General features: G+C 70.2%; 63 protein-coding genes. 38 read left to right on the top strand and 25 right to left on the bottom strand.

Annotated features, from left to right (window positions below; translation table 11 throughout):
• The first annotated feature begins 272 nt into the window (after positions 1-272).
• The 3 genes from HHL10_RS23875 to HHL10_RS23865 all read left to right on the top strand — a co-directional run bounded on the left by HHL10_RS23875 (position 273) and on the right by HHL10_RS23865 (position 3,011).
• The gene (locus HHL10_RS23875) at positions 273-533 is read left to right on the top strand and encodes a hypothetical protein (protein ID WP_169162912.1); all 261 of its coding nucleotides are present in this window, start codon (positions 273-275) and stop codon (positions 531-533) included.
• A 139-nt stretch (positions 534-672) separates the two neighbouring features.
• On the top strand, positions 673-876 hold the full coding sequence (locus HHL10_RS23870; protein ID WP_169162911.1) for a hypothetical protein: 204 nt from the start codon (positions 673-675) through the stop codon (positions 874-876).
• Positions 877-1,004: 128 nt separating this feature from the next.
• Positions 1,005-3,011, top strand: coding sequence for a S9 family peptidase (locus HHL10_RS23865; protein ID WP_169162910.1), 2,007 nt, complete (start codon positions 1,005-1,007; stop codon positions 3,009-3,011).
• Positions 3,012-3,227: 216 nt separating this feature from the next.
• Here HHL10_RS23865 and HHL10_RS23860 read toward each other — a convergent pair whose 3' ends face one another.
• The 8 genes from HHL10_RS23860 to HHL10_RS30710 all read right to left on the bottom strand — a co-directional run bounded on the left by HHL10_RS23860 (position 3,228) and on the right by HHL10_RS30710 (position 10,388).
• Positions 3,228-4,235: a patatin-like phospholipase family protein gene (locus tag HHL10_RS23860; RefSeq protein WP_169162909.1), complete on the bottom strand. Its 1,008-nt coding sequence runs from the start codon at positions 4,233-4,235 to the stop codon at positions 3,228-3,230.
• 49 nt (positions 4,236-4,284) lie between these two features.
• On the bottom strand, positions 4,285-5,283 hold the full coding sequence (locus HHL10_RS23855; protein WP_169162908.1) for an SDR family NAD(P)-dependent oxidoreductase: 999 nt from the start codon (positions 5,281-5,283) through the stop codon (positions 4,285-4,287).
• Positions 5,284-5,288: 5 nt separating this feature from the next.
• Entirely contained in the window at positions 5,289-6,347 is a 1,059-nt protein-coding gene (locus tag HHL10_RS23850; protein ID WP_169162907.1) for an SDR family oxidoreductase, read from the bottom strand.
• Between the two features lie 122 nt (positions 6,348-6,469).
• Positions 6,470-7,225 carry a ZIP family metal transporter gene (locus tag HHL10_RS23845; RefSeq protein WP_169162906.1) on the bottom strand — a complete coding sequence of 252 codons (756 nt, stop codon included), beginning with the start codon at positions 7,223-7,225 and terminating at the stop codon, positions 6,470-6,472.
• Between the two features lie 93 nt (positions 7,226-7,318).
• Positions 7,319-7,738, bottom strand: coding sequence for a secondary thiamine-phosphate synthase enzyme YjbQ (locus tag HHL10_RS23840; protein ID WP_375138978.1), 420 nt, complete (start codon positions 7,736-7,738; stop codon positions 7,319-7,321).
• Positions 7,735-9,021, bottom strand: a complete 1,287-nt coding sequence (locus HHL10_RS23835; protein WP_169162904.1) for a sensor histidine kinase — start codon at positions 9,019-9,021, stop codon at positions 7,735-7,737. Before HHL10_RS23835 ends, HHL10_RS23840 begins: the two co-directional genes overlap by 4 nt.
• Positions 9,022-9,067: 46 nt before the next feature.
• The gene (locus tag HHL10_RS23830; RefSeq protein WP_169162903.1) at positions 9,068-9,787 is read right to left on the bottom strand and encodes a winged helix-turn-helix domain-containing protein; all 720 of its coding nucleotides are present in this window, start codon (positions 9,785-9,787) and stop codon (positions 9,068-9,070) included.
• A 49-nt stretch (positions 9,788-9,836) separates the two neighbouring features.
• On the bottom strand, positions 9,837-10,388 hold the full coding sequence (locus HHL10_RS30710) for a Spy/CpxP family protein refolding chaperone (RefSeq protein ID WP_169162902.1): 552 nt from the start codon (positions 10,386-10,388) through the stop codon (positions 9,837-9,839).
• 1,198 nt (positions 10,389-11,586) lie between these two features.
• On the opposite strand from HHL10_RS30710, the gene HHL10_RS23820 reads away from it, so the two are divergent.
• From HHL10_RS23820 to HHL10_RS23780, 10 genes are all read left to right on the top strand, one after another.
• Positions 11,587-12,429: a phosphate/phosphite/phosphonate ABC transporter substrate-binding protein gene (locus tag HHL10_RS23820; RefSeq protein WP_169162901.1), complete on the top strand. Its 843-nt coding sequence runs from the start codon at positions 11,587-11,589 to the stop codon at positions 12,427-12,429.
• Positions 12,426-14,834, top strand: a complete 2,409-nt coding sequence (locus HHL10_RS23815; RefSeq protein ID WP_169162900.1) for an EAL domain-containing protein — start codon at positions 12,426-12,428, stop codon at positions 14,832-14,834. Before HHL10_RS23820 ends, HHL10_RS23815 begins: the two co-directional genes overlap by 4 nt.
• Before the next feature lie 46 nt (positions 14,835-14,880).
• The gene (locus HHL10_RS23810; RefSeq protein WP_235971762.1) at positions 14,881-15,921 is read left to right on the top strand and encodes a zinc-binding dehydrogenase; all 1,041 of its coding nucleotides are present in this window, start codon (positions 14,881-14,883) and stop codon (positions 15,919-15,921) included.
• A gap of 605 nt (positions 15,922-16,526) precedes the next feature.
• Positions 16,527-18,215 (top strand): fatty acyl-AMP ligase, encoded by a 1,689-nt coding sequence (locus tag HHL10_RS23805; RefSeq protein WP_259373287.1) that lies wholly within the window; start codon positions 16,527-16,529, stop codon positions 18,213-18,215.
• On the top strand, positions 18,212-20,041 hold the full coding sequence (locus HHL10_RS23800) for an acyl-CoA dehydrogenase family protein (protein WP_169162898.1): 1,830 nt from the start codon (positions 18,212-18,214) through the stop codon (positions 20,039-20,041). Before HHL10_RS23805 ends, HHL10_RS23800 begins: the two co-directional genes overlap by 4 nt.
• Positions 20,022-20,297 (top strand): acyl carrier protein, encoded by a 276-nt coding sequence (locus tag HHL10_RS23795; protein WP_169162897.1) that lies wholly within the window; start codon positions 20,022-20,024, stop codon positions 20,295-20,297. The genes HHL10_RS23800 and HHL10_RS23795 overlap by 20 nt, the downstream gene beginning before the upstream one ends.
• A 12-nt stretch (positions 20,298-20,309) precedes the next feature.
• Positions 20,310-24,326 carry a non-ribosomal peptide synthetase gene (locus HHL10_RS23790; protein ID WP_205833188.1) on the top strand — a complete coding sequence of 1,339 codons (4,017 nt, stop codon included), beginning with the start codon at positions 20,310-20,312 and terminating at the stop codon, positions 24,324-24,326.
• 2 nt (positions 24,327-24,328) lie between these two features.
• Positions 24,329-24,772, top strand: a complete 444-nt coding sequence (locus tag HHL10_RS30285) for an SRPBCC family protein (protein ID WP_205833187.1) — start codon at positions 24,329-24,331, stop codon at positions 24,770-24,772.
• 34 nt (positions 24,773-24,806) lie between these two features.
• Positions 24,807-27,941, top strand: coding sequence for an outer membrane lipoprotein-sorting protein (locus HHL10_RS23785; protein ID WP_205833186.1), 3,135 nt, complete (start codon positions 24,807-24,809; stop codon positions 27,939-27,941).
• Between the two features lie 5 nt (positions 27,942-27,946).
• On the top strand, positions 27,947-29,215 hold the full coding sequence (locus HHL10_RS23780) for a DUF1302 domain-containing protein (RefSeq protein ID WP_205833185.1): 1,269 nt from the start codon (positions 27,947-27,949) through the stop codon (positions 29,213-29,215).
• 93 nt (positions 29,216-29,308) lie between these two features.
• Here HHL10_RS23780 and HHL10_RS23775 read toward each other — a convergent pair whose 3' ends face one another.
• The 3 genes from HHL10_RS23775 to HHL10_RS23765 form a co-directional block, all read right to left on the bottom strand.
• Entirely contained in the window at positions 29,309-32,830 is a 3,522-nt protein-coding gene (locus tag HHL10_RS23775) for a PAS domain-containing hybrid sensor histidine kinase/response regulator family protein (RefSeq protein WP_169162895.1), read from the bottom strand.
• A 13-nt stretch (positions 32,831-32,843) separates the two neighbouring features.
• Positions 32,844-33,959 (bottom strand): response regulator, encoded by a 1,116-nt coding sequence (locus HHL10_RS23770; RefSeq protein WP_169162894.1) that lies wholly within the window; start codon positions 33,957-33,959, stop codon positions 32,844-32,846.
• Positions 33,960-34,250: 291 nt separating this feature from the next.
• On the bottom strand, positions 34,251-34,895 hold the full coding sequence (locus tag HHL10_RS23765; protein WP_169162893.1) for a TetR/AcrR family transcriptional regulator: 645 nt from the start codon (positions 34,893-34,895) through the stop codon (positions 34,251-34,253).
• A gap of 227 nt (positions 34,896-35,122) precedes the next feature.
• Here HHL10_RS23765 and HHL10_RS23760 point away from each other — a divergent pair, with 227 nt between their 5' ends.
• The 9 genes from HHL10_RS23760 (at position 35,123) to prsT (ending at position 47,333) form a co-directional block, all read left to right on the top strand.
• A complete protein-coding gene (locus tag HHL10_RS23760) occupies positions 35,123-36,139 on the top strand; it encodes a TRAP transporter substrate-binding protein (RefSeq protein ID WP_169162892.1) in 1,017 nt (338 codons plus the stop codon).
• Between the two features lie 4 nt (positions 36,140-36,143).
• Entirely contained in the window at positions 36,144-37,904 is a 1,761-nt protein-coding gene (locus HHL10_RS23755) for an FAD-dependent oxidoreductase (RefSeq protein ID WP_169162891.1), read from the top strand.
• A 31-nt stretch (positions 37,905-37,935) separates the two neighbouring features.
• Positions 37,936-38,748 carry a shikimate dehydrogenase family protein gene (locus HHL10_RS23750; RefSeq protein ID WP_169162890.1) on the top strand — a complete coding sequence of 271 codons (813 nt, stop codon included), beginning with the start codon at positions 37,936-37,938 and terminating at the stop codon, positions 38,746-38,748.
• Positions 38,749-38,753: 5 nt separating this feature from the next.
• The gene (locus tag HHL10_RS23745; protein WP_235971760.1) at positions 38,754-40,586 is read left to right on the top strand and encodes an FAD-dependent oxidoreductase; all 1,833 of its coding nucleotides are present in this window, start codon (positions 38,754-38,756) and stop codon (positions 40,584-40,586) included.
• Positions 40,587-40,623: 37 nt separating this feature from the next.
• Entirely contained in the window at positions 40,624-41,238 is a 615-nt protein-coding gene (locus HHL10_RS23740; protein WP_169162889.1) for an NIPSNAP family protein, read from the top strand.
• Positions 41,239-41,468: 230 nt separating this feature from the next.
• A complete protein-coding gene (locus tag HHL10_RS23735) occupies positions 41,469-42,020 on the top strand; it encodes a TRAP transporter small permease (RefSeq protein ID WP_169162888.1) in 552 nt (183 codons plus the stop codon).
• Positions 42,021-42,033: 13 nt separating this feature from the next.
• A complete protein-coding gene (locus HHL10_RS23730; RefSeq protein ID WP_169162887.1) occupies positions 42,034-43,314 on the top strand; it encodes a TRAP transporter large permease subunit in 1,281 nt (426 codons plus the stop codon).
• Between the two features lie 31 nt (positions 43,315-43,345).
• Positions 43,346-44,161: a sugar phosphate isomerase/epimerase family protein gene (locus HHL10_RS23725; RefSeq protein WP_169162886.1), complete on the top strand. Its 816-nt coding sequence runs from the start codon at positions 43,346-43,348 to the stop codon at positions 44,159-44,161.
• Positions 44,162-44,558: 397 nt separating this feature from the next.
• Positions 44,559-47,333, top strand: a complete 2,775-nt coding sequence (prsT, locus tag HHL10_RS23720; protein WP_169162885.1) for an XrtA/PEP-CTERM system TPR-repeat protein PrsT — start codon at positions 44,559-44,561, stop codon at positions 47,331-47,333.
• 27 nt (positions 47,334-47,360) lie between these two features.
• On the opposite strand, the gene HHL10_RS23715 is transcribed toward prsT, so the two are convergent.
• Positions 47,361-48,257 carry a helix-turn-helix domain-containing protein gene (locus tag HHL10_RS23715; protein ID WP_169162884.1) on the bottom strand — a complete coding sequence of 299 codons (897 nt, stop codon included), beginning with the start codon at positions 48,255-48,257 and terminating at the stop codon, positions 47,361-47,363.
• 59 nt (positions 48,258-48,316) lie between these two features.
• Here HHL10_RS23715 and HHL10_RS30280 point away from each other — a divergent pair, with 59 nt between their 5' ends.
• From HHL10_RS30280 to HHL10_RS23695, 5 genes are all read left to right on the top strand, one after another.
• Positions 48,317-48,490, top strand: coding sequence for a hypothetical protein (locus HHL10_RS30280; RefSeq protein WP_205833184.1), 174 nt, complete (start codon positions 48,317-48,319; stop codon positions 48,488-48,490).
• Between the two features lie 24 nt (positions 48,491-48,514).
• Positions 48,515-49,339 carry an SDR family NAD(P)-dependent oxidoreductase gene (locus HHL10_RS23710; protein WP_169162883.1) on the top strand — a complete coding sequence of 275 codons (825 nt, stop codon included), beginning with the start codon at positions 48,515-48,517 and terminating at the stop codon, positions 49,337-49,339.
• 74 nt (positions 49,340-49,413) lie between these two features.
• Positions 49,414-51,195, top strand: coding sequence for an FAD-dependent oxidoreductase (locus tag HHL10_RS23705; RefSeq protein ID WP_169162882.1), 1,782 nt, complete (start codon positions 49,414-49,416; stop codon positions 51,193-51,195).
• Entirely contained in the window at positions 51,185-51,532 is a 348-nt protein-coding gene (locus HHL10_RS23700; RefSeq protein ID WP_169162881.1) for an NIPSNAP family protein, read from the top strand. The genes HHL10_RS23705 and HHL10_RS23700 overlap by 11 nt, the downstream gene beginning before the upstream one ends.
• A 37-nt stretch (positions 51,533-51,569) precedes the next feature.
• Positions 51,570-52,556: a Bug family tripartite tricarboxylate transporter substrate binding protein gene (locus tag HHL10_RS23695; protein WP_169162880.1), complete on the top strand. Its 987-nt coding sequence runs from the start codon at positions 51,570-51,572 to the stop codon at positions 52,554-52,556.
• Positions 52,557-52,649: 93 nt separating this feature from the next.
• Here HHL10_RS23695 and HHL10_RS23690 read toward each other — a convergent pair whose 3' ends face one another.
• Positions 52,650-53,126, bottom strand: coding sequence for a MarR family winged helix-turn-helix transcriptional regulator (locus HHL10_RS23690; RefSeq protein WP_169162879.1), 477 nt, complete (start codon positions 53,124-53,126; stop codon positions 52,650-52,652).
• Positions 53,127-53,202: 76 nt separating this feature from the next.
• Entirely contained in the window at positions 53,203-54,171 is a 969-nt protein-coding gene (locus HHL10_RS23685) for a Bug family tripartite tricarboxylate transporter substrate binding protein (protein WP_169162878.1), read from the bottom strand.
• Between the two features lie 238 nt (positions 54,172-54,409).
• Between HHL10_RS23685 and HHL10_RS23680 the strand changes: the two genes are divergently transcribed.
• The gene (locus HHL10_RS23680; protein WP_169162877.1) at positions 54,410-56,101 is read left to right on the top strand and encodes an FAD-dependent monooxygenase; all 1,692 of its coding nucleotides are present in this window, start codon (positions 54,410-54,412) and stop codon (positions 56,099-56,101) included.
• Positions 56,102-56,112: 11 nt separating this feature from the next.
• Positions 56,113-56,304, top strand: a complete 192-nt coding sequence (locus HHL10_RS23675) for a DUF2783 domain-containing protein (RefSeq protein ID WP_169162876.1) — start codon at positions 56,113-56,115, stop codon at positions 56,302-56,304.
• Between the two features lie 51 nt (positions 56,305-56,355).
• On the opposite strand, the gene gnd is transcribed toward HHL10_RS23675, so the two are convergent.
• From gnd to HHL10_RS23645, 6 genes are all read right to left on the bottom strand, one after another.
• The gene (gene gnd, locus HHL10_RS23670) at positions 56,356-57,339 is read right to left on the bottom strand and encodes a phosphogluconate dehydrogenase (NAD(+)-dependent, decarboxylating) (RefSeq protein WP_169162875.1); all 984 of its coding nucleotides are present in this window, start codon (positions 57,337-57,339) and stop codon (positions 56,356-56,358) included.
• Positions 57,340-57,563: 224 nt separating this feature from the next.
• The gene (locus tag HHL10_RS23665) at positions 57,564-59,552 is read right to left on the bottom strand and encodes a tyrosyl-tRNA deacylase (RefSeq protein ID WP_169162874.1); all 1,989 of its coding nucleotides are present in this window, start codon (positions 59,550-59,552) and stop codon (positions 57,564-57,566) included.
• 52 nt (positions 59,553-59,604) lie between these two features.
• Positions 59,605-60,540 carry a hypothetical protein gene (locus HHL10_RS23660; RefSeq protein ID WP_169162873.1) on the bottom strand — a complete coding sequence of 312 codons (936 nt, stop codon included), beginning with the start codon at positions 60,538-60,540 and terminating at the stop codon, positions 59,605-59,607.
• A gap of 34 nt (positions 60,541-60,574) precedes the next feature.
• Complete coding sequence (locus HHL10_RS23655) at positions 60,575-60,937, bottom strand: hypothetical protein (protein WP_169162872.1); 363 nt, start codon at positions 60,935-60,937, stop codon at positions 60,575-60,577.
• 75 nt (positions 60,938-61,012) lie between these two features.
• Entirely contained in the window at positions 61,013-61,243 is a 231-nt protein-coding gene (locus HHL10_RS23650) for a hypothetical protein (protein WP_169162871.1), read from the bottom strand.
• Positions 61,244-61,630: 387 nt separating this feature from the next.
• Complete coding sequence (locus tag HHL10_RS23645) at positions 61,631-62,689, bottom strand: AraC family transcriptional regulator (protein ID WP_169162870.1); 1,059 nt, start codon at positions 62,687-62,689, stop codon at positions 61,631-61,633.
• A gap of 173 nt (positions 62,690-62,862) precedes the next feature.
• On the opposite strand from HHL10_RS23645, the gene icmF reads away from it, so the two are divergent.
• The 4 genes from icmF to HHL10_RS23625 all read left to right on the top strand — a co-directional run bounded on the left by icmF (position 62,863) and on the right by HHL10_RS23625 (position 70,096).
• Positions 62,863-66,156 (top strand): fused isobutyryl-CoA mutase/GTPase IcmF, encoded by a 3,294-nt coding sequence (icmF, locus tag HHL10_RS23640; protein WP_169162869.1) that lies wholly within the window; start codon positions 62,863-62,865, stop codon positions 66,154-66,156.
• A gap of 36 nt (positions 66,157-66,192) precedes the next feature.
• Positions 66,193-67,047 carry a 3-hydroxybutyryl-CoA dehydrogenase gene (locus tag HHL10_RS23635; RefSeq protein WP_169162868.1) on the top strand — a complete coding sequence of 285 codons (855 nt, stop codon included), beginning with the start codon at positions 66,193-66,195 and terminating at the stop codon, positions 67,045-67,047.
• 243 nt (positions 67,048-67,290) lie between these two features.
• On the top strand, positions 67,291-67,734 hold the full coding sequence (locus HHL10_RS23630; protein WP_169162867.1) for a hypothetical protein: 444 nt from the start codon (positions 67,291-67,293) through the stop codon (positions 67,732-67,734).
• 199 nt (positions 67,735-67,933) lie between these two features.
• Positions 67,934-70,096, top strand: coding sequence for a hybrid sensor histidine kinase/response regulator (locus HHL10_RS23625; protein ID WP_169162866.1), 2,163 nt, complete (start codon positions 67,934-67,936; stop codon positions 70,094-70,096).
• Between the two features lie 111 nt (positions 70,097-70,207).
• Here the strand turns inward: HHL10_RS23625 and HHL10_RS23620 are convergent, their stop codons facing one another.
• The 3 genes from HHL10_RS23620 to HHL10_RS23610 all read right to left on the bottom strand — a co-directional run bounded on the left by HHL10_RS23620 (position 70,208) and on the right by HHL10_RS23610 (position 74,766).
• Positions 70,208-70,705 carry a hypothetical protein gene (locus tag HHL10_RS23620; protein ID WP_169162865.1) on the bottom strand — a complete coding sequence of 166 codons (498 nt, stop codon included), beginning with the start codon at positions 70,703-70,705 and terminating at the stop codon, positions 70,208-70,210.
• Positions 70,706-71,092: 387 nt separating this feature from the next.
• The gene (locus HHL10_RS23615) at positions 71,093-72,751 is read right to left on the bottom strand and encodes an MBL fold metallo-hydrolase (RefSeq protein WP_169162864.1); all 1,659 of its coding nucleotides are present in this window, start codon (positions 72,749-72,751) and stop codon (positions 71,093-71,095) included.
• Complete coding sequence (locus HHL10_RS23610) at positions 72,748-74,766, bottom strand: acyltransferase family protein (protein WP_169162863.1); 2,019 nt, start codon at positions 74,764-74,766, stop codon at positions 72,748-72,750. The genes HHL10_RS23615 and HHL10_RS23610 overlap by 4 nt, the downstream gene beginning before the upstream one ends.
• A 430-nt stretch (positions 74,767-75,196) precedes the next feature.
• On the opposite strand from HHL10_RS23610, the gene HHL10_RS23605 reads away from it, so the two are divergent.
• The 4 genes from HHL10_RS23605 to ilvD all read left to right on the top strand — a co-directional run bounded on the left by HHL10_RS23605 (position 75,197) and on the right by ilvD (position 79,511).
• Positions 75,197-75,643 carry an MAPEG family protein gene (locus HHL10_RS23605; protein ID WP_375138977.1) on the top strand — a complete coding sequence of 149 codons (447 nt, stop codon included), beginning with the start codon at positions 75,197-75,199 and terminating at the stop codon, positions 75,641-75,643.
• Positions 75,644-75,952: 309 nt separating this feature from the next.
• Entirely contained in the window at positions 75,953-76,513 is a 561-nt protein-coding gene (locus HHL10_RS23600) for a hypothetical protein (protein ID WP_169162861.1), read from the top strand.
• Positions 76,514-76,530: 17 nt separating this feature from the next.
• Positions 76,531-77,100 (top strand): hypothetical protein, encoded by a 570-nt coding sequence (locus tag HHL10_RS23595; RefSeq protein WP_169162860.1) that lies wholly within the window; start codon positions 76,531-76,533, stop codon positions 77,098-77,100.
• 551 nt (positions 77,101-77,651) lie between these two features.
• Complete coding sequence (ilvD, locus tag HHL10_RS23590; RefSeq protein WP_169162859.1) at positions 77,652-79,511, top strand: dihydroxy-acid dehydratase; 1,860 nt, start codon at positions 77,652-77,654, stop codon at positions 79,509-79,511.
• A gap of 81 nt (positions 79,512-79,592) precedes the next feature.
• On the opposite strand, the gene HHL10_RS23585 is transcribed toward ilvD, so the two are convergent.
• The gene (locus HHL10_RS23585) at positions 79,593-80,663 is read right to left on the bottom strand and encodes an acyl-CoA dehydrogenase family protein (RefSeq protein WP_169162858.1); all 1,071 of its coding nucleotides are present in this window, start codon (positions 80,661-80,663) and stop codon (positions 79,593-79,595) included.
• A 177-nt stretch (positions 80,664-80,840) separates the two neighbouring features.
• On the opposite strand from HHL10_RS23585, the gene HHL10_RS23580 reads away from it, so the two are divergent.
• Positions 80,841-81,860 (top strand): TRAP transporter substrate-binding protein, encoded by a 1,020-nt coding sequence (locus HHL10_RS23580; RefSeq protein WP_310734667.1) that lies wholly within the window; start codon positions 80,841-80,843, stop codon positions 81,858-81,860.
• Positions 81,861-81,876: 16 nt separating this feature from the next.
• Here the strand turns inward: HHL10_RS23580 and HHL10_RS23575 are convergent.
• Positions 81,877-82,487 (bottom strand): cytochrome P450 (locus HHL10_RS23575; RefSeq protein ID WP_169162857.1); only part of this gene is annotated, 611 nt, incomplete at its 5' end.

Raw genomic sequence — 82,487 nt, 5'->3', positions numbered from 1 at the left:
GCAGCGAGGCTGGCAGCAGCATGAGCTGGTCGGGCGCGTAGGGGCGGTAGCTGGTGGCCATCAAGTCAAAGCGCGGGTCGTGCCTTCGATTGTCCGCGACCCCGTTCTGCCGCCCACGCTCCTAGGCGCCGTGGCGGCGGGTTGCTTGAGATTTCGCAAGTCCGGTATCGGCCCGCAGCCGCGGCGTGTATCGCGATGTGAGCCATTGCTGCGCGGGAGCCCCCCTTGCCAGCCCTCCGGGGGGCACTTGTTTCCACTCCCAGGAGCTCGCGATGACGCAACAGCAGCAAGGCGGCAACCAGCAGCAGGGCAGCGACAACCCGCGCGGCACTGTGCCGCACAACGAGCCGCGCGGCGGCGCGCAGGCCCAGGCCACCGCGCCGGCCGCCGGCCAGCAGGACGGCACGCCCGACTCCGGCACTGACGCCTCGCGCGGCACGCCGGACGTGATGGGCCGCCAGGGCGGCGACCGCTCGGCCTCGAACCGGCCGGAGCTGGACGGGCAGGGGCAAGGCACGCAGCAGCGGCGCTGACCCGCCGCGCGGGGCCGTACCGGCCCCGCCGGCACCCGGATGGCCGGTACCTCCCAGGTTCGGCCCGGGCCACGCCGGGCCCCGGGCTTGCCTCCCCCCGGTGTACCGGCAAGGTCGCCGGCACGACCAGGAGACTTCCATGACGCAGCAAGACCGCAACCAGCAACAGGACCAGTCTCAGCAGCGTGGTCAGCAGCAGGACCAGTCCCAGCAGCGCGGCCAGCAGCAGGACCAGTCGCAAAACCGCAAGCAGCAGGATCAATCACAGGATCGCAGCCAGCAGCAGAGCCAGACGCAGGACCGCAGCCAGCAGCGCGATCAGCAGCGCGACCAGGAGCGCTGAGCGGCTTCGACTGACTTCTTTGCCCTGAAACCCGCCCGGCGTCCCTTCCGGGGCCACCGGGCGGGGCTCAGCCCTGCAACCCGCTGCCGTGACCGGCCGAGGCACGCGGCGATGCCCCAGCGTGTGCCATGCCCAGCGCCTCCTTCGAGGTCGAGGACCTCTGTCTCGAACAACGCATCGACGACCTCCACGCCGTGGGCGCTTCGGACACGGCCGTGTGCGCCGTCAAGCGCGTGGAGCGCGATGCCGACGCCTACCGCAGCACCCTGTGGCTGTTCCCGCTGGACGGCAGCGGCGAGCCGCGCCCGCTCACGGCCGGCACCAGCCAGGACCAGCAGCCGCGCTGGTCGCCCGACGGCCAGCGCATCGCCTTCACCTCCGACCGCGGCGGCGGCAACAGCCAGCTGTTCCTGATCGACCCCGGCGGCGGCGAGGCACGGCAGATCAGCTTCTTCAAGGGCGGCGTGTCGTCCTTCGAATGGAGCCCGGACGGCAAGAAGATGCTGCTCACCAGCATCGTCAACGTGGACCCCGAGGCGCGCGGCGCGCCTTCGGAGCTGGATCAGCCGCGCGACCCCGACGCGCCCGAGCTGGTGTGGCGGCTGCCGTACAAGCTCAATGGCGTGGGCTACCTGCTGGCCGAGCAGATCCACCTCTTCACCCTGGACGTGGACAGCGGCGAGGACCTGCGGCTCACCGAAGGCGCCTTCGAGGTGCGCGACGCCGCCTGGTCCCCGGACGGGCGGCGCATCGTCTACAGCCGCACCCGCGAGGAGCGCCTGGCGCACCGCACCGACCTCTGGACCGTCGATGCCGACGGCGCCAACGCGCGCCAGGTCACCCGCGAGCAGGCCAACGTCAGCACGCCGCAGTGGTCGCCCGACGGGCGCTGGATCGCCTTCAGCGGCAATCTCGACGACGGCGACGCGCAGATGCGGCTGTGGCTGCTGGAGGTGGACTCCGGCGCGGTCCGCCCGCTGGGCGAGGACGACGTGGAGGTCGTGCCCGGCTCCTGCCTGTGCTGGAGCCCGGACAGCCGGCAGCTGCGCGTGCTGCTGGCGCAGCGCGGGCGCCAGCATGCCGTCAGCCTCGGCGTGCCCGGCGGCGAGCGCCGCACGCTGGTGGACGGCGACCGCCAGCTCGGCGGCCTCGCGGTGGGGCGCTCCAAGCTGGCGTACATCTCCGAAACCGGCTGCTCGCCGCTGGAGCTGTATGCCTCGGACCTGGACGGCCGCCACGAGCAGCAGCTCAGCCGCTTCAACGCCTGGTGGCACGAGCGTGAGCCGCTGCAGGCGCAGGTGCGCCGCTTCGAGGTGCCCGACGGGCGGGGCGGCACCGAGCGCGTGGACGCCTGGCTGATCCAGGCCCGGGGCGCCCAGGGGCCGATGCCGCTGCTGGTGGACGTGCACGGCGGCCCGGCCAGCCATGCCGACCTGAGCTACCAGAACCACCCCTTCTGGCCGGTGCTGTGCGCGCGCGGCTGGCTGGTGGTGGTGCCCAACGCCGTGGGCTCGGCCAGCTACGGGCGCGAGTTCGCCGGACGGCTGCGCGGGCACTGGGGCGAGTTCGACCTGGCGCAGTACGAGGCGATCATCGGGCAGCTGCAGCGCGAGGGCCTGGCCGACGCGCGCGTGGCCATCACCGGCAGCTCCTACGGCGGCTACCTGGCGGCCTGGGCCATCGGCAAGAGCCGGCATTTCCGCGCCGCGGTGGTGTGCGCGCCGGTGACCAACCTGGAGACGCACTACGGCACCAGCGACAGCGGCTACTACAGCGACCCGTACGCCCTGTGCGGCGCGCCGCACATCGACCGCGACACCAGCCGCCGCCTGTCGCCCATGAAGCATGTGGAGCATGCGCGCACGCCCACGCTGATCCTGCAAGGCAAGGAAGACGAGCGCTGCCCCAAGTGCCAGGCCGAGGAGCTGTTCGTGAGCCTGATGTGCGCCACCCAGACGCCGTGCGAGATGGTGCTCTACCCCGGCGGCGACCACCACGTGCTCAAGGACGGCAAGCCCTCGCACCGGCTCGATGGCATCCGGCGCCTGGTGGAGTGGGTGCAGCGCTGGGTGGAGCAGCCGCTGGAGAAGAACGGCGAGCGCGATCCGGACGGGCAACGCAGCGATGGGGGATGAGGGCGGCGCGGCAGCGCAAGGCCGGTGTTCTTCTGGACCGCAAGGCCGAGACGCCTTGCATCCCCTCGCCCGCGAAGCGGGAGAGGGGCAGGGGTGAGGGTCCAGCCCTGCAATTGCGCTGCCGAGGCTGGGCCTCTTACTGTCAATAAGGAGTCAACAGTCTTCCCAATCAGCGGCATGGAAGTGATTGAGCCATCCACTCCCACTTGACAATCCCTAGTACCCTGCCCCTGTCTCTTCCGTTGCCGCCAGCGAGCCCACCAGTGCCGTCCGCGCCGTGGCCGTGCCCTGCTCGATGAGGGTTTCCAGCCGCTGCGGCGAGTAGTCGAACTCGCCGGAGATGCCGTCCTGCGGCAGCGGTGGGCGCGTGATGCGGACCCAGCGCTTCAGGTTCGGCAGCGGCGGCGGGACCAGCTTGTCGAGCTGCATCAGGTTCATGGCGCGGTGAGCCAGTTGCAGTCCGGACTGCGGCACTTCCGCCAGCGGCCGGGCGAAGGGCTCGATGCTGACGAGCTGCAGCGCCTCGCCCTCGCGCAGCCGGCCGCTGGCCTGCAGGCGCAGCAGCAGCGGCGGCAGCAGCGAGTCGCGCGTGATGTCGCCGTCCCAGTAGCGCTCGCCGTCGATCTCCACCGGCTCGAACAGCAGCGGGATGGCGCTGCTGGCCGCGAGCTGCGCCGCGCCCATCGGCGCCTCGTCGCTGTCGAACAGGCGCAGCGCGCCTGTCATCAGGTTCACCGCGCCGGCGGCCAGCAGCGGCTGCGTGGCCGCGACGCTGGCATAGCGGCCGACGAGGCGCTCCAGCAGCTGCCACATCGCGCCGCGGTCCATCAGCGGGTGCTCCAGGCGCTGCAGCGCCATCCAGGGCAGCCAGTGCAGCGGCTGGGCCCGGTACAGCCCGCGCGTGCCCAGCAGCCATCCGGTGAACACGCCGTTCCAGGCCCGCACCCGGGCAGCGTGCGCGGAGGAGCCCACCGGCATGCCGAAGAAGGGGAACGAGGGCGTGGCAATGGTGTGGCGCCACAGGTGCAGCAAGGCGTGGGTGCCGGCGTCGGCGCTGTGGAAGTGGCGTGCCGCCACCGCGGCGTTCACGGCGCCGATGGAGGTGCCGGCCAGGGCCACGATGCGGTCGCCACGGGCGCGCAGCCACGGCGCCACCGACTGCCACGCGCCACAACCGAAGGCACCCAGCGCACCGCCCCCCTGGAACACCACCACCGTCTTCATTCACCGCTCTCCAAGACCTTCAAGCCCATTGATCGATGCAGGGCCGCCCTCAGGCCCGGCCGCGGCGCCGGCTGCCCGTGAGCAGCCAGCCCGTCAGCAGGGCCACGGCGCCCACCGCCACGGTCGTGGCCGTCACGGCGCCGGCCTCGCGCCGCTCGCGCAGGCCCCAGGCGCCGTGCACGGCCGCGGGCAGCGGCTTGGACGTGAACAGCGCGCCGTCGTCGTCCGGCTGGCGCTCGCCCGACTGCAGGAAGAAACGCTCCGCCGCGCGCGCCGTGGCGCGGCCCGTGGTGTCGGGCGCCAGCGCGTAGGCCAGCGCGGCGGCGTTGTGCACGCCCGGGCGCAGCGCGCGGCGCGGGCGGCTCAGCAGGCCGACGATGTCCTCGGCCACGCGCTCCGGGTCCAGCACCGGTGGCACCGGGCGCAGCACGCGGCCGGTGTAGTTGGCCGAGCGGTGCGGGGTGGGCGTGTCCACGAAGCTGGGGTAGACGCCGCACACGGCGATGCCCTTGCCGGAAAGCTCGTCGCGCAGCGCGTCGGTGAAGCCGGCCACGCCGAACTTGCTGGCGGTGTAGCTGGCGGCCAGCGGCATGGGCACATGCCCGGCGATGGAGGCGATGTTGACGATCACGCCGCCCCCGGCGCGTCCGCGCATGTGCTGCAGCGCCGCGTGCGTGCCGTGCACCACGCCCAGCAGGTTGGTGCGGATCAGCCGCTCGTGCGCCTCGGCCGGGATGGCGTCGAACAGGCCCCAGAGGCTGGTGCCGGCGGCGTTGATCCAGGCGTCGATGCGCCCGAAGCGCTCGGCGGCCTGCTGCGCCAGCGCCTCCATGGCCGGCGCGTCGGCCACGTCGGCGGCCACGGTCAGCACCTCGGCGCCCAGGGCGCGGCAACGCTCGGCGGCGTCCGCCAGGGTGTCCTCGGCGCGCGCGTTGAGCACCAGCCGCGCACCCTGCTGCGCCAGGCGCTGGGCCGCGGCCAGGCCCATGCCGCTGGAGCCGCCGGTGATCACCACCACCGGCAGGTCGGGAAGCGTGGGGCGGGCCATGGTGTTCAACCGCGGCGCGGGGCCGCGGGGACCGAGGCGTCGTGCCGGCGCTCGCTGCCGCTGCGCAGCGCCTGCGCCAGCAGCCAGGCGCCGCCGGCCAGCGCGCCGTAGAACAGCCCGCCGAGCCCGCCCGCCGGCTCGGCCAGGCGGTTGTAGACGCTGGGATGGACGCGCTGCCCCGGATGCTGCCCCAGCGTGCGGCCGTGGCTGTCGCGCGAGGGGGTGTGGAGGTTGCCGTCGCTGCCGGGCGAGGCTTCGTCGCGCCACTGGCGCTCCACCAGCAGCGGCGCGGCCAGGTCCAGCAGCTGCGGCGCCACGCCCGCCGCCACGCTGTGCAGCGCGGCCACGCCGCCGACCTCCACGTCGCGCTGCGGATGCTGGGCCGCGCGCAGGATGGCGCGCGCCGCGTCGCCGGGCGCGTACAGCGGCGACACCAGCCGCGGGTGCCGCCCGGGCGGATGCGCGGCATGCTCGATCAGCGGCGTGGCGATGCACGCGGGCTTGACCAGCACCACCTCCAGCGGCGAGTGCTCGGCCTGCAGCTCCTGGCGCAGCCCGTCGGTGAAGCCCTTGATGGCGTGCTTGCTGGCGCTGTAGAAGGTCTGCAGCGGCACGGCATGGTCGGCCAGGATGCTGGCGAGGTTGATGAGCACCCCGCCGCTGCGGCGCATGCGCGCCGCCGCCGCGAGCGAGCCGTTGACGCTGCCCCAGAAGTTGGTCTCGAACAGGCGGCGCGCGCTGGGCTCGTCATGCGCGTCCAGCACCGAGCCGACCAGCCCCACGCCGGCGTTGTTGACCCAGGTATCGATGCGCCCGAAGCGTTCCATGGCCGCGTCCGCCACCGCCTCCACTTCTGAGCGAACGGCCACGTCGGCGGCCACGGGCAGCACGGTCGCGCCATGGTGGTCATGCAGGCGCTGCGCGATCTGCTGCAGCGCCTGGGCGTCGCGGGCCGTGATCACCAGCCGCGCCCCGGCCAGCGCCGCCTGCTCGGCCGTGGCCAGGCCGATGCCGCTGGAGGCGCCGGTGATGACGATGACTTGGTCAGAGAGGGTTTTGGCCATGGAAGGACACCTTTGAGGGCAGGGCGTGCCGGCGCGGCGGCCAGGCGAAAGGGAGCGGTCCCGCCTCACGGCAAGCGAGGTGCCGGGCGGGGCGGCGCCGGCCTCGGGCCGGAGTGCGCTGGTCAGTGGCTGAGCTTGCTCAGCGCGAAGGCGGCCAGGAAGCCCGCCACGGTGATCAGGCCGGCGAAGTCATGCGCCTGCTCGAAGGCCTCGGGGATCATGGTGTCCACCAGCATGGCCAGGATCGCGCCGGCGGCCACGGCGGTGGTGGCCGCGACCAACTCCGGCGAGCTGCCGGCGAACAGCACGAAGCCCGCCACCGCCGCCAGCCCGGAGGCCAGCGCGATGCCGCCCCACACGCCGAAGATGTAGCCCGCGCCGCGCCCGGCCTTCTTCATGCCGGCGGCGCTGGACAGCCCCTCGGGCAGGTTGGACAGGAAGATCGCCGCCACCGCCACGGTGCTGACCGCCCCGCCCTTGAGCAGGCTCAGCCCGATGACCATGGACTCCGGAATCCCGTCCAGCAGCGCACCCAGCGCGATGGACAGCCCGCTGCCCTCGTGCTGCTGCTCCGAGGCCTGCCGGCCCCCGGAGCACTTGCGGTGGCGCGCGCCGCGGTGCGCCAGCAGGTAGTTGGCGGCGGTGTAGACCGCGGCGCCGCCCACGAAGCCGAGCGCGGTCGAGTCCAGCCCGCCGCGGTTGAAGGCCTCGTCCATGAGCTCGAAGGACAGCGCCGAGATCAGCACGCCGCTGCCGAAGGCCATCACCGCCGCCACCAGGCGCGGCGGGATCTTCACCCGGTAGCCCACGGCCGCGCCCAGCACCAGCGCGCCGCCGGCCAGCAGGCCCCACAGGCCGGCTTGCAACCACTGGGGCATGGCGGTTCTCCTGGAGCGATGCGATGGCACCACACGGCAAGAGTGGTGCCGGCGAGGCGGCGCGGCCGCCGTGACGCGGCCCGGCGCGGCGCCTCAGCGCCCCAGCAGATGCAGCGCCAGCTCGCGCCGGTGCGCCCGCTGCCGGTGCTCCCACAGATAGATCCCCTGCCAGGTGCCCAGGGCCAGGCGGCCGTGCAGCAGCGGGATGGACAGCTGCGTGGCGGTGAGCGTCGAGCGCACGTGCGCGGGCATGTCGTCCGGGCCCTCGTCGCGGTGGCGGAACAGCGCGTCGCCGTCGGGCACCAGCCGCGCGAAGAAGCGCTCCAGGTCGCGCTGCACCTCGGGATCGGCGTTCTCCTGGATCAGCAGGCTGGCGGAGGTGTGGCGCACGAACAGGGTCAGCAGTCCCTCGCTGAAGCCCTGGGCCTGCGCCCAGTCGCGCACGCGGCGGGTGATGTCGATGAGCCCGCGGCCGGGCGTGTCGACGGCGAGCGTGGTGGTGGCCTGGTTCAGCATGCCGGCAATTCGAGCACGAAGCGGCTGCCGCCCCCGTCGCGCGGCTCGCAGCGCACGCTGCCGTCGTGGCGTTGCGCGATCTGGCGCACCAGGCTCAGGCCCAGCCCGATGCCGCCCTGCTGCTCGGCATGGCCGGGCAGCCGGAAGAAGGGCTCGAAGATGCGCTCGCGCATGTCCTCGGGCACGCCGGGGCCGCGGTCACACACCGCGGCGCGCAGCCGGGCGCCCTCGCGCTCCAGCTTCAGCAGCACCTCGTCGCCGCCGTAGCGGCGCGCGTTCTCCAGCAGGTTGCGCAGTGCGCGGCGCAGCAGCCGCTCCTCGCCCTGCACGCCGAAGGGGCCCGTGCCGGCCTCCAGTTCCGCACCCACGCGCGCGCATTCCTCGGCGGCCAGCGCCAGCAGGTCCGCCTCGCGCCGCTCCACGTCGGGCCGGGCGTCCAGGCGGCTGGCCAGCAGCACCTCCTCCACCAGCGCGTCGAGCTCGGCGATGTCGGCGTGGATCTCGGCCTGCAGCTCCGGCTGCTGGCCGGGTGACGCCGTCTCCAGCAGCGACACCGCCATCTTCAGCCGCGCCAGCGGCGAGCGCAGCTCGTGGCTGGCGTTGGCCAGCAGCGACTGGTGCGAGCGCAACAGCGTCTCGATGCGCTCGGCGGCGCGGTTGAAGCTGCGCGCCAGCGCGGCGACCTCGTCGCGCCCGCTGTCGTCCACGCGGTGCGCCAGGGCGCCGGCGCCGAAGCGCTCGACGCCGGCCTGCAGCGCCTCCAGGCGCCGCGTCAGGCGCCGCACCACCGGGTAGGCGCCGGCGGCCACCGCCACGAACAGCAGCACCAGCACCGCCAGCAGCCCGGTGCCGCGCAGCCACGGCGGCGGGGGCGGCGGCCCGTGGCGGCCACCGAGGCCGCGCGGCGGGCGCGCCAGCCACAGCGTGCGGCCGTCGTCGAGCTGGATGGGCAGCACCCGGGCATCGGGCTCCTGCGCGCGGCGCCCGAAGCTCTCGGCCTCGCCCAGGCGCCGGCCCTGCGCGTCGTCCAGCGCCAGCGGCACGCGCAACCGCTCCGACCACTCGCGCAGGCCCTGCGCCTGCTCCTCGGCCGGCGCCTGCGGCGGGGGCAGGGCGTGCTGCAGCAGCTCGCCCCAGGCGTTGAGCCGATCGACGGCGGCGGCGTCGAAGCGGCCGCGCTCCTGCGCCATCTGCTGCTGGAACACCCAGCCCGAGCCCAGCGCGAACAGCGCCAGCACCGCCACCACGGTGAGCCAGACGCGGAGGTAGAGGGATTTCATGAAAGGCTGCCCCGCTCGGGGGCCGGGGGATGCGCGCTCGCGCGCGTCACGGGGCGGCGTCCTGGCCCGGGTCGTCCGGGCGCCGCGCGAACAGGTAGCCCACGCCGCGCACGGTCAGCACGCGGCGCGGGTTGCGCGGGTCGTCCTCGATCAGGGCGCGGATGCGCGAGACATGCACGTCGATGGAGCGGTCGAAGGCTTCCTGGGCGTGGCCCTTGAGCGCGTCCATGATCTGGTCGCGCGTCATGACGCGCCCGGCATGCTGGGCCAGCACCCGCAGCAGCTCGAACTGGTGCGCCGTGAGATCGACCTCGCGGCCGTCCAGCCGCGCCTTGCGCGCGCCCAGGTCGATCTCCAGCCGGCCGAAGCGCAGCGTCTCGTCCTCGGGCGCGCCCGGCGCGGCGCGGCGCAGCAGCGCCTTCAGGCGCGCCAGCAGCTCGCGCGGCTCGAAGGGCTTGCTCAGGTAGTCGTCCGCGCCCAGCTCCAGGCCGACGATGCGGTCCAGCGGCTCGCCGCGCGCGGTGAGCATCAGCAGCGGCAGCCGCCGGGTGCGGCTGTCGGCGCGCAGCGCGCGGGTGAGGTCCAGCCCGTCGCCGTCGGGCAGCATCAGGTCCAGCACCAGCGCATCGAAGCTCTCAAGCTGCAGCCGGCGCCGGCCCTCGGCCAGGGTGCCGGCCACCTCGATCGCGAAGCCCGCGGCGCGGAGGTAGTCGGCCACCATGGCGCTCAGGCGGGCATCGTCGTCGATCAGCAGCAGTCGGGGCATGTCGGAGGCGCTGGGGCTCTGCAATGAAGAGCGCGACAGCATAGCCCCCTCAACGCGGGTGTCCGCCACGCTCGCCGCCGCGCGCGGCGCGCTGGCGCATCTGCTCGGCCAGCTGCGCGCGCTGCTGCGGCGTCAGCACGTTGGCCACCTCCAGCAGCGTGCGGGTCCAGCGCTGCGAGGCCTGGTCATGTTGCGCCAGCATCTGCTGGCGCAGCTGCTCGACGGCCTGGGTGTCGATGGTGGGCTGCGCCAGCAGCGCCAGGCCCTGCTCGCGCAGCTGCTGCCGCGCGGGCGCCTGGGTGCGCATCTCGGCCTTGGCCGCGTCCAGGATGGCGCGGATCTTGGTGCGCTGCTCCGCAGTGGCATCGACCCGGTCGAGCATGCGCTCCAGGTGGCGGCCATGCATCGGCCCGCCATGCATCGGCCCGCCGTGCATGTGCATGCCCGGCGGCGGGGCGGACGGGGCGGCGGGCGGCGTGGTCTGGGCCAGCGCGATGCCGCTGAGGGTGCCCAGCGCCAGCAGCGCGGCGGCGGCGCGCCGGCGCAGCGGCGAGCGGCGGGCGGTGGCGGAAGGCATGGCAAGTTCAGGCTTGGTCGTCACGGTGAGCTCCACGGGTTGGGAGCCTGAAGCTTCCGAGCCGCGCTTTGCCTGGGCGTGTGGGCCGCGTTAAGAAGCGTGAAGCTTCTTCTCGCAAGGCCGGGCGGGTGGCGCCGGACGGGTTGCGCTCGATGCCGCAAAAGAATCATCAAACCCTGGGCTCAATCTATCTCGGTAAATGCAATATTTACTTGCGATACTGATTTCAAAAGATCGACAAAAGTATCAAGGCGCCGATAAAACATGCCCGTCGTACCGGCCACTTATGGGTTCAAGGTATTTTTCTCTGTTCCTGTTGCCTTGCTGGTGTGTTCGTGCCGGCCTTTGAAAGGGCGGGCTCGGGCGGAATTGGCCATGAATTCATGCCAAGGCCGGTACAGGAACGAATACATCGGGCTTCCGTCACGCCGGACAGGTTGCGCCAAACCTGCCGCAGCCCGACCAGGGGCCCGTCTGCTGCTCATGGGGCAGCGATCGGGGCGCCTGGGGAAATGGCCGTGAACGGTGCGCACAGGGATGTCCCGAGTCTTCGGATCAGGCTTGCGGCAGCGCCCGCGAAACCGTGTTCCACCGGCGCATCGGATCAGCGACAACGCGGTAGTCCGGGGCAGGCCACGGTCGCGCCGGAAATGCCGCTCAGCCGTTTGCTGATTCATGCGCCGCGTCCGGGCCGAGTTCCGCGCATCGCGTGGGCGGCATCAGGCGCGGCAACGGGCGTGGGCCATGAGGACGGCATGCGCATGGCGGGCAGGAAAGGAGTTTCCTGGCCGCCGGAAACTCCTTTTCGCGTGGTTTGGGCCCGGTTTCCGGCCACGGCTTCTGCACTGCCGGCGAACCCTGGGTCGCTGTCCTGCCTGGCAAGCGTCGGGTTTTCCGGGGAAAGCCGCGAGGGATGAACGAGACGGGCAGGGAAGTTGCCAGCGATATCCGCAGACGGTGCGGCGCGTGTCGCGGCGCTGTGGCTCCGCCGTGGAGCGGGCAACGCGCACCGCCCGCTGTTGATCCGGGTTACTACCTAAAGTCTTGCGGTTTGAACAGAACCCAAAAACCACGGCCTCTGCCGTGCGGGCTTGAGCTGTGTCAGGTATCACGGTGTAACCCGTGTCGAGAATGCCTCGCCAGCTTGGGGAAGCGAGAATGCGCAGGACGTGTTCGCCATCCAGGCGGGGTCTTGTATACCGAGCCGAGCGGCTTTCAAACCATGCGCGCCCTATTGATGTTCCTCACCAGCCTGGTGCTCGGCCTGTCTCCCGCGGTGCATGCGGCGGGGGAACGACCCTTGACGCTGGGCGTGGTGCCCTACCTGAGCGCGCGCGCCATCGTGCAGCTGTATCGGCCGCTGGAGGATCAACTGGAGCGCAATCTGCAGCGTCCGGTGCGGCTGGTGACGGCGCCGGACTACTTCACGTTCCTCGACAAGACCGCCAAGCGCGAGTACGACCTGATCGCCACCTCGCCCGCCTTCGGGCGCCTGGCGCAACTGGACACGGGCTATGTGCCGCTGCTGCGCCCGGTGAACTCGCTGGAGGTGCTGCTGGTCACGCTCAGCGACAGCCGCATCCAGGAGCTGCCGCAGCTGCGCGGCCAGACGGTGGCCACCACCGATGCGCTGGCCACGCTGACCCTGGCGGGCCAGCGCGGCTTGAAGGACAAGGGCCTGGTGCCCGGGCGCGACGTGACGGTGCGCCCCACCAACAGCCATGCCAACTCGCTGGCCGCGATGCAGCGCGGTGACGCGGTGGCGGCCATCACCTCGGCCACGGCGCTCAAGCAGCTGGGCCAGGCCGCCGGGGCGCCGGTGCGGGTGCTGGCGCAACTGGGCGTGACCACGCCGCTGCTGTACCTGGTGAGCCCGGCGCTGTCCAACGGCGAGGTCGAGACACTGCGCCGCACGATGATGGAGTTCGCCAACGGCACCGACGCCGGGCGCAAGTTCGTCAACGAGCTGGGCCATGGCGGCCTGGCACCGGTGTCGCCGAAGGACATGGCGAGCCTGGACCCCCTGGTGAGCGACCTGCGCGCGCAACTGGAGAGCACGCGTTGAACCGCCTGCGCGAACTGCTGCGTTCGCTGTCGGCGCGGATCATCCTGGCGTGCATGCTGCTGGAGGTGGCCGTCCTGGGCCTGCTGGTGCTCAGCGGCGCGCAGCTCATGGACAACGCGCTGCGCACGCAGGCCGAGCTGCGCGTGGAGCAGTCCAAGCCGATGCTCAATGCGGCGCTGGCCGCGCCGCTGGCGCAGGAGGACATCGTCACGCTGCAGGAGATCCTGCGCGAGAGCCGCAGCGCCCAGGCCATCGCCTACCTGGTGCTGCTGGACGAGGACGGCAAGCCCATCGCCAGCGAGGGCTGGGACATGCAGCGGCGGCTGCCGCCGGTGGACAGCGTGCTGCGGCTGGACCTGGAGGACGGCTTCTTCGACGTGGACATGCCCATCGAGCTGGCCGGCCAGACCTACGGGCGGCTGCAGTTCGGCATCGCGCTGCACGAGCTGCGCGCCACGGCGCGGCGCCTGGTGGCGCAGAACGTGCTGATCGGCATGGCCGCGATCCTGGCCTCGCTGCTGCTGCTGGTGGCCGTGGGGCGCTGGCTGACGCGGCCGCTCAAGGAGCTCACCGGCGCGGCGCAGCGCATTGCCGAGGGCGAGTTCGCCGTGCGGCTGCGCGTCAACAGCGGCGACGAGGTGGGCACGCTCACGCGCGCGTTCAACACCATGGCCGGCGCCATCGCCGAGCGCATGCAGGCGCTGCAGGAGGCGCATGCGCTGCAGGAGTGCTACCTGGACCAGTCGCGCGCCGAGCACGCGCGGCTGGCGGCACTGCTGTCGGCCATGACCATCGGCATCCTGTTCGTGGACGAGCAGGACTGCATCGTCTACCACAACCCCGCGCTGTGCCGGCTGCTGGGCATCGACGTCGACGCCGAGCTCGACGGCCACGCCGTGCAGGCGCTGGCCCGGCTGGCCCATCCCCGCGGCGTGGCGCCCGACTGCTTCAGCAGCAGCGAGGGCGCGCAGGGCGCGCAGGAGCTGCTGCTGACCGACGGCACCGTGCTCACGCGCTCGCACCACCCGGTGCGCAACGAGGACGGGCATCCCATCGGGCGGCTGTGGATCGTGGCCGACGTCACCACCGAGCGCCGCACGGCGCAGCAGTTGGTCTACCTGGCCGAGCGTGACCCGCTCACGGGCCTCTACAACCGCCGCTCCTTCCAGAACGAGCTCAACCGCCGGCTGGCGCATGCCGGGCGCCAGGGCACGCAGGTGGCGCTGCTGCTGTTCGACCTGGACGAGTTCAAACTCATCAACGACCGCTATGGCCACCAAGCCGGCGACAAGGTGCTGATCCAGGTCGCCGCGGAGGTGGGCGCGCTGGTGCGGCGCAGCGAGTTCTTCGTGCGCCTGGGCGGCGACGAGTTCGCGCTGATCTGCGAGCCCGAGGGGCCCGAGACGCTGCAGGCGCTGTGCGACCGGCTGGTGCAGGCCATCGCGCGGCTGCCGGTGGCCTTCCGCGGCCAGAGCCTGCGCCTGACCTCCAGCCTAGGCGTGGCGCTGTTCCCGGAGCATGCCGACAACCCCGACGAGCTGGTGGCGCGCGCCGATGCCGCCATGTACCAGGCCAAGGAGGCCGGCAAGAACGGCTGGCAGCTCTACGACCGCGACCGCGACGGCACCGACGAGAAGCTCGCGCGCATCGGCTGGAACGAGCGGCTGCGCCGCGCGCTGGACCAGGAGCAGTTCGTGCCCGTGTTCCAGGGCGTGTACGACGCCCAGGACGGCACGCTGCAGCACTACGAGCTGCTGCTGCGGCTGCGCGACGAGGCCGACCCCTCGCGGCTGATCACGCCGGGGCAGTTCATTCCGCATGCCGAGCGCAGCGGGCTGATCCGCGAGATCGACCGCTGGGTGGTGAGCCGCGCCATCGCCACGCTGGCGGCCCGGCCGACGCTGCCGGCCATCGCCGTCAACATCTCCGGCCGCTCCTTCGACGATCCGGCGCTGCCGCGCCACATCGAGAACGAGCTGAAGCGTCACGGCGTGGAGTCGCACCGGCTGCTGGTGGAGCTGACCGAGACGGCGGCGGTGGGCGATCTCAGCGACGCGCAGCGCCTCATCACGGTGCTGCACGGCCTGGGCTGCCGCGTGTGCCTGGACGACTTCGGCAGCGGCTTCGCCTCCTTCGCCTACATGAAGCACCTGCCCGCGGACGTGCTCAAGATCGACGGCCTGTTCGTGCGCAACCTGGCGCGCGACCGCAACGACCTGGTGTTCGTGCGCGCCATCGTGGACGTGGCCAAGGGGCTGAACAAGACCACCATCGCCGAGATGGTCGAGGACCAGGAGACGCTGGCGCTGCTGCGCGGCGTGGGCGTGGACCAGGTGCAGGGCTACCACTTCGGCCGCCCGCAGGAGCTGCACGACTGCATGGCCGAAACCGGCGTGGCGGTGTGAGCGCGCCGCTCACCCCGCCTCACCCAACGAAGAACAGGAGCGGGACATGGAGACGATGAGGGCGGCCTATCTCACGGGCCATGGCGGCAACGAGGTGGTGTGCGTGGGCCCGCGCCCGCGCCCCGTGCGCGCGCCGGGCGAGGTGCTGGTGCGCATGCGCGCGGCCACGCTCAACCGCGTGGACCTGTACATGCGCGACAGCGGCGCGGGCATCACGCACCGGCTGCCGCAGATCATGGGCATCGACGGCGCCGGCACGGTGGAGGAGGCCGACGCCGACGAGCCGCTGCTGCAGGTGGGCCAGCGCGTGCTGCTGCATCCGGGCATCAGTTGCGGACGCTGCGAGTTCTGCGCCCGCGGCGAGGGCGTGTTGTGCGGGACGGTGTCCTACCTGGGCGAGCACCGCGACGGCACGCTGGCGCAGTACGTCAGCCTGCCCGCGCGCAACGTGTTCCCGATGCCGGAGGGCTTCAGCTTCGAGGAGGCCGCCGCGCTGGGCGTGAACCACCTCACGGCCTGGCGCATGCTGTTCAGCAAGGCGCGGCTGCAGCCGTGGGAGACGGTGCTGATCTTCGGCATCGGCGGCGGCGTGTCGCTGGCGGCGCTGCAGCTGGCGAAGTGGGCCGGCGCGCACGCCATCGTCACCTCGCGCGACGATGCCAAGCTCGAACGAGCGCTGGCGATGGGCGCCGACCAAGCCATCAACGGCGCGCGCGAGGACGTGGCCAAGGCGGTGCTCAAGCTCACCGGCGGGCGCGGCGTGGACGTGGTGATCGAGAACGTGGGCGCGGCGGTGTGGGGCAGCGCGATGCGCGCGGTGGTGCGTGGCGGCCGCATCGTCACCTGCGGTGCCACCAGTGGCGACCAGCCGCCGGCCGACCTGCGCCGTATTTTCATTCGCCAACTAAATATATTGGGCTCCACCCTGGGCGATTTGCACGAGATGAATGCGCTGCTGCGGGCCTGCGCCGGCGGCGCAATCCGGCCCGTGATCGATTCCAGCTGGACGCTTGATGAATTGCCTGCCGCCTTGGACCGTCTGGAAGCGGGCGCGCAGTTTGGAAAGGTGGCTGTTCGCCTGGAATGAGCACCCGTCGTCGCGGGCTGGCGTTGCCGGATCAGGAATGGCGGGCTGCCCCGGCTTATTACAGACAGGCTGCGGCGCGACTCAACCAAAGCGCAGCGCCGTGCATAGTTCGCCTTCTTGCCAAGTCCTTGGCGGCGCAGGGCGTTGATGCAGGTCACAGTGACGCTGTGAAGCAACAAAGCGGCCATATCACACGTTTTCATTGTTGTAACATCTGCTATCGTTTGGGTTAACAGAGGTTTCACGTATGGCGTGGGCCTCCCCGACAGAGCCGAAGCGGTTTCACGGTTGAGTTGCTGCCCATCTGGTCCGGAGATTTCCGGGGCGGATCGGCTGCGCCTGTTTGGACTGATTTTCTGCGCCGTGTGAGCTTCGAAAAAAAGTTGGCTTGACATTCCTGCTTGACAGTTTCGCCGGGACTGTGCTCGCCCCTTTGGAACGCAGGGGTGCCGCCCCGCGTTTGTTTCAGGCATGTGCGGACTCGATGGCGGCCTTTAATTTGGCAGGCCAACTTCGTTGAATTTGGGTGTTCGAGAAGAAGTAATGGGCGGTGAATTTGTGCGTGACTTTGCGAGGAATGGCCTGTGACAACAGTAAATCCAGAAATGCGTGATTTCGTCCGCATTGTGCGGGCATGGGCCGAAACTTATCCGGAGCGCTTGGCCTGCAGCATGGCCGGTGACCAGCCCGGCCGCGAAACCTACCTCAGCTATGCCGAGCTCGATGCCGCGGCGCGCCGGCTGGGCTCGGAGCTGCTGGAGCGCGGGCTCCAGGGCGAGCGGGCCGTGCTGCTGCTGCAGCCGGGACTGAGCTACGTGATCGCGCTGTTCGGCTGCTGGTATGCCGGCGTCACGGCGGTGCCGGTGTATGCGCCGCGACAGAACTCCTCCATCGAGCGCGTGCGCGTGATCCAGGAAAACGCGCAGGCCCGGGTGATCATCTCCACGGCCCAGGGCTTTGTCGGGCTGGAGGACGGTCTGGCGGCGTCCGTGCAGCGGCTGGACATCGATGCGCTGACGCCGGGTAGCGAGGCGCAATGGCGCATGCCCGACATCGGCGAGGACACGCTGGCGGTGCTGCAGTACACCTCCGGCTCCACCGGGCAGCCCAAGGGCGTGCAGCTGCGCCACCGCCACCTGGTGGAGAACTGCCGGATCATTTCCGCCGTGCTGGAAGCCACGCCCGAGGACGTGGGCGTGTTCTGGATTCCGCCGTACCACGACATGGGGCTCATCGGCGGCATCCTGCACTGCATCTACGGCCGCTTCCCGGTGCATCTGATGGCGCCGGCGATGTTCCTGCAGCGGCCCATGCGCTGGCTCGAGGCCATCAGCCGCCACCGCGGCACGATCACCGCCGCGCCCAACTTCGCCTATGACCTGTGCGTGCGCCGGGCCCGCCCGGACCAGATCGCGCAGTTCGACCTGTCGTCGTGGCGCGTGGCCGTCAACGGCGCCGAGCCGGTGCGCGCCGACACGCTGCGCCGCTTTGCCGAGACCTTCGCGCCGGCGCGCTTCGACATCCGCACCTTCTATCCCAGCTTCGGCATGGCCGAGACCACGCTGCTGGTGACCGGCGGGTCCTATACCCGGCGCTCCCACTCGATGCTGGCCGACCGCGAGGGCATGGCCACCGGGCGGGTCATTGCGGTGGAGCAGGACGGCGTGGAGCTGGTGTCCAGCGGGCGTCGCGGGCCGGGCGTGGACATCGCCATCGTGGACCCGGTGAGCCTGCAGCGCTGCGAGCCGGGCAAGGTGGGCGAGATCTGGATCAGCGGCGCCACGGTGGCCGACGGCTACTGGCAGCGCCCCGATGCCACGCAGGAAACCTTTGGCGGGCGGCTGGCCGGCAGCGACGCCAACTGGCTGCGCACCGGCGACCTGGGCGTGCTGCACGAGGACGAGCTCATCGTCACCGGCCGCATCAAGGACCTCATCATCATTCGCGGCAGCAACCACTACCCGCACGACATCGAGGCCACGGCGCTGGCGGCGCACCCGGCGCTGCGCCCCAACGGCGCGGCGGCCTTCGCCCTGGAGACGGCCGACGGCGAGGGGCTGGGCCTGGTGCTGGAGATGGATCGCGGCACCGATGCCGAGGACCGCGCCCAGGCCCGCACCGCGGTGCTCGACGCCGTCTCGCGCGACCACCAACTGCAAGTCGCGCAACTGGTGTTCGTCAAGGCCAACTCCATTCCCAAGACCTCCAGCGGCAAGGTGCAGCGGGGGCGCACGCGCGAGCGCCTGCTCGCCGGCGAGCTGATTGTTCTCAACGAAGAGGAGGTAGCAGCGTGAGTCAAGCCGATAGACAAGACCAGGCAGCCGCAGAGCTGCCGCTGCAGTACGGCCCCGCGCTGGCGCTGGAGCGCGCCCTGGGCGACCCCGGCCATCCCGACAACACCTGGTCGTGGCGCAACACGATGGCGCTGGACGAGGCCGATGCCTTTCCCGAGGAGGCCGTCGCGTTCCTGCTCGGCCTCAACGTGCATGCCGCCTACGTGCCCAGGGCGCTGGGCGGCGAGGGCGGCTCCAGCGAGGCCTTCGTGGCGATCGGGCGCGCGCTGGCCCGGCGCAGCATGTCGGCGTCGGTGAGCTTCAGCACCATGCTGTGGACCGTGCTGGCGTGGATCGGCGCCGAGCCCGAGCAGAAGGAGGCCATCGCCGGCTGGGTGCTCAACCAGGGCAACTTCCCGTGCCTGGCCTACTCGGAAGAGCACCATGGCGCCGACCTGGTGGCCAACGAGCTCACCGCGCGCCGGCTGCCCGATGGCCGTTACGTGCTCAACGGCGAGAAGTGGCCCATCAACCGCGCCACGCGCGGCGGCTCCCTGGTGATGCTCGCGCGCACCGACGACTCGCCGAGCCTGCGCAACCACTCGCTGTTCATCATCAACAAGGCCGACCTGCCCGGGCAGCGCTACTACAACCTGCCGCGCGTGAAGATGCACGGCCTGCGCGGCTGCGACATCAGCGGCATCGGCTTCCGCGACTGTCCGGTGCCCGCCAGTGCGCGCATCGGAGCCGAGGGCCATGGCCTGGAGCTCGCGCTCAAGGGCTTCCAGATCACGCGCACCTTCTGCACCGCGCTGTCGCTGGGCGTGGGCGACAGCATGCTGCGCCTGGTCACCGACTTCGCCGCCGAGCGCAAGCTCTACGGCGGCACCGTGCTGCAGCTGCCCCACACGCGCGACGTGCTGGCCAACTCGTACCTGTCGCTGCTGCTGGCCGAGTGCGTGTCCATGGTCAGCGCGCGCGGGCTGCACCTGTTCCCGGCGCAGTTCTCGGCCTGGTCCTCGGTGGCCAAGGTCCAGGCCACGTACCTGGTGGACCATGCCGGCAAGGAGCTCGCCGCGGTGCTGGGCGCGCGCTACTTCATGCGCGAGCGCCATGCCGAGGGCATGTTCCAGAAGTTCCTGCGCGACGGCGCGGTGGTTTCCGTGTTCGACGGCAGCAGCACCGTGTGCCTGGACAGCCTGGCCACGCTGCTGCCCTCGCTGGTCAAGGGCCGCGCCGCGGCCGAGCCCGAGGACACCAGCGCGCTGTACGACCTGAGCCAGCCGCTGCCGGCCATGCCCTACGAGCGCCTGAACCTGTTCGGCCGCGGCCGCGACGCGGTGATGGAGAGCCTGCCGGGCCTGCTGCGCAAGCTGCAGGAGCTGCAGCCCTCGCCGGCCTGCGGCGCCGCCGCGCTGGAGGCGCTGCGCGCCGCGGCCGCGGGCCTGCAGGCGCGCGTGGGCGCGCTCGACGCTGCGGTGCTGGCCGAGCCCGCGCGCTCCGGCCAGCGCAACAGCGCGCGGCAGTTCGCCCTGGCGCAGCGCTACTGCGAGTTGCATGCCGCGGTCTCGGCGCTGGGCGTGTGGCTGCACAACCGCGAGGCGCTGGGCGACTTCTTCGCCGCCGGGCAGTGGCTGCTGGCCGCACTGCGCCGCGGCGGGGCCACGCACTTCGAGTGCGGCGAGCTCGATCCGCAGCTCACCGAGGCGTTGATGGCGCAACTGGAGCGCCAGCACCGCGAGCACCACATGTTCTCCCTGCTGAGCTGGCCGCTGGCCGAGCGCGGCAGCTCCCAATCCCTCCAACCCCTCTTCGAGATCCGCAACCATGAGCACCAATTCGCCTGACCTGTCCGACCTGCAGCAGCTGCTGGTGAAGCTGCTGGCCCGCGAGCTTCGGCTGGCGCCCGAGGCGGTGGAGGCCGACAAGCCCTTCACGCAGTACGGGCTGGACTCCATCGCCGCGCTGACCATCGCCGGCGACCTCGAAGAGGAGCTGTCCATCGAGCTGGAGTCCACCGTGCTGTGGGACTGCCCGACCGTGACCGCCCTGGCCCAGCACCTGAGCGGGTTGCTGCGCGAGCGCGAACCGATGCTCGGCTGAGGAGGCGGGCGCATGGAGCAGCTTCTCGGCCGGACGCGGCCTGACACTTCCGCGGCCGCCACGGCCACCGAAGCGCCGCTGGCCCCTGAACAGCAGGGCCTGTGGTACCTGCAGCAGCTGTCGCCGGAGTGCGGCGCCTACCACATGCTCCTCAGCGTGGAGGTGGAGCTGCTGGACCCGGCACTGCCGCAGCGCGCCGCCGCAGCGCTGGCCGAGCTGATGGCCGAGCACGACGTGCTGCGCACGGCGCTGCCGTCCACGGCCGACGGGCCGGTGCAGCGGGTGTGGGCCGAGGCCCGGCCCGTCGTGTCGGTGGTCGACGCGCAGGGCTGGTCCGACGAGGAGCTGCGCGAGCGCGCCCGGCTCGACAGCCGGGTGCCGTTCGACCTGGCCGCCGCGCCGCTGTGGCGCGTGCAGCTGTACCGCCGCGACGCCGGGCGCTGGCTGGTGGTGGCGGTGGCGCACCATGTGCTGCTGGACTTCTGGTCGCTGGGCCTGCTGCTGCAGGACTTCGCCGGCCGCCTGGGCCTGGCCCAGGCGCTGGCCCAGCCCCTGGAGGGCATGGCTTTCGGCGCCCATGCGCGGCAGCGCCAGGCGCAGCTGCAGGAGCCGGCACGCGCGGCCGCCTGGCTCAAGCATTGGCAGGCCCAGTTGCATGACGCGCCGCCGGTGCACGGGCTGCCGCTGGACGCGCCGCGGCGCGCCGCGCAGGTCTACGACGGCCGCACGCTGCCCTTTGCCTTCGACAAGGCCACGAGCGAGGCGATCCGTCGCCTGGGCCGCGAGCAGGGGGCCACGCCGTTCATGGTGCTGCTGGCGGCCTACGCGGTGCTGCTGCAGCGCTTCTCCGGCGAGGACGACCTCGTGGTCGCCGCGCCGGTGGCCGGGCGCAACAGCCGCGCGCAGCGGCTGCAGCTGGGCCAGTTCGTCAACACCGTGGCGCTGCGCATGCGGCTGGACACGCGGGCGAGCTTTGCCGATCTGCTGCAGCAGGTGCGCGAGACGGTGCTGGGCGCGCTGCGCCATGGCGACTGCCCGTTCCCCTGGCTGGTCGAGGAGCTGGCGCCGCGGCGCGACGCCAGCCATGCGCCCATCGCGCAGCTGGGCTTCGCCTGGGAGCGGCTGCCGCAGGTGGCGGAGTTCGAGCCCTTCTTCCTGGCCGAGCCGCCGCCGCTGGTGCGCGAGGTGGCCGGGGCGCGGCTGCGCCCCTTCGCCGTGCCGCAGCAGGAAGGCCAGTACGAGCTGATGCTGGAGATGGGTGGCGAGCTCGACGATGCCTTCGTGGGTGTCTTCAAGTACCAGGATCACCTGCTGCGCCGCGAGACGGTGCAGACGATGGCCGAGTGCTTCGTGCACCTGACGGCGCGGCTGGCCGCGCAGGCCGGCACGCCGCTGGCCGAGCTGGGCCTGGACGACGCGCCGCCGGCCGCGCGCGCGCTGGCGCTGGGGCAGGGCCCTCGGCGGCAGTGGCCCACCGGCAGCGTGCTGGAGCACATCGCTGCCCGCGCAACGGCCACACCCACGGCACCGGCGCTGCGCGACGCGCGCCAGGCGCTGGACTACGCCACGCTGTGGCGGCGCGCGCAGGGCATCGCCGCGGCGCTGCGCGAGCGCGGCGTGGGCCCCGGCGCGCGCGTCGGCCTGATGCTGGAGCGCCATGCCGACCTGGTGGCCGGCATCCTGGGCATCTGGGCCGCCGGCGCGGCCTACGTGCCGCTGGACCCCGACTTCCCCGCCGACCGCCTGGCCTACATCGCCGAGGACGCCCGGCTCAGCGCGCTGTTCACCGAGCGCTCGGTGCAGGCGCTATGGCCCGCGGGCGTGCCGGTGCTGTGCAACGACGAGCCGCTGCCCGAGGGCGCGGCCATGGCGACGCCGCCGGCCGACACCGCCTACATCCTCTACACCTCCGGCTCCACCGGAAAGCCCAAGGGCGTGCGCGTGGGCCACGCGTCGGTGCGCAACTTCCTGTGGGCGATGCAGGAGCTGCTGCAGTGGAATGCCTCCACGCGGCTGCTGGCCGTCACCACGCCCGCCTTCGACATCTCGGTGCTGGAGCTGCTGCTGCCGCTGCTGGCGGGCGGCGAGGTGCGCATCGCCGACGCGGCCGCGATCCGCGACGGCCAGGCGCTGGCACGCTGGATCGCCGACGCCGAGGGCGGCGCGGTCAACGCGATGCAGGCCACGCCGGCGAGCTGGCGCATGCTCATCGATGCCGACTGGCCGGGCCAGCCGGGCCTCGTGGCGCTGTGCGGCGGCGAGCCGCTGCCGCCGCTGCTGGCCGAGCAGCTGCATGCGCGCTGCGCGGCGCTGTGGAACGTGTACGGCCCCACCGAGACCACCGTGTGGTCCACGGCGGTACGGCTGCAGCCGGGCGAGCCGGTGCACCTGGGCTCGGCCATCGCCAACACCCAGCTGTACGTGCTCGACGAGGCCGGGCGCCCGCTGCCGCCGGGGCTGCTGGGCGAGCTGTGGATCGGCGGCGACGGCCTGGCGCTGGACTACTGGCAGCGCCCCGAGCTGACGGCCGAGCGCTTTCGCGAGGTGGCGGCGCTGCCTGGGGCCGGACGGCTGTACCGCACGGGCGACCGCGTGCGCTGGAACGCCGACGGGCGGCTGGAGCACCATGGGCGGCTGGACTTCCAGGTCAAGCTGCGCGGCTTCCGCATCGAGCTCGGCGAGATCGAGAGCGCGCTGCGGCGCCAGCCCAGCGTGGGCGACGCGGTCGTGCTGGTGCGCGAGGACCGTCCCGGCGACGCGCGCCTGGTGGCCTACGTGGTGCCCCATGGCCAGGCGCCGCTGCCCGACGCGCTGCGCGACGCGCTGCGCGAGGAGCTGCCGGCTTACATGCTGCCCTCGGCCTTCGTGTTCCTGGAGCAGCTGCCGCAGACGCCCAACCGCAAGATCGACCGCAAGGCGCTGCCGGCGCCCGCGCTGGGCTCGGACGAGGACAACTTCGTGGTGCCGCGCGACGCGCTGGAGATCCAGCTCGCGGGCCTGTTCTGCGAGCTGCTGGGCCTGGAGCGCGTGAGCGTGGAGGACAGCTTCTTCGACCTCGGCGGCCACTCGCTGCTGGCGGTGCGCCTGGTGCAGGGCATCGAGAAGCTGTGCCAGGTCAAGCTGCCCGTGGGCGAGCTGATGCAGCACGCCAGCGTCGCGGCGCTGGCGCGGCGGCTGCGCGGCAGCGGCGGCGACGCGCCGGGCATGCTGCTGACGTTGCGCGGCGGCGCCGGGCAGCAGCCGCTGTGGCTGTTCCACCCCATCGGCGGCAGCGTGTTCTGCTACCTGGAGCTCACGCGGCGGCTGCAGCCGCAACGACCGGTGCTGGCGATCCAGTCGCCCGGGCTGGACCAGTCCGGCGAGGCCGAGGTCACCGTCGAGGCCACGGCCCGGCGCTACGTAGAGCTGCTGCGCGAGCGCCAGCCGCACGGGCCGTACCTGCTGGGCGGCTGGTGCTTCGGCGGCACGGTGGCGTTCGAGGTGGCGCAGCAGCTGCAAGCCATGGGCGAGACGGTTGACGGCGTGATCGCGGTCGATACGCGCGCACCCGTGCCGGCCAACGTGCCCAGCGACGCCGACGACGCGACGCTGCTGTCGTGGTTCGCCCGCGACCTGGCCTCGCCCTATGGCAAGGTGCTGCGCATCGAGCCCGAGTCGCTGCGCGAGCTGCCGCCGGAGGAGATGTTCGGCCACGTGCTGGCCGCGGCACGGGCCGTGGGCGTGGTCGCGCCCGACGCCGACGCCGAGCAGCTCGCCCGCTACTTCGAGGTCTACTTGGCCAACGGCATGGCGCTGCAGATGTACTTCCCGGAGGAACAGGAGCTGCCGGTGCTGCTGCTGCGCGCCATGGACGAGCCGATGGCCTGGGGCGAGCAGCTGGGCTGGGACGAGCTCGTGCCACGGACGCTGGAAGTCGCCGACGTTCCGGGCGACCACAATACGGTCATGTACGCACCCAACGCCACCGACGTGGCCGCGTGCATCGACCAACGTTTCACCGTCAAGGCGATGCCTGACTTTTCCGCTTGAGCATGATTTACGCTGAACACCGTTACCATCTCGACGTTCCACCCGAGGTGGCCTTCGAGTACCTCTCCAACCCCGGGAATGACGCGGAGTGGCAGGGCTCGTGCCGCGAGTCCGAGCTGCTGCAGGCCGAGCCCGTGGTGGGTGGTCGATACCGCATCGTCTTCTCGTTCATGGGCCGTCGCGCCGAGTTCGTCGGCGAGATCACCGAGCGCAAGCCGCACAGCGACTACGCCTTCAAGGTCGCCGAGGGCCCCTTCCCATACGAAGGCCGCTACAGCTTCACGCCTGCCGCCGGCGGCGGCGTGGACGTGCACTGGCAGTTCTGGGTCACGCCCGCGCGCTTCTTCGGCATCGTGCCGGACGTGCTGTTGCGCAAGGTGCTCGTGAGCCAGGTCGAAAAGGACGTGGTGGGACTGCGTAAGCGCTTCGCCGCCCAGACGGCGTGAGGCCGACCCCAACCCGATCCTGCAAGGTAAATCCATGAAATCTTATGCACAGTGGCTGCTACGCCACCGACGGTGGGTGATCGCCATCACCCTGCTCATCACCGCCGTGCTCGGCGTCTTTGGCGCGGGCCTGAAGGTCATCATCGACCCCGTCACGCTGGCGCCGCAGGGCCATCCCTACATCAAGGCCACCAACCGCGTGGACGAGGTGTTCGGCTCCAAGTACATGATGCTCATCGGCATCACGCCGCGCGAAGGCGACATCTTCCAGCCCGCGGTGCTGGAGCGCGTGGAGCGCATCACGCGCAAGCTCGAGACCACGCCCGGTGTCGTGCGCTCCAGCCTGGTGAGCCTGGCCGCGCGCCAGGCCAAGGGCATCAAGGGCACGGCCGAAGGCTTCGAGGCGCGTCCGCTGCTCAGCGGCACGACGCTGTCGCCGGCCGACATCGAGGCCCTCAAGGCCACGATCAAGAGCAACCCCGTCTACCTCAACACGGTCGTGGCGCCCGACTACCGCACCGCGGTGATCATGCTGGAGCTCAAGGAGCGCTCCGACGGCTTCCACAACATGGTGGAGCCGGTGCGCCAGGTCGTTGACGCCGAAATCGGCCCCGAGGTCGAGATCCGGATGGGTGGCAACCCCGTCTATCTCGACAAGACCGAGGCGTTCGCCGAGCGCATCAACCTGCTGTTCCCCATCGCCATCGTCGTCATCGGCCTGCTGCACTTCGAGGCCTTCCGCACCAAGCAGGGCCTGATCCTGCCGCTGGTGACGGCCGTGATGGCCGTGGCCTGGGGCATGGGCTTCATGGGCCTGCTGGGCCAGCCGCTGGACATCTTCAACTCGCCCACGCCGATCCTGATCCTGGCGGTGGCCGCGGGCCACGCGGTGCAGCTGCTCAAGCGCTACTACGAGGAGTACGCCGAGCTGCGGCGCACCACGCAGCTCACGCCCAAGGAAGCCAACCAGGAGGCCGTGATCCGCTCGCTGGCCGGCGTCGGCCCGGTCATGCTCATTGCCGGCGGCGTGGCGGCACTGGGCTTCTTCTCGCTGCTGGTGTTCAACATCCAGACCATCCGCGCCTTCGGCGTGTTCACCGGCGCGGGCATCCTGAGCGCCGCGCTGCTGGAGATGACGTTCATCCCCGCCGTGCGCTCGATGCTCAAGCCGCCCAGCGACAAGGATGTGGCGCTGGAGTCGCGCGTGCGCATCTGGGACCGCATGGTCAACGGCGTGGCGGGCCTGCTGCTGCAGCCGGGTCGGCGCCGCGCGATGTACGCCGCGCTGGCCGTCACGGCGCTGGTGTTCGTGCTGGGCATCCAGAAGGTCGTGATCGACAACTCCAGCAAGCGCTACTTCGCCTCGGACCTGCCGCTGCAGGTCGATGACGAGTACCTGAACCAGGCCACCGGCGGCACCAACAGCCTCTACATCATGGTGGAGGGCGACAAGGCCGATGCCATGAAGTCGCCGCAGGTCCTGGCCGCGATCGAGCGCGTGCAGCGCTTCGCCGAGACCCAGCCGGAGGTGGGCAAGACGATCTCCATCGTCGACTACCTCAAGCGCATGAACCAGGCCATGAACGGCGATGCCGCCTCGGCCAACGTGCTGCCCTCCAACGGGGAGCTGGTGTCGCAGTACCTGCTGCTGTACTCCATGTCGGGCGAGCCCGAGGACTTCAACGCCTACGTCGACTACGACTACCAGCGCGCCAAGATCACGCTGCTGCTCAAGACCGGCAGCAACCAGGTGGTCAAGGGGCTGGTGAGCAAGCTGGAGCAGGAAACCCGGGCCGCCTTCGGCTCCGACGTGCGCGTGAGCTTCGGCGGCGACGTGACCCAGACCATTGCCCTGACCGAGACCATGGTCAACGGCAAGCTGCGCAACATCGTGCAGATCGCGCTGGCCATCTTCGTGATCTCGGCGCTGGCCTTCCGCTCGCTGGTGGCGGGCGTGATCGTGCTGATGCCGCTGGCCATGGCCGTGCTGGCGGTGTTCGGCGTGATGGGCCTGTTCGGCATCCCGCTCAACATCCCGAACTCGCTGATCTCGGCCATGGCCGTGGGCATCGGGGCGGACTACGCCATCTACCTGCTGTTCCGCATGCGCGAACAGGTGCGCGCGGGTGCCGACGCCAACGCGGCGCTGAAGAAGACCATGGCCACCGCCGGCAAGGCGGCGCTGTACGTGGCCACCGCGGTGGCCGGCGGCTACGGCGTGCTGGCGCTGTCCATCGGCTACAACGTCCACCTGTGGCTGTCGATGTTCATCGTGCTGGCGATGGTGGTCAGCGTCTGGGCCTCGCTCACGCTGGTGCCGGGACTGGTGCTGTCGTGGCGTCCGCGCTTCATCTTCAGCACCAACGCGCAGCGCCCGCTGTGGTCGCTGCTGGCGCTGTTGCTGGCCGGCTCGGCGGCGGTGCTGTTCGTGGCCCGCGCCCAGGCCCAGACGCCCTCGGCGGCTGACCTGGTCGAGAAGAGCCTCACCGCGACCAAGGTCAAGGACTCCGACGCCAACGCCACGTTCACGCTCACCAACCGCGACGGCGCCAGCCGCGTGCGCAAGACCCGTGGCCTGACCAAGCTGCAGGACAACGGCCAGGACAACATGCGCCTGGTGCGCTTCCTCAGCCCCGCCGACATCAAGGGCACGGCCACGCTGCTGGTCGAGCATGCGGGTGCCGACGACGACATGTGGATCTACCTGCCCGCCCTGGGCAAGGTGCGCCGCCTGTCGGCCTCGAACAAGCGCGACAGTTTCGTGGGCACCGACTTCAGCTACGGCGACATCATCGGCCACAAGACGGCCGAATGGCGCCACGCGCTGCTGCGCGAGGAAGCCGTGGACGGCGCGCCCGCCTACGTGATCGAGTCGGTACCTCTCAACGACACGGTGAAGAACAACACCGGCTATGCCAAGCGCGTGAGCTGGGTGCGCAAGGACAACTTCGTGGCCAGCCGCATCGACTTCTGGGACGTGGCGGGCCAGCCCCTCAAGCGCATCACCGCCAGCGACATCCGCCCGGTGGGCAACGGCAAGTTCCAGGCCATGGACTCCGTGGCCGAGAACCTGCAGACCGGCCACCGCACCACGATCCACTTTGACGACTTCAAGGCAGACCTGGGCCTCAAGGCCGATCTGTTCGCCACCGGGAGGCTGGAGCAGTGATTGAAGTGGGCAAGCGCCCACGCCGTGTCCTTGCCAGTGTCGTGCTCGCCGCCCTGTGCCAGGGCGCGTGGGCACAGGACCTCAGCGCCGACGGCGTGCTGTCGCTGCGCGGCGATGCCTGGAGCAGTGACCGTGACCTCAACGACGGCCCGGCCGTGGCCGCGGGCAGCGCCTGGGCGCGCGGGCGCATCGACGCTGGCGCCGCGGGGCAGCTCGCGGCCAACGGCTGGGTGCGCGCGCAGAACCACGGCGATGCGCCGCACGGGCGCGTGCGCGAGCTGTACTGGCGCCAGGAGTTCGGGCCGGTGTCGGTGCGGCTGGGCCGCCAGATGGTGGTGTGGGGCCGTGCCGACGGCCTCAACCCCACCGACAACCTGTCGCCGCGCGACCTCACCCTGCTGGCGCCGGAGGACGGCGACCTGCGCCACGGCAACGAGGCGCTGAAGCTGGAAACCGCCGTGCCGTTGGGCAGCGTGTCGCTGCTGTGGTTCCCGCGCGCGGCCAGCCACATCATTCCGCTGGAGAGGCAGCCCGGGGTGAGCTACCGCCGCGACAAGCCGCGCGCCGGTCAGTGGGCGCTGCGCTGGGAAGTTTCGGGCGTGGGCGCCAGCGACGGCGAGGGCGGCATCGACGGCTCGCTGTCTTATTTCGACGGCCGCGACCCGATGCCCGACCTGCTCCCGGGCAGGCTGGGCGCGGGCGGGCTGGAAGTGGTGCTGCGCAACCAGCGCCTGCGCGTGTTCGGCGCGGACATGAGCACGGTGCACAACGGCGTGGTCTGGCGCGCCGAGGCCGCCCTCACGCGCACCGACAGCCAGGGCGCGGCCGATTTCACCCACAAGAAGCCGCAGCTGTGGCTGGTCGGCGGCCCGGAGTGGTCGCTGCCCGAGAGCACCACGCTGGGCCTGCAGGCCACCGTGCTGCACGTGGATCGCTTCGGCGATCCCGACCAATGGGTCTCAGGCCCGCTGCGCGAGCTGGCCTGGCGTCAGCTGGCCACCAGCGGCCAGTCCGGCCGCAACCAGGCCGGCGTGCTGTGGCGCCTGGCGCGTCGGCTGAACAACGACACGGTGACGCTGGAAACCAACGGCGTGGCCCTGTGGGGCGGCCCGGGCGGCGCCAGCGGGCTGCTGCGCGCACGCGCCGAAGTGGCACTGGACGACCATTGGCAGCTGCTGGTGGGCGGCGACCGCTACTTCGGTCACCGGTACAGCTCCTTCGGCCAGCTGCGGGCCAACAGCGCCCTCTACGTGCAGCTGCGTTACGGGCTTTGATCCCGGTCTCGGGCCGCCGCCGGGGGGCCGGGGCCAGGCGTTGAACCGGGCGGCTGCGGCCGCCAGACGGCCTGGCCGGGCGCTCCCGGCCGGCTACGCCGTCCCGTTTCCGGCCCGCTCCAGGGCCTCCAGCCGGGCCAGCGCGCCCTCGAAGTCGAAGCCCGTGAGCCGGGCCTCGATCTCGGCCGCCGCCCCGGCATGGGTGCGGCGCAGCGCCGGCGCGAGCTCGCGCCAGCGCGCCACCGCCCGGAAATCGCCGGCGCGCAACAGCCGCGCCAGCTGTTCCAGTTGCGCTGCCCCCACGGTGTGCGCGTTGTCCGGCCCGGCCATGGGGCCGGCCTGCGCCGGGAGCCGCGCCGGCGCGCCCTTGCCCCGCTTGGGCAGCCAGCGCCGCAGCGCGGCATACAGGCGCGGCGGATCGACCGGCTTGGGCACGTGGTCGTTCATGCCCGCAGCCAGGCAGCCGGCCCGATCCTGGGCGAAGGCCTTGGCCGTCAGGGCCAGGATGGGCGTGGCGGCGTGAGCGGGCAGGGCGCGGATGCGCTGCGTGGCTGCCAGCCCGTCCATCACCGGCATCTGCACGTCCATCAGGATCAGGTCGTGGTGGCGGGCGCCGCGCGCCGCCTCGACGGCCTGCAGCCCGTCGGCGACCGTCTCGACCCGCAGCCCGGCCGACTGCAGCAGCTCCAGCACCAGCTCGCGGCTGGCCGGGTCGTCCTCCACCAGCAGCACGCGCGCGCCGGCGCAGTCCTGGCGCAGCGTGTCGGCATCGCAGCCTTCCAGCGGCGCCACGGCGGCCTCCGGCCGGCCCTCGCGCACCCGTGCGCTGAACCAGAACTCGCTGCCCACGGCCGGCTCGCTGCTCGCGCCGGCCTGGCCGCCCATCATCGACGCCAGGCGCCGCGTGATGGCCAGGCCCAGCCCCGTGCCGCCGAAGCGGCGCGTGGTCGAGGCGTCGGACTGCACGAAGGCGGCGAAGAGCTGCTCCAGCTCCCGCGGGTCGATGCCGATGCCCGTGTCGCGCACGCGCAGGCACAGCGTGAGCTCCTGCTGCTCGCGGTGCAGCAGTTGCGCCCGCACCTCGACGCGTCCGCGCGCCGTGAACTTCACGGCGTTGCTCATCAGGTTGAGCAGCGCCTGGGACAGCCGCGTCGGGTCGCCGCGCAGCGCGTCGGGCAGCTCGCCGGCGTCCACCTCCAGCACCAGCCCCTTGGCCTGCGCGGCCTCGGCCACCAGCGCGCGCGCGCCGGCCAGCAGCGCGCGCAGCGAGAAGTCCGTCTCCTCCAGTTCCAGCCGGCCGGCCTCGATCTTGGAGAGGTCCAGGATGTCGTTGATGAGCTGCATCAGGTGCCCCGCGGCGGCGCCCACGCGGGCCAGCCGCTCGGCCTGCGCCGGATCGGGCACGTCCCGGCGCAGCAGGTACGTCAAGCCCAGGATGGCGTTCAGCGGCGTGCGGATCTCGTGGCTCATGTTGGCCAGGAAGGCGCTCTTGGCCTGGCTGGCCGCGTCGGCGCGGTCGCGCGCCAGCATCAGCTCGGTGTTGACCCGCAGCAGCTGCCGGGTGCGCTCGTCCACCAGCTCCTGCAGCCGGTGGCGATGCCGGTCGAGCTCGGCGGCGATGCGCTTTTTCTCCGTCACGTCCTCGCCGATCCAGAGGTGATGCGTGATGCGCCCGTCGGGCTGGCGGATGGGCGCGGCATGCACGAGCTCGTGATACGGCCGGCCGTCGCGGCGCAGGCACTGCAGCTCGCCCGACCAGCTCTGGCCCAGCTGCAGCGCGGCGCGGATGGCGGCCTCGCGCGCGGGCGGCAAGCCGTCGGGGCGCAACACCCGGTGCTGCTGGCCCAGGGCTTCCTCGCGACGGAAACCGGTGACGCGGCTGAAGGCATCGTTGACGTACTCGATGCGGCCCTCGGTGTCGGCGATCGCGATGGCGATGGGGCTCTGCTCCACGGCCAGCGACAGCTTGCGCAGCTGCTCCTTGGCCTGGTGGCGCTCGGTGACGTCGCTGTGCACCACCACGGCGCCACCGCCCTCGGTGCGCAGCGGCGTCACGGTCATGTGGAACCAGCGCCGGCCGTGCGGCGTGTCGCAGGCGTACTGCAGCGAGAACGCGGGCTGGCGGCTGGTGAGCACCGCCTCGATGCCCGCGGCGGCGGTCCGAGCCTCCTCGGCTCCCGGGCCCGTGACGCCGCGGCACAGCGCCAGGTAGTCCATGCCCAGGCCCGCGGTGGGGGCACCCGGCGCGGCGCTGAATCCGTTGTCGGCGGCAAAGCGCACCCAGGCGGCGTTGACCTTGACGATCAGGCCGTGGCGGTCGAGCACCGCCATGTGCTCCAGCACCGAGTCCGTCACCGCCTGCACCAGCGCCATGGAGTGCAGCCGCTCCTCCTGATGCCGCTGCCGGGCCTGCGCGGCCTCGCGCGCACCGCGCTCGCGATGCATCGCCGCGCCGATGGCCGCGCCCAGCAGCGCCATGGCGCCGGTGGCGGCAATCCAGAGCGCTCCGCGCAGCGACTCGGCGCGCAGATCGGCCACGTCCATCTTGGACACGAGCAGCCAGTCCGTGCCAGGCACGATGCGCACCGCGCCGAAGACCGGCACGCCGCGGAAGTCCACTCCCTCCACGGCACGGCCAAAGGGAATCCGGCCCTGCAGGGCCAGCCCGGCCAGCAGGCCGGGCGTGTCCACCGGGATCGGATGGTTGCCGAAGACGCCGATGAGCGCGTCGCCTTCACGGCGCACCAGCAGCGTCGTGCCGCCGCGGCTGGCCGAGGGCCAGGTGCGCAGCATCGGCAGCACGAAGTCGCCCAGGTCCATGCGCAGTACCACCGCCAGCTTGGCGCGCGTGCCGTTGCCCTGCACCGGGACCACCATGTCGAGCCAAGCCGTGCCCGCGGCGTCGTTGCCGCTGGCCACGTGCTGGATCTCGCCGGTGGCGATGGCGCGCAGCACGCCGGCGCGCAGTGGCGGCGGCAGCCGGTTGGCAGGCCGGCGGTCCTTTTCCTCCGTGATGATCAGCTCGCCCCGCTCGTCGCACACCATGACGGAGTGGTTGCCGAAGGCCTGGCGCATGACGACCAGCCGCTCCAGCAGCTGGTCGAGCGCGGCTGGGTCGCCCTCGACCCAGCGCTGATGGAAGGCGGCGTAGATGCTGCTGGAGCGCACGAAGCGCGCCTGCGACTGGCGGTACGAAAACCACGTGCCGACTTGGCTGGCATGCTGGGCGGCCACCGCCTCGATCTGGCGCAGTTGCTGGGCGCGCCGCTCGTTGATGCTGTAGGCCAGGGCCGCGGCCGTCAGGCCGACGACGGCGGCCGACACGGCCAGCAGCGCCAGGCGCCGCGGCCGAGGCGCCGGCTCCGCCCACGCCTCGGCCGGCGTCGCGTGCAGCGTCCTTTTGGACAGCAGGTAGAGCAGGGTCGCCGTCACGGCGACGAAGCCCCAGCCCTTGAGCGCGCCGGCCTGGACCAGCCAGCCCGGGTCCTCGATCAGTCGCGCCAGCAACCAGTCGGAGCCCAGAATCCACAGCGCGCCGCCCGCGGCATAGAGCAGGGCCAGGCGCAGCGCGGCAGCGCGGCTCGGGCCTGCCGCTGCGGGCTGAGACGCTGGCATGGCCGGGCCGGCCTCAGGCCAGCGCCGCGGCGCTGGCCTGGGCCGCCGGCTCGGCCGGATAGCGCCGCGCGATGTCGCAGAACTCCTCGAAGCCTTCGAGGAAGACATCGAGCAGCTCCGGGTCGAAGTGGCGCCCGCGCTCGCGTGCCAGCACCTCGCGCACCTCGGGCAGCGGCATGGGTGCCTTGTAGACGCGGCGCGAGATCAGCGCATCGAACACGTCGGCCAGCGCCATGAGCCGCGCCGCCAGCGGGATGTCCTCGCCCGCGAGCCCGCCGGGATAGCCGCTGCCGTCCCAGCGCTCGTGGTGCCGCAGCGCGATCTGGCAGGCGTAGGCCAGGAAGTCCACCGGCTCGTGCATGTCCTGCACCGCGCGCTCGATGGCCGCGGCGCCGAGCTGGGCGTGCGTCTTCATCACGGCCCATTCCTCGGCGTTGAGCTTGCCGGGCTTGAGCAGGATGTGGTCGGGGATGCCCACCTTGCCGATGTCGTGCAGCGGCGCGGACTTGGCGATGAGCGCGATGCTGCGCTCGTCGAGCTCGGCGGCGAAGCGCGGCCGAGCGCGCGCACGGCGCGCCAGCACCAGCACGTACTCCTGCGTGCGCAGGATGTGGTTGCCGGTTTCGTTGTCGCGAGTCTCGGCCAGGCGCGCCAGGGCGCGGATGGTGACGTCCTGGATCACCTGGTTCTCGTGCATGCGCCGGCCGATCTCGGCCTCCAGCGCGGCCTTGTCGCGGCGCAGCAGGTCGCGCGCGCGCTTGAGCTCCAGGTGCGTCTGCACGCGCGCCAGCACGATGGCCGGATGCAGCGGCTTGGCGATGTAGTCCACCGCGCCCAGCTCCAGGCCGCGCTGCTCATCCTCGACCGCGCCCATGGCGGTGGTGAAGATCACCGGCACGTCGCGGGTCTCGGGCGCCGCGCGCAGGCGCTGCAGCACCTCGTAGCCGTTCATGGCCGGCATCATGATGTCGAGCAGGATCAGGTCCGGCACGGGCTGCTGCGCGGCCAGCTGCAAGGCGCGCGCCCCGGAGTTGGCCGCCCGCACCTGGTAGCGGTCGCACAACGACTCGCCGAGCACGGTCAGATTCTCCGGGTTGTCGTCGACGATGAGAACGGTGCTCTGGGTCATGAACTTTCTTTACTGCTGAGGCGTGGGCGAGCGCACCACGAACCGGGGCGCGCCACGCTACGCCATTTCCGGCACGGGCCGCGGCGGCTTGAGCCCGCTCAAGCGTCAAGACGCCGCAAACGCGACGGATTGCACGATCCAAACATCACCAGACTTGCAAGAGACTGACGCCAGGCTCGCGTCCGCGCCGGCAGCAAGCCGGGCAAAACCCTGGTCCGCTCCCGTGCCCGGCCCTGGGCATGCCCGGGGTGTTCATGACCGTGGAACGTCCGGCCGCGGGCCGCAAGTTGCTCAGCGCAACAGGTAACCCAGCACCACGTCGCAGATGTGCGACAGGCGCTCCTGCAGCGCCTTGGGCGTGTCGGTGGGGCGGCCGAAGATGACGGACAGCGTGTAGCGGTTGGAGAGGTAGAAGTAGCTCAGTCCGGCGATGGTGATGTAGAGCTGCTGCGGGTCCACGCCGCCGCGGAACACGCCTTCCGTGCGCCCGCGCTCCAGCACCTTGGCCAGGATCTCGATCAGCGGCGAGTGCAGCTCGCGGATGCGCTGCGACTGCGCCAGGTGCTTGGCGCGGTGCAGGTTCTCGCTGTTGACCAGCGTGATGAACTCCGGGTGCGCGGCGTGGTACTGCCACGTGAACTCCGTGAGCCGGCGGATGGCGGTCACGGGATCGAGCTCCGTCAGGTTGAGCTCGAGCTCGGCGCGGCGGATGTCGGCATAGACCTCCTCCAGCGCGGCCAGGAACAGCTTCTCCTTGTTCTCGAAGTAGTAGTAGATGAGCCGCTTGTCCACGCCGGCGCGCTCGGCAATGTGCTCCAGCCGCGTCCCGCCCAGCCCGTTTTCGGCAAAGGCGGCGCGCGCGGCGTCAAGGATGGCTTGGCGCGAGCGCTCGGCGTCGCGGGTACGGGGTTCGTTGGCGTTCTTGGGCGAGGTCATGGCTGGGCTCGGTTGCCCGGCATTGTGACGGGGTGATGTCCCAATCTAGTTCACTGTATGGTGAATTGAAAAAGTGACTGCGCGTCGGATCGGTTGTTCAAAGGCGGGAGAGTCGGGTTATCTCTAGGGCGTTGCAACGAACACCGCGCTTCCTATTCACGTTTCGGTGAACTATGATTTCACTTATCCGGGAATACCGGTGCACCAAGACGATGAAGGAGACAACGATGCTCAAGTGGGTTCACACCTTTGCCGCCACGCTGGCCGGCTCGCTGCTGATGGCCGGCGCCGCGCAGGCGGCCGACATCAAGGAGCGCAGCTTCAAGCTCGCGCTGGTCGTGGACAAGGGCACGGCGCAGTACGACGGCGCGGAAAGGTTCTCGCAGCTGGTGGGCCAGAAGAGCGGCGGGAAGATGAAGGTCAAGGTCTTCGGCGGCGGCACGCTGGGCGGCGACATCCCGGTGCTGAGCTCGGTGCAGGGCGGCACCATCGAATTCACGCTGACCAACGCCAGCCTGCTGCAGGGCATCGTCAAGGAGATGGCGGTCTATGACCTGCCGTTCCTGTTTTCCTCCTACCAGGAGGCCGACGCCGTGGTGGACGGCCCGGTGGGCCGCAAGCTGCTGGAGCTGATGCCGGCCAAGGGCCTGGTGGGCCTGGCGTACTGGGAGCTGGGCTTCCGCAACATGCACAACAGCAGGCGGCCCATCACGAAGCTGGAGGATCTGCAGGGCCTGAAGATCCGCGTCATCCAGACCCCGATCTACCTGGACCTGCTCAACACGCTGGGCGCCAACGCGGTGCCGCTGCCTTTCCCGGAGCTGTACACGGCGCTGGAGCAAAAGGCCATGGACGGCGCCACCAACCCGCCCATCACCATGCTGGTGCAGAAGTTCCACGAGGTGCAGAAGTACTACTCGGTGACGAACCACATGTACAACCCGCAGCTGCTGACCTTCAGCAAGAAGGCCTGGGACCAGCTCAGCGGCGACGAGCGCAAGGTGCTGCAGGAAGCCGCGGTGGAGGCGGGGCTGTACCAGCGCAAGGTCTCGCGCCAGAAGAACGCCGCGGCGCTGGAGGAGCTGAAGAAGCATGTCGCCGTCAACGAGGTCGCGCCGGCCGAGATCGCCCGCATGCGCGAGAAGGCCCGCCCCGTGTTCGCCAAGTACGCCAAGAGCGTGGGCGAGGATCTGGTCAAGGAGATGGTGGCCGAGGTGGACAAGGTGCGGGCGGCGGGGAAGTAAGACCATGCTCCTCAACCTCTCCGACCTCCCGCCCGGCGGCGACGGCTTCGACGTGGTCGTCATCGGCGCCGGCGCCGCCGGCATGTCCGCCGCGCTGTGCGCGGCCCTCGACGGCGCGCGCGTGCTGCTGGTGGAGCGCACCGAATTCGTGGGCGGCACCAGCGCGCTCTCGGGCGGCACCACCTGGGTGCCGGGCACGGGCCACAGCGCGGCCGTCAACCCCGGCGACACGCTCCAGGACGCGCAAACCTACCTCGACGCCGCCATCGGCGAGCGCGCCCCGCGCACGCTGCGCCAGGCGCTGCTGCGCAGCGGCCCCGAGGCGGTGGCGCATGTGGAGCGGCACTCGGCGGTGAAATTCCGCCCGTACCCCACGCACCCGGACTACATCTCCGAGCTGCCAGGCTCCACGCTGCGCGGCCGCGCGCTGGAGCCGCTGCCCTTTGACGGCCGGCTGCTGGGCCAGCATTTCAGCCTGCTGCGTCCGCCCATCCCGGAGTTCACGGTGCTGGGCGGGATGATGGTGGACCGCAACGACATCCCGCACCTGCTGGCGATGAAGAAGTCCTTCAGGTCGTTGCGCTACAGCCTGCGCATCCTGGCGCGCCACGCCATGGACCGGCTCAAGCACCCGCGCGGCACGCGGCTGCTGATGGGCAACGCGCTGTGCGGCCGGCTGCTGTACTCGCTGCTGCGGCAGCCCAAGGTCAAGCTGGCGATGCGGGCCGAGGTGGCGGCGTTCCGGCGCGAGAACGGCGCCATCGCCGCGGTCACCGTCAAGCAGGGCGGGCAGCGGCGCGAGCTGCGCGTCAGCGGCGGCGTGGTGCTGGCCAGCGGCGGCTTCAACCGGCACCCAGGCTTGCGCGCGCAACTGCTGGGCACCGACGAGGTCTGGTGCCCCGGCGCGCCGGGCCACACCGGCCAGGCGCATGAGCTGCTGCGCGAGCTGGGCGCGCGCTACGGCGAGGGCGCGCTCAGCCCGGCCTTCTGGGCGCCGGTGTCGCTGCGCCGGCGCGCCGACGGCTCGCGGGCCGTGTTCCCGCATTTCCTGATGGACCGCGCCAAGCCCGGGATGATCACGGTCGATGCGCGCGGCCGCCGCTTCCTCAACGAAAGCACGAGCTACCACCTGTTCGGCATCGGCATGCAGCAGGCCGGCGCCGTGCCGGCCTACCTGATCGCCGATGCCCGTGCCCTCAAGAAATACGGCATGGGCATGGTGCGCCCGGGCGGGCAGGGCCTGGAGCCCTACCTGGCCGACGGCTACCTCACGCAGGGCGCGACGCTGCAGGAGCTGGCCGTCAAGCTGGGCATCGACCCCGACGGCCTGCGCGCCAGCGTGGCGCGCATCAACGACTACGCCCAGACCGGCGTGGACGAGGATTTCCAGCGCGGCAGCACCGACTACTCGCGCAACATGGGCGACGCCACGCTGGGGCTGCGCAATCCCAACCTCGGGCCGCTGACCGAGGCCCCGTTCTACGCCGTGCGGCTCTACCCCGGCGACATCGGCGCGGCCCAGGGCTGGGCCACCGACGAGCAGGCGCGCGTGCTGGACGCGCAACAGCAGCCCATCGCCGGCCTGTATGCCGTGGGCAACGACATGCACTCGGCCTTCGGTGGCGTCTATGCCGCACCCGGCATCACGCTGGGCCCCGGGCTGGTGTTCGGCTACCTCGCCGGCCGCCACGCCGCGCGCCGCGCCCAGGGTGGCGCGAACGCGGCCGAACCCCAGCACCCGCAAGCCATGGCGCTGGCGGCCTGAATCTCCTCCTCAACGCAAGGCACAAGTACCCATGAGCAGCTTCACGCTCGACGGCGCCACGCGCGTCGTCGCCATCATCGGCGACCCCATCGCCCAGGTGAAATCGCCCGCCGGCGTCACGCAGACGCTGCAGCAGCGCGGCCGCAATGCCGTCGTCATGCCGGTGCATGTCGGCAGCGCCAACCTCGACACCTTCATGCGCGGCGCGGCCTGCATGCGCAACCTGGATGGCGTCATCGTCACCGTGCCGCACAAGCTCGACGCCTACCGCTACTGCGCCACCGCCAGCGAGCGCGCGCATTTCCTGGGCGGCGTCAACATCCTGCGCCGCAACGCCGACGGCCGCTGGCACGGCGACCACTTCGACGGCGAAGGCTACGTGCATGCCCTGCGCAAGAACGGCTGCGAGCCGCGGGGCCGCCGCGCGCTGCTGGCCGGCGCGGGCGGCGCGGGTTCGGCCATCGCGCTGGCGCTGCTGGAAGCGGGCGTGGCGCAACTGGCGATCCAAGAGCCCGACGCGGCGCGGCGCGATGCCCTCATCGGGCGGCTGCGCGCACGCCATGGCGACCAGGTCATCGCCGGCAGCGCCGACCCGCGCGGTTTCAATCTCGTCATCAACGCCACGCCGGTGGGCATGCAGGCCACGGACCCGCTGCCCTTCGACGTGTCCGGCCTGGACGGCGGCATGTTCGTGGGCGACGTCATCACCAAGCCCGCCGTCACGCCGCTGATCGAGGCCGCGCGCGGGCTGGGCTGCGGCACGCAGGTGGGCGCCGACATGTTCGCCGGCGTGTGCGCGCTGATGGTGGAGTTCCTGCTGGCCGACGGGCCGCTGGCGGGCTGAACGCCATGGCGACGAGCTCCACCCTGGGCGGCATGAGCGCGCGCATGGGCCGGTCCGGGGCCGGAGTGCCGGCCGCCCTGGTCCCGCACGGCAGCGTTGGCGCCGAGGCCGTGCCCACGCACTGCGACCTGCTGGTGATCGGCTCCGGCGCGGGCGGCCTGTCCACCGCCGTCACCGCCGCGTCGCTGGGGCTGCAGGTGCTGGTGGTGGAGAAGGAGGCGGTGCTGGGCGGCACCACCGCCTGGTCCGGCGGCTGGATGTGGATTCCGCGCAATCCGCTGGCGGTGCAGGCCGGCATCCGCGAGCCGCTGCAGGCGCCGCGCGAGTACCTGCGCCACGAGCTGGGCGCGCAGTACGACGCGGCGCGCATCGACGCCTTCCTGGTGCAGGGGCCGCGCATGGTGGAGTTCTTCCGCAGCTCCACGGCGCTGGACTTCATCGACGGCAACGCCGTGCCGGACTTCCACGGCCACAGCCCCGGTGCCGCCACCGGCGGACGCTCGGTGTGCGCCGCGCCCTTCGACGCGCGCGCGCTGGGCCCGGCGCTGGCCTACCTGCGCCGGCCGCTGGACCTGATCAGCTTCTGGGGCATGGGCATCGCCGCCAGCGAGCTCAGGCATTTCTTCAACGCCATGCGCTCGGCCGGCGCCTTCGGCTACGTCGCCAGGCGCGTGGCGGCGCATGTGAAAGACCTGCTGCTGCATCGCCGCGGCATGCGGCTGGTGGCGGGCAACGCGCTGGTGGGCGGATTGTTGAAATCGGCGCTGGACCGCGGTGTGCAGCTGCGCGTGTCCAGCCCGGTGCGGCGGCTGCTCACCGAGGGCGGGCGCGTCACCGGCGCGGTGGTGAAGACCGCGCAGGGCGACGTGACGGTGCACGCCCGCCGCGGCGTGGTGCTGGCCTGCGGCGGCTTCCCGCACGACCCGGCGCGGCGCCAGGCGCTGCTGGGCGATCCCGCCGCGGCGGCGGCGCACTGGTCGGCCGCGCCTTCGTCCAACACCGGCGACGGGCTGCGCCTGGGCGAGGGTGCCGGCGGCGTGGTGGACGACACGCTGGCCTCGCCCATCGCCTGGGCGCCGGTGTCGCTGGTGCCGCGCGGCGACGGCAGCACCGGCCACTTCCCGCACCTGGTCGAGCGCGCCAAGCCCGGCGTGATCGCGGTGCGCGCCAATGGAGAGCGCTTCACCAACGAGGCCGACAGCTACCACGACGTCATGAGCGCCCTGGTGCGCGCCACGCCGGCCGGCGACGCGGTGCAGGCCTGGCTGATCTGCGACCACCGCTTCATCCGCCGCTACGGCCTGGGCCGCGTGCGGCCGGCGCCGGTGCCGATGCGGCCGTGGCTGCAGCGCGGCTATCTCAAGCGCGGCGCCAGCCTGCAGGCGCTGGCGCAGGCCTGCGGCATCGACGCCGCCGCGCTGCAGGCCACGGTCGAGCGCTTCAATGCCGACGCGCGCCAGGGCCGCGACGGCGCCTTCCATCGCGGCGACACGCCCTACAACCGCGTGCAGGGCGAGGCGGCGCAGCAGCCCAATCCCTGCGTGGCGCCCATCGAGCACGGGCCGTTCTATGCCGTGCGCATCGTCCCCGGCAGCCTGGGCACCTTCGCCGGATTGCGCACCGACGCGGCCGCGCGCGTGCTCGATGCCCGGGGCGCGCCCATCCCGGGCCTGTGGGCCGCGGGCAACGACATGTCCAGCGTCCTGGGCGGCCACTACCCCAGCGGCGGCATCACCCTGGGCCCGGCCATGACCTTCGGCTTCATCGCCGCGCATGACGCGGCGCAGGCGCGGCTGTCGGCTGCCGCGCTCGCACCGGCGGCCGTGGCCGCAACCTGAATTTCCACCACCTCTTTCCCGCTCACGGAGCTTTCCCATGTATTACGAACTCGCCACCCTGACGACGCGCCTCTTCACCACCGCCAAGGCCACCGAAGGCATCCAGGCCTGGGTGCAGGCGGCCGAGGCCCGCGGCCAGCTGCTGGGTTGCTGGTACTCCGACATCGGGGCACTGAACCAGATCCTGGTGCTGCGCGGCTTCAACGATGAGGCCGAGCTGCTGGCCGAGCGCCGCCGCGCGCTGCTGTCCAGCGACCCCTTCCACTGCGGCGCGCTGCTCACCGGCCTGGAGATGCACAGCTACGCCGGCTTCCCCTGGATGGAGCCGCCCAAGCCCGGCAGCTACGGCCCCGTCTACGAGGTGCGCACCTACCAGGTCAAGACGGGCGGGCTGCAGCCCACGCTGGACGCCTGGAAGGCCGCGCTGCCCGCGCGCAATGAGATCTCGCCCTGCCTGCTGGCCATGTACGCGCTGGACGGCACGCCGCGCTTCACGCACTTCTGGCCGGCGGCCAGCCTCAACGAGCGTTCGGCCGCGCGCGCCGACGCGGTCAAGCAGGGCGTGTGGCCGCCCAAGGGTGGCCCGGACTGGCTCACCTCGGACATGCAGTCGCAGATCTTCATGCCCACGGCGATCTCGCCGCTGAAGTAAACGATGGCGGCCGAGACGCCGCCTGTAGACCGAAACATTTCCCATTCGGGCTGAGCCTGTCGAAGCCCTGCTGCCCGGTTCGGCCGCAGGCCCTTCGACAAGCCTGTCCTGAGCTTGTCGAAGGGCTCAGGGCGAACGGAACAGTGGAGTGACAGACCGCTCACAGGCCGGCCTTGCCGGCCGCGCCCGCGCCGCGGTGCAAGGCGGCGTCCCACCTGGAGAAGACTTTCATGACCCGACTCATCGCCGGCGGCTGCCGGCTGCTCGACGCGTTGCTGGCCCTGTGCCTGGCCCTGATGGTGCTGCTGGTGTTCGGCAACGTCGTGCTGCGCTACGCCTTCAATTCCGGCATCTCCGTCAGCGAGGAAATCGCCCGCTGGCTGTTCGTGTGGCTGACCTTCATCGGCGCTGTGGTCGCGATCCACGAGCGCGGGCACCTGGGCTCGGACATGCTGGTCTCGCGCCTGGGCTCCGCCGGCAAGAAGGCCTGCCTGGTGCTGTCGCACCTGGCCATGCTCTACGTCACCTGGCTGCTGTGGGACGGCGCCGTGGCGCAAGTGCAGATCAACCGCGAGGTGGTTGCGCCTGTGACCGGCTGGTCCATGGCGATCTTCTACGCCAGCGGCGCGGTGTTCGCGCTGCTGGGCGGCCTGCTGCTGCTGCACGGCCTGTGGCGCGTGCTCAGTGGGCAGCTCTCCGATGCGGAACTGGTGGCGGTGCGCGAGTCCGAGGACCTGGCGCAGCTGCAGGACCTGCACCTCGACCAGCCCGCCAAGGCCTGAAGGAGCGCGAACCATGACCGTCTTCATCTTCCTGGGCTCGCTGCTGGGCGCCATGGCGCTGGGCATCCCCATCGCCTACTCGCTGCTGGTCTCGGGCGTGGCGCTGATGTGGCACCTGGACATGTTCGATGCGCAGATCCTGGCGCAGAACGTCATCAACGGCGCCGACAGCTTCCCGCTGCTCGCGGTCCCGTTCTTCATGCTCGCCGGCGAGATCATGAACGTCGGCGGCCTCTCGGCGCGCATCGTCAAGCTCGCGCTCACGCTCGTGGGCCACAAGCGCGGCGGCCTGGGGTTCGTGGCCATCCTGGCCGCGTGCATGCTGGCGGCCCTGTCGGGCTCCGCGGTGGCCGACACCGCGGCGCTGGCAGCTCTCCTGCTGCCCATGATGGTCAAGGCCGGGCATGACAAGGCCAGGAGCGGGGGCCTCATCGCCTCGGCAGGCATCATCGCCCCCGTCATCCCGCCGTCCATCGGCTTCGTGATCTTCGGCGTCGCGGCCAACGTCTCCATCTCCAAGCTGTTCCTGGCCGGGATCGTGCCGGGCATCCTCATGGGCGGCGCCATCGCCGTGGCCTGGTACATCGTGGCCAAGCGCGAGAACATCCAGCCCCCGCCCAAGGCCAGCTTCAAGCAGCAGATGGCCGCTTTCCGCGAGTCGCTGTGGGCACTGGGGCTGCCGGTGATCGTGATCGTGGGCTTGAAGATGGGCGTGTTCACGCCCACCGAAGCCGCCGTGGTGGCCGCCGTCTACGCGCTGCTGGTGTCGATGCTGGTGTACCGCGAGATGAAGCTGCACCAGCTCTACGAGGTGTTCGTCTCCGCGGCCAAGACCACCGCCGTGATCATGTTCCTGGTCGCCGCGGCGATGGTGTCGGCCTGGCTCATCACGGTGGCCGACATCCCCAGCCAGATGATCAGCCTGCTGGAGCCCTTCATGGGCAACCAGACGCTGCTGCTCATCGCCATCATGTTCCTGGTGATGGCCGTGGGCACCGCCATGGACATGACGCCCACCATCCTGATCATGACCCCGGTGCTCATGCCCGTGATCAAGGCCGCGGGGATCGACCCGGTGTACTTCGGCGTGCTGTTCATCATCAACAACGCCATCGGCCTGATCACGCCGCCCGTGGGCACGGTGCTCAACGTCGTGGCCGGCGTGGGCCGCATGAAGATGGACGAGGTCACCCGCGGCGTGATCCCGTTCATGACGGCGCAGTTCATCGTCATGTTCCTGATGGTGTTCTTCCCCGCCATCGTCACCGTGCCGGCGCGCTGGCTGGCGAACTGACATCCATGCCTTTCAACCCGGGAGCTCTTGCATGATCCGCCCCCTTCGCCCCTTGTCGCTGGCCCATCTGACCGTGCTGGAGCTTGCGCCGCCGCAGGTGATCGAGACCGCCGCCGCGGCCGGCTACTCCCATGCCGGCATCCGGCTGCTGCCTTCCGCGCCCGGCGGCCTGGCCTACCCGCTGATGGACGACCCGGCGCTGCTGCGCGAGACGCGACGGCGCCTGGACGACAGCGGCGTGAAGCTGTTCGACCTGGAGATCGTGCGCCTGGACGAGCGCTTCGATGCGCGTACCTACCAGCGCTTCTGCGAGGTCGGCGCCGAGCTGGGCGCGCACAGCATCCTGGTCGGCGGGGACGACCGCGAGCCGCCGCGCCTGGCGCAGTCCTATGCCGCGCTGTGCGAGCTGGCGCGGCCCTACGGGCTGCATCCCAGCATCGAGTTCATGCCCTGGACGGCGGTGCCCGACGTGGCCAGCGCGCTGCGCCTGGTGGAGGCCGCCGGCCGGCCGGCAAATGCCGGCATCCTGGTCGATGCGCTGCACTGGGCCCGCTGCTACAGCCCGCTGGCGCAGGTGGCGGCGCTGCCGCGCGAGCTGCTGCACTACGCCCAGGTCTGCGACGCGCCGGCGCAGGTACCGGACACGGTGGAGGGGCTGATCCACACCGCGCGCTGCGAGCGGCTGCTGCCGGGCGAGGGCGGCATTGACATCCAGGCCATGCTCTCGGCCCTGCCGCCGGCGCTGCCGCTGAGCGTGGAGATCCCGCATCACGTGCGCGCGCCCATCGCCGGGCCGCTGGGCTGGGCGCGGCAGGCGCGGGAGGCGACGCTGCGGCTGTTGGGTTGAGCGCGGCCGGCCGGGATCGGGCCCGCTGCCGGTCGAGCCTGCGACGCCTGCAGCAAGCAGCTCGCGGCGGACGAGTCGCCCATTGAAGTCGTGAACTCCTGACGGGCGGCCGTAGCGCCCGGTGCGGGGCGGCTGGGGGTCTGCCCTGACAATGCCGCGTCCGCCGTCGCACGGCGGCTGCCGCGCAGGGGCTGCGGGGCGGTTGCGGTGCGTCAAGTGTCCGGAGGGCCGGGGACAGCGCGCAAACCTATACTCGGCCGCGTCCCGTTGCGCCGGGGCAGCCCGGTCTGCACGGCGGGCCGCTGCCGCGCCGGGGCCGAGCCCGGCAGGTCTGCCTGTCCCCTCTCCATTTCCACCCCCGGCGCGGTACGCACGCGCCGCGCGCCGTTTTTCCTCCATGAAGACACCTCGCCGCCTGTCCTTGTCCCTGTCGCTGTGCCTGCTGTCGTCCGCGGCGCTGCTGGGTTGCGGCTCGGACCGCGATCCCAAGGAGCTCGTCGCCTCGGCGCGCAGCTACATCGAGCAGAACGATTTCAAGGCCGCGACCATCCAGCTCAAGAACGCGCTGCAGCAGTCGCCCGACCTGGCCGAGGCGCGCGTGCTCTTGGGCCGCGCGCTGCTGGACCAGGGCGACGTGGTGGGCGCCGAGGTGCAGGCCAACAAGGCGCTGGAACTGGGCAGCGTGCAGGACGAGGCCGTGCCGCTGATGGCCGCGGTGCTACTGGCCCAGGGCAAGGCCGAGCAGGTGGTGCAGCGCTACGCCACCACGGCGCTGGCACAGCCGCGCGCCAAGGCCGCGCTGCAGACGACGCTGGCCCAGGCCTGGCTGGCGCAGGGCAAGCGCGAGCAGGGCGAGGCCGCGCTGAAGGCGGCGCTGGAGGCCGATGCCGAACATGTGCAGGCGCGGCTGCTGCAGGCGCGGTTGCAGGCCGCGGCGCCGGACCTGCCGGGCGCGCGCAAGCTGGTCGACGAGGTGCTGCAGAAGCACCCCAAGTCTTATGAGGCCTGGCTGCTGCAGGCGGCGCTGGCCCAGGCCGCCGAGGACGCGGACGCCGCCGCCAAGGCCTACCAGCAGGCGCTGGCCGCGCGCAAGGACGGCCTGGGCGCGCATGCCGGCTACATCGGGCTGCTGAACGCGCAGAAGAAGTTCGAGGAGGCCGACAAGCAGATCGCCCAGCTCAAGAGCGTCCTGCCCGACCACCCGCAGACCAAGCTGCTGGAGGCGCAGTCCACGCTGCGCCGCGGCGACCTCAAGACCTCGCGCGAGCTGGTGCAGGCCGTGCTCAAGGTCGCTCCGAGCCATCCCTACGCGCTGCAGCTTGCCGGCACCGTGGAATACGAGTCCGGCAACTTCGCGCAGGCCATCGCGCACCTGGGCAAGGCGCAGAGCCTGGTGCCGGACTCCGCGCCCACGCGCCAGCTGCTGGCCCAGGCGCTGCTGCGCACCGGCGACACCGCCAAGGCGCTGTCGGTGCTGCAGCCGCTGCTCGACGACAAGAACGCCTCCACCGCCACGCTGGGGCTGGCGGCGCAGGCCTACCAGCAGTCGGGCGACCTGGAGCGTGCCGAGGCGCTGTACAAGCGCGCCGCGGCGCAGGACCCGAACGACAAGCGTGCCCGCGTCGCGCTGGCGCTGAACCGCCTCGCGCGCGGCGACGCCTCGGCGCTGGAGACGCTGCAAGCCACCGCGGCCGACGACAAGGGCACCACCGCCGACCTGGCGCTGATCAACGAGCGCATGCGCCGGCGCGAGTTCGACGCCGCGCTGCAGGCCATCGACGCGCTGGAGAAGAAGGTGCCGGGCCAGGCGCTGGCGCCGCTGCTGCGCGCGCGCGCCCAGCTCGCGCTCAAGCAGCCCGACAAGGCACGCCAGAGCCTGGAGCAGGCCGTCAAGGCCGAGCCGACCAACCTGCAGGCCGCGATGGCGCTGGCCGAGCTGGACGTGCGCGACAAGCAGTTCGACGCCGCGCGCAAGCGCTTCGACGCCGTGCTCAAGGCCGACGCGCGCAACGCGGGTGCGCTGCTGGCGGTGGCGCGCATCCGCCAGGCCGCCGGCGCCCCGGCCAGCGAGGTGCGCTCGATGCTCGAAGACGCCGTGCGCGCCAACCCCGATGACCAGAACGCCCGCGTCATGCTGGTGGAGCATCACCTCGGCCAGAAGGACAACTCCGCCGCGCTGGCTGCGGCGCAGGAGGCCGTGGCCGCGCTGCCGGACAACGCCGCCGTGCTGGCCGAGCTCGCGCGCGTGCAGGCCATCAGCGGCGACTTCAACCAGTCGGTGAGCAGCCTGGGCCAGGTGGCGGCCAAGCAGCCCAACTCGGTGCAGGCGCAACTCATGCTCGCCGACGTGCAGCTCGCGGCCAAGAACTACGACGCCGCCATCGGCGCGCTGGAGCGCGCGCGCGCGCTGGCGCCCACCGACTTCGGCGTGGCGCAGCGGCTCGCGGGGGCACAGCTGGCGGCGAGCCGCCCGGCGCAGGCCCTGGCCACGGCGCGCGCGCTGCAGAAGGAAAAGGACATGGCGGCCGCGGGCCTGGTGCTCGAAGGTGACGTGGAGGCCGCGCAGAAGCACGGGCGCGAAGCCACCGCGGCCTACCGCGCGGCGCTGGCCAAGCAGCCCGCCAGCACCGCCATCGCCGTGAAGCTGCACGGCGCGCTGATCATGCAGGAGGACAAGGCCGGCGCCTCGGCCTTCGCCACCAAGTGGCTGGCCGACCATCCGCAGGACGGCGGCTTCGTCTTCCACCTCAGCGAGGTGGCCCTGGCGCAGCGCGACTACGCGCAAGCCGAGGCGCGCCTGAGCGACGCGCTCAAGCTGCGCCCCGACGATCCCGTGGTGCTGAACAACCTGGCCTGGGTCCAGGTGCAGCTCAAGCGCCCGACGGCCGTGGAAACCGCGGAGAAGGCCAACAAGCTGCGCCCCGACACGCCGGCCTTCCTGGACACGCTGGCGCTGGCGCTGGCAGCCAACAAGCAGTGGGACCGCGCCATCGAGATCCAGAAGAAGGTGGTGGCGCAGGACAAGGACCCGGCCTGGCGCCTGGCGCTGGCCAAGCTCTACATGGAGGCCGGCCAGCGCGCCCAGGCCCGCACCGAGCTGGATGCGCTGGCGCAGCTGGGCAAGGACTTCAGGAGCCAGGACGAGGTGCAGAAGCTGCTGCGCGAGTTGTGATCGCAGCGCAGCTGGCGGCGCGTTGACTCACCCCGCCGCCAGCCGCTGCCGCGCCATGGCGCGGAACGCCGTGGGCCGGTGCCCGGTGTGCTTCTTGAAGAAACGCCCGAAGTAGGCCTCGTCCTCGAAGCCCAGCACCGCGGCGATCTGCTTGATGCTCAGCAGCGAATAGGCGAGCTCGCGCTGCGCCTCGTGCACGAGGCGGGCGTTGACCACGTCCAGCGCCGACATCCCCAGCACCTCGCGGCACAGCCGGCTGAGCTGCCCTGCGCTCACGCCCAGCGCCTGGGCGTAGTCCTCGATGGACACGCGCTCGCGAAAGCGCGCCTCCACCAGCGCCCGGAAGCGCTCCACCTGCCGCGCCTTGCGCGAGCGCAGCACGGCCTCCTCGTCCGACGGCTGCGCCGCGCCGATGCGCCCCACCTGCACCAGCAGCGCCACCAGCAGCGACAGGCCCACCGCCATCTGCCCGGCCTCGTGCACGCGCGTCTCGCGCTCCACCGCCTCGAACAGCGGCGGCAGCGCCTCGGCGGGGCGGCTGGCCACCTCCACCCGCAGCACGGCCGGCCTGCGCAGCAGCGGCAGCAGCTCCGGCGCCACGGCCTGCACGGCGGCTTCCAGCGGCCGCTGCGCGGCCGTGATCACGTGCCCGTCGGTGTCGGGCTGAAAGTGAAAACCGTGCACCGCGTGGGCCGGCACCACGATCAGGCAGGGTGGCCGCACCGGCCACTTCAGCTCGTCGATGAACACCTCGCCTCCGCCGGCCACCACGTACAGCAGCTGCAGCAGCGCGTCGTGCACATGCGGCTCGATCTCCCAATTGAACAGGCTGGAGCGCACCGGAATGCGCTCGACGTGAACCATGTCCAGCCAGCTCGGCTGCGCCTCGTGGCCGTACAGGGCGAAATTCGGAACCGTGGTCATCGTGCGGTGGAAGCGCCAAGCGATGCACGAATTGTCCGGTTCATCGCGGATTTTGTCGATTGGAAGCAACCTCGCCGGCACCTAAAGTTCAGTCCATCGCAAACGGCTTCAGCATTGATTCGGAAGGGAAAGTTTCCGGGATCAAGGTGAAGCCACCGGACGATTCGCGCCTTTCGGTGGCCCTTGGTATTCAGGGTTTACCCGTAATCAAGATGGAAATGTCCGGTGCATGAACTGAAAGACCGAGGAGACAAGCCATGTCCACGACGCCAGCCCCCAGCTCCTGGCTACAACTTGAGAACCGGGTCTGCGCCGTCACCGGCGCGGGCAGCGGCATCGGCGCCGCCATCGCCGCCGAGCTGGTGGCCGCCGGCGCCCGCGTCGCGCTGCTGGACCGCAACGGCGCCGCGGCGGAGCAGGTGGCCGCGCGCCTGGCCGCCGTCGGCGGCACGGTGCTGGCACTGGAGTGCGACGTCAGCCGCGAAGGCAGCGTGCGCGAGGCGGCGCAGCGGGTGCAGCGCGAGCTGGGAGACTGCGGCGTGCTGGTCAACAACGCCGGGCTGCTCAAAGCCGGCGCGCTGGAGAGCGTGAGCGTGGAGGAGTGGAACGCGGTGCTGGCCATCAACCTCACCGGCCAGCTGCTGTGCGCCCGCGCTTTCCAGCCGCAACTGCTGGCGGCGGGGCAGGGCAGCATCGTCAACGTCGCCTCCATCGCGGCGCTGCATCCGCAGACGCGCAGCGGCGCCTACAGCGCCAGCAAGGCCGGCGTGCTGCTGATGTCGCGCCAGCTCGCGGCGGAGTGGGGCCCGCAGGGCCTGCGCAGCAACGCCATCTGTCCCGGCATGATCCGCACCCCGCTGTCGGCGGCCTTCTACGAGGAGCCGGGCTTCGAGGCCCGGCGCGCCGCGCTCACCGCCAGCCGGCGCATCGGCGAGCCCATCGACATCGCCAACGCCGCGCTGTTCCTGGCCAGCCCGCGCAGCGGCTACCTCAACGGCGCCGAGCTGGTCGTGGACGGCGGCATGGACACCATGCTGATGGACCTCGTGCCGCGCCCGGGCTTCAACGCCGTCACCGCCTGATCCCGTCCCCGCACTCCGTGCGGGCCGGTTTCTTCCTCAACCTGAATCATCTCCTCACACGGGAGGGCTGCCGCATGGGCGCCATCAACCAATCCGCGACGCAGCACTGCGATTTGCTCGTCATCGGCTCCGGAGCCGGAGGCCTGTCCACCGCCATCACCGCGAAGAAGCACGGCCTGGACGTGGTCGTGATCGAGAAGGACAGCGTCTTCGGCGGCACCACCGCCTTCTCCGGCGGCGTGCTGTGGATTCCCGGCAACCCGCATGCCAAAGCGGCCGGCATCCAGGACACCCGCGAGGCCGCGCGCCAGTACATGAGGAACGAGACCGGCACCTGCTACGACGCGGCGGCGGTCGAGACCTTCCTGGACAAGGCGCCGGAGATGGTGGAGTTCTTCGAGCGCGAGACCGCGGTGAAATTTGTGCCCACGCTCTATCCGGACTACCACCCCACGGTGCCGGGCGGCGTGGACGTGGGCCGCTCCATCCTGGCCGCGCCCTACGACATCCGCGGCCTGGGCGCCGACATGGCGCGGCTGCGCCCGCCGCTGGAGACCATCACCTTCATCGGCATGATGTTCAACAGCTCCAACGCGGACCTGAAGCACTTCTTCAATGCCACGAAGTCGCTGACCTCCTTCGCCTACGTGGTGAAACGCCTGGCCAAGCATGTGAAGGAGCTGGCGCTGTACCGGCGCGGCATCAACGTCACCAGCGGCAACGCGCTGGCGGCGCGGCTGGCCAAGAGCGCGCTGGACCTGGGCATTCCCATTCACACCGGCACGCCGGCGCGTGGGCTGCTGATCGAAGACGGCCGCGTGGTGGGCGCACGGGTGCAGGGCCCGGGCGTCGAATACGAGATCCGTGCCCGCCGCGGCGTGGTGCTGGCCTGCGGCGGCTTTTCACATGACGTGGAGCGGCTGAAGCAGGCCTACCCGCATGTGCGCCGCGGCGGCGAGCATGTCTCGCCCGTGCCCGCGAGCAACACCGGCGACGGCGCGCGCATGGCCGAGCAAGCCGGTGGCACGGTGCCGCTGCGCTACCCGCACGCGGCGGCATGGATGCCGGTGTCGAAGGTGCCGCTGGCCAACGGCCGGATGGGCGTGTTCCCGCACCTGCTGGACCGCTACAAGCCCGGGATCATTGGCGTCACGCGCCACGGCAAGCGCTTCTGCAACGAGTCCGAGAGCTACCACGACGTGGGCGCCGCGATGATCGAGGCCTGCCGGGGCGAGCGCGAGACGGCGATGTGGCTCGTCTGCGACCAGGCCACCATCCGCAAGTACGGTCTGGGCTACGCCAAGCCGGCGCCCATGCCGCTGCGGCCCTTCCTGAAGAACGGCTACCTGGTGAAAGGGCGCACGCCGGCCGAGCTGGCGCAGCGCGCTGGCATCGACGCCGCCGCCCTGGAGCAGACGGTGCGCGAGTACAACCAGGGCGCGGTGCGCGGCGTGGACGAGCAGTTCGGCCGCGGCAGCACCAGCTTCAACCGTTACCTGGCGGACCCGGCGCGGCAGCCCAACCCCTGCGTGGCGCCCATCGGCGCGGGCCCGTACTACGCGCTCAAGGTGGTGATGGGCGACCTCGGCAGCTTCGACGGCATCCGCACCGACGTGGTCGGCCGCGTGCTGGATGCGCGGGACGCGCCCATCGAAGGCCTCTACGCCGTGGGCAACGACCGCGCCAGCGTCATGGGCGGCAACTACCCGGGCGCCGGCATCACGCTGGGGCCGATCATGACCTTCGGCTACGTCACGGCCCGCCACATCGCCGGGGTGGAGACGCCGCGGGCGAGCGCGCCATCGCCCTCTCGACCGCAGGCCGACCGTGCCAAGGAGCTGCGCCATGCGGCCTGAGCCCAGCCGTTATCCGCTGGTGGACCACCGCGTCTACACCATCGCACTGCGCAGGATGAACGAGTTCATCGAGGTCTTCGACCGGCTGGCCATGCCGGTGCTGCTGGAGACGCTGGGGCATCCGCTCGGCTTCCATGTCAGCCAGGTCGGCCCGCTCAACCAGTTCGTGCACCTGTGGGCGTACGAAAACCTAGCGGAGTACGAGCGGCGCAGCGCGTTGCGCGACAGCCACCCGGCCTTTGCGGCCTACCTGAAAGCTTCCGAGCACCTGATCGTGGCGCAGGAGAACCGGCTCATCCGCCGCGTCGAGCTGCCCAGCCTTCAGCACCGCGGCTGAGAGCCGCCCGATCTCACATCACTACCGGAGACAAGCCATGACCACCGCTTCCCGCTCGCGCCGCCACCTCCTCCAGGCCGCCGCCCTGTGCGCGCTGTCCGCCACGCTGCCCGCCATGGCGCAGCAGGCCGCCTGGCCCACGAAGCCGATCCGCCTGGTGGTGGGCTTTCCGCCCGGCGGCACCACCGACGTGATGGCGCGCGTGGTGGCCGTGCCGCTGCAGAAGGCGCTGGGCCAGACCCTGATCGTGGACAACAAGCCCGGCGCCAGCGGCAACCTGGCGGTCAGCGAAGTCAGCAAGGCTGCCGCGGACGGCTACACGCTGATGGTGGCGCCGATCTCGGTGCAGACCGCCAATCCGCACCTGTTCAAGCCGGCGCTCCATCCCGAACGCGACCTGCAGCCGGTGGCGAGCCTGGGCTATGCGCAGCTGTACCTGGTGGCGCGCAAGGACCTGCCGGTCAAGAGCGTGAGTGAGCTGGTGCAGCTGGCCAAGGCGCAGCCCGGCAAGCTGACCTATGGCTCGGGCGGCCCGGGCACGCAGATGCACCTGGTGGGCGAGCTGTTCAGGCAGCAGGCCGGCGTGGACGCCGTGCACGTGCCCTACCGCGGCGCCGCGCCGGCGCTGCAGGACCTGCTGGCCAGCCAGATCGACTACTACTTCGACCCCGCCACCGGCTTCAGCCACATCCGCGAAGGCCGCGCCAAGCTGCTGGCGGTGAGCGGCAGCAAGCGCTCGCCCTTCTTCCCGGACACGCCGACGCTGGCCGAGGCGGGTGTCAAGGGCGTGGAACTGGGCAACTGGTTCGGGCTGTTCGCGCCCGCGGCCACGCCGCCGGAGGTGGTGGCGCGCCTGGGCCGCGAGATCGCCAAGGCGGTGGCGCAGCCGGAGGTGAAGCAGCGCTTCGCGGAGCTGGGCGTGGAGCCGGTGGCGCAGGAAGGCGCGACCTTCCGCAAGACGGTGGCGGATGAGAGCCGCGTGCTGGCAGCGCTGATCAGGGATCGCAGGATTGCGATCGACTGACCGCCCGGGGCGCGAGCCTGGGGAAAGAAGCCGGCGCGGGCAGGGCCCAGGCCGGCTTCATTGCTTTTCAGTGCCGGCCTGCAGCAGCCGGCCTCACTCCACCACTTCGGATGCGTCCCCGGCGGCAAGCACCGCGTGCTCGACCAGCCGGTCCAGCAGCCGGTCGAGCTGCTCGCGCTCGGCGGCATCCAGGCAGGCCACGATCTCCTCGTTGCGCCGCCTGATCAGCGCCTTGACGCGGCGCCAGGTCTGTTGGCCCAGCGGCGTGAGCCGGAGCACCACGCCGCGCGCGTCGAGGGCGCTGGTCTGCTTGTCCACGAAGCCGCGGTCCACCAGGGTCTGGGCGGCGCGGCTGGCCTGGCCCTTGGTGAGGTTGGCCAGGCGGGCCAGGTCGTTGACCGACAGCGGCGCGAAGGCACCCACGGCCGCGAGGCAGCGGCCCTCGTTGAGCGGAATGCCGGCCTCTTGCAGGTAGGCGGCCTGGCTCACGCGGTCGGTGAGCTTGGACAGGGTGTGCAGGCGGTGCGTGACCGTGCGGTCGAGCTCGAAGTCAACCTTCTTGGCGGGCATCGTGGGTTCAGAGGGATGTCAAGGGACAGGCGTGGACCTTAGCCCATCGCCGCGCTGCTCCTGGCCCGCGCCCGGGTCAGTCCAGGCGGATGTTGTTGGCGCGGATGACCTGGCCCCACTTCTCGCGCTCGCTCTTGGCGTAGGCGGCCATCTCCGTCGGCGAACTGGGGATGGCTTCCAGGCCCAGCGTCTGGAAGCGGGCCTTGACGGCGGTGCTCTGCAGCGCCGACACCAGCGCCTTGTTCAGCGTGGCGATGGCCTGCGCCGGCGTGCCCGCCGGCACCACCAGCCCCTGCCAGGCGTAGGCCTCGAAACCCTTGACGCCCTGTTCCTGCAGCGTGGGCACGGTGTCGAAGCCGGCCACGCGCTTGGGGCTGGCCACGCCGATGGCGCGCAGCTTGCCCGAGAGGATGTGCGGATAGGCGCTGGCGCTGTCGGCGAACATGAACGGCACCTGGCCGCCGATGACGTCCTGCACCGCCGGTGCCGCGCCGCGGTAGGGCACGTGCGTGAACTTCAGCCCGGTACGCTCGCGGAACAGCTCGGCGGCCAGGTGGTGCGGGCTGCCCGAGCCCGGCGTGGCGTAGGCCGGCGGCTGCGGCTGCTGCTTCACCCAGGCGGTGAACTCGGCCAGGTTCTTCACGGGCACGGTGGTGTTGACCACCAGCAGCATCGGGAAGCGCGCCATCAGACCGACCGGGGCGAAGTCCTTCTCGACGTTGTAGGACAGCTTCGAGTAGAGGAACGGGTTGGCCGCCAGCGTGGCGGTGTCAGCCGTGAGCATGAGGTACCCGTCGGCCTTGCCCTTGGCCACGTAATCGGCGCCGATGTTGGTGGCCGCGCCGGGCTTGTTGTTGACGACGATGGTCTGACCCAGCGCCTTGCCCATGGGCTCGGCCAGCGTGCGCGCCACCACGTCGGAGCCGCCGCCGGCCGGATAAGGCACCACCCACTCGATGGTCTTGTCGGGAAAGGCCAGGGCCGCCAGCGGCAGCGACAGGGCGGCGAAAACGAGCGAGCGGCGCGGGGCGCTGAGGGCGGGCATGAAGTCTCCTAGGGGAATGAAGGTGGTCCTGGCGGCTTGCGCGGCGCATGCCGCGGGCCGGCTCTTGGCTTGACTTTACGCAAGAACATCTGCGCGTACAACTAAGTAGAAGCCCTGCTCGACCCGGGCGATGCTGTGGACCAAAATAGTTGTACGCACAGATGTTTCGCGTCTTTTGCGCTGCAATGCAGCCCTGTCCCGAATCGAGGGACGCGCATCACGACACCGGAGACCCCGCATGCACAAGCCCACCACCGAGCCGCGCCCGTCCATCTACTACCCCTACCAGGTGTTCAAGCCCTGGCTGCCCTCGGCCCATGGCGCGCAGCCGCGCCGGCAGGTGGTGATCGTGGGCTGCGGGCCGGCGGGCATGGTCGCGGCGCTGGAGCTCGCGCGGCTGGGCGTGGCGAGCGTGCTGCTCAGCGCGGAGCTGCAGGTCTCGCAGGGCAGCCGTGCCATCGTGTTCACGCGGCGCTCGCTGGAGATCCTGCAGCAGGTGGGGGTGGCGCAGCGCATCACCGACAACGGGCTGCCCTGGCGCTTCGGCAACTCCTTCTACCGCGGCCAGCGCGTGTTCCGCATGGAGGCGCTGCACGACGCGGACGACCGCTTCTTCCCGATGACCAACATCCAGCAGCAGTACCTGGAGGAGTACCTGCTGGACGCCTGCGCGGCCAGCCCCCTGATCGACCTGCGCTGGGGCAACAAGCTCACGCGGCTGGAGCAGCTCGACGGCTATGCGCGGCTGGAGGTGGACACGCCCGAAGGCCCCTACACGCTGGAGAGCGACTGGGTGGTGGCGGCCGACGGCGGGCGATCCGGCATCCGCAGCGCGCTGAACCTGCAGATGGAAGGCGCCTCGTACGAGGGCTTCTTCGTCATTGCCGACATCCGCGTGGACCTGCCGCTGCCCACCGAGCGGCTGGCCTTCTTCGACCCGGAGTGGAACCCGGGCAACACCGTGCTGCTGCACCGCGAGCCGCACGGCATCTGGCGCGTGGACTACCAGCTGCCCCCCGGCGAGACGCCCGAGGAGGCGCTGCGGCCCGAGTCGCTGAAGCAGCGCATCGACGCGCAGCTGGCCCTGATCGGCCACGCCGGCGCGAGCTGGGAGATGGACTGGTGCTCGGTGTACTCGGCGCGCACCCTGACGCTGCCCGACTACGTGCACGGCAGCGTGCTGTTCACCGGCGACGCGGCGCACCTGCTGCCCATCTTCGGCGTGCGCGGCGCCAACACCGCGTTCCAGGACTCGCAGTCGCTGGCCTGGCACCTGGCCTTCGTCATCAAGGGGCTGGCCGGGCGCAAGCTGCTGGCCAACTTCAGCGCCGAGCGTGTGGGCGCGGCGCGCGAGATCATCGACGAGGCGGGCAAGAGCACGCGCTTCATGGCGCCGCCCACGCGGGGCTTCAAGCTGCTGCGCGACGCGGTGCTGTCGCTGTCGCTGACGCAGGAGTTCGTGCGCCCGCTCTACCACTGGCGCACCTCGCGCCCGCACGAGTACACCGAGTCGATGCTCAACAGCCGCGGCGACGACAACGCGCTGTTCAGCGCCGGCCCGGCGCACGGCGCGCCGCCGCAGAACGTGCGGCTGGGCGCCAGCGACTTCCTGCTCGATCACCTGGGCGGCGGCTTTGACCTGCTGTACTTCACCGAGGCCGAGGCGATCCCGGCGCCCTTGCTGCAGGTGGTCGAGGCGGTGCGTGCCCGCGGCGTGCCGCTGAAGATCGTCGCCATCGGCGCCGCGCAGCCCGTGGCCGGCGCGGACCTGACGCTGGGTGATGCCGACGGCCACGTGCGCCGGCGCTATGGCGTGCAGGCCAGCGGCGGCGCGTACCTGCTGCGCCCCGACCAGCATGTGTGCGCCCGCTGGCTCACGCTCGACGCCACCCGGCTGCAAGCCGCTTTCGACGCCGCCCTGCCGCGCTGAGGAGACCACCCATGACCACCCCCAACACCACCCTGGACATCGCCGGCCTGGAAACGGTCTACGACCGCCTGGCCACCGCCATCGACGCCGCCGGCGACAAGTCCGAGCTGTTCCTCGTCAAGCTGGCGCTGCTCAACGCCCAGGCGCTGGGCGACGCCGAAGCGTTCCAGCAGCAAGTGGAGGCCGCGCTGCGCGACCTTTGAGCCCGCGCCCGGTACAGCCTTTTTTGCCGAAGCCGTGCCGCGCGCCGCCGCTTACTTCTTGATCTCGACGTGCCCGCCAAATTTGAAGCGAAGCGCCGAGAGCATCTTCTCGGCGTAGGTGTGGTCCTGGCGTGAGCGGAAGCGGGTGTAGAGCGCGGCGGTGAGCACTTCGGCCGGCACGGCTTCCTCGATGGCGGTTTCCACCGTCCAGCGGCCTTCGCCGGAGTCCTGCACCACGCCGGAGAAGTTGGACAGGCTCTCGTTCTCGGCCAACGCGTCGGCGGCCAGGTCCAGCAGCCAGCTCGACACCACGCTGCCGCGCCGCCACAGCTCGGCGATGTCGGCCAGCGGCAGCTCGTAGCGGCGCTCGGCCGGCACCTGCGGCTTCGAGGCGCTGCGCATGATGTCGAAGCCCTCGGCCATGGCCTGCATCATTCCGTACTCGATGCCGTTGTGGATCATCTTCACGAAGTGGCCCGCGCCGGCCGGGCCGCAGTGCAGCCAGCCGCGCTCGGCGCTGCGGGTCTCCACCGAGCCGGTGCGCGCCGGGGTGCGCTCGATGTCACCGACGCCGGGCGCCAGCGTCTCGAAGATCGGCGCCAGGCGCTGCACCACGGCGGCCTCGCCGCCGATCATCAGGCAGTAGCCGCGCTCCAGGCCCCAGACGCCGCCGCTGGTGCCGATGTCCAGGTACTCCAGGCCCTGCTCGCGCAGCGCGGCGGCGCGGCGCACGTCGTCATGGAAATGCGTGTTGCCGCCGTCGATGACCACGTCGCCCGGCGACAGCCGCTGCGCCAGGGCGTCGATCGTCTCCTCGGTGATCCGGCCGTGCGGCAGCATCACCCACACCGCGCGCGGCGCCTGCAGCCGCGCCACCAGCGCGTCCAGGTCCGCGGCCGGCACGGCGCCTTCGCCGGCCAGCTTGTCCACCACGCCGGCGTCGGCGTCGAACACCACGCACTCGTGCCCGGCGCGCATCAGCCGCCGCACGAGGTTGCCGCCCATGCGGCCCAGTCCCACCATCCCGAGTTGCATCACCAAAGTCCTGCTGGACGCTGTCCTGTTGGATAGCGCTGTCCCAAAAAGAGGCGGGAGTGTATAGGGGAGAACCCCCGGGAGACGGGCGCAGGGGTGAATCGGCGCCGCGGGATTCCAGGCCAGCCTGACCCAGGATTCGGCCGGCGTGCCGGAGGCCGGCAGACCCGGCCGAACCGGCACCCTGGGGCGTCACGCGCGCGCCGTTGCGAGGGCTTGCGCCGTCATGCCGCCACGCTGGCGCGGAGCTGTTCGCGGTAGCCGTCCAGGTCAGCGATCTTGCGGTCGGCCGCGGCCTGGCGCTCGTCCACGATCGCCGTCAACTTCGCCGATGCCGTGGCCAAATAGGCCGCGAGCTCATCGCCCTTGATATAGGTTCCGCTCAGCTTGTTGAGCTTCGACCAGCCGTTGGCGAAATTCCGCGTGAACTTGTCCGAGACGATGGTCACGGCATGCCATTCACCGGCCTGCTTGATGAAGAAGGCGTCGGTCGATTCGACGAGTTGTGCCAGGCGGTTCTTGCGCAGGGTCTCGGTCGCGGCCGCGCTTTCGAAAGTCTTGAGCTGCAGCGTTGCCTCGTTGGCCACGAGGTCCATGAAATCGGCGAAGGATTTGAAGAAGAACGCGATTTCCTCGACGATTTCCTTGGTTCTCTTCAGTGCGCTCAGGCTCAGGTTGAGCGACTTGATGGCCAGCTGGATGGTTTCCTCCTCGGTGCGCTTGCCTTTGAGCAGTGCATTGATCTTGACCAGCTCCGCCGCCTGGCCACGCTTTTCCCTTTCGTAGGCTTCGACCTTGTCCAGCATTTCCATCTGCATTTTGCGAAGGCTGCCTGCCTGCTGCTGCTGCTCGTCGCTCAATTTGCCGAGATTCTGGTCCAGCGCCTTGAGCGAGGCCTGCAGGCCGGCCAGGGCCGCGCCTATATCCGAGCATTTGTCCTCCTCGGTCTTCAGGTCGGCCTTGGCGTCCGCGATGCGCTGGTCCAGCGCCGCCACTTCGGCGGACTTGCCGGACACGGCATCCTTCTTGGGCGTCGAAGCCTCCGCCGGCGGCTTGCCGGCGCCGCCGGCGGGTTCCGGCTTTGCATCCTCGGCCTTCGCTGCTTCGGGCTTGGCCCCTTCGGCCTTCGCGCCCGAGTCGCTCTTGCCCTGGCCCTCGTCCTTGGCAGCCAGCAACTTGGTTTTCTCCGCCTCCAGGCCCTTGATCTTCGTTTTCAATTCCTCCCGCTTTGTCTCGGCGGCTTTCAGATCGGCCTGCCTGTCGGAAATCTGCTTCTTGGTCTGGATCACCTGGGCCGTGCTGTCGCCGTCCTTCCCGCCACCGTCCTTGCCGCCGCCTTCCTTTTTCTCGCCGGACGTCCCGCTGAGCGTGCCGAGCGTGGAGGCCGCGAGAAAAGAGGCGGCGCCACCGGCGGCCATCGCAATCGACGGGATGGCGCCCGATATCATTTGCGCCCCGGCCCGGATGATCGACATCACGAAGGCCCGGCTTTCGGCGGTTTCGGCCCGGGCTTCGAAATCACGCGCCATTTTCTCGAACTTGGCGACTTCCTCCTGTAAATCCTTGACGAGGGATTCGAGCTGCTCGCGCTTGGCGTTCGCCTCGTTGATTTCATTTTCGACTGCCGCCTTCTGCTTCAGCCGCGCACTCAGGGCCTGCTCGCTGTCCTTGGTGGCAGCGGCCGTGTCCTTGATGATCGCATCGTAGGTGTTGGCAATTTCCTGAAGGTCATTCCTGACGCTCAGCGCCTCTTCCTTGATTTCCTTGGCCAGGTCGATCAGGTCCTTGCTGACGAAATCCTTGATTTCCTTGGGATCGTTGGCTTCCTTGACGTCAAGCCAGTCGGGATAAATTCTGTCCAGCGTGTCGAGAATGTTCTTGGCGGTGCGAATCGCCGTCTTCATGGTGAGTTCGCTGCTCTGCTGGGATTTGATCAGCTTGTCCATGATCGCGCTGATCTGCACGCGGATGCTGCCCTCTTCCTGCGGCGTGGTGTTGTAGGCGATATAAAGCAGGTCGATGGCGTTGTCGGTATCTGTTTTGGCCCGCTCGACGTCGTAGGTGCCTTCGATTTTCTGAACGAAGTGGCGCACGATGGGCGCATCGATGCCGGGCAGCTTGGTGCCGCCGCTGCTGCGGATGGTCGCCACCTCGGTTTCGATCTGCTGGTTGAGCTTCTGCTCACGACTTTCGAATTTCACCGCTTCAGCCATGGCGTCTCTCCTTGGTTGGGGACTTGCCCATTGGTGTGACGAAAATGGCCATTCACTGCGCTGCGCAGCTCTGCCCCCAATTTGCGGGCAGGATGGAATTGGCGCGGTTGATGGTGGCCTGGGATTGGCCAACGGCCTCGTCAATCAGGGTCGAGATGCGGGCGATTTTCCGCGCGGTCCTGGCGCGGGCGTCCGCCGTGTCCACGGATTGCGCCTGCGCCAGCGCATTCGCGAAATCGTCGAACAGCTCGTTGTGGACCTGGAGTTCGTTGCGGAGCTCGGAGAGCGTGCTTTTCAGTTGGAAGATTTCATTTTCCGTGTCACGGATCGAGTCCCGCACCTGCACCGATTGCTCCTGGGTGGCGATGAGCGCATTCCGGCTCTCATCCAGTTTCTGTTCCGCGCTCCTGACGCCTTCCTGCGCCGCTCGAAGCCGCTTTTCCGCGGCATCGATCCTGCCCTCGACCGATTGAATGGCCCCCACGAGGTGCGCGATCGAGTTCGCGAGGTCGCAACTCGTGTCGGTCAACCAGTCGAACACGCCGCCCGAGCTCAGATCGCGCTTGCAGCGGCGCACTTCCTCTTCCTGGGCATACTTTTGCCGCTGGTAATGAACCAGCTCGTTATATTGACGGTCGTAGTTTTCCCGCTCCGTGTCGTAGAGGGTCCTGAATTGAGCCTGCTGCTCCTGCTGCCGGTTCAATTCCGCGATGAGCGGCTCCTCGCGCCGGCGAAGATCACCCAGGGCGACTTCGAATTTGTCGCGCCGCGCGCTCAATTCCGCATCGCGTGCATCCAGGCAGGCCACACGGCTCTTGATATCGGCCTGCAATTTGCGGGCGTCGGCCAGCTTGGCCGAGTATTGTGAAATCACCGCCGGGCTCAGCGCCTCGTCCTGCGCCATCGATTCCACCGGGAACAGCACCGTCCCGGTCAACAGCGGGGTGATGAGGGTCAGAAGGGACAGCAACGATTTGACGCGCGGCATGGAATTACTCCTCGCTGTTCGCCTGAAACCCTGCTCAGAAGCGCACTTCCCAGTTCCCGGCCACGGCGGCGTGGATGCAGCGCTCGATCTCCTGCTTGAGCTCGAAACTGCCCGGGCCGGGCTGGATGTCCACCACCCATTTCCTGTCGGTGCCGGTCATGCCCGTCTTGCGCAGCTCGATCGTGAAGCTGCCGGTGCTGCAGTTCGGGTGCTCGTAGACCGTGGCCGCGTCGTCAGCGGCATGGTTGTCGCGCGGGCCCAGCAGCACGGCGTGGCCGACGTAGGCGTAGGGGAGCGGCGCGGTGCGCGTCTCCAGGATCGGGTGAGCGCCGGGCACGCCCAGGTTGCCCTGCAAGGCGGCGGCCACGGCGTTCTCGTTCACTTGTTGATGGGACATGCTCGTTCCTCCAAGCGTGCGCTGGCCGGGGCGCCGCACGCGCGCCCGTGGCGGCGGGCCGGCCGGCGCTCGTGTTCAAGTCATGCTGACCAGTTCGACGCCGACGTCGCGGCCCTCGACACTGAGCACCCGGTAGCTGACGGCGCGTCGGTTGCGCCGGTCGTCCCTGAAGTCCTGGATGCGGGCCATGCTGCCCGCATCCAGGCCCATGGCCTCCACCTGCGAGCCGATCTCGCCCTTGAGCCGATCGGCCTCGTCGCCGCTGAGCGCGATGCCGGGGGTGACCCGTTCGAACGTCACGGTCATGTGTCCACTCCTTCGTCCGCGCGATGCGGAACGACACGCGCACGCCTTCGCCCGCGCGCTGACGGTGGCGGCGTCTGGAGAGAGCGTCGTTCCGGCGTGACCCGTGAGTGGCATTCGGCGCCGTACCGGATGCCGTCCTTCCCAACGCGATGAACCTTGCCCGTGCCCGGCCTTGCGCCGGCTGCATCTGCTTCTTGTCAGGCCACACCGTCGTGCGTCGGCCGCATGAGCGGGCCGCAGACCGGCGTTGAAGGTCCGCCGGCTCTGGCAACGGTGGGCAAGCAGGGCCGGGAAGCCCTGCCGCATGTGTTCACTTGAAAGCGCGGCGATCTTCAACCCGCGGGACAAGGACGATGCGGCGGCAACGTAATTGCTGTGCCCGCTTGTTCAGCCGGCCTCCGCCGGGGACGGCCGAGGCCCATGCGCCCGGGCGCGGTACTCGCCTGGTTGCATTCCTAACCATTTGCGAAACGCCCGGTGAAAGGCGCTGGCGTCCTCGTAGCCCAGGCGCGCGCCGATGGCTTCCACGCTCAGGCGGCTGCCGGTGAGCAGGTGGATGGCGGCGTCGCGGCGCAGCGCGTCCTTCAGGCCCTGGTAGCTCGCGCCCTCGGCCGCCAGGCGGCGGCGCAGGGTGTTGGTGCTCAGGTGCATCTCGGCCGCGACTTCCTCCAGCCGCGGCCAGTCCGCGCCGGCCTCCACGCAAGGTTTCAGGCGCCGGCGCACGCGCGCGGCCACACCTTCCTCGTTGCGGTATTTCAGGAACACCGAGCGCGGCGCCGCGGCCAGGAAGGTTTTCAGGCTGCGCTCGTCCTGCGCCACCGGCAGCGCCAGCAGCGCGGCGTCGAAGGCGATGGCGGTGCATTCGGCATCGAATACCAGTTGCGGCGAGTACATCAGCGCGTACTCGCGCGCATGCGCCGGTCGCGGGTAGGCGAAATGCGCCCAGCGCAGCGGGATGCGCCGCCCGGCCAGCCAGCACATCAGGCCATGCACCAGCACCAGGAAGGTTTCCACCGCGAAGCGCCGCGCCTCGGCGTCCTCGATGCGCAGCGCCACCGTCACCACAGCCGCGTCGTCGCGCAGCGCCAGCGCGCCCGTCACGTCATCGAGCAGGCAGTTGAAGCCGCGCAGCACCCGCCGCAGCGCCTGCCCCAGGTCGCCTGCCGGCAGCAGCGAGCGGCACAGCATGTTGAAACTGCCGGCCTTCATGCGGCGGCGGTCCAGGCCGAAGAACTCGTCGTCCAGCTCGCGCGCCACCGCCAGCCACAGCGCGGCGAAGGCGTCGGCCGTCACGCGCGACTGCGGCGCGCGCAGCAGCTCGGCCGGGATGCCCGCCGCCGCCAGGGCGCGCCCGCGTTGCGCCTCGTTGAGCCGCGCCACGGCGGCCAGCACAAAGGCGACTGAAACGGTGTCCTTTTCTTCCAGGGGTACGACAGGCGCGCTCATGGCTGGTTCGGCGCCGCCGCCATGGAAAATGACACTATCGCCGACGGGCCGGTCGGGATTGTAGTGGCCGGAGGTGGCAAAAAACGCCAGCGCGGTTGAGGTCCGCGACCATCGAAAAATCGCGCCGGCCGGACTATCGTCGCGGGCAGAACAGCTTTACCTGGAGACGCGCCATGACCGACCTGTCCGCCGAATTCAAGTCGCTCGCCGAGTACCGCCCGACGCACCGGCTGCGCTTCGTCACCGCCGCCGCGCTCTTCGACGGGCATGACGCCGCCATCAACATCATGCGGCGCATCCTCATGGGCATGGGCGCGGAGGTGATCCACCTGGGCCACAACCGCTCGGTGGACGAGGTGGTCACCGCGGCGCTGCAGGAGGACGCGCACGGCATCGCCGTGAGTTCCTACCAGGGCGGCCACGTCGAGTTCTTCAAGTACATGGTGGAGCTGCTGCGCGCGCGCGGCGGCGAGCAGGTCCAGGTCTTCGGCGGCGGCGGCGGCGTGATCGTGCCGGCCGAGATCCGCGAGCTGCAGGCCGCCGGCGTGGCGCGCATCTACAGCCCCGAGGACGGCCAGCGCATGGGCCTGCAGGGGATGATCGGCGAGATGCTGGTGCGCTGCGACCGCGACCTCTCGGCCGCCGCGCCCAAGGACGTGGCCGCGCTGCAGGGCCATGGCGACGCCGCCTGGCGCGCGCTGGCGCAGCTGATCACGGCGCTGGAGAACGGCGCCGCCGACCCGGCGCTGGTGAAGGCGCTGCACGAGGGCGCGGCCCGGGTGCGCGTGCCCGTGCTGGGCATCACCGGCACCGGCGGCGCGGGCAAGAGCAGCCTCACCGACGAGCTGATCCGCCGCCTGCGCCTGGACCAGGACGACCGGCTGCGCATCGCCGTCATCTCCATCGATCCGTCGCGGCGCAAGAGCGGCGGCGCGCTGCTGGGCGACCGCATCCGCATGAACGCCATCGGCCCGTGGCAGCAGGGGCCGCGCGTCTACATGCGCAGCCTGGCCACCCGCGCCGCGGGCAGCGAGATCAGCCCGGCGCTGCCGGACGTGATCGCCGCCTGCAAGTGCGCCGGCTTCGACCTCGTGGTCGTCGAGACCTCGGGCATCGGCCAGGGCGACGCCGCCATCGCGCCGCTGGTGGACGTGCCGATGTACGTGATGACGCCCGAGTTCGGTGCCGCCAGCCAGCTCGAGAAGATCGACATGCTCGACTTCGCCGAGTTCGTGGCCATCAACAAGTTCGACCGCAAGGGCGCGCTCGACGCGCTGCGCGACGTGGCCAAGCAGGTGCAACGCAACCGCGAGGCCTTCACCCTGCGCCCGGAACAGATGCCGGTGTTCGGCACCATGGCCAGCCGCTTCAACGACGACGGCGTCACGGCGCTGTACCAGGCGCTCAAGGGCCGCCTGGGCGAGCTGGGCCTGCCGCTGCAGGACGGCCGGCTGCCGCCGGTGGACACGCGCCACAGCACGCAGGGCTCGGCCATCGTGCCGCCGGCGCGCGTGCGCTACCTGGCCGACATTGCCGGCAGCGTTCGCGGCTACAAGGCCCGCGCCCGCGCCCTGGCGCGGCTGGCGCGCGAGGTGCAGCAGCTCAACGAGAGCGCGCGCATGCTGCTGGAGGACGACGCCACGCGCGACGGCGCCCGCAACACCGTGCTGAAGCTGGCGCAGGAGCGCGAGGCGCGGCTGGAGCCGGGCGCCAAGAAGCTGCTGCAGCAGTGGCCCGACATGGTGAAGGCCTACGCCGGCGACGAGTACGTGGTCAAGATCCGCGACAAGGAGATCCGCACCGGCCTGACCCACACCACGCTGTCGGGCAACAAGGTGCGCAAGGTGGCGCTGCCGCAGTACGAGGACCATGGCGAGATCCTGAAGTGGCTGCTGCTGGAGAACGTGCCGGGCAGCTTCCCGTACACCGCCGGCACCTTCGCCTTCAAGCGCGAGGGCGAGGACCCGACGCGCATGTTCGCCGGCGAGGGCGACGCCTTCCGCACCAACCGCCGCTTCAAGCTGGTGAGCGAGGGCATGCCGGCCAAGCGCCTGTCCACCGCCTTCGACTCCGTCACCCTCTACGGCGCCGACCCCGACCCGCGCCCGGACATCTACGGCAAGGTCGGCAACTCGGGCGTGAGCATCGCCACGCTCGACGACCTCAAGGTGCTCTACGACGGGTTCAACCTGTGCGACCCGAGCACCTCGGTGTCCATGACGATCAACGGCCCGGCGCCGACGATCCTGGCCATGTTCATGAACACGGCCATCGACCAGCAGATCGAGAAATTCAAGGCCGACAACGGCCGCGAGCCCACCGCCGACGAGGCCGAGAAGATCCGCGCCTGGGTGCTGCAGAACGTGCGCGGCACGGTGCAGGCCGACATCCTCAAGGAGGACCAGGGCCAGAACACCTGCATCTTCTCGACCGAGTTCAGCCTGAAGGTGATGGGCGACATCGCCGAGTGGTTCGTGCACCACGGGGTGCGCAATTTCTACTCGGTGTCGATCTCCGGCTACCACATCGCCGAGGCCGGCGCGAACCCGATCAGCCAGCTGGCCTTCACGCTGTCCAACGGCTTCACGCTGGTGGAGGCCTACCTGGCGCGCGGCATGCACATCGATGACTTCGCGCCGAACCTGAGCTTTTTCTTCAGCAACGGCATGGACGCCGAGTACACGGTGCTGGGCCGCGTGGCGCGCCGCATCTGGGCCGTGGCGATGAAGGAGAAGTACGGCGCCAACGAGCGCAGCCAGAAGCTCAAGTACCACATCCAGACCAGCGGCCGCAGCCTGCACGCGCAGGAGATCGCCTTCAACGACATTCGCACCACGCTGCAGGCGCTGATCGCGATCTACGACAACTGCAACTCGCTGCACACCAACGCCTACGACGAGGCCATCACCACGCCCACGGAAGAGAGCGTGCGCCGCGCCATGGCGATCCAGCTGATCATCAACCGCGAGTGGGGCCTGGCGAAGTGCGAGAACCCCAACCAGGGCGCCTTCGTCATCGACGAGCTGACCGAGCTGGTGGAGGAGGCGGTGCTGGCCGAGTTCGAGCGCATCGCCGAGCGCGGCGGCGTGCTGGGTGCGATGGAAACGGGCTACCAGCGCAGCAAGATCCAGGAAGAGAGCATGCATTACGAGATGCTCAAGCACACCGGCGAGTACCCGATCATCGGCGTCAACACCTTCCGCAATCCGCATGGCGACCCGGTGCCGGAGCACATCGAGCTGGCGCGCTCCACCGAGGACGAAAAGCAGTCGCAGCTCAACCGCCTGGCCGACTTCCATGCGCGCCATGCCGACGAGGCGCCGGCCATGCTGCAGCGGCTGCAGCAGGCCGTCATCGATGGCGGCAACGTGTTCGACGTGCTGATGGACGCGGTGCGCGTGTGCTCGCTGGGGCAGATCACCAGTGCGCTGTTCGAAGTCGGCGGGCAGTACCGCCGCAGCATGTAGGCTTTGGGTTTTTACTGAGTGAATGGAAGGGTAGGCATGAACATCGAGCGCATCGGCGTCATCGGCGCGGGCACCATGGGCAACGGCATCGCGCAGGTGTGCGCGGTGGCCGGCATCCGGGTGGTGATGGTGGACGTCTCGGACGAAGCGGTGCAGCGCGGCGTGAAGACGCTCTGGGGCAGCCTGGACCGCCTGGTCAAGAAGGAAAAGCTGACGGCCGCGCAGAAGGACGAGGCCCTGGCCCGCGTGCAGGGCACCACCGACTACACGCAGCTCAAGGACGCGCAGATCGTCATCGAGGCCGCCACCGAGAACCCGGACCTGAAGCTGCGCATCCTGCGCCAGGTGGAAGGCATCGTCGGGCCCGACGCGGTGATTGCCTCCAACACCTCGTCCATTTCCATCACGCAGCTGGCCGCGGTGCTGGACAAGCCCGAGCGCTGCATCGGCCTGCACTTCTTCAACCCCGTGCCGCTGATGGGGCTGCTGGAGGTGATCCGCGGCCTGCAGACCTCGGACGCGACGCACGCGCTGGCGGTGGCCTTCGCGCAGGCCGTGGGCAAGACGCCGGTGACGGTGAAGAACAGCCCCGGTTTCGTGGTCAACCGCATCCTGTGCCCGATGATCAACGAGGCCATCTTCGTGCTGCAGGAGGGCCTGGCCACGGCCGAGGACATCGACGCCGGCATGAAGCTGGGCTGCAACCATCCCATCGGCCCGCTGGCGCTGGCGGACCTGATCGGCCTGGACACCATGCTCAGCATCATGGAGGTGTTCCACGAGGGCTTCGGCGATCCGAAGTACCGTCCCGCGCCGCTGCTGCGCGAGATGGTCCAGGCCGGCCGCCTGGGCCGCAAGACCGGGCGCGGCTTCTACAGCTACGACGCCTGATCACGGCGCCGACCGGGCCGAGCCCGGTGTCGGCTTCCGGCTTTGCCAGGGCGCGGCGCATGCCGCGCCTTTTCCGTCTCATGCACCGCCCCGGTGCTGCCCGGCCGCGCACTACACAAGCTGTAGTCAACGAACAGATTTATTGCCCACTCCGCGCGCTGAAAAGGTGGACGCGGCCGGGCCGCCCCGGCTCAAATCCCGGGTGATGGAGCCAACGGGCTCCGGCGCCAAGGGAGGTAGTGCATGAGGGCCTTTCTGATCCTGACGCTGGCGTCCATGGGGTGTGCGGCCGTGGTGTCGGCCGCCGACACGGCCCGGGCGACGTATGAGCGCGAGCGCGCCGCCTGCCTGAGCGGGCAGTCCGGCCAGGACCGCGGCACCTGCCTGCGCGAGGCCGCCGCGGCCTACCAGGAGGCGCGCAGCGGGCGTCGCGGTGCGGCGACGTCCGACGGCACCGACCGCTACGCCCAGAACGCCCGGCTGCGCTGCCAGCCCCTGCCGCCGGCCGACCGCGCCGAGTGCGAGGCGCGCATCAGCAGCGGCACCACCAGCGGCAGCGTCAGCGGCGGCGGCATCCTGCGCGAGCACCGTTCGGTGCAGCCACTGGAACCGGCTTCGACCAACGCGGAATCGCAGCCCACGCCCTCGCCCCAGACTTCGCCCGCACCGGCCTCCGCGCCGCAGTGAGGGCCTGACCCGACGCGGCCGCAGCGCGGGCGCGCTGCCGGCCGCGCCGCGGCGGGCCGGATAGGGCCCCGTGTCGCCATGACAGCCCGACCGTGACACGGGTGTGTCCCCGGGCGGGTGGCACGGCCCGCGCCGGTGTTGTTACAGCACGACGCCCCGCATGGCCTAGGCTGCATGGGCACTCAAGGAAACGGCATCGATGTTCTTGTCTCTTCGCGGCTGGCTGCCGTCCTGGCCGTTCCTGGCGTCGCGCCAGGCGCAGGCCGAACTCAACCGCCAGGTGACGGACCTGCAGGCGCTGCACGAGCTCAGCAGCCGCTTGCTGGAAGCGCGCACCCTGCCGCAGCAGCTGGGGCTGATCCTGCAGGCGCTGTGCCGGCTGCATGGCGCCGCGCGCGGGCTGGTGGTTCTGCACGAGCCGCCCTTGCCGACGCTGGCCGTCGCCGCCAGCGAGGGCTTCGGCGCGCCGGCGCTGCAGGCGCTGGGTCGGCTGCGGGTGGGCGAGGGCGCGTGCGGGCTGGCGGTGCGGCAGGGCCGGCGCGTGGTGGTGCGCGACACCGATACCGACCCCGGCTTCGCGCCGTGGCGGGAGCTGGCGCGCCAGGAGGGCTTCCGCGCCGTGCACAGCACGCCGCTGGTGGCACTGGACGGGCAGGTGATGGGGTCGATCTCGGTCTTTGGCGCGCAGCCGGCCGAGCCCGATGAGCGGCTGCAGCGGCTGGCCGACATCTGCGCGCGCAAGGCCGCCGTGCATGCCGAGCGCGAACGCTCGCAGCGGCGGGCGCAGCGCGCCGATGAGCGGCTCATCGGCGTGCTGGCCTCCTCGCCGCTGGCCTTCGGCATCCTGGAGCCCATGCTCTCGCCCTCCGGCGTGGTGGCGGATTTGCGCTGGGTCTATGCCAACGCCGCCACGGCTGCGCTGGTGGGGCGCGAGCTGCCGCCGCAGCTGCCGTTGCGCGAGTCGCTGGGCGACGACGATGCCGCGCTGGAGCCGCTGCTGGCCGTGGCCGCGCAGGGGCGCGGGCGCGAGTTCGAGTGGCAGCCGCCGGGCGTGGCGCGGGGCTGCTTCCACGTCATCGCCTCGCCCGTGCCCGAAGGGGTGGCGGTGTGGTTCACCGACGTGACGCAGCGCAAGCGCCAGGAGCAGCTGCTGCGCGAGTCGGACCGGCGCAAGGACGAGTTCCTGGCCACGCTGGCGCACGAGCTGCGCAACCCGCTGGCGCCGATCCGGCAGGCCGCGCTGGTGTCGCGCGCGCCCAATGCCACCGAGGCGCAGCGGCGCTGGAGCCACGAGGTGATCGACCGCCAGATCGGCCACATGGCGCTGCTGCTGGATGACCTGCTGGACATGTCGCGCATCACTCGCGGCAAGCTGGCGCTGCGCAAGTGCGCCACCGAACTGCGCGCGGTGCTGGACGCCGCCATCGAGACCGCCCGCCCGCTGCTCGATGCCAAGCGGCACCGGCTGGAGCTCATCGCGCCGGCGCAGCCGGTGCGCTTCGAGGCCGATCCGCTGCGGCTGGCGCAGATCCTCTCCAACCTGCTCACCAACGCCGCCAAGTACACCGACCCGGGCGGCCATATCCGGCTGCGCGCCGAGGTGACGGACGCGGAAATGGTGCTGTCGGTGGCGGACAACGGCATCGGCATCGCGCCGGAGGTGCTGCCCACGGTGTTCGGCATGTTTTCCCAGGTGGCGGCGCATGACGAGCGCAGCGCCGGCGGGCTGGGCATCGGGCTGGCGCTGGCCCGGGGCCTGGCCGAGCTGCACGGCGGGCGCATCACGGCGCGCAGCGACGGCCCGGGGCAGGGCAGCGAATTCACGTTGCGCGTGCCGCGCGGGCGGCTGCCCGCCGGCGAGGGCGGCGACACCGCCCCCGCGCCCAGCGTGGCGGCCGGCCTGCGCGTGCTGGTGGCCGACGACAACGCCGATGCGCGCGACAGCCTGGCGACGCTGCTGGCGCTGCACGGCCACACGGTGCTCGCGGCGGCGGACGGCAACGAGGCGCTGCGCCTGCTGGAGCGTGAGCGCTGTGACGTGGCGCTGCTGGACATCGGCATGCCCGGCCGCGACGGCCACGAGGTGGCGCGCGCGCTGCGCCAGCACTCGCCCGATCAGTGTCCGCTGCTGGTGGCCGTTACCGGCTGGGGCCAGGACCAGGACCGCACCCGCTCGCGCGACGCCGGCTTCGACGGGCACCTGACCAAGCCGGTGGACCTGACGGCGCTGCTGCGGGTGCTGGAGCGGGGCCGTGACCCGTACGGCCCTCCAACGCCGGTACGCCCTGGCCGGACCGGCAGCGATCAGCCCGACGCGTCGCCGCCTGCCTCTGAACGCAGTGAACCGGGTGCCGGCGCCTGACGGCGCCGCCGGCGCGCCCGGCCGCTGCAGTCGAAGATGGGAATGACGCGAATAATCGGGTGTAGTGGGGGTTTGTAATGTGTTGAGGTGGTTTTCCAAGTCCGCTGCAATTCACTGCGTGTGATAGTGCAGCACGACGGAACGCAGCGAGATATTGTCCAGATTGCCGACGGACGGGCCAGCCGCGCCAGTGAAGCTGCGGACGCAGACCATCAATTGATTCGTGCCCGCGACCAGGAATCCACTGGAAAAGGCAATGTGATTGGTGGCCCATTCGGTTTTCAGGCTCGTATCGTCGTGTTCCTGCAGGATGCCGATGGAGCGTGTCTGGTTGGCGTCCGTGTCATTGGATGTGCAGACGGTGGTTGGCGGATTGATGTAGACCTCGTTGAAATTGAACTCGGAGCCCAGCACTTCCAGGTCCAGGACAGCGCTGTTCGAGGTCGAACTCGACACGTTCACGTTGCTCGGGAGCGTGAAGTTGATGAGCAGCCGTGGGGTCGAGTCGCTCAGGGAGGTCGATGTGCGCCGAATGGTCGTGAAGTCTCCAGCGGCATGGGCCAGCAGCGTGGCGGCCAGCATTGGCAGCAGTACGAAGGTCTTGGTCATGCTCTACTCCGGTCAAATGACAGCTGAAATTCCCCTTGGGTTTTATTGAAATTTCCGCGCTGGGAGCCTGGTAATGGGTAATAGCTGTCGCGACGCTGGAGCATGGCCACAGGTTATTCGACGGCACGGCGAAATAATCTGCAGCTCATGAATTGCTTGTGGATGGGCCTTTAAAAACGTGCGAGCAGCAGCGAGCTTTTCAACAGTAGCCGCTGCGAGGGCGGTATCAAATGACTTAAGAAACAAGGTCACCGACCGGACTGCGATGCGCCGCCCGAGCCGCAGGATCGCATCGTCGGGAAGTTTCCAGGCCGGCGCTGCAAATCGCGCTCGGCCTGGGATGGAATGAGGTCTGCGGCTGTTGTGCCCTGGAGGGCGGACTTGGCTTCAGGCGTTGGCCTGCGCCAGCCGCCAGGCGCCTTCCACTTCCCGCACCCGGCCCTCCGCCCGGAGCTTGAGAAGTTGTGCCAACAGCGATCGCTCCGCAGCCCGGTGTTTCGTTGGCGGCACGTCGTCATAGACATGCGGCAGCAGCTCGTCCAGGGACAGCGCCTCGTCCGTCAGCGCCGCCAGCAGCTTGGCTTCGCGCTGCTGCCGGTGGCGAAGCAGCAGCTCCCACACGCGCGGCGGCTGCGCGATCAGGAAACCATGGCCGGGGGCCAGCCATTGCAGCTCCGGGAACTCGTCGCGCAGGCGCTGCAGCGAGGCGAGGTAGGCCGCCATGTCGCCATCAGGCGGGTTGATGACCACCGTCGAGCCCTGCATGACATGGTCGCCGGTGAAGAGCGTGGCTTCCTCCTCCAGCAGGTAGCACAGGTGGTTGGAGGCATGGCCGGGGGTGTGGACCACGTGCAGCGTGCTGCCCGCGTCCAGCGCCAGGCGCTCGCCGTCGTGCAGCTCGCGCACGGGGTTGAAGGCCTCGTCCTGCCATTGCGCATGCGGCGTGCGCCGGCCCAGCACCCGGGCGCCGGTGGCCCGGGCCAGCAGCGCGGCGCCGGGGGAGTGGTCCAGGTGCGTATGCGTCACCAGAATCCAGCGGATCGGGCCGGGCGCCGCCGCCTGCAGCGCCTGCACATGGCCCGCGTCGGCCGGACCCGGGTCGATCACGGCCCACTCGTTGGTCTTGAGTGCGCCGACCAGGTAGCTGTTGGTGCCGGGTCCGGTCATCACGCCGGGGTTGGCGGCGGTGAGGCGGATGACGCGCTCCGACAGCCGCAGGGCCTCGCCCGGCGTCACCTGTGCGCGGGCGATGCCTTCACCCCGCGGATCGACGCGGCGCGCCTCGGCCCAGCCCGGGTGATCAGGGAACAGCGGCCCCAGGCGCCCGGCCGCGTCGCGCGCGAGCTGCGGGCGGATGCAGGGCACCTCGCCCAGGCCGGCGGCCCAGTCCAGCATCTCCTGCGCCGACGTGAAGCGCGACAGCTGCGCCAGCAGCCGCCGCACCGGGCCGACCACGCGCACCTCCCGCTCGCCCTGCACGGCCTGCGCCGCGGTGAGCCAGGCGTGGGCCGTCATCTCGATGCCATCGTGCGTGGCCTCCTGCGCCTCGGGCGCGGCGGCCAGGAAGAAGCGGGTGTCGAAGCGCTTGGGCAGCCCCGGCGGCGTGACGATGTGGGCAAACAGTTTCAGATCGCCCAGCGCCAGCCGGAAACCCTGCTCCCGGCACAGCGTGTCCAGCCCCAGTTCCCGGCCATGCAGCCGGGTGCGCCAGGCGGCCTGCAGCGCGGCGCCGGTGACGGGCCGGCCCTCGGCATCCACGGCCAGCAGCAGGCCGGCCTCTTCAAAACACTCGCGCACGGCGGCGGCGTACCAGGCCAAGCCGCCCTCGGGCAGGCCCAGGCGGGCGTTGCAGGCGGCCTCGTCCAGGCCGGCGCAGACCGGGCCCAGTGCCGCGTCCGCCGCGTCCAGCAGCCCGCCCGGGAACACCCAGGCGCCGCTGTTCTGGTCGCCGCGCTCGGCGCGGCGCATGAGCAGGATCTGCGGGCCGTCGGCCGAATCGCGGACCAGGACGAGGGCGGAGGAGGGACGGAGGGACGATGAGGTCATGGGGGCGTGCTGCTGGAACGGTGGCTGGTGCGGGCGAGCATGCTGCGGGCCGTGAGCGACTGGATCAGCGGCACGAGCCGGTCCCTGGCGAAGGCGCTGGACGCCACCGGCGTCAGGTGGCCGGTATCCCAGGAGACGATGCCCGACATTTTGTCGGCGCCAATATAGGTCAGGCAGCCCGAAGCGTCGCAGAAATAGTCGATGAGGCTGACGAAATGTCCGTTTGGCGACAGTGCGAGCTGTTTGCGCAGGCGCTGGTCGGCTTTGAGGAGCTGGGCATTGAGGCCCACGAAGGTGCGGCGCGGCGAGTGCTCCCAGAGTTTGCGGGCCATGAGCAGGGGCAGATTGGGCGTCCAGCGTGGTGCCGGCCCGGTGAAGATCACCTGCTCCACGCCCAGGGAACGCAGGGCCTTTTCCGTGGCCGCCATGGTGCCGGCATCGTGGCCATATTCATGGGCCAGAATCACCACCTCGGGTTTCTGCGCCTTGAGCGTTTTCAGCGCAAACCAATTCGAGCGCTGGCAATGGTCATCCGGCGAATCCTCGAATACGTCGAGGCGGGGCGGACAATCGGTGGTGGTGACCTGCAGGACCTGCCATTCACCGGGCAGGTGCTGCCGCAGGCCTGGGTAGAGATGGGCCGCATGGGAATCCCCCCAAAGCATCAAGGCTCGCGGGCGGGCGGGATCGCGGGTATGGCATTCGGGTGCAAGGGCAGCCACGGGAATCCGGCTCCACTCGCCCCGGCGATCAGCCTCGGCATCATAGAAATTGCAGCGCTGCCGGTATTGGTCGTGCAGCGCCTGCACCATGAAATACGATTTTTCCGGGGTGGCATTGTCGAAATGGCTGAGAAATTCGGACTGCGCGCTGGCGCGGATGCCGGTATCGGGGTAGCCGTCGTTGGCCAGGCAGGAATAGCCGACCAGACCGGTGACCAGCAGCATGGACAGCAGCGCCGGCGCCATGAGGCGGGGCCGGGCGAAGCGCAACGGGGTTTCGAGCAGCCGCCAGGTTGCCCATGCCAAAACAAATGACGCTCCGATCAGCAGCAGTCGCAACGGCGCGCTCGGGTTGCCTTCCACGATGCGGGCGAAGGAAAGCAGCGGCCAGTGCCACAGGTACAGCGGATAGCTGATCAGGCCGACGGTGACCAGGGCAGGGTGTGAAAGCACATGCCGGTTGATCCAGGCGGACGGACCGGCTTGGATGAGCATGAATGTTCCGGCTACCGGCAGCAGCGCCCACCAGCCCGGAAAAGCACGCTGCTCATGGATGAAAACCAAGCCAGCCATGAGCAATGCGGCACCGAGGAATGAGCTGGCTTGGCGGGAGCGATCGCTCCATGCCGGCCGGGTCCGTGCGATATGGGCCAGCAGGCCGCCAGCCATCAGTTCCCAGAATCTCGATAACGGGGAATAGAAAGCTGCCGCGGGCGCCCGATCCGTGAGCACGATATTGAAGGCGAACGAGGGGAGGGCAACGAGCGCCACCAAGGCCAGGATGCTGTAACCCCGCTTCCAGACGAAGGCAAGCAGCAGGGGCCAAGCCAAATAAAACTGCTCCTCGATGGCCAGGCTCCAAAGATGGATCAAAGGTTTCAAGCCATGTCCGACGTCGAGCTGGCCGCTTTCGCGCAGCAGCACGAAATTCGACACGAAGGTGGAGCCCGCCAGCACATGCTTGCCCAGCCGCCGGTACTCGCCCTGCATGAAAAAGAACCAGCCAAAAAACAGGCAGGCCAGCAGAACGATGATCAATGCCGGAAAGATGCGACGAATGCGCCGGTCATAGAACTCGACGATGCTGAATTTATCCTTCTCCAGACTGGAGAAAATGATGCTGGAAATCAGGAAGCCGGAGAGGACAAAAAATATGTCCACGCCGATGACGCCGCCGGGGAGCAGGTTGGTGAAAAAATGAAAAACGAGGACCGACAGCACGGCGACGGCACGCAGGCCGTCGATGTCCGGTCGGTATGCGGGGTGAGAAGAGGCGAGGCTGAAATCGCGCATCGCGCGATGGTGGGGAAATTCTGCTTGTCCCTGGGCCAGAGTTTGTAAGGGTTGGCGACAGAATATGAATGACGACTGAAATCCCCCTTGGATGAGCGTGATCCTGCGGGCTCGACCCGGGTTGCCAAAACCGGCCGCTTGCCATTCAGGCGGGGTAGGGCATTGGTGGATTCAAGTCTGACGGAGAGTGCTCAGGCCTGTTGCGTTCGCGACCTGCCTTGGAAAGCGCCCACCGAGCCCGGCTTTTGTTGCTCCGAGCGTGAGAAGCAGTGGAGGCTGGGCCGTCCTTTTCGCTCTTCATGCTGCGGGGCAGCAGCCGAGACCTCGAAGGTATGCACTTGCGGCGACCTGACCGTGGCAGCATGGGCCACTGTCATAAGAAACGGCGTCGGCTGCCGGCCGATCACGGCTGCTGTAAACGGGTTTTATCGTGACGAACCAATTTCCCATTCTCCAGCCGGTGGCTTGCATGTTCACGTTGACCGCGGTGGTCTGGGTGTGGATGTACGCGCTGCGCCTGCCCTACATCCTGCGCAGCCGCATCGAACTGCAGTCCGTGGCGACATCGGAAACCTTGCATGCCGCCTTGCCGGCACGGCTCAATCTGCCATCGCACAATCTCAAGAACCTGTTCGAATTGCCCGTCGTGTTTTATGCCTTGTGCATCCTGCTGTTCGTCACCGGGCGGGTGGATGATTTTTATCTCTATGGTGCCTGGGTATTTGTGGTTTTGCGCGTGCTGCACAGTCTGGTGCACTGCACGGTCAATCGGGTGAGCTGGCGCTTCGCAGCCTATTTTCTTTCCAGCCTGGTGCTGTGGATGATGGTGGGCAGGTTTGGCTTCCAGGCGTTTTTCCAGGTGCCCCTGGCACTGTGAGGCCTGCCCCTGGTGACAAATAAAAAAACAATGATTTTGTATGTTGAACCTGATGATGTGTCCATGGAGAGGAATGTTCTGCTTGGAGAAGGCTCGCAAATGTCGTTGGCAACTTGCTTTCTCGCGGCTGACATGGCGGCGTCTGTCTGGCCTGAAAATGTGATTTATTCCTCGTTTGTCGGCTCCATGCCGGCAGTGTGGCAGCACAGCATGGCACGACTGTAAACACTGTGCACAGCAATGCTGGGTTGCTGGAATCCACGCGGGTAGTCATGTTATTGTTACCAGTTGTTGTTACAGCCCGGCCGCATGTTATTCAAGAAGACCCAGCCCGAGATCGATCTGGCCCAGAGGGAGTATTCATGGCCCAGAAAGGACGCGAAGAGCCAACGGCTGTGGGTGGCGGTGCACCGCTGGGATTACATCGTTGCCCCCTCGCTCAAAACCCGGTCCTCGGGTTCGTGGAGTTTCCAGTTCAAGGGGCAGGTGGTTTCGGAACCGCTGGAAGGCCTGTTGCTCACCGGTGCGGTGGAACTGGCGCAATTGCCGCATCCGCCCAGCATGCTCAAGTATCACTGGGGCAATGCGGCGGACAACGTCGAGGGCTACATGTTCCTGATGCAGGCGGCCGAGCCCGGCCTGCCGTCCAGCCTGGGTGCCACGCTGTATTGCGTGCCCGAGGCTTTTGACTCGATTTACCGCGCTTTCGTCATGGGGGCGCAGGGCGGGCACAGCGGTCTCAACATCGAGATGCAGATCGACCATCCGGGACAGCCTGCCCAGGATTTCTGGGACCGGCACTGGCAGGACGAATGGTTGCGCGTCATCACCTGGAAACTCCACGCGCGTGCCCGGTTGGCGGTCGAGTGACCACGGCACCGGGTGACATGGAAAATTACGGCAACGGCCTCGAGAAAAGACGGTTGATTTCAATGCCTTCAACGACAGCTGCAGAAATGACAAGCTCCACCAGCCTTCACGAGAAGCTCGATCACTGGAAAATCCGCCTGTTCGACGAGGACGAGTCCATCAGCCTGGACGCCGCGACGGGATTGGTGGCGATCGCCAACGCGAGCAAGGAGCTGCGCGCCGAATGCACCCGCCTGCTCGCGGAGCGCCTGGAAATGCTGCACCGGTACGGCGGTGATCTGTACCTGACGCTGAAGGCGGTGAGCGACCTGAGCAAGGGCATCACTTCGTCCAGCGAAGCGCTGATGCGGGCCATCATGAAAACCCCTGTCCGCGACTCCTATGCCCTGAACACGGCCACCGACATTCTTTTGTATGAAACCAGCGAGGGTTTCATCAGCCCCGCTCACCATCTGGAGCAGCAAGTGCTGGACATGGCTTCTGAAGCCGTGAAGAAATGCAAGGGAAATGCGCGCCGCAATGCCCTGCGCCTGCTGGAACTGGCTGAAACCCATTCCAGGCCACTGCTTGATGCTCAGGAGGCATGAAGCAATGATGCGGTGCGTCTGCCGATATTTTGGATGTTTCCTCGGGTCGATTTGAGCTCTTGTTGCGGCTCAAATATGTTCTCGTCACGTCCGCGAAAGCGGAAACGCACCCAGGCCTGGATTCGGCCGCAATGATGGATAACGGCTTCCCATTCTTGCGGAGAGGGGTTGTGGGGGAGAGGATTTTCCGGTTCGTGGCTGAAATCAAATCAGCCGCCCCGTCAGGCTGACGAATCAATCGATGGTACAGCGGCCTTTGCGTGCGCAGGCCGGCGCGGCGTGGGGCCATGCAGCCGCCGTCCGCCTGTCGATCCCGGGCCGCACCGGCGCTTGCGGGCCGCGAGCGGCGTGCGAGTGGTCACGCGGGTGCAGCGGCCGCGTGGGCGCGCTGCCGGCTGGGCGCAGCGCCTGCAGGCCGCCTCGTTCAAGGGGCAGGGGATAATTGACGGGTTTGCCCGGGGTGCGGCTCAAGAGGTTGTTCGCACGGGCGCGCAAAGGGCCTTCATTTCGCGGCCCGCTTTCCTTCCCGCGACTTCTTTCCAACACCCACGATGCCCGCATACCGTTCCAAGACCTCCACCGCCGGCCGCAACATGGCAGGGGCACGCTCGCTGTGGCGTGCCACCGGCATGAAAGACGAGGATTTCTCCAAGCCGATCATTGCGGTGGTCAACTCGTTCACCCAGTTCGTGCCCGGGCACGTGCACCTGAAGGACCTGGGCCAGCTCGTTGCGCGCGAGATCGAGGCCGCGGGCGGCGTGGCCAAGGAGTTCAACACCATCGCCGTGGACGACGGCATCGCCATGGGCCACGACGGCATGCTGTATTCGCTGCCCAGCCGCGACATCATCGCGGACTCGGTGGAATACATGGTCAACGCGCACTGTGCCGACGCCATGGTGTGCATCTCCAACTGCGACAAGATCACGCCCGGCATGCTGATGGCCGCCATGCGGCTCAACATCCCGGTGATCTTCGTCTCCGGCGGTCCCATGGAGGCGGGCAAGACCCGCCTGGCCAACCCCGTCACCAAGGCCGTCGAGTTCAAGAAGCTCGATTTGATCGATGCCATGGTGATCGCGGCCGACCAAGCCTATTCCGACGCCGAGGTGGCCGAGGTCGAGCGCTCCGCCTGCCCCACCTGCGGTTCGTGCTCGGGCATGTTCACGGCCAACTCCATGAACTGCCTCACCGAGGCGCTGGGCCTGTCGCTGCCCGGCAACGGCACCGTGGTGGCCACGCACGCCGACCGCGAGCAGCTCTTCAAGCGCGCCGGCCGCCGCATCGTGGAGCTGGCCCGCCGGTACTACGAGCAGGAGGACGAGCGCGTGCTGCCGCGCTCGGTGGGCTTCAAGGCCTTCGAGAACGCGATGACGCTGGACATCGCCATGGGCGGCTCCACCAACACCATCCTGCACCTGCTGGCGATCGCCCGCGAGGCGGGCATCGACTTCACCATGGCCGACATCGACCGCCTCTCGCGCGTCGTGCCGCAGCTGTGCAAGGTGGCGCCCAACACCAACAAGTACCACATCGAGGACGTGCACCGCGCCGGCGGCATCATGGCCATCCTGGGCGAGCTCGAGCGTGCCGGCAAGCTGCACACCGACGTGCCCACCGTGCACGCCGCCACGCTGGGCGAGGCGCTGCAGCAGTGGGACATCACGCGCACCCAGGACGAAGCCGTCAAGACCTTCTACCTGGCCGGCCCGGCCGGTATTCCCTCGCAGGTGGCCTTCAGTCAGAGCACGCGCTGGCCCAGCCTGGACCTGGACCGCACCGAGGGCTGCATCCGCTCGCACGAGCACGCCTTCTCCAAGGAGGGCGGCCTGGCGGTGCTCACCGGCAACATCGCGCTCGACGGCTGCGTGGTGAAGACCGCCGGCGTGGACGAGAGCATCCTGGTGTTCGAGGGCACGGCCCACGTTACCGAGTCGCAGGACGAGGCCGTGGAGGACATCCTCAACGACAAGGTCAAGGCCGGCGACGTGGTGATCGTGCGCTACGAGGGTCCCAAGGGCGGTCCCGGCATGCAGGAAATGCTCTACCCCACGAGCTACATCAAGTCCAAGGGCCTGGGCAAGGCCTGCGCGCTGCTGACGGATGGCCGCTTCTCGGGCGGCACCTCGGGCCTGTCCATCGGCCACTGCTCGCCCGAGGCGGCGGCCGGCGGCGCCATCGGCCTGGTGCGCAACGGCGACCGCATCCGCATCGACATCCCCAACCGCACGATCAACGTGCTGCTGTCGGACGAGGAGCTGGCGCACCGCCGCGAGGTGCAGAACGCCAAGGGCTGGAAGCCGGCCAAGCCGCGCGCGCGCAAGGTGTCGGCCGCCCTCAAGGCCTACGCCAAGCTGGTCATGTCGGCCGACAAGGGCGCGGTGCGCGACCTGTCGCTGCTGGACGACTGAGCCTGCGGCGGGCCTTGTGCCCGTCCGTGCCCAAGCCGCTCCCCGGGGCGGCTTTTTTGCGGCCGGCCGCGCGCAACGCGGCTACAGCAGCAGCGCGTGCTGCGTGGCCGTGTGCAGGTCGCGCCAGGCGCGGTTGAGCGCCGTGCGCGGATCGGCCGCGCCCAGGCCGCACAGGGGGTAGACGCCGTCCACGGCTTCGCGCGCCGCGCGCGCCCAGGCCAGCGACGCCTGGCGCAGCGGCTCCTCGTCCACCGGGCCGGCGTCGCGCTCGACGTGGTCCCATGCCGCATCGAGCAGTGCCAGGCAGTGGCCGCGCGCGGCTTCGAGCGTCTGCATGACCGTTTGCAGTTGCGCGCGCACCTGGGGCCGGGCTCCCAGGGGTTCCCGTGCCGGCCCGACCGGCCGTTCCAGCACCAGCGGCGTTGCCTGGCGCAGGAAGCTGCGCGCCATGCCGCCGAGATTGGCCGCCAGCGTGGCGTAGGCCAGCGCGCCGAAGGGGAAGCGGTAGAGCGCGCCGGGCTGCGTCGCCGCCGCGGGGTCGATGTCGAAGGCGTGCGAGTCCGGCACGGTCAGGCCGTGGATTTCGAAGGCGTGGCTGGCGCTGGCGCGCAGCCCGATGGCCTGCCAGGTCTCCAGCACCCGCACACCCGCGGCCGGCACGATGAAAGCGCGCACGCGCGGGGCCCCGGACGCGTCGCGCAGCGCCCGGCCGTCTTGCTGCAGCACGGCGTTGAAGCTGAAGTGCGTGGCGTGCGGAGCACCGGTGGCATGTCCCCACCGGCCCTCGATGCGCCAGCCGTTGGCCGTGCGCTCGGCCACGCCGGTGGCCGCGCCACTGCCGGCCAGGCACATCCCCGGCGTGGCGACCACCTCGCGCGCCAGCGCCGGCGCCAGGAAGCCGGCGAACCAGCCCGCGCCGGCGCACAAGGTCACCACCCAGCCGCAGCTGCCGTCGGCCTCGGCGATGGCCTGTTCCAGCCGCACGGCTTGCGGCAGGGCCAGCTCCGCACCGCCCAGGGCTCGCGGCGCCAGCAGCCGCCACCAGCCGCGGCGCTCGATGAGCTCAAGCTGGACCGGTGCCAGGCGGCCCAGCGCTTCGGCCTCGGGTGCTGCGTCGCGCAGGAGGCGGATGTCATCGTCGGTGATCGGCATTGGCGTCCAGGCAGAAGGCAAAGCGCGAATTCTCGCTTCCGCATCTTGCCGACTCAGGTGCGAGAGACGGCTTGCGGCGCCGGCCCGCCCTGTACGCGGTAGGCCTCTGCCGCGGGCAAGCCGCCCTGGCGTGAACCCTAGAATCGTTGGTTGTCTGACATACGACCAGGAGACCACGTGAGCCATTGCTCGATCACGCGCCGCACGGTGCTCACCGCGGCCGCGCTGCTGCTGACGGCCGGGGCGCAGGCCCAGGGCATCCAGGACCGCACCCTGCGCATCGGGACCACGGTCCCGGCCGACCATCCCATCAGCCTGGGCGCCAAGAAGTTCGTCGAGATCGTGGCGGCCAAGAGCGGTGGCAAGCTCAAGGTGAAGGACTACCCGGCGCTGCAGCTGGGCCCGGAGCTGCAGCAGCAGTCGGCCCTGGTCGGCGGCGTGCAGGACATGTTCGTGCCGAGCACCGCGTCGCTGGCGGGCGTCGTGCGCGAGTTCACGCTGCTGGACCTGCCGTTCCTGATCCGCACGTCGGCGCAGGCCGACGCGCTGATGGACGGCCCCTTTGGCCAGGCCCTGCTCGCCAAGCTGCCGGAAAAGGGCCTGGTCGGGCTGGCCATCTGGGAGAACGGCCTGCGCCACGTGACCAACAGCCGGCATCCCATCCAGCGCCTGGAAGACCTGCAGGGCCTGAAGATCCGCGTGCAGCAGAGCCCGGTCTTCATCGACGTGTTCAAGGCCCTGAAGGCCAATCCGGTGCCGATGTCCTTCGGCGAGGTGTACGGCGCGCTGGAAAGCAAGGCGCTGGACGCGCAGGAAAACCCGCTGCTGGTTGCGCGCTCGGCCAAGCTCTACGAGGTCCAGAAGTACGCCAGCACCACCGGCCATGCCTACGGCGTGCTCGTGGTCCTGGTCAGCAAGAAGCTCTGGGACAAGCTGTCCGCCGACGAGCGCAACTTGCTGCAAGCCGCGGCCCTGGAAGCCCGCGACTACCAGCGCCAAGTCAGCCGCGAGCAGGCGCGCAAGGCCATGGACGATCTCCGGGCCGCGGGCATGCAGATCAACGAGGTGTCCGCCGCGGAGCGGGAACGCATGCGCCAGGCCACGCAGCCCGTGACGGACCGCGTGCTGCAGAGCTACGACCCGGCCCTGGTGCGCCTGCTGCGCTCGGAGCTGGAGCGCATCGCGTACATCTCCTGACGCGGGTCAGCCAGGTTCAGCCGCCCACCGGCAGGCTGACGAAGCCCCGGTACAGCGGGCTCTGCGAGCGCATGCCGGCGCCGCGCAAGCGCAGCCCCGGCCTGCGCCGCAGCAGCGTGCCCAGCACCGTCTGCGCTTCCAGCTGCGTCAGCGACGCGCCCAGGCACACATGCGGCCCGGTGCCGAAGGCCAGGGCGCCGGGATTGGCCCGCGCCACGTCCAGCCGGTCCGGCGCCTCATGCCGCTGCGGGTCGCGATTCGCGGCACCGATCAGCGCCAGCACCAGCTCGCCACGGCGGATGCGCTGCCCGTGCAAGGTGAAATCAGCCATCACGCGCCGGCCGCTCCACTGCACCGGCGTGTCATGGCGCAGCAGCTCGCGCACGGCGTTGGGCAGCAGCTCGGGGCTTTCGCACAGGCGCTCCCATTGCTCGCGGTGTGCCAGCAGCGCGTGCACCGCGTTGCCCAGCAGGTGCCGCGTGGTCTCGTAGCCGGCAAACAGCAGCATCGCGCACTGCGCCAGCAGCTCGGCACCGTCCTGCACCTGGCCCTCGGCCTCGGCGGCCAGCAGCAGGCTCACCAGGTCGTCCCCAGGCTCCTTCCTGCGGCGCGGCAGCAGCTCGCGCT

The sequence above is a fragment of the Azohydromonas caseinilytica genome (assembly GCF_012927045.1).
GTDB classification, from domain to species: domain Bacteria; phylum Pseudomonadota; class Gammaproteobacteria; order Burkholderiales; family Burkholderiaceae_C; genus Azohydromonas; species Azohydromonas caseinilytica.
This window is presented reverse-complemented; position numbering and strand designations above follow the sequence as displayed.

Bases quoted from the DNA above. Each gene is read 5' to 3' on its own strand.
- HHL10_RS23875 (WP_169162912.1), top strand. From the start codon at position 273: ATGACGCAACAGCAGCAAGGCGGCAACCAGCAGCAGGGCAGCGACAAC.
- HHL10_RS23870 (WP_169162911.1), top strand. From the start codon at position 673: ATGACGCAGCAAGACCGCAACCAGCAACAGGACCAGTCTCAGCAGCGT.
- HHL10_RS23865 (WP_169162910.1), top strand. From the start codon at position 1,005: ATGCCCAGCGCCTCCTTCGAGGTCGAGGACCTCTGTCTCGAACAACGC.
- HHL10_RS23860 (WP_169162909.1), bottom strand. From the start codon at position 4,235: ATGAAGACGGTGGTGGTGTTCCAGGGGGGCGGTGCGCTGGGTGCCTTC.
- HHL10_RS23855 (WP_169162908.1), bottom strand. From the start codon at position 5,283: ATGGCCCGCCCCACGCTTCCCGACCTGCCGGTGGTGGTGATCACCGGC.
- HHL10_RS23850 (WP_169162907.1), bottom strand. From the start codon at position 6,347: ATGGCCAAAACCCTCTCTGACCAAGTCATCGTCATCACCGGCGCCTCC.
- HHL10_RS23845 (WP_169162906.1), bottom strand. From the start codon at position 7,225: ATGCCCCAGTGGTTGCAAGCCGGCCTGTGGGGCCTGCTGGCCGGCGGC.
- HHL10_RS23835 (WP_169162904.1), bottom strand. From the start codon at position 9,021: ATGAAATCCCTCTACCTCCGCGTCTGGCTCACCGTGGTGGCGGTGCTG.
- HHL10_RS23830 (WP_169162903.1), bottom strand. From the start codon at position 9,787: ATGCCCCGACTGCTGCTGATCGACGACGATGCCCGCCTGAGCGCCATG.
- HHL10_RS23820 (WP_169162901.1), top strand. From the start codon at position 11,587: ATGCGCGCCCTATTGATGTTCCTCACCAGCCTGGTGCTCGGCCTGTCT.
- HHL10_RS23810 (WP_235971762.1), top strand. From the start codon at position 14,881: ATGGAGACGATGAGGGCGGCCTATCTCACGGGCCATGGCGGCAACGAG.
- HHL10_RS23805 (WP_259373287.1), top strand. From the start codon at position 16,527: ATGCGTGATTTCGTCCGCATTGTGCGGGCATGGGCCGAAACTTATCCG.
- HHL10_RS23795 (WP_169162897.1), top strand. From the start codon at position 20,022: ATGAGCACCAATTCGCCTGACCTGTCCGACCTGCAGCAGCTGCTGGTG.
- HHL10_RS23790 (WP_205833188.1), top strand. From the start codon at position 20,310: ATGGAGCAGCTTCTCGGCCGGACGCGGCCTGACACTTCCGCGGCCGCC.
- HHL10_RS30285 (WP_205833187.1), top strand. From the start codon at position 24,329: ATGATTTACGCTGAACACCGTTACCATCTCGACGTTCCACCCGAGGTG.
- HHL10_RS23785 (WP_205833186.1), top strand. From the start codon at position 24,807: ATGAAATCTTATGCACAGTGGCTGCTACGCCACCGACGGTGGGTGATC.
- HHL10_RS23775 (WP_169162895.1), bottom strand. From the start codon at position 32,830: ATGCCAGCGTCTCAGCCCGCAGCGGCAGGCCCGAGCCGCGCTGCCGCG.
- HHL10_RS23770 (WP_169162894.1), bottom strand. From the start codon at position 33,959: ATGACCCAGAGCACCGTTCTCATCGTCGACGACAACCCGGAGAATCTG.
- HHL10_RS23765 (WP_169162893.1), bottom strand. From the start codon at position 34,895: ATGACCTCGCCCAAGAACGCCAACGAACCCCGTACCCGCGACGCCGAG.
- HHL10_RS23760 (WP_169162892.1), top strand. From the start codon at position 35,123: ATGCTCAAGTGGGTTCACACCTTTGCCGCCACGCTGGCCGGCTCGCTG.
- HHL10_RS23755 (WP_169162891.1), top strand. From the start codon at position 36,144: ATGCTCCTCAACCTCTCCGACCTCCCGCCCGGCGGCGACGGCTTCGAC.
- HHL10_RS23750 (WP_169162890.1), top strand. From the start codon at position 37,936: ATGAGCAGCTTCACGCTCGACGGCGCCACGCGCGTCGTCGCCATCATC.
- HHL10_RS23745 (WP_235971760.1), top strand. From the start codon at position 38,754: ATGGCGACGAGCTCCACCCTGGGCGGCATGAGCGCGCGCATGGGCCGG.
- HHL10_RS23740 (WP_169162889.1), top strand. From the start codon at position 40,624: ATGTATTACGAACTCGCCACCCTGACGACGCGCCTCTTCACCACCGCC.
- HHL10_RS23735 (WP_169162888.1), top strand. From the start codon at position 41,469: ATGACCCGACTCATCGCCGGCGGCTGCCGGCTGCTCGACGCGTTGCTG.
- HHL10_RS23730 (WP_169162887.1), top strand. From the start codon at position 42,034: ATGACCGTCTTCATCTTCCTGGGCTCGCTGCTGGGCGCCATGGCGCTG.
- HHL10_RS23725 (WP_169162886.1), top strand. From the start codon at position 43,346: ATGATCCGCCCCCTTCGCCCCTTGTCGCTGGCCCATCTGACCGTGCTG.
- prsT (WP_169162885.1), top strand. From the start codon at position 44,559: ATGAAGACACCTCGCCGCCTGTCCTTGTCCCTGTCGCTGTGCCTGCTG.
- HHL10_RS23715 (WP_169162884.1), bottom strand. From the start codon at position 48,257: ATGACCACGGTTCCGAATTTCGCCCTGTACGGCCACGAGGCGCAGCCG.
- HHL10_RS23710 (WP_169162883.1), top strand. From the start codon at position 48,515: ATGTCCACGACGCCAGCCCCCAGCTCCTGGCTACAACTTGAGAACCGG.
- HHL10_RS23705 (WP_169162882.1), top strand. From the start codon at position 49,414: ATGGGCGCCATCAACCAATCCGCGACGCAGCACTGCGATTTGCTCGTC.
- HHL10_RS23700 (WP_169162881.1), top strand. From the start codon at position 51,185: ATGCGGCCTGAGCCCAGCCGTTATCCGCTGGTGGACCACCGCGTCTAC.
- HHL10_RS23695 (WP_169162880.1), top strand. From the start codon at position 51,570: ATGACCACCGCTTCCCGCTCGCGCCGCCACCTCCTCCAGGCCGCCGCC.
- HHL10_RS23690 (WP_169162879.1), bottom strand. From the start codon at position 53,126: ATGCCCGCCAAGAAGGTTGACTTCGAGCTCGACCGCACGGTCACGCAC.
- HHL10_RS23685 (WP_169162878.1), bottom strand. From the start codon at position 54,171: ATGCCCGCCCTCAGCGCCCCGCGCCGCTCGCTCGTTTTCGCCGCCCTG.
- HHL10_RS23680 (WP_169162877.1), top strand. From the start codon at position 54,410: ATGCACAAGCCCACCACCGAGCCGCGCCCGTCCATCTACTACCCCTAC.
- HHL10_RS23675 (WP_169162876.1), top strand. From the start codon at position 56,113: ATGACCACCCCCAACACCACCCTGGACATCGCCGGCCTGGAAACGGTC.
- gnd (WP_169162875.1), bottom strand. From the start codon at position 57,339: ATGCAACTCGGGATGGTGGGACTGGGCCGCATGGGCGGCAACCTCGTG.
- HHL10_RS23665 (WP_169162874.1), bottom strand. From the start codon at position 59,552: ATGGCTGAAGCGGTGAAATTCGAAAGTCGTGAGCAGAAGCTCAACCAG.
- HHL10_RS23660 (WP_169162873.1), bottom strand. From the start codon at position 60,540: ATGCCGCGCGTCAAATCGTTGCTGTCCCTTCTGACCCTCATCACCCCG.
- HHL10_RS23655 (WP_169162872.1), bottom strand. From the start codon at position 60,937: ATGTCCCATCAACAAGTGAACGAGAACGCCGTGGCCGCCGCCTTGCAG.
- HHL10_RS23650 (WP_169162871.1), bottom strand. From the start codon at position 61,243: ATGACCGTGACGTTCGAACGGGTCACCCCCGGCATCGCGCTCAGCGGC.
- HHL10_RS23645 (WP_169162870.1), bottom strand. From the start codon at position 62,689: ATGAGCGCGCCTGTCGTACCCCTGGAAGAAAAGGACACCGTTTCAGTC.
- icmF (WP_169162869.1), top strand. From the start codon at position 62,863: ATGACCGACCTGTCCGCCGAATTCAAGTCGCTCGCCGAGTACCGCCCG.
- HHL10_RS23635 (WP_169162868.1), top strand. From the start codon at position 66,193: ATGAACATCGAGCGCATCGGCGTCATCGGCGCGGGCACCATGGGCAAC.
- HHL10_RS23630 (WP_169162867.1), top strand. From the start codon at position 67,291: ATGAGGGCCTTTCTGATCCTGACGCTGGCGTCCATGGGGTGTGCGGCC.
- HHL10_RS23625 (WP_169162866.1), top strand. From the start codon at position 67,934: ATGTTCTTGTCTCTTCGCGGCTGGCTGCCGTCCTGGCCGTTCCTGGCG.
- HHL10_RS23620 (WP_169162865.1), bottom strand. From the start codon at position 70,705: ATGACCAAGACCTTCGTACTGCTGCCAATGCTGGCCGCCACGCTGCTG.
- HHL10_RS23615 (WP_169162864.1), bottom strand. From the start codon at position 72,751: ATGACCTCATCGTCCCTCCGTCCCTCCTCCGCCCTCGTCCTGGTCCGC.
- HHL10_RS23610 (WP_169162863.1), bottom strand. From the start codon at position 74,766: ATGCGCGATTTCAGCCTCGCCTCTTCTCACCCCGCATACCGACCGGAC.
- HHL10_RS23600 (WP_169162861.1), top strand. From the start codon at position 75,953: ATGTTATTCAAGAAGACCCAGCCCGAGATCGATCTGGCCCAGAGGGAG.
- HHL10_RS23595 (WP_169162860.1), top strand. From the start codon at position 76,531: ATGGAAAATTACGGCAACGGCCTCGAGAAAAGACGGTTGATTTCAATG.
- ilvD (WP_169162859.1), top strand. From the start codon at position 77,652: ATGCCCGCATACCGTTCCAAGACCTCCACCGCCGGCCGCAACATGGCA.
- HHL10_RS23585 (WP_169162858.1), bottom strand. From the start codon at position 80,663: ATGCCGATCACCGACGATGACATCCGCCTCCTGCGCGACGCAGCACCC.